We start from the raw sequence: 115,343 nt of genomic DNA, 5'->3' as shown, positions 1-115,343 counted from the left end.
CGTCATCCTCATTCTGACCATTCTGACCTTCGTTTACTCACGCGATTACATGCGCGAGCGTGGGCTTTGGGTGGGCGAATACCATGTGCTCATTCTGTTCGCCACCCTGGGCATGCTGATCATGGTCTCGGCGCATAGCTTCCTGACGCTCTACCTGGGGCTGGAACTGCTGGCGCTCTGCCTCTATCCGCTGGTTGCGCTGGAGCGCGACTCCAAACCCGGGGCAGAGGCGGCGATGAAATACTTTGTGCTCGGCGCTCTGGGTTCGGGCATGCTGCTCTATGGCATTTCCATGCTCTATGGAGCCACCGGCAGTTTCGGCTTTGCCGATGTGGCCGAGGTTGTCACCGCCGAGGGCATAGAGAACAAAATCCTGGTGTTCGGTCTGGTGTTCGTGCTGATTGGCGTGGCCTTTAAGTTCGGCGCCGTGCCCTTTCACATGTGGCTTCCGGATGTCTATCAGGGCGCGCCCATGCCGGTGGTGCTTTTCCTCTCGAGTGCGCCCAAGATCGCGGCCTTTGCCATGGCCAGCCGGATTCTGATCGACAGCCTGGGGGCGCTGCAGCCGGACTGGGGCGAGATTCTGATCATCCTTTCGGTGCTCTCGATGGGCCTTGGCAATCTGGTCGCCATCGCGCAGACCAACATCAAGCGCATGCTGGCCTACTCGACCATCTCCCATGTTGGTTTCATTTTTCTTGGGCTGCTTGCGGGTACGCCGGAGGGCTATGCCGCCGCCATGTTCTACACCCTGGTCTATGCGCTCATGGCGGCCGGCGCTTTTGGTGTGCTGGCGATGATTTCCGTCCAAGGCGTCGAAATTCAGAACCTTGATGATCTCAAAGGACTGAATGACCGGGATGCCTGGCTCGCTGCCATGCTGGCACTGATGATGTTTTCCATGGCTGGGGTGCCGCCGGCGGTGGGCTTCTTCGCCAAGCTGCTGGTGCTCGACGCCGTTGTAAGCATTGGTCTCACCTGGCTTGCCGTGGTCGCCGTGGTCTTCTCCATCGTGGGTGCTTTCTACTACCTGCGGGTGATCAAGTTCATCTACTTCGATAAGCCCGCGCAGGATGCCTTCCCGCTGCAACTGGCCGGGGATGCGCGTATTGCCATCTCTGTGAATGGTCTTGCCGTGCTGTTACTGGGTATTTTCCCCGCCTCCCTGCTTGGAATCTGCAACGCCGCCTTTGTTGGCTAGCGCAGCGCGCGTATGCGCGATTTCATGAGGGATTCCATGAGGGATTCCGTGGGGGGCTCCGTGGGGCGATTGCCATCTGCCCCGCCTTACGCAGGCGGGGCAAAGTGCCAATTGGCTTCAAACCCAGAGTGGCTTCAAACAGCCTGTCAGGCCGCTTCAACCTGTTTGAGAATGGCTTGGGATTCTTCGCGGCTGATGCGAGGCCCCAGACTGGTGACCAGCTTGGCCGAGGCGGCGGAGGCTAGGCGACCAGCGCGGGCGTGACTCCAGCCCTGAGTTAGACCGTAGAGGAAAGCACCGGCAAACATATCGCCTGCTCCCACGGTGTCGACGGCTTTGACCGGCACCGGATCGATGTCGATCAGTTCCTTCCCGTCAAAGATCAGGGCACCTTCAGGGCCACGGGTGATGGCAAACTCCCGCGCAACAGACTTCAGATAATCGACCGCCTGGTTCAAATCATCGGTGTCGGCCATGCCCATGGCCTCGGCCTCGTTGGCGAAGATCAAATCGACCTTCTCGCCAATCATTTCCTTAAGCCCATCCTTGAAGAAGTTGACCATGTTCGGATCGGACAGGGACAGCGCGGTTTTGACGCCGGCCTGCTCAGCAACCTTTCGCGCTTCGATCGCGGCCACCCGTGCCGTATCCGATGTAACCAGATAGCCTTCGGTGTAAAACCATTTGGAGGCGCGCAGGGCGTCTGTGTCGACTTCATGCACCGAGAGGTTGCCGCTGATGCCTAAGTAGGTGCACATGGTGCGGTCGCTATCAGGAGTGACCAGCACTACGCAGCGGCCGGTGTCGCCCTGATCGAGAAAGCTGCTGTCGCGGGTGGCGATGCCCCCGGTGACCAGGTCTTTTAGATAAAAGTGCCCGAGTTCATCATCGGCCACCTTGCAGGAATAGTATCCCTGGCCACCAAATTGGCTCAGCGCGATGATGGAGTTGGCCGCCGAACCGCCGGAACCGCGATGATGATCGTGCTCTCGCAGATGATTCATGATGCGCAGTTGGTGGGCTTCATCAACCAGCGTCATTACCCCTTTGTCGATTTCGAGTCGGTTCAGGTCCTCGGGCGTGACGCTGTATTCCATATCGACGAGGGCGTTTCCGAGGGCGTAAAGGTCATAGGCTGGCATGGAGGAATCCTTTTGGTTGGAGTGAGAAGTTTAGGGTGAATTAAGCTTAGAAGTGAACGAGTTACCGTGAATCTCATGGATTCATTCTCGGGGGTGGCCGGGACCATGAGCCTTAGCAAGCCGGGAAGTTTAGGATGGCCTGGGCGACCGTCTCGGCTTGTTCTTCGTGGGCGAGGTGGCCGAGTCCGTCAAGGCGCTGGATGCGCGCGCCCGGCAGCAGGCGATGCAGGCGTTCGGCCTCAGACGGCGGGATGGTTTGATCCTGGCTACCCACCAGCAGCAGCAAGTTGCATTGCAGTCGCGGCAGGTCGCGGGCGAGCGAGTCGAGGTTCCAGTTGGCCATCATGTTGAGTGCTGCGGCCACATGGCCGGGACTGCTGACGAGCAAGCGGTAAAGCGCCACCCCGCGCGCGTCGAGATGCGAACCTGTGCTGTCCACCAAGCGCTCGACGGCGCCCTGGCGTTTGGCATCATGGCCGACGATGCGTGGTACCAGGGAGGAGCGCGCCAGCAGCTTGGCTACAGGTGAAAACACTTTTCCGGGCAGGCCGCGCAGTGGCAGCAGGGCACCATTCAGGCTGACGAACAGTTGCGGATCGATTTGGCCGTCCAGGCACATGCGCGCGAGAATGGCCGCTCCGGCGGAATGCCCGACAGCTACCTGGGGTGATTGGTCGAGCGCGAGCAGCAGGGCTTTGAGTGCCGCTGCCATCCCGGGCAGTGACAGTCGCGCAGGATCGGGTGCCGAGGTGAAGCCGTGCCCGGGCAGGTCCGGCGCAATCACGCAATACTGCTTGGCGAGCAGAGGCAGCAGCGCCCCCCAGGAGTGATTGGCCGCCGCCGTGCCATGAATCAGCAGCAGGACAGGGCCTTCGCCGGCAATCTGGACATGCCAGCGCAGACCGCCCGCTTCGAGAAAACGGCTGTACTGGCGGTTCGGCCAGGCCTGGGCATCGCGCTCCCAGTCGGGTTTGTCGTTTAGAACGCGGGTGGAGGTCATGGAATCAAGGCTCGCCTGCAAACCGCAGTGCAGCCAGTGTAACGGATCAGACGACGGCCTTGACAGCATTCGACAGGGCGCTGGCGTCGGCGTGGGGCAGGGGCAGGTAAACGGCGGCCATCTCGCGGGCGAGCTGCTCGGCCTCGGTTCTCGGGCGCGGGGAGACGTCGATCACCACGGCGGTTAGCTCAGCGGTGCGGAACAGACGCGCGGCGTTCATGGCATCTTCGCCTGCTTGGGCACGTCCGCCGGTGCCATCGCGCGCGACATTGGCACGGCCGTCGGTCAAAAAGACCACCACCGGAGTACCGCCGCGCCGCTGGATGCTATCGGCCAGATCGACGGCTGTTTCAATCGCCATGGCCAGAGGTGTGCCGCCACCGCCCGGCAGACCGGCCAGGCTGCGCTTGGCGCGCACCAGGGAGCGCGTTGGCGGCAGCAGCAGTTCGGCCATGGCGCCGCGGAAGGCGATCATGGCCACCCGGTCGCGCCGCACATAGCAGTCGGCCAGCAGCAGCTCGATGGCGCCCTTGGCCTCAGCCAGACGGTGCAGGGCGGCGGAGCCGGAGGCGTCGACTACGAAAATAGTGGTGGTTTCGGAGCGGTGTTTGTAGCGGGTGACACGGAAATCATCGAGCCGCACTTCGACGCGCGGTCGTGGTGCCTCGAGCGGCTTGCGGCTGCGGCTCTTGCGCCCTGATTGTTTGGCAACTGACGCGCTCTGTGCGCCCTTTTGTTGCTGGCTTTCCTGTTCGCGCTCGGTGCGCCGGATGCGCTGCCATGGGGCGGCGGCGCGCAGGGTTTCAATCACATTCAGACGGGCTGTGGCGCTGGGTTCGCCGCGACGAGTCCCGGCCGGGCGGCCGCGCAATGAGCCACTTTGCGTCGCGCCGGACTTGCCGCTGGTGCGCGAGCGCGCGCGCAGGGCGCCTAGCTGCAACTGGGCGAGCAGGTCTGCCGGAATGGCCGCTTCGGCGGATTCAAGCACCTGATCTTCTAGCGGTTTATCGATTTCCTGTTCGGGCGATTTGTCTTGCTCGCTGTCGTCCTGGTTCTCTTCTGGTGGAGGCGGTTCCTCCGGCATTTCGTCCTCGGGCTGCTCCGGCATGGGTAGGCGAGTCGCACGCGGGGCCAGCACCAGGCGCGCGGCCAGGCTGATGTCCTCGGGTGCGAGCTGTTCGCGCCCGGCCAGTGCGGCGGCAACCCGGGCGACGCGCACGGCAGCCAGTGTCGGGCGCAGCGAGTCGACGCCCAGCGCCAGTGCGGTGCCGCACAGGGCATCGAGTGCGTCATCATCGACCCTGACCTTGGGCAGGCGCGCGCGCGCGGCCAAAATGTCGGCCAGCTCTACATCCGGGGGCAGGGTCTGCACATCGCGCCAGGACAGCGGATTGAGGTCGATCAGCAGACTGAAACGATCAATCAGCGTATTCGGGAGCCGTTCGTCGTCATCGGCCCCTTCATCGAGTGCCACCACGCCGAAGCGGGTCGGCGTGCGTGCGGTCAGGCCATCGCGTTCAAGCAGAATCTCGCCGGCGTCGAGCACGGCGGACAGGTGAGCGGCAGTGGAGCGCGCGACTCGCTCTGCCATGGCCAGCAGCACAACACCGCCGTCAACTTCGGCGAGCAGGCCGCGTTCGGCAATGGGACGCCCGGCGCGCAGGGTCGCGGATAGATCGAGCCCGCCGAGCAGGCGACCGTCGGCAATGTGCAGGGGGATGCGTCGCAGGGGTGTTTCGGGCGGCAGGAATTCGCGTAGCATTTCCAGCCATAGATCCCGCACGGGACCAGGAAGGGCGCGCACCGAGAGTCCCGCAACGCCCGCCGGATCGACCGCAAACAGGGCCGCAGCCATGCAGGCGTCTTGCCACAGATCGGGGCGCTGCGCGGGGGCTGGCTCGGGCGGGTGCTGCGCGGCAGGCGCGCCGGACTCAGAGCGCGCGGCTGGCATCATGAGCCGAACAGCTCCTGAATTGCCCGTTCAACACGGGTGGTGGAGCCGGCATCGTCGAGAACATTGCGGCGCAGACGATGGCGCAGCGCTGGCGGGGCGACGCGGCGAAGATGGTCATCAGTCACGGCATCATCGCCATCGAGCGCGGCCAGTGCGCGCGCGGCCCGGATCAGCGTCAGCTCGCCACGCAGCCCGTCTGTGCCGAGTTTCATGCACAGCTCGGCGGCGCGTTCAAGCGCGGCATCTGGGACTTCGACCTTGTCCAGTCGTTCTTTGGCCTTGACGATTTGATTGCGCACCTTGCCGTCCTTGCGCTTCCACTTGGCGATGAATGCATCGGGGTCGTGCTCAAACTCATCGCGCAGGCGCACCACCTGGACGCGGGTTTTTAAGTCCTGGGGTGTCTTGACCTCAACCGACAGGCCGAAGCGATCGAGCAATTGCGGGCGCAGCTCGCCTTCTTCCGGGTTGCCGGAGCCAACCAGTACGAATTTGGCCGGGTGGCGCACGCTCAGGCCCTCGCGCTCGACCACATTCTCCCCGGATGCAGCCACATCGAGCAGAGAGTCGACCAGATGGTCCTCGAGCAGGTTGACCTCGTCGATATAGAGAAAACCGCGATGCGCGCGAGCCAGCAGGCCGGGCTCGAAGGCTTTTTCGCCTCGGGTCAGGGCGCTTTCCAGATCGAGCGCACCGATGACGCGGTCTTCGGTGGCTCCGAGCGGCAGATCGACCACTGGCACCGGCGCCTTGCGGACTTTAATGTCGTCCTTGGTGCGGCGGCTGCGGCAGGACTCGCACAGGCCGGCGTCGTTCGCCTCCGGGTCGCAGTTATAGGTGCATTTCTCGATCACTCGCATCGGCGGCAGCAGGGCGGCGAGTGCCCGGATCGCGGTGGACTTGCCGGTGCCGCGATCACCAAACACCAACACACCGCCGATGCTCTGATCGGTGGCCGCGATCAGGATCGCGAGTTTCATTTCTTCCTGGGCAACGATGGCCGAAAACGGAAAAGCAAGAGGCATGGTCAGGCCATCCTTAAAGCAAGCAGGGAGGGAAACCCGGAATCAAAACGGGAATCAACAAAGGAGTCACAGCGGGCGCAAGGCAGTTGCGGGCCCGGGGAGTCGCAGGGGTTGGCAATGGTCAAGCGCGTGATCCTCTCGATAAGCGGGCGGATGAGCCGGCGTGCGCGCCGCAGCAAAATGGCGGTCGGGGCGGTGCTGCCGCCGCGCAGAACAACCTGAAACCCTATCGCTCTTGAGCTGTCGCGGTCAAGTTGCATGCGCGTTCAGGGCCTTGAACGGGGCAAAAAAGACGGCGGAAAACAGGCAAACCTTCAGACTGGTCAGCATTTGCTGGCGCTTGGTACATTGACCGAAAATCAGATTGCAACAGGAACGGGCTTGTCATTGGATGAAATTAATCGCTTGCGTCAAGATGGCGATTGATGCCCGTCGCCCCGTCTTGCACTTTTGCGGATTCATCGACCGGGGTGGCCGCAGAGCGTCTCGAGCCGTTCCTTCAGCATGTCCGGCGCCTCGATCAGGGGATTGTGACCGCAGTCAGGCAGGATGTCATGGGTCGTGGCTGGGCGAATCTGGCACACCTGCTCGCCCAAGGCACAAAATTTTGCATCCTGCGCGCCGCTGATCCAGTGCAGATGACCATTATAGACGGGGATGGCTGGCCAGGTTGGTGGCATTTGACCGAGGCCGAAGCAGGCCAGGGCGCGCGCCAGTCCCTCGGGTCGCTGACTGAGTCTTCGCCGGTGCTGGATTGCGACGGCCATGGGGGCGCGCAGATGCTGCGCGCGAAACAGCGCCTGGCGTTGCCAGGCGGAGGCAAAGCGCTTGATGCCCTGGTCGCGCAGCAGATCGATCCAAATCTGATCCTGCCGGCATCGGGCCGCACGCTCGCTGGCGTCTTCAAGACCGGGATGGGCGGAGAGAATTAGCAGCTCCTGAAAACGCGCAGGCGCTTGGGCCATGAGTGCCAGCGCGATACGCCCGCCGAGCGAATAGCCTGCAATGCGCTCGATGCTGCTTGGCAAAGCGGCCAGCAGACGGGCAATTTCCTGAGCAAAATCACCCTTGGGGTCAGGACTCCGGCCATGGCCTGGCAGATCCATGACCAGCGCGGGAAAGTCTCTTGGCCAGAGATCAATCCAGTCCAGATGACTGCCTGTGAACCCGTGCAGCAGCAACCATCGGGGCTGTTGCGAAATCCCGGCGTCTAGCGCAGGGCCGAGCGCTTTCGTGTGATAGCCGGGCATCATGATATGGGCGCCGGATTGTGCTGATTGAATGGCTGGAAACCACTACCGGGCAAAGTAGACAAACGCAACTGCCCCGCGCATAGCGGCGGTGACCGACCCAGGTCAGCGGCGAGCCACTCAGCCGTGGCAAGGCCGTGGCACAGGCCGGCGCTGGGGATGCCGCCTGGCGTCTGCTGGGCGAGCGCGCTGATGGCGGCCGCCAGTTCAGCGGCGGCCCAGAGACCGGCGGCTGAGTCGATCAGGCTGGTGACCAGAGGCTGGGCGCCGGCTTCGAGCGCGGCCTTGGCCAGCGCGAGACTCGGGCGCAGGCCACCAAGAACCCCGGGCTTGAGGATGACGCGCCGCACCGGAAGCGGAGCGGCTGGTGGCGGCCAGGGGCGCCGGGGTAGCGATTCATCCAACGCCAGCGGGATGGATGTCAGTGCTTGCAGGTGCGCGAGGTCCGCATCCCGCGGCTCACGCAGGGGTTCTTCCAGGGATTCAATGACCGGGAGGTTGCTGTCTGCTTGCTGCGGCAGTTGCTCGAGTGCCGCGAGAAAACGGCGCGCAGTGGCAAGATCCCAGGCCCCATTGGCGTCCAGGCGCAATTGGCCCGGTTGAGGCAGAGCGGCGAGCAGTGAGCGCAGATGCGCAAGTTCTGTCTCGATTGGCGCAGTGCCAACCTTCAGCTTAAACACCCAAAAGTCACGCCTGGCGGCAGCATGCAGCGCGGCTGGCGTGCAGTCGATCAAGGTGCCGAGCGCGGCATTGACTGGAATCTGTTCAAGCTCGGCGGCACCTGGTTGCAACAGCGCTCTAAGGCACTGGCGGGCGGTTCTGGCGTGCCAGTCGAGCAATGCGATTTCCACCGCAGCATCGGCGGCCGGCGTCTGGCTTGGCAGACTATTGCTCAGGGCATCGAGCAATTCCTGGTCGGACTCGCTCTGGGCGCGCATCTGCCAGTACTTAAGCCGGGCTGCGGCGGCGGCCAGCGTCTCGGTTCCAGCTGCCGGGAATGGAGCGCAGTCGCCATAGCCGCGATGCCGGCTCTCATGCTGGCCCCCGTGCGCGATGACCAGCCAACCTTGGCGCTCGCTCAGGCCGCCATGGGCGCTGCGCCAGGGACGGTGCAGCGGCAGGCGGTAGGGATGCAGCAGCAGTCGAGGGGACATCTCCCGCAAGCCGGTCTGGCTGGTTGCCCGTGTTTGGAGTCTGAATGCCGCCTAAAACGGCAAGGCGAGGCCGCCGCTCAGCAATACCACCAGTACTGCCTGATAGAGCGCGGTCTGTCCAAGCAACGCGTTTAGCGCGCGGCCCTGGGTGCCGCGAAACAGACGCTGGATGAGGCTTGCCGCCATCGGCAGAGCCAGCAGCACCGGCCAGGAATGGGCCATGGGCGCGCTGAGCAAAAACAGTGGCAGGCAGCCGAGCAGCAGCGCGGCGTAGAGCACCCGCGCGCGTGCCTTGCCGAGCAGGTGATTCAGAGTGTGTCGCCCGGCGCGTGCGTCGGTGTCAAAGTCGCGATAATTATTGAGCAAGAGCACGGCCGCCGACGGCAGGCCGCAGGCGATGCCAAGCAGCAGCGAGGATGCCGTCAGTTGCAGGCTTTGCAGATAGAAGGTACCGGCCACGGCGGCGATGCCAAAAAATGCCAGCACAAAGACCTCGCCATAGGGACCATAGGCAATGGGGCGCGGCCCGCTAGTGTAGGCATAGCCGGCCAGAATGGCGGCCAGACCCAGCAGCAGGATGGGCCAGCCACCGCGCACCACCAGCACCAGGCCAACCAGAAAAGCCGCCAGAAAGGCCAGATGGGCTGCGCGTTTGACTTGAGCCGGACTAAACCAACCTTGGGCCGAGGCGCGCGGTGGCCCGAGGCGGTCAGGGGTATCGGTGCCGCGCTCGAAGTCGGCCGCGTCATTGTGCAGATTGGTGCCAATCTGGATGGCTGTGGCGCCAAACAGGGTCCCCAGTGCGGTCCACAAGGCCAGCTGACCGGTCTCAAACCATGCCAGGGCGATGCCGGCGACCACCGGCGAGACGGCAAGGAACAGGGTGCGCGGGCGCGCGGCGCTGATCCAGCGCCCACCCTGATGGCGCATGGCCTGCCAGCGGGGCAGGGTGGCGGCAGAGGCTTTTATCTGGGACACAGCTTAGGCTCGACGAGGAAAGCGGGAGAAATCCGGCGGACGTTTTTCCAGGTAGGCATTGCGGCCTTCCTGCGCCTCGGGCGTTTGATAGTAGAGTCCGGTGGCATTGCCGGCCAGTTCCTGAATACCGGCCAGGCCATCGGTGTCGGCGTTGAAAGCGGCCTTGAGCACCCGCAGCGCGGTCGGCGAATGGCGCAGCATCTGCCGGCACCACTCGAGAGTGACGGCTTCAAGCTCGCCTAGCGGCACGACGGCATTCACCAGCCCCATGGCCAGAGCCTCGTGCGCGTCGTACTGGCGACACAGAAACCAGATTTCCTTTGCTTTCTTGATGCCAACATTGCGCGCCATCAGTCCGGCGCCAAAGCCCGCATCGAAGGAGCCGACCTTGGGCCCGGTCTGCCCGAAGCGGGCATTTTCAGCAGCAATGGTTAGATCACAGACCAGGTGCAGGACGTGACCACCGCCGATGGCATAACCGGCCACCATGGCCACCACCGGCTTGGGCAGGGTGCGGATCTGGCGCTGTAGATCAAGCACGTTTAAGTGTTCGGCTCCGCTGTTGTCGCGATAGCCACCCTCGCCGCGAATGCGCTGATCGCCGCCTGAGCAAAATGCCAGTTCCCCCGCGCCAGTCAGGATGATGACGCCAATGGCCGGGTCATGATGGGCGCGGTGAAAGGCATCGATCAACTCGCGGACGGTCTCGGGCCGAAAGGCGTTGCGCACCTCGGGCCGGTTGATGGTCAGCTTGGCGATGCCCTCGGCCTGGTGGTAGAGGATGTCTTGGTAGCCGAGCCCCTCTGGCTGCTGCCAGGCAACAGCGGACGCGGGATTGGCCTCATGGGGGTCGGGATGGCGATGGGTGGTCAAGGCTTGGCTCTTTTGGAGGTTGGGTTTTTGGGCATTGGATGTTGGATCTGAATCTTGGCGGGTTGGCCATGGTCCATTTTGGGCGGTTTCTTTTTTTAACAAATCGCCCAACGGCAGGCTTGTTGTGGCGAACTGACTTCCCCTCTTCGCGAATTATCTTGCGATTCTAGCCCAAAAGAGGGGGTTTGATTGTCAGTCATCCCCGCGTCTCGCCCAAGCTAACTGCTGAGAGCTGTCCGCGCCACCGCTTGCCAGAATGCAAGATGAAACTGGCGGCTTTGCTCCGCGTCGATCAGGACTTCAATCAGACAAGCTTCGGCAGTGGAGTTTAGGGCTGCGGCAAAGCCTTGACTGTCCCGGACTCGCTGGTGGCGCAGGCCGAAGGGGCGGGCCAGCTCGGCCAGGTCTGGTGTCACCGGGGTGCGCCAGTAGCGCTCGAACTCTGGTAAGCCGTGCTGGGGCAAGTAGTCGAAAATACGCCCGCCGCCGTTGTTGATGACAATCACCGGACGTTTCAGCTCGCCGATCAGCAGCAGTCCGCTCAGATCATGGCAGAAGGACAGGTCGCCGAGGAGCCCCCAAGTGGGCGTGCCGGCGGCATTCAACCCAGCCAGGGTCGAGAGCTGGCCGTCGATGCCGCTGACGCCGCGATTGCCGAACACCCAAACCGGCTGCTGGCGTGGGTAGGACCAGGTATCGAGCTGGCGGATTGGCAGGGAATTGGCGCACAGCAGACCCTCGCCGGGCGGAATGGCTTGCAGCAATTGCTGTATCAATTGGGCTTCGCACCAGGGGCCGTCTTGCAAATGCCTATCGGCAAGTGCGCGGGTAGCTTGTTCGGCATTTCGCCAGCGCTCCCACCAGTCGGCAGGGGGGGCGCTGGTGCCAAACAGATTGGCCAGAGTGCTAGCCAGTGTTTTTGGTGTTGCCTGGATCAGTCCGCAGGCGTCATGGCTCGGATCGCACCAGCGCTCGCCATTCGTGACCAGCCAGGTCGGTACATCCGTGAGCCATTGACCGAGGGTTTTGGAGACGCAAGCGAGCCCAAGGCGCAATACCCAATCGGGTTTTAGCAAGGCGGCGGTATCTGTATTGCGCAGCAGGGCGTCGTAATGACGACTGACGAAGAATTGCGTGCCCCCATCCGACGGATGCGCAAAGCGCAGGCCCGAGAGCGGATCGGCCAGCAGGGGCAGACCAAGCCGCACGGCGCCCGACACAATGGCATTGGCCTCCTCGGCACTGGCCGCGCTGGCAGGTCCACAGACGATCAGCCCCTTGCCCGATGGCAGTTTGAGACTTGTCTGATCTCCAGCGCCGGCACTCGGCCAAGAGGATGGCCAGGCGGTATCGGCGGTGACCGTGCGGGCAGGGAATTGCGTGCTTGTTGACAGAGGCTCCCAGGGTGGACAGTCACCCGCCGGCACCAGTGGTTCATCGAACGGCAGATTAATCTGTATTGGGCCTTTTGTCGGCTCCTGGCTGCGCAGAGCAGCGCGCAAACCCAGGTTGCGCAGCGCCTTCAGGCTGCTGGCATCGGCACTTGGCCGGCCGGGATCATGAAACTCGTGCACAAAGGGGCCAAACAGGCGCGTCTGGTCGATGGTCTGGTTGGCGCCCGTGTGGCGCAATAGCGGCGGGCGGTCGGCTGAGAGCAGCAGCAGCGGCAGCCCCCAGTGGGCGGCCTCAATGACCGCCGGATACCAGTGCGCTGGCGCGCTGCCCGAGGTGGCAAGCAAAGCAACAGGTTCGGCGCTGGCACGCGCGAGGCCGAGCGCGAAAAAGGCTGCGCTGCGCTCATCCAGAATGGGTGTTAGAAGTAGTTCAGAGCGTCTCTGTGCGGCCAGCACCACCGGGGTGGAGCGCGAACCGGGCGACAGCACCAGCCGCCGCAGCCCACCCTGAATCAGCCCATCGAGCAACGCCTGCGACCAGCGCAGATTGAGGCAGCCGATGTCTTGGTTCCAAGGCGCCGAATTGGTGCTCACGCGAAGCGTAGGGCCGTCAGCATGGCCGCGAGTTTGGCCTCGGTCTCCTCCCATTCCGCCTGCGGGTCGGAACCGGCGACAATGCCCGCGCCCGCATGAAGCTCGGCCGCTTTGCCACGGATGCGCGCGCAGCGCAGTAGCACCCAGAGTTCGCCGCCGGTGCCGGGCTCAATGAAGCCGGCCGCTCCGGTATACCAGCCGCGAGAGAAAGGCTCGTGCTCGCGTAGCCAGTGGTGCGCTGCAAGCCGGGGCTGACCGTTTGTGGCGGGTGTCGGGTGGAGCCGATCAGCGAGGTCAAAGAAATCCGTGCCGGGGTCGATTTCAGCGGTAATGGGGCTCCACAGATGCTGCGCGTTGCGCAGTCGCATGAGCTCGGGCTGCGTGGGGACATGGATTGATCGGCAGAAGGGGGTCAGCGCCCGGGCGACGGCATCGACGACAAAGCCATGTTCGCGCAGGTTTTTCTCCGAGCGCAGTAATTCTTGGCCCAGCGCCAGGTTGCGGTCCTCGCAATCGCAGTGTTCGGTGGTGCCGGCAATGGCATCGACCGCAAGGCGCCCGTTGCGCAGATGCAGCAGACGTTCTGGCGTGGCGGCAACAAAGCTGCTGCCGTGGTGGCGCAGATTGATGATTTGACAGGAGGGAAACACAGCCGCTAGCACATCGAGCAGCCGTGCGATATCAAAAGACCGGCTGCCGCTTACCTTTAGCCGGCGCGACAGGACCACCTTCTGCAAATCGCCGGCCTGGATGCGCGCTAGCGCAAGCTCGACCAGACGGGTCCATTCGGTCGCTTCTGGTTCGGCGCTATCGCCCAGTACGCGTGTGACCAGCGCCGGGCGGCGCGGCGGGGGGAACAGGCGCGGGATGAGTGCTTCAAGCAATGCATGCCAGCGTGCCTGGACGAACGTGCGCGTTTGCCTCTGCGGTGCCGTGAAAATCAGCGCCGCCTGTTCTGCGGTTTGGCGCAGAGCAATATCTGGCACCCACAGTAGCGCATTGGGCAGGTCATCGTTAGCGTTTTCAGGCGGGACGGGCGGCGTGATGGGGTGCGTGACAGGGTTGGGGGCGGCGGCAAAGCCGAGCATGGCAAAAGCCTTGAGACCTGTCGCGCCAGGGTCGAGTTGCTCCCAGCAATGCGGCCAGTCGTGCGTGATCCGAGCCAGCTCGGACAGGCGTTGTGGTCCCTGTGCCTCCCAGTGCAATGCCTGGCCATAGCCGGCGCGCAGACTCTCACCTTGGGGATGCAGGAACTGAAACTGCGCCCCCGGTAGTTGGGCTATGGCGGTAGGGCGCTGTGGCAGCGGGAGAATGAGCGAGGTCAACGCATTGGCGGTCGCCTCATGCCGCCCGAGCGGCAGGCGGGCCATCTCTGCCGCCAGCCGGTCCCGCAGCGTCTTGATGACGTCTCTGGCCGAGGGTGTCCAGTCAGCGTGAACGCCCTCGGTCGTCGAAGCCAGATGGCTGGGTGCCGGGCGGGCGTTATCGGTGTTGAGCTGAAAGGATTCCACGCAAGAATAACCGTCGGCTGGTAGCAGGGATTGAGTGAATGGCAGGATATCGCCGCCATTATACCCGGCGGACATGGACTTTTCGGCTTGTTTTGGACCGGGCAGCGCTCAGGGGCGGCGAGAACCCTACAGCCGAGACCCCGTAACAGCAACCCGGCCCAAAACAGAAAACGCATTTGCTAAAGCGATACTTCAGGCCTGGTGCTGCCAGAAGGCATCAATGGCGGCGATTGTTTTCTGCGGTTGTTCCCATTGCGGCATCCCCAGGGTGGGCTCGACCCGGGTCAGCTGCCAGTTGCTCTGGCGTTCGAGCAGGGCGGGCAGCAGGTCGAAGCTGACATTGGCATCGCGATCATGAATGACCAGCACTGGCTGCTTGAGCTTGCCATAGAGTTGCTCGACTGGGTTATGGGTGAACAGTTGTCCAGACAAAAAGTAAAAAGGTGCATGGCGCGCGCCTGGCTGATGCGCGGTGGCATAAGCGTAGTCGATCAGTTCCTTGGGCGGTGTAGTGACGAAGCTTAGCTTCATAAAGTAGCGCACGCTCGGGCGGGTGGTCACCAGCGCATAGACTGCCGAACCCAAGCCAGGCAGACTAAACAGCCGGTGTAGAAGCTTGCCAGTCTTGGCACTTGGCAAGCGCCGAGGAGAGAATCCGGTGGGGGAGAGCAGCACCAAGCAGCGGAAGGCCGCAGATGCCTGCAAGGCCGCGCGGGCGGCGAATTCACAACTCAGGGAATAGGCGATGACATCAGCTGGCGCGCGCACCACCTCGGTTAGAAAGGTGCTAATGACATCAGCATAGAGTTCGGGCGAGTAGATTCTGTCGCTGCGATCAGACATGCCGAATCCGGGTAACTCGAGCGCATAAACGCGCCGGTTGGCACGGTAGTGATCGAACAGGGGTTTCATCTCGAAAGCGCTGGGAGCGGCATTGATGCTGTGCAGCAGCAGCACGGGCTCGGCATCGCTCGGGCCGTCGACATAATAATTGAGTTCCGGCAGGCCATGGCTTGTGAAGCGTGCCCGTGGGGCGTCCAGCGCATCGGGCAGGTCTGACGACGCGCGAGCGGGTTTGGTTGGTGCTGCGTTTAAGAGGCCAAAGGGGCGTTGCCCGAGTAACACTTGCATGACAATCTCCATTGAGTGACTGGAGCGAGGAGGTTTTAAGAGAAAATTCGCTCGCACAGACGCGAGTATACCTTGATTGTGCGCTGGTTCGCGTTTTGCAAGCTGTGCGTGTTGGCAGCCTGCAAAGGATGGCCTATGCTGCGACTCAGGTACTCTGGTACAGGGAGTTTGATGACATGACAGCCGTAGCCCTGCAGAACATGCGTGTCTGCGAGTATTGCCAGCTCGACTCGGAAAACATCCGGCTGAAGGCGCGACTTGAGGAATTGCGCGATTGTGCAATGCAAACCGAGGCCCTGTTCCAGCGTTTGCAGGAATGGGAGATGGTACTGCTTGGCATTGCCTCGCTCGAGCAGCTACTCGTGAGCATGACTGGCGACATGCGCGCACGCCTGGATATCGACCAGACGCGCCTGCTACTTCCGGACGCAGACCGGCGCATTCGCAGTCTGCTCGAATCCATCGATGCCCAAGTGCCTCAAGATGTGCTGTTTGAACAGCCGCCAGAAAGTCTCCAGCACTTGGGTGAACCCCGGTTGACAACCCTTGATGCCGCCGGCCTCCCGCCACTGTTCGAGCCTGATGGGCCGATTCGCAGTGTCGCGTTGCTGCCGCTGGTGCGCGATCAACGGTTTTTCGGCCTGCTCGGTCTCGGCAGTTGCGATGCCGAGCGCTATGGACCGGAGCTTCAAACCCATGCGCTGGCTAGGCTTGCGGCCATCTGCTCGGTGTGCCTTGAAAATGCCATCAATGGCGCGCGCCTGGAACTTGGCGGCTTGACCGATCCTTTAACCGGCCTGCACAACCGTCGCTCGCTCGAGCAGCGGCTGCATGCTGAGGTTGATCGCGCGCGGCGCAACCACCAGCCACTGTCGTGCCTGTTCATCGATCTTGACCTGTTCAAACAGATCAACGACCAACACGGCCACAGTGCTGGTGATGCCGTGCTGAGGGAAGTCGCTCGCCGGCTGCTGTCCACGCTCAGGGGGGGAGATATTGCTGCGCGCTTCGGTGGGGACGAACTGGCCTTGGTGCTGCCTGCCACCAGCTATGACGATGCTCGCAGCATGGGCGAGCGCATCAGGGTCATCATCAGCACCGACCCGGTGCAAATTGAAGACGGCATCGGCATCCCGGTTGGACTGTCCATTGGCGCCGGCACACTGGAGCACAACCAACTCACCGAAGATATCGTCCGCTCCGGTCAGGAACTCCTGCAAGCCGCCGATGAGGCGCTTTATCAGGCCAAGCGCGGTGGACGCGGACGGGTGGTATAGTCGCTCGGCACTGACCTCGCACAAGCCTGAGCCAAGTCCGTATTACAAGCACCAATCCGATGAGAACCGACTGTCGCGCGCGTTGTGCAATGCTGCGCGTGGTTGCATTTTTTTGCACCCTGAGCGCATGGCTGACTGCTTTGGCCGGTGCCGTTCTGGTCAATGCACTGCTGGCCAGTTCGGTTTTGGCCGAAAGGGCACCGGTTGTGGCGCCGACCATCCTCGGCGAGCTGCCCCATGATACAGGCGTTTTCACCCAGGGGCTTTTTTTGCACCGGGGACTTTTTTACGAGAGCGCGGGGTTGCGCGGTCAGTCGCGTCTGTTGATCACAGAGCCTGACAGCGGCCAGCAGATTCTGGTCCACCGGCTGCCGCCACATATCTTTGCCGAGGGAGCTGATCTGTGCGGGGACGAGGTGGTACAGCTGACCTGGACCAGTGGCCTGGCTTTGCGCTATGAGCCGGACACTTTGGCCAAGATCGGTGAGTTTCGCTACCAGGGCCAGGGCTGGGGCATCGCCTGCCGTGGCCAGCGCGTGGTCACCAGCGATGGCAGCGCGAACCTGACTTTTCGCGATCCCAAAACATTCAAGTCGCAGCGGACGCTGACGGTGACCGACGCTGGAGTGCCCGTGCGCCAGCTCAACGAGCTTGAATGGGCGGGTGGGCTGCTGCTGGCCAATATCTGGCGCAGCCATCGCATCGCCGCGATCGATCCTGTCACGGGCGCGGTGCGCCTGTGGTTGGACATGAGCGAGGTCGTGCGGCGCAGCGGTCAGAGTGGAACGGAATTTGTGCTCAACGGCATCGCCTGGGATGCCGCGCAGCAGCGGTTGTATGTGACCGGAAAGGGCTGGAATCGCCTGTATCTGATCGACTGCACCGGAGAGAGTCTTCAGCGAGCAAGGCTGCGGCGGTAGCCTGAAACAGTCGATTCATGCGCCGGGCGGATGTGGCGTCATGGGGTCCAACGCCTGTTGCACGGACACCGGGATGGGGTCATTCGCATGCAAATGAATATCCCGCTGCGGGAAAGCGATGCCGATGCCGGCGGCGCGGAATTTGTCATCGATGGCCTGGTGCAACTCGGAGGTGACTGATAGCCGGCAGTCGAGTGCGCCAAGATAATAGCGCAGCGCCAGCGTGAGTGAGTTGTCGCCAAAGTTATCGAAGGTAACCAGAGGCGCCGGGTCTTCGAGTACGCGCGGGTTCTCGGCGGCGGCCTCGGCCATCAGCGCCAGGGCCTTGCGCGTATCGCAGCCGTATTCGGCGCCAACGACCATGGTCATGCGGTTGATTGTGTCGGTCAGGCTCCAGTTGAGCAGACGCCCGGTGATGAACTCTTTGTTGGGTACCAGAAGTTCCTGTTTGTCCCAGTTGCGGATGGTGGTGGCGCGGATCTGAATGCGGGTGACCATGCCGGTGGTGTCGCCAATGCTGACCACGTCACCAACGCGGATGGGGCGCTCGAACAGAATAATCAAGCCGCTGATGAAGTTAGCGACGATCTCCTGCAAGCCAAAGCCGATGCCCACACTGAGCGCGGCCACCAGCCATTGCACTTGCGACCAAGACAGCCCCAGGGTGCCGAAGACCAGCAGGACGCCAGCCGCAGTGATGCTGTATGCCGTCAGGGTGATGATGGTGTAGCGCATACCGGAGCTGATCGCGGTGTGGCGCAGCAGAATGATCTCGAGCAGGGCCGGGAGGTTGCGCCCGGCAATGAACGCGATGCTGACGATCAGCAGCAGCCGTCCAAGATCGGCCAGGGTCACGGGCACCCGTGTCTCCATGCCGTCGACGGTCGCGGTGTAACGCCACAGGGTGATGTTGTCGAGCAGTCCGAAGGCGGGCAGGGCATCGGACCAGATCAGCCAGAACCCAACCGCGCCGGCGATGAGAATCATGCTGTTAATCAGACGCCGCGTCTGTTCATCGAGTGCGGCGAGATCCACGGTTTTGTTTGGCGGTTTGGCAATTTCTGTTGGGGGCTCGGCCGCAGTATCGGTTGGGCTGGTGGCTTGCTGGTCGAGTGCTGCCCGCAGCGCAAGGCTGCGCCGGGTCAAGATCAACCAGCGCACGACCAGTTGATGGACGAGCACCAGGCTCAGGATCAACCAAAGCTCGCTGATCAAATAGTCGAGCAAAATCCCGGCCGTGTAGAGATAGCCGGCCAGCGCCAGAAAAGCGAGCAGAACCGGCACCGCGATCAGTGCTCCGAACCAGAGCAGGCGCAGGCGGCTGAACCAAGATTCAGGGTGGGCCAGCAGGAAGGGGCGAAAGACGCCATTGGCGGGATTGGTGAGGCGCACAGTAAAGACCGCAAGGGTCAGGATTAGCGCCACGAGCGCCAGCCGCCCCAGGGTGCCGCTGAATGCGGCGTCCGGATGCAGGACGGTGGCGCCTGCGATCAGGCCGAGTGGCGGCAGGATCAGAATGGCCCAGCCAAAGTTTACCCGCAGCAGTCTGATGGTATGGGAACTCCAGCGGAAATGCCGGTCTGCGATGCCCCCTCGCATGCAGAGCAGATGGAAGGCACGCAGGTAGTAGAAGCCGATGCCGACCGCCGCCAGAGCGCTGCCGATCGCCATGCTGAAAGGCGTCGCCATGGTTGAGAATTCCAGCCGCATGCCGATCAGGGCTAGCAGCAGGGACCAGGGCAGGGCGAGCAACAATGTGAGCCCAAGCGCTTTCGTTGTGTAAGAAAACTTGTCGCTACTGACGCGGCGCAGGGGCTCGCCGGTGGCGCGCACGCGCCGGCGCAGCGCCGGTCCTTTCCAGAACAAAACCAGAACTGCGGGCAGCCCGAGCCAGAGCCAGGGGGAGACTTTGGCCTCGTGCTGGAGAATGCCAGCAACCGATTGCCAGTGCGCGGGCGCGGTCAGCCAGGCCAGGGCTGCCGGGAAATCGGCAAAGGATTGCTGGCTGATCGGCACCACGCTGCGCACCCAGAGAAGACGCTCGCTGAGGAAATCCCGGTAGTCCCGAACAATGCGCATCAGTGCCCGGGTGTTGTCATCAAGCTCGGTGACGCCGCGCAGATAGCTTTCTTCAATACCGATCAGGCGACGCAGTAGATCGTTGCGGCGCGCAACCTGGTCGCGCAGGCGTTGTTTTAGCGCGCTGCGCTCAGCGGCCGGGAGTTTGGCGATGGCATCATCAGCGCGTTGTTCCCAGGCGTTGTCGCGGCGGAGTTGATCGCGGTAACGCACCAGATTCAGGCTGGCCTCGGCGATACGATCAGCATTCTCAGCGGATGCCTTGCGCAAGGCTGCGAGGTCGGGAAGTTGGCGGTATTGGGTGACCAGGGATTGCCCCAAGGTGCGGCTGAGGCCGACAGCTTCCAGGCGCTGGCGGGCGCTGCGGAAGGCTTCCTCGATCTGGCGGCGGCTGGCATCGCGCTCGCTCTGTCGCTCGTCGAGCTGATCGAGTCGTTCGGTCAGATCGCTGATCGCGGCGCTGAGGTCGGCATTCTCGCGCGCGAGTTCGCGCACCAGCGGATGGGCGTCGGCGAGATTGCGCTGGGCCTCGGCGGTTTCGCTTTCAACCCGTGAGGCTTCGATGTGCCGCAGGCGATCAGCTTCGTTCTCCAGCAGAGCGCGCCTTTGGCGCGACTCGGCAAGCGCCTGCTCTGCGAGATCGCGACGGGCAAGGTTCAGATCGCTGCGCGCGCTGACGCTCAGGAGCTGTTGGTCGAGCATCAGGATCTCAGCGCGGAGGCGGTCGCGGCGCGTCTCCAGTGCCCACCGCCTGGCCTGGGCTTCGATTGGATTGAGCAGGCTGTCGTCGTTGCTCGTGATTTCGGCGTTGACGTTATCAAGCTCGCGATTGGCCTCGCTGATGCGCTTGCGCGCGCGCGCCGGTTCTTTCGTGTTCGCGTCAAGGATTTTGTCAAGCTCGGCGAGGAGGGCCTCGACAGCAGCGATTTCGGCAAGTTGCTGCGCAAGCTGCTGTTCAACCTGAGACAGAGTGGCATTCGGTGCCAGGGGTTTCGCGGGCGACTCTTGGGCGAGCCGCTGCGCAGCCTGTTCGCGCAGCGCTGCGGAATCCAGTGGTGCCTGCGCGATGGCCTTGCGGAAGTTGGTGGCTTGCGACTCGAAGACTTTGATCTCTTCGAGATTGCTTAGCGCTCCACGATATTGCTCAATGATGCGTTTGGCGGCTTCGGGCTCCAGCGTGCTGCTGGACTGAACCTCTTTGATTTTGCTCTCGATCAGGTCAGGTGTCAGCGTGGATTCGATGGTGGGCGTGGTGGGGCCGGTCTGCTCGGTTGCTTCTTGGGCTGCGACGGGAGAAAGTCCAACGAGCATCGCCAGAAGGCTGATCAGAACGGCCAGGGAAAGGATAGGGTGCGACCTGACGAGGGCGGTTTGCCAAGTGGCCGGGGGGATGAGCCTTTGCGTGAATGTCATGGATGTATTGTTCTGGGGGGGCCGGGACCATGAGTGGCAGAAACGCTGTTACTTACAGCCAGTGTCGGTCACGCCATGGTGCTCGATACGCCGCCAGCGCCGGCCGTCGCGGCGCAGCAGTTCGCCGGCTGCACAGGGGCCCCAGGTGCCGGCCTGGTAGTTGGGGAATTCGCGGGGCGGCAATGCGTGCCACACATCCATCACCGACTGCACGATTTCCCAGCCTTTCTCCACCGTGTCGGCGTGCTTGAACAGGGTCGCGTCGCCGTTCATGCAGTCGTAGATCAGTGTCTCGTAACCTGTAGCCGGTTTGTTGCCAAAGTAGTGCTCGTAGCAGAAGTCCATGTTCACCGTGCCGACCTGCATCTTGGGCCCGGGGATCTTGGCCCCGAAGCTCATCTGAATGCCTTCATTCGGCTGGATGCGCAGGACCAGCATGTCGGGTTCGAGCTGCTCGGTATCGGTGTCCTGAAACATCATGGTGGGCGCGCGTTTGAACTGAATCGCCACTTCGGTGTACTGGGTTGTCAGCCGTTTGCCGGTGCGCACGTAAAATGGCACGCCGGCCCAGCGCCAGTTGTCCATCTTGAGTTTCAGCGCGGCAAAGGTCTCGGTGCGCGATTCGGGATCAACCTCGGGCGAGTCGCGATAGGCCCCGACCTGTTCGCCAGTGGGCATGGTGCCGGCGCCATACTGACCGCGCACGGCGTGGGTGAGCACATCCTCCGGCGATAGCGGGGTAATGGCATCGAGTACCTTGTTGATTTCCTCGCGCACCGCCTCGGCCTCGAAGGAATTGGGCGGCTCCATGGCGAGAAAGCCCAGCAGCACCAGCAGATGGTTGGGGATCATGTCGCGCAGGGCCCCGGCTTCTTCGTAGTAGGCGCCGCGGTGCTCGACCCCAACCGACTCAGCCACCGTGATCTGGACGTGGTCGATATGATGACGGTTCCACAGGGGCTCGATAAAGCCGTTGGCAAAACGAAATACCATGATGTTCTGCACCGTCTCCTTGCCCAGGTAATGATCGATGCGGTAAATCTGCTCCTCGTCCATGTTGCGGTGCAGGGCATCGTTCAGGGCTACGGCGGATTCCAGATCGCGGCCGAAGGGCTTTTCGATGATAACCCGGCGCCAGTCGCCGTCGCTCTCGTGCAGCAAACCGACCTCGCCCAAACGGTCGGTAATTTCACCAAAGAGGCTGGGCGGAACGGCCAAGTAGAAGAGATAATTGCCCTCGGTGGTGCGCTCGGCGTCGATCCGCGTGAGGCGCTCGCAAAGATGCTCGTAGTCCTGACCGTCGAGCATGTCGAGGTGCATGTAGTGGATTCGCCCGCGCAGCCGCTCCCAGACATCCTGAGAAAACCCGTCCCCAACGCTCTCGGCCATGTTCTCGGCAAGGCGCTCGCGAAAGCTGTCATCGCCCAGGTCCAGGCGGTCGAGTCCGAGCATGGCGAAGCTCTCCGGCAGTAGCCCGGCGGCGCACAGGTGATAGAGCGCCGGCACCAGCTTGCGCCGGGTGAGATCCCCGCCAGCGCCGAAGATGATCATCACATTGGGCGTGGCGGGCGGTGCCTGCATAAAATCGGTGTGCGTTAGGGACATGGCGGAACTCTCCTGGGCTGAAGGCGGCGGGCAGGGCGGTGGTGACGGTGTCTTCTGGCTCAGGATGTCGGTTTCTCGTGATGGCCGCCGAACTGATAACGCATGGCCGAGAGCAACTGGTTGGCGAAGTCCCCCTCGCCGCGCGAGCTGAAGCGCTCAAACAAGGCAGCGGTCAGCACCGGAGCCGGGGCGCCGGATTCGATGGCGGCGATGCTGGTCCAGCGGCCCTCGCCCGAGTCCGACACCCGGCCCCCGAAGTCGCTTAAGTTTGCGTCGGCGGCCAGCGCATTGGCGCTCAGATCGAGCAGCCAGGATGCGACCACACTGCCACGGCGCCAGACCTCGGCCACCTGCGACAAGTCGAGGTCATACTGGTAGAACTCCGGGTTGGACAGAGGCGCTGTCTCGGCATCGCTCGCATGATCCGCGCGCCCGACACCGGCGTGCTTGAGGATGTTGAAGCCCTCGGCATAGGCGGCCATCAGACCGTATTCGATGCCATTGTGGACCATTTTTACAAAATGCCCAGCACCGCTCGGCCCGCAATGCAAATAACCCTGCTCGGCGCGGCTCGGAGAGCCGGTGCGACCGGTGGTGCGCTCGATCTCGCCAAATCCCGGTGCCAGCGCCGAGAAGATCGGGTCGAGTCGCTCGACCGCGTCGGTATCGCCGCCGATCATCAGGCAATAGCCGCGCTCCAGCCCCCAGACACCGCCGCTGGTGCCGCAGTCGAGAAAATGCACGCCGCGCTCGGCCAGGCGCTTGGCATGGCGGATGTCATCCTGGTAGTAAGAATTGCCGCCGTCAATCAGCACATCATCGGCCTTGAGATGCGGTTCAAGCTGGTCGATGACTGATTCAACCACCGCCGCTGGCACCATGATCCAGATTGCGCGCGGCGTGCTCAGTTTGACGCAAAAATCGGCCATGTCCGTAGTACCCGTGGCGCCCTGATCCACCAGCGCCTGCACCTGCTGCGGGTTGTTGTCAAACACCACGCAATCATGGCCAGCGCGCATCAGTCGCTGCACCATGTTTGCGCCCATGCGGCCGAGGCCGATCATTCCGAGTTGCATTTGATATCTCCGAGCGTTTTCGCTTAAAGGTGTTGGATTGTGTTCTGTGTCAAGGGTGGGGCGGATGGTCAGGCTGTTACAAGAGTATACTGGAGTTGGGTTTCGATTCGATGCAGCTTGGATCAAAAACGCGCGACCAGGAGGAGCTTTATGACTGCATTGCCCAAAATGCCCCCTGCGGATTATCTGGAGTATGAGCGAAAGGCTGAGACCAAAAGCGAATATGTCGCGGGTGAGATCTTTGCCATGGCAGGAGCTAGCCCCGAGCACAACCTGATTGTGGGGAATCTGGTTGCCGAGTTGAATCTGGCCTTGAGAAAACGTCCATGCCGGGTCTACCCCAGCGATTTGCGTGTGCAAGTGGCTGATGCCTATTTCTACCCCGATGTCAGCGTGGTGTGTGGCGATCCGATGTTTACGGATCACGACAACCTAACGAACCCAAGCCTGATCGTCGAGGTACTGTCGCCCAGCACCGAAGATTTCGATATGGGTGGCAAGTTCGCTCGTTATCGCCAGATCGACAGTCTGATGGATTATCTGCTGGTTTTTCAGGATTCCACGCATGTCATCCACTATCAGCGCCAGGACGCGACTCATTGGTTGATGACTGAGGTCACCGACGGATCAGGCCGGGTCGCCTTGCCAAGTCTCGAATGCGCGCTAGACCTGGCTGAACTCTATGCCAAGGTGTTTTCCTGATGCAATATCGGAGCGTCCTGTATCGCGAGATTCTCCACCACGGTTTTGGACGGGACGGGCATGCCGAAATAGAATCCTTGATAGCTGTCGCAGCCGCGCGCGTGCAGAAATTGGAGCTGTTCGAGAGTTTCGACACCTTCGGCAACCACGGTGACATCTAGATGCCGACACACGGCGAGGATGGCTTCGACCAGCGCGGCATCGTTTGAATCAGTGCAGACATCTTGAATGAAGCTGCGATCAATTTTTAGCTCATCGACCGGCAAACGTTTGAGATAAGCCAGCGAGGAATAGCCGGTGCCGAAGTCGTCGAGCGAGAGCTGGACGCCCAGGGATTTGAGCTCCTGCATCCTGGTCACGGTGCCTTGTATGTCGTCAATCACCACACCTTCGGTGATTTCCAGAATCAGTTGCTGCGGTGGGAGGCTAAAATCGGTCAGCGCCTGCTGCACCAGGTCGACGAAATTCGGCTGTTGAAATTGACGCGGACTGACGTTGACCGACATGCGCAGGTCGTGGCCGCAACGCCGAATATGGGCCAGAAAGCGGCAGGCTTCGGTGAGCACCCATTGACCGATTGGCAGGATTAGTCCGGTTTCCTCGGCGATGGGAATGAATACCACCGGTGAGATCATGCCCTTGGTCGGGTGCGGCCAGCGCAGGAGTGCCTCGTAGCCGATGAGATGTTCTTCAGCATCGAATTGGGGCTGATAATAGAGTTGCAGCCCGTTGTCCTTCGTGGCTTGACGCAGTTCTCCTTCCAGGCTGAAGCGCACCTCGGCGGCCTGCTGCATTGACACTTCAAAAAAGCGCACGCAATTACGACCATGCTCCTTGGCACGATAGAGCGCGGTGTCCGCTTCCCTGAGGATGTCGTGAACCGTCACTTCGTTGCCGCGAAAGAGGGTAATCCCAATACTGACACTTGAGCTGATGTCCGTGTCCATCAGTCGGTAGGGTGCGGCCAGCGCTTGGCGAATTTTCTCCGCGACTAGATGCGCAAAGCGGGAGGCTTCCTCTGTTGTTTGGGTGAGCTGAGCGAGCAGAATGACAAATTCGTCGCCACCCAGGCGCGCGATGGTGTCCTCGGCACGGAGTAGCTCATGTAGACGGGAGGTGACATCCAGCAGCAGATGGTCGCCGAATTCATGTCCACGGGCATCGTTGACCTGTTTGAACCGGTCGAGGTCCAGGAAGAGCACCGCGCCGATGTGTCCGCTGCGCTGGGCTGTTGCCTGAGCATTGACCAAGCGATCCAGAAACAGCCTTCGGTTCGGCAGATCGGTCAGGGGATCGTAATAGGCCAGGCGATGAATAGAGGCTTCGCTTCGCTTGCGTTCCGTGATGTCGACACAGGTGCCAGCGGCGCGGCGCGGTTGGCCCGAGGGATCAAAATCGAAGCCCTTACCGCGGTCAAGCAGCCAGATCCATTGGCCGGACTGATGGCGAAATCGGTATTCGAGCTCGACCTTGTCGCGGTTCCCGGCGAGAACCTCGTCAGCAAAGCGCTGCACGGTCGGGATATCCTCGGGGTGAATTCCCTGTCGCCACTCATCGACCGTCTTGGGGATGCGCTGCCGGTCACCGCCCAGGATGCGGACGTAGCGGTCGTCGTAAACGATCTCTCCGGTGGTCAGGTTGACATCGTAGAGGCCGACTTCGGCACCTTCGAGCGCCAGATCCAGTCGTTCCTGGAGTCGTGATAGCTCTTCTTCGGCCTGCCGGCGCGCAGAGATGTCCCGGACCACGACCAGGAGGACCGGTGCGCGGGCATTGATCCGCTTAATATTGATCTCCGTCCAGATGTTGTGTCCTCTGGACGTGCGAATCTGGGTCTCGATACGCTGGGCCTGGCCTTTCAGCGCCTGCTTCCAGACGGGTTTCCAGTGCTGCGGATCGGCCGGAATCAGCCAGGTGAGGGGAGCCTGACGAGGCAGTTGATCGAAGGAGCAGCCGAAGAGATCAATGCCACGATGGTTGGCATCGAGAATCTTCTCTGCCCGCAGATCCATGACCAGGATGGGGTCCTGAGCACCCTCGAACAGGGATCGGTAGTTGGCTTCCGAATCTCGGAGGGCGAGCAGGGCGGCCTGTCGGCCAAGTAGCCCGTCATAGATCTTGATGGCGGCTTCGGCAATCACACCGTCGGCCTGGTCAAGACCTTGACGTCGCGCGGCGGTTTTGCGTCGAGTGCCGAGTAGCAGAATCCAGGGCGACGGGGGGGATTCAGCCCAGAGAGCGGTGTCCAGGCCCGTCTGCTGCAACACCGGGTCGTCGGTTAACAGTCGCGAGCCGGTGGCCCGTGGGACGTCCATGACCGGCAACAAGATACCGGGCCTTATGCCAACGCCGAGCTTGATCTGATAGCGGTGCGTTTCATCTTGAAGACGTAGCAGCGCGGCGACATCAATGCGCAGCCGTTCCACCAAGAGCATCAGCAGTTGTTCGCCAAGCCGGTCGGCGTCGGCGCTTTTATCGCCCAGATGCTGGGCGAATTCATGCATCTGCTGAATCACGAAAGCCAGGGTGCGATTGCGTTGCGCGTCTTGGCGTGCCAGCGTCAGATCGTCTTGCAGACGCATGACGCGCGCACCCAGCTCATCGCATTGGCTGCGGTAGTACTCCAGCGCTTCTAGGTTCGCTGTTGGGTTCGCTTCTGCCTGCATGATCTAAGGCTCAGTCGCGCGAGGTGCAGAGGAGCAAGACACCGGTCCAGTCGAGCGGGCGGGCGCGTCCGTGGAAAGGCGCGATCTCCACCCCGGTGTAGCATCCGAGGAAGGGGCACAGAGGTGCCACTTGCTCGCGGACCGGGGTGGATTCATCCTGATCCAGCCCGATGAAGGCCATTGATCGACCGGCGCAGTCGATGTAGAGACCGAACGCCAGTCGGTTGCGGTTCAGATTGGCAAGGATGGATTGGGTCTGATCCTGGCAGGATTCAATCATTCGATCAGGTTCATAGCCCATGATCTGCACCCGGGAGCCTGCGTTGAAATCGGACTCGAACAGGATCAGGGATTCTTCAACCGGGTCGATGGCGACCACCAGGCGATTCACGTACTGGTTGTCATTGAAGGGCGCGTAAGGATTGCCAAGCTTCTCGCCCAGGGTGAGGAACGGCAGTGGGTGCCGGGCGAGCAGCTCATCTCGTGTTACTCTGAGTCGCTCTTCGACCACTTGCAGTGCCGGGCGGTGGTCAAGCTCTAGAACTCTGGAGCCATCGATGCGTGTGATTTCGAGAAAGTCGCTGGCGGGCAGGCATCCGTGCATGATGGTGGTGTGGCCGATCAGGCTGGCGGGCAAGACCGCGGCGACAGCACCATGCCGGCGAATCCCCTGGCCGTCGAACAGATAACTGTCCGATAGGGACAGGTTGCTGAGGGTTCCAGCGCCGACGATCATCGGGTGGCAATCGCCGAGACCTTGGTGCAGACCGTCGAGCAGGCGGCTGCCGATATGCAGGACTGGCGGTGGCCCGCTTTTGATGGAGTCGTAGAACAAGAGCACGACCCGCTCCGGTGTCAGATCGAGTGCGCGCAGCGTTTCGCCAAGGCGGCGACCGGCTTCGCCCTCGTCAGTTTCCATTGTATCGACTGTGACGATGGACCTTGGCGCAAGCGCCTCTGCGAACAACAGAATGCCGCATTCGTACCCGCTGGTGCTGGCACCCTCGGGTGAGATAATGCCGACCGCAGAGCCACCGATCACGGGAAGCGGACCCAGCTCGGCCTGGAATCCGGCAAGTAGGTCTGAGGGATCCTGGAGCCCGCCCGCGAAGGCCAAAACCCAGGCCGGTTTCTGATCCCATGAAAGCTGTGCGCGGGCTTGCCTGGCGGCGGCGCGGGCGGCGGTGGTCGCATCCGCATGGCGCGACTGACCCACAGCGACCTGATTGGAAAGGGCCATCTCTTGCAATGGGATCTCCCGATTGCTGGCTGTCCGACACCGGATGCGGCGGTGTCGAAATGTTGAATCAATGTACAACTTTCGTCAATCAGGGTGCTCCGCATTCGTCCGGGAATATTTGCAGGCTAGGCTGGTCGCGATTCAAACACCATCACACTGCGCGCGACCACCATCAGGCGTGCAACGCGAATGATCGGCTGCTCCGGCGGCGCTAGCACCGGGCGCTCATCGGCGGTATCGACGGCGCGGAACCATTGGCGGCCGGGGAGCTGCGGCAGTTCGCAGAGTAGGGACTTCTCGCTCATGTTCATGATCACATGTAGGTGTTCTCCGTGGTCCTCGTGTGCGGCCAGGGTGAAGGCGAGCAGCCGGGCATCCGCCGCGCCCCAGGCGGCACGATTCAGGCGCGCACCGTGCCAGCTGATATCAGGCACGCCATCCTTGTGCTCCACGTCGCCGGTCAGGAAATGCCGTCGGCGCAGGTTCCGGTGGCGCCGGCGCAGCGCGATCAGGCCGCGAGTGAACTCCAGCATGTGCCGGTTGGGCTCCACCTGGCCCCAGTTGAACCAGCTTAGCTCATTGTTCTGGCAGTAAGAATTGTTGTTGCCGCGCTGGGTGCGCAGAATTTCATCACCTGCCAGAATCATGGGCACACCCTGGCTGAGCATCAGAATGGCGGTCGCGTTCATCGCCTGGCGGCGGCGCAGCGCGAGAATGGTGGGGTCATCGGTCGGTCCTTCAACACCGCAATTCCAGCTGCGATTGTCATTATGACCGTCGCGATTGTCTTCGCCGTTCGCCTCATTGTGCTTTTCGTTGTAACTGACCAGATCGTACAGCGTAAAGCCGTCGTGGCAGGTGATAAAGTTGATCGAATTACCTGGTCGCCGCCCGCGTGCCTGGTACAGATCGCTCGATCCGGCAATACGGGTGGCGACTTCATCAATGCCCGGGTCGCCGCGCACGAAGGAGCGAATCACATCGCGATAATTGCCATTCCATTCCGCCCAGCGGTAACCAGGAAAGCCACCGACCTGATAAAGCCCGGCCGCATCCCATGCCTCGGCGATGATATGGGCACGCGCTAGCTCGGGTGAAAGTTCAATGGACCAGAGTATCGGCGCGTGATGCTGTGGCTCGCCATCCTCGCCGCGCGCCATGGCGCTGGCAAGGTCGAAGCGAAAACCATCGACGTGCATGTCATGCGCCCAGTAATAGAGGCTGTCGATCAGATAGCGGGTGACCAGCGGGTGATTGCAATTGACGGTATTGCCGCAGCCGGTGTAGTCGCGATACTGGGAGCGGTCGTTGAAGTCCAGATGGTAGAAGACCTCGTTGTCCATCCCTTTGAAATTGATCGTCGGCCCGGTCGCGCCGCCTTCGGCGGTGTGGTTGAACACCACATCCAGGATTACCCCAATACCGGCGCGGTGCAGCGCCTTGACCATGTCGCGGAACTCATCACGCGCCCGGGCCGGCTCCACCGCATAACCGGGATGGGGCGCGAAAAAGCTGTGGGTGCTGTAGCCCCAGTAGTTTTCTAGCCCGAGTTCGAGCGTCTTTTCTGGCGCATCCTGTAGGTCGAAGGCCATCACCGGCAATAGCTCGACATGGGTGATGCCGAGTTCCTGCAAATAGGGGATTTTGTCGATCAGGGCGCGGAAGCTGCCGGGGTGCTGCGCCTGCGCCGAGGGGTGACGGGTAAAGCCGCCGACATGGAGTTCGTAGATGATCGCGTCGACCAATGACGTGTGCGGATGCTCGTCGCCCTCCCAGTCGTAGTGGTCTTGCCAGATCTGCGCGCGCATGGCGCTGGCGACATTGTCGCCTGGCTGACAGGCACGCGCGCGATCCCACAGCCGGTCGCTGACAGTGGCGGCCCAGGGGTCGAGCAGCAGCTTGCCCGCATCATGCCGACAACCGGTGCGCGCTGTGTCGCAGGAACCGTCTATGCGCCAGCCGTAGAAGACGCCCTCGGGCAGATCCTTGACCAGCAGATGCCAGAAGAAGAAAGTGCGGTGCTGCCGCGGATCGAGCGTGATAACTTGAAAAGGCTCACGGCTGTGATCCTGCTCGAACAGTAGCAGCTCCACCCGGGATGCCGTGTGTGAGAAACAGCAAAAATTCACACCGCCGTCGATGAATCGTGCGCCAGCGCGATCCCAGTGACCAGCGGCAACCTCGTATGGACCCATTGCCATGGATGCTCCTAGCGAGAAAGTGAGAATGTATGCGCTGTAGAATAACAGCCCCGACCCTGCGAAGAGGATAAGCCGCGATGAATTTTTGTAATCACTGCGGCGCGCCCGTGACCGTCAAGGTGCCTGACGGTGACCATCTTCCGCGCCATGTCTGCGAGCGCTGCGGCACGATTCATTACCAAAATCCCAAAGTGGTCGTCGGCTGTATCCCGGCCTGGGACGACAAAATTTTGCTCTGCAAGCGCGCCATCGAGCCGCGTCTGGGCTTTTGGACGCTGCCGGCTGGTTTCATGGAAAATGGTGAGTCCGCGCGCGATGGCGCGGCTCGGGAAACCTTGGAAGAAGCCAACGCTCGGGTCGAGATCGGCGCGCTCTACAGCCTGTTCAACCTGCCGCACATCGGGCAGATTTATCTGCTGTTTCGCGCGCGTTTATTGGATTTAGACTACTCCCCCGGCGACGAGAGCACCGAGGTGAGGCTTTTTGCCGAAGAGGACATTCCCTGGTCTGAACTCGCCTTCGCGGCGGTGACAGAAACCCTCAAGCTTTTCTTCGCCGATCACGCCAGCCCTGGAACCATGCCGCGCTGTGGGGACATCTATCGCGAGACCGAGCGCAACTCCGGGGCAGGGCAGCACTACCAGGTGCGGCTTTACTGACATTTTTCGTGCGAGCACTCCAGGACGGGATGATGGATTTTTTCAGCCGGCCTAGCGTCAGGCGCATGACACTCCAGGACCCTGGCCTCAGCATTGGGTTCCGCTGGTAGCGCTATCTACGGATGACGTTATGGACTTTCTTGGGGTGACTCGACAAGTCGGCCGTGCGTTGGACGAGGCAAGGGTGCGCTATGCATTGATCGGTGGGTTTGCGATGGCGCTGCGAGGTGTTCAGCGCGCGACGGTCGACCTTGATTTTATCCTGATGCGTGAGGATCTTGGTCGTGCTGATCAGGTTCTGACCGGTGCAGCTTACCGCCGAGTGTTTTACAGCGAGAACGTGTCGCATTACATTGCCGATGCGTCAGCCTTGGGACGCATTGACCTGCTGCACGCCTTTCGCGGGCCGAGCCTCAGCATGCTAATGCGCGCTGAGCGTATTGAGATCGCCGAGGGATTGACGCTCCCGGTCGTCCAAAGCGAGGATATTATCGGCTTGAAGATTCAGGCAGCCGTCAACGACGAGCAGCGGGCAGCGGCGGATTGGGCGGATATTCGCCTCATGATCGAGGTCTCAGCGCAGACCGGCATGGCGCTCGATTGGGCGCTGATTGCGGATTACCTCGATATTTTCGATCTCACATCAGAGCTGGCACGCATGCGAGGCTGGTATGGCAAGACTCACTGATGATGACCGCGCCGCGTTTCGGCGCCTGACCGAGACCGGCTGGGTGCAATCAGCGGCGGAACGCAGCCCGCTCGTGGTCGAGTCGACCACAGAGGCGCGGTATCGCTATTGTCTCTGGGCGACGGAAGCGGCGAAATTGTTCAGAGGAACCAAACCAGTGCGCTTCGGTGGTACCAACTGGAAGCTGTAAGACTCCCAGGTGCGGCTTTACTGACATTTTTTGCGCGAGCACTCCAAGACGGGATGATGGATTTTTTCAGCCGGCCTGGCGTCTGGCTCCTGGTTCCGGTCGCCCCGCGCATTCAGGCACCTGAGGTGACCTGCGGCGTTTTGCAGTCTTTGTTGCCTGTGCGCGTGCTGCTGATCGCAATCATGGTCGGAACAATGATGACCTTGGTGCTGATCTGGCCTCAACAGGCTGTGGCGAATGCGCTCTTGCTTGAAGATCGCCCCAATGGGCAATATGCCGACGGGTATCTGTCGGTTTTGCGCGATCCGACAGGGCAGCTCAGTTTTGCCGAGGTGCGTGAGCGCGCTTTTAACCCGCTGCCGCAGCAGGCAAGCTTCGGTTTTACCGACGATGCCATCTGGCTGCGGCTGGAGGTGCGGGTCGCGCAGCCACCCTCGGATAGCGCGGTCAGCCACTGGTGGCTGGAAGTGGCCTTGCCATCGCTGGATGATGTCCGTTTCTTCGCGCCCACGGCTGCTGGCGACTACAGTGAAATCCGCACGGGCGAGCATCGCCTATTCGCCGAGCGCCCGCTGGCTCATCGGCTGTTCTTGTTTCCATTCCAGATCGCGGGCCAGATTACCGACTCGCTTACCGATCAGATCCCTGGTCATATCCCTGGTCAGCTTACTGATCAGCTTACTGATCAGCCCATTGGGGCCGAAACCCAGACGCTCTATCTGCGCGTGCAGACCCTCGACAGCCTAGCCGTCCCCATCCGGCTGTGGAGTACCGACGCACTGAAAGTGCGCCTGGCGAATGAACAACTCTGGCTTGGAATCAGCTACGGCCTCATCCTCGGGATGCTGATTTATAACGCCTTTCTGTGGGGCGCACTGCGCGATGCCCTCTATGGGTACTATCTGGCTGCCAGCGTCACCGCGCTTCTGGTGATTTTGGAACTCAACGGCCATGCCTACCAGTATTTGTGGCCGGAGAACCTGTGGCTGGCCAATAATCAGCATGCTTTGGTGCCGGCGGTGCATTTCATCGCCTTGACCCTCTGGACGCGTCGCTTTCTGGACACACCGCGCCACGCCCCCAGGTTCGATCTGGCGCTTCGCGCCATTCTGGTGGGCGCGCTGGTCATGCTCGCCCTGGTGGCCTTGGACGCTTACCAGTTAGCCAATCAGCTAGCCTTTTGGCTCGGCATCAGCATGACCTTGCTCATTTTATTGGTGTCGATACGCATCCTCTGGAGGGGGTATCGTCCCGCACGCCTGTTTCTGCTTGCCCAGTCCATTCCGCTGCTCGGCGCCCTGGTGACGCTGGCGCGTGCGCTCGGGCTGGTGCCGGACTCCCTGTGGGCCGAGCATGCCTTTCAAATGGGTATATCCGCCGAATTCATGCTGTTTTCGCTCGCGCTGGCACAGCGTATCGATCTGCTGCGGCGCGAGAAACAGGAGGCGCAGCAGCGCTCCGAGACCGACCTCCTCACCGGGCTGCTCAACCGCGCGGGCTTGTTTCAGGGCGTCAATCGGCTGCTGGATCGGGGTACCCCCAGCGCGCTATTGCTGGTCGATCTGGATCACTTTAAGCCAGTCAACGACCAACTTGGGCACGAAGCGGGCGATCTGGTGCTGAAAAAGGTCGCCGAGCGCCTGCGCACCCTGGTGCGTGCCGAGGGTGATTTGGTGGCCCGTATCGGCGGCGATGAATTCGTTTTGGTGTTGCGCGGCCTGCACGAATGCCAGGATGCCGGCGTGGTTGCCAGTAAACTGCTGGCCAGTCTGATCGAGCCCATCGCCACTCCCTGGGGAGATGCGCGCATCGGAGCCAGCATCGGCATCACGCTCGCGGCCGAGTCTGACCCGGATCTGACCCTGGATCGACTGCTGCGCCAGGCCGATCACGCCATGTATCAGGCCAAGCGTGCCGGGCGCAACTGCTGGTACTGCGGCCAAGCGTCTGCAACCACCGCTGAGAGCCTTATCACAAATAACGTCACAACGGGCTAATGCCTCACGCCTTTGCGAGTGCATTGATGCGGCGATAGACGGGTCTCTGGCCACTCCATCCTGCTTCGAGGGTGCTCTCTGGCTGGTGATGAAAGACCCCGTCACCGCATCGACCGAGCAGATCGCGCATTTTGGCAAGACCATGGCTTACCCCAACAACCGCCTGATTCAGATCACAGCCTGGCATCCCGAGCCCTCGATGCTGTTGACGCTGTCGATGCCTGGGCCGCCAGTAGCATGTCGAACACCACTCGCTGAAAGCCTGCTTGTAGCTCCTTGCTGTTGAGGTACTGGGTCATCTGGTTCTGGTGCGCTTCGCCGCTGTCAATCACGGCATCATCCAGCGCACCGGGAAAGTCACCGAGCAGCGCCTGTTCTGCGGAGTTGTTGGCGATCTGGTGCATCACCCGCTGATTTTCGCTGAGCTTGTCGCGAATGGTGTAGGCGTAGTTGATCAGGTCCCGGTCTGTCAGGCCATCGGTGACGAACAACTCATTGAGCCGGGTGATGATCTGCGACAACCACTCTTCTTCCTTGCTCCTAGCCTGGCCCGTGCCGAGTGCGGCGGCGGGGTAGAGGCCGGCCTCGTCGCCATCTTTGACCATCAGCAGATCCTGCTGCTTGATCTTCGATAAGCGATAGTGACTCAGCTCGACTGAGCTTAGATCGATGGGGTCATCGGTCGGGGCGTCCTCACGCAGTAGCGGTGCCAGATGGCGGGCGTAGAGGCTCAGCTTTTCCAGATCCTGGCTGTCGTAGTCGACGATCTGCGACATGAACTCGTAGTAGCGCGTGAGCGCCATCAAATCCGCCTTGAAGAGGCCGAGCGCGTCCAGTTCGCGCTTGGCGGCCTTCATGTCCGTTTCGGCATTGGCGATGAAAATCGCGTCGTTGAGCGACTTGGCGTGCTCGAACAGCTTCTTGTGCTTTGCAAAGTCGGCGCGGGCCTCGGTGAAGCGTCCTTGCCAGCGCTCGACGGCCGGTTTGCACAGGCTGCTGATAGCCGCGTTGCTCTTGCTCTTCATGAAGAAGACCTCGCTGAACCGCGTGACCTCCGTCCACAAGAAAATCCCCGCCGCGCGCAGCTTCTCGTACAGATCCCAGATCAGGTTCGGGTCCGACACATCCAGCAGTTGCGCGGTCTGGTAATACTCCTGAAAGGCCGCTAGCACCTCGTCCGGCTCGTTGAAAAAGTCGAGGACATAGGTCTCCTGCTTGCCCGGATAGACGCGATTCAGACGCGACAGGGTTTGCACGCAGTCAACGCCGCCGAGCTTCTTGTCCACGTACATGGCGCAGAGCTTGGGCTGATCGAAGCCGGTCTGAAACTTATTGGCGACGATCAGGACCTGATAGTCGTCGGTGTCGAACGCATCGCGCAGATCCCGCCCCTTGAGGCCAGGGTTCATGCCGCTCTCGGTGAAGGTCTCGCCGAGCAGCCCATCGACGTGCGGATCGGTGGCGCTGAAGCTCAGATCACCGGAAAAGGCCACCATCGCTCGCAATGGGTGATAGCCCTTCTTCTGGATGTACTTGTCGAACTCCAGCTTGTAGCGCACCGCCTCCTTGCGCGAACCGGTCACGACCATGGCCTTGGCCTGACCGTTCAGGAGACCCATCACCCTGTCCCGAAAGTGCTCAACGATAACCAGCACCTTCTGGGCGATGTTGTAATCGTGCAGGCGCACCCACTGATTGAGCTTCACCTTGGCCTGCTTGCTGTCGACCTCGGCATCCGCGCTGGCCAGCTTTTGCGCCAGATTGTAGGCGACCTTGTAGCTGGTGTAGTTCTTCAGCACATCGAGGATATAGCCCTCCTCAATGGCCTGACGCATGCTATAGACGTGGAAGGCTTGTGGCTTGTTGAGTTTCGACGGCGGTTCCTCGGGGTAAGGCCGGCGGCCGAACAGCTCCAGCGTCTTGCTCTTGGGCGTGGCGGTGAAGGCGTAGTAACTGAGATTGGGCGAGGCCCGGCGCGACTCGACACTGGCCGTCAGCAGATCCTCGGCGCTGATCTCGGCCTCCTCGTTCGGTGCCGCGCTGGTCAATACCGCCTTGAGCTCACCCGCCGTTCGGCCCGACTGCGACGAGTGCGCCTCGTCGGCGATGATCGCGTAGCGGCGCGCTTTCAGGCTGACGCTGTCCTCAATGGCCTTGAGCACGAACGGAAAGGTCTGGATGGTCACGATGACAATGGGCTGGCTGTGCTCCAGCGCCTGGGCGAGCTTCTCGGACTTGGTGCCTTGCCCTTCCTCGCGGTTGATGCGCCCCACCACGCCGTCGGCATGCTCGAACTGATAGATGGTGTCCTGAAGCTGGTCATCGAGCACCGTGCGATCAGTCACCACAATGACCGAATGAAACAGCTTCTGGCCAGCATCGTCATAGAGCGACGCGAGCTGGTGCGCGGTCCAGGCGATGGAATTGGACTTGCCGGAGCCCGCGCTGTGCTGGGCCAGATACTTGTGACCGGGGCCTTCCGCGCGGCTGGCCGCGACCAGCCGGGTGACCAGATCCCACTGGTGATAGCGGGGGAAGATAAGGGTTTCCCGTTTGATCTTGCGCCCGTCCCAGCCCTCTTCAGTCGTGATTTCCAGATGGATAAAGCGCCCGATGATCCGCAGGATATTGGCGGGCGCCAGCACATCAGTCCACAGATAGGCGGTGGCGTAGCAGTCAATGTCCTCGGGCGCATCATTGCCCGCGCCGCCGTCTTTGGTGCCCTGATTGAAGGGCAAAAAGCGTGTCGCCGCGCCCGCCAGCCGGGTGGTCATCCAGACCTCGTACTGGCTGACCGCAAAATGCACCAAGGCGCCGCGCTTGAAGCTGAGCAGCGGCTCGGGCTTGTTGGTCTCGGGGTCCTTGGGTAGACGTGTTGTCTTGTACTGCTTGATGGCGCTCTCGACCGCCTGCTTGAAGGCGCTCTTCAGCTCCAGGGTCACAATCGGGATGCCGTTTAAGAAAAGCACCAGATCGATACGCCACCGCTTGGCCTTCTTGCCCGTGGCCTCAAAGTGCTCGCTCGTCGCATTGGGGCTATAGACTAGCTCCGGCACCAGACGCAGGAGATTGCCCTGGTACATGGCCAGGGTGTCGGGGTTCAGGTCATGGTCGGGCTTGAACTGGCAGAGCTTGAAGGAGGCCGACTTATCGCGCAGCTCATGGCGCAACACGCCCAGGGTGCCAAAGCTGCGCAGGTTCTTGTCGGAGGCGGTCGGGTCCGCCTTGCCGAGCTGAGCGGCTAGCGTGTTGACGAACGCCTGTTCGGGGTCGCTCGGGTAGAGCGTCTGGTATTTCGTCCAGGTCTTCGGCTGCGTGGTCTTGACGTAGGCCAGACAGTCCGGGGTATAGAGCGCCAGCGCGCGGTCGTAGTGAGCCGGATCGCCGAGCTGCCAACCGCCGTCGACCATCTGGTCGATGATATCTTGCTGAAAGGCGGATTCCTTGGCGTCGGCGTTCATGGTGTTTCTGTTTCTCACTTTGCCCTTTGACATTTCGGCTCGTTCTGGGCCGGGTGACGGCCACGGGGGACGCCGTGAATACATCCCTGTAGGCTTCCCGGCGGCGTCCTGCCGCCGAGATCCCCGTGGCCGTCACCCGACCCAAAACCGACAACCAGTGTGCGATTAGTTTATTACAAGAACACGGCAGCGCCGGGAATTATCGACATCAAGGTCGCATCCAAGCAAACTATCGTAGATGATACAGGCTGTTGTTATCGAGTAAGTCGTAGACGATGAAATTCGAGTATATCGTGTTCGGCTAATCAGCGCCCGAAAGGCGACTCGAAAGGAGCGCGCATTTTATGAATTCGAAGCCAGATACTGAGCCGGAAGACGACATGGAGGACGAGTACGACTTCGCCGCGATGGAAGGTGGTATCCAAGGCAAGTATGCCGGCGAATTCAACGGCACCACCACGGCAATTGTGCTCGACTCTGATGTGGCGCAGGTGCTCAGTGATCAGGCAGATAGCCTACAACAATAGCGCAACATTCGACTGCGGAATGTGACCAGATCAATTTGGCAGACAGTGTCTGCACTATCTCAGGCGATTGAAAAAATACTTGCCCAATTGCTGATCCCAAACCCGTCGAATTCCGAGGCACTGCCCTTGATGACTTGCGCAATCTTCCCGCTGCAGCGCGGCGCGAAGCGGGTTATCAGCTTGATCGGCTTACAGCATGGGCAGGAAACCCGACGACTGGAAGCCGATCAAGGAGGTAGGTGCGGGGGGCAGGGAAATCCGCATTCGGGACGCGGATGGTGCGTTTCGAGTCATCTATGTGGCCAAGTTATCAGATGCCATCTACGTGTTGCACTGCTTTCAGAAAAAAACGCAGAAAACCGCGAAAGCGGATCTGGATTTGGCCAGGGACCGCTATCTCGATCTGATAAGAGGTTTACAAACGTGAGCAACGAACGATTCGCCAGTGTGTGGGACGCTATTGAGGGCACACACATGGAGGCTGAAAATATGAAGTTGCGCTCAGCACTGATGATGGCGCTCAAGAGCACCATCGAACGATCCGGCATGAGTCTGGCAGAGGCTTCATCGCTCTTTGGTGTTACGCAACCGCAGGTATCCGACCTGATGCGCGGAAAGATCAACCTGTTCAGTTTTGATGTTTTGGTCAACATGGCATCAACGGCTGGGCTGCATGTCGACATATGTGTATCCAACGCTGCCTAGGCGTATGTACCGCCACTTTGAGCGCCTTTGCTCAGTTTTTGGCGTCAGCGGCGAGCTGGTGGCGCTGCGCGGGATTGCTGAGTCCTGGTCTCTCTCTCGTTCCCACGCTCTAGCGTAGGAATGCAGTGCTGCCGCTCCAGCGGCGCGTCTTATACGTACCCATCGCCCACGAGACGCTGGAGCGTCGTGACTTGCTCCCACGCTGGAGCGTGGGAGCCAAAAAGCCAAAAACAGGCGGCTTCTTTGGTATCGGCGCTCATGCGGCCTCTGCTTGGGCTGCGGCATCAGGGGCCTTCCAGCCACGCACGTCGATTTTGCCGGTGACGGCGGCGGAGATGAGGGTGGTGCGTCGTTCGCGAAGGAGTTCGGTGGCTTGACTGGAACTCTCGATTAGTTTGTCGAGCTTTCGACCAGTTCGATCTACTTCGGCGAGTATTTCAGCCTGCTCATTCAGAGGAGGATATGGAACGGGGAGATTACCGAGGATCTGCATATTCAACCCTTCCATTGTCGATCCCTGGGCCGTAAGCTTCATCCTAGCCTGGCTCAGATCGCCCAAAAGCGACTGACAGAGAAAGGCGGGGAGGATTCTTGTCATGTCGGCCTTGTACCTTACCAACCGTGGGTTGATGATGCCCCTCTCGACATTCATGGGGACTACCGCCACTCTCCCAATGGTGCCCATCACGGTTATCAGCACATCATCCGGAAAGACTTCATAACGGGTCATCTCAGCGAACTTTCGCTCGGTAATGTAGTAGTCACCAACAGCAAAGTCACCAGCGATTGCCTGTTGCTGGCCATAGACTCGGATACCGCTCTGCGAGTACATCGCCTTGGTGAGGGACGAACCATAGGGGCCTGATGTGGCGCCGTGCGTTAAGTGTTTGAGCCGCACCACTTTCCAATGTGCCGGAACCTCGCCTAGCCATTCGACGCCGGAATCGCGCATAGGGGCGTCGGGGTTCAAGCCTTTGGTGACTGCATGGCTGATGACGGCCTGACGTTTCTCTTTGAGCAAGGCGATGAGTTGCTGCTGCTTCTCGATCAGCGCATCGATCTTCGCCGTTTCGTAGTCGAGGAACTTGGCGATTTGCAAAGCCTCCTCGAACGGCGGGGCGAGTAGGTCTGCATTCTTGATCAATTCCTGATTTAAAATGCGCGCTCCGTAAATATTGGTAGCAGCATTCTGAATGACAAAAATCGGAAAGGCGTAGTACAGGTAGTCAAGCGGGAGGCCAGTGTCGTCCAGAAACGAAGCTATGGCTTCGTTGGTGTACATGTCTGTGCCAGCAAAAGCGACGGTTCCAACTGAGAGCTTGAAGCTATAGAGTAGCGATCCCTTCGGTGTTATTTCCATAGATGCCGTGGAAGCAGCGGCATCTGAAATTCGTTTCGCCGTGTCGAGAATTACCTTTGATTTGAGGTCGGATATATTCGCCCAAAGGTTATTTCCCTCGAAATTTGCATCATTTTTGGTTGGAGGTGTCCAGCCAACTTGGAAAGGCGCCTCGTGCTTTACTTTGGTTACCTTCCAATGAGTAGGAACTTGGACAAGCCAGCTAATGCCAGAGTCACGATAGCTAGAGTACTGTGAGTTTAGGCTCACAAACGCACCTCGCGCATGATGAGGCGGTGGTGAGTCCAGCTCAAATTGCTACGCAGTGCGTAGCAATTTGAGCCCTCCGGGTAGGTGAGGAAGAATTGACGGAAGTTGCGGAGATTCGGGTAAGAGAACCCCTTCCCCAAGCTGGCGCCAAGTTCCTTGGAGAGTGCCTTCAGAAGACCCTCTCCATAGGTGGCTTTTTCCGATCCACCTTGTTCTTCCTCGACGATCCGTTGCCCGATACGCCAGTATGCTTCGACCATGGCCGAGTTGACCGCTTGGGCGGTCTTGCCTCTGGCCTGGCTCAAGATGGCCTTGATGTCCGCGCAAATATCCGAATCCATCACGAATGCACCTCCCGCAACATCTCCATAATCTCGGCACTCAACACATCCAAATCGGCATCAATCTCGGCCAGATCGCGCGGTGGCTGGTATTGGTAGAAGTGCCGGTTGAAGGGGATCTCATAGCCGACGATGCCGATCTGCCCGTCGCGTTCATCGCATTTGCTGGCGTCGATCCAGGCATCCTTGACGTGCGGGGCGACCTCTTTGTTGAAATAGGCCTCGTTCACGGCGTTCACATTCCCGCCACGGGCGGTCTCAGCGGTGAGCGGCACGTCTTCGGCGTCGCGTAGGTTGCTGTCGGGCTGGAACTGGACGATCTGGCCCTGGTAGGGAAAGGCGCCGTAGATCGGCCCGGCGACTGCGGTGGCCTCCGTTGGCTTGAGCACCTTTTTGATGACAGGCTTGGCGTCGGGGTTGGTCCAGGTGACGGCGTCGAGCAGTTGCTTGCGCTCCTTGGTGTCCAGCTTGATGTCGGTCTGTTTGAGCGCCTGCTTGAGCGTCCGCTCGAAGGCGTTGAAGTCGTGGCAAGGCTCGGTTCCGATCACGGTCTGGATCTGCTTGGCCTTGTTGAGCAGTGCCTGCTGCGTCAGCCAGGTCTTCGGGGCCAGCAGGTCTTTGATCTGGGCTTCTTTGAGATCCTTGAAGTCGGCCTTGATCAGGGCGCGCACCTCGGCTTCGACCTCGGCGAGCTGGCCGTAGCCTTGGCCTGTCGTGCCGCCGCTGGGCGCATCGCTCCAGCCTTGACCGAATTGCGCGTAAACGCTCTGCATTGCGGCATTGAGCGCGCCGCTGGCAAAGCGCAACTCGGCGAGGCGCGTGTCGGTGAACTGCACCGAGAGCCGCAGCGGGCGCTCGACGCTGATGCGCCGGTAGCCGAATGCGTGGCTCTCGAATATCTTGCTGCCAAAGGTCTTCTTCTCGGCTTTTTTGGCTGTTGCCGACGGGCGACCGCGCTTGGCTGTGCTGTCTTGGGGGCCGCCATGCGCTGGCGGCTCAGGGTCCAGGCTGTAAGGTTCAATAGCCTCGAAATTGCCGAAGGTGCGGGTGATCAGGGCGATATCGTCCTCACCGAGCTGTTGCCGTTTGGAGCCAAGGCTTTTGCGCATCTTCTGGTACAGATGCACGCCGTTGATGAGCTGCACCTTGCCACGGCGTGCGGGTGCCTTTTTGTTGGACAGTACCCAGATGTAGGTGGCGATGCCGGTGTTGTAGAACATATCCGTCGGCAGGGCGACGATGGCTTCGAGCAGGTCGTGCTCGAGTATCTGGCGGCGGATTTCGCTCTCGCCGCTGCCGGCGCCGCCGGTGAACAGGGGCGAGCCGTTGAGGATGATGCCGATGCGCCCGCCGCTCTTGCCACCGCCGTCCCCCTTGGCGTCATTGGGATCGTAGTCGCGCATCTTGCTGAGCAGGTGCATCAGAAACAGCAGCGAGCCGTCGCTGACACGCGGCAGGCCGGGGCCGAAGCGCCCGTCGAAACCCTTGAGCTTGTGCTCGTTTTTGATCTCGCCTTCGACCTTTTTCCAGTCCACGCCGAAGGGCGGATTGGACAACATGTAGTCAAACTTATCGGCCTGGAGCTGGTCGTCGCTGAGCGTATTGCCGAGCTTGATACGGCTCACGTCCTGGCCCTTGATGAGCATGTCGCCCTTGCAGATGGCGTAGCTCTCGGGGTTCAGCTCTTGGCCGAAGGCGCGCATCACGGCATTGGGGTTTAGCTCGTGGACGTATTCCATGCCACTGGACAGAAAGCCGCCGGTGCCCGCGGTGGGGTCGTAGATGGTGCGGATGATGCCCGGTTCGGTCAGGGCGTCGTCGTCTTCCATAAACACCAGCGCGGTGGTCAGGCGCACGATGTCGCGCGGGGTGAAGTGCTCGCCAGCGGTCTCATTGGAGCTTTCCGCGAAGCGCCGGATGAGTTCCTCGAATACCAGACCCATATCGTGGTTGCTGATGGTCTTGGGGCTGAGGTCGGTGCTGGCGACCTTCTGCACCACTTTGAACAACAAATTAGCCTCGTCGAGCTGAGCGACGAACTCACCGAACTTGAAGTGCTCGAAGATCTCGCGCGCGTCCTTGGAGAAGCTGTCGACATAGGTCAGCAGGTTGCTCTTGATGTCGGAGCTGCCGAGCTTGGACAGGTCCATCGGCGAGACGTTGTAGAAGGACTCGGCGGCGGCTCGCAGCAGGAACTTCTCGCGCGCCGCCTCTTCGAGCGTCGGCATGGTCTTGAGCTTTTCGATCTGCTCAAGCACGGCATGTTTGCGCGCCTCAAGCACGCATTCGAGACGCCGCAGGATGGTAAAGGGCAGGATGATGCGACCATACTGCGATTGTTTGAAATCGCCCCGCAGCAGGTCGGCGAGGGACCAGATGTAGGCGGCGGTGTGGGAGAAGTTGGTGGTCATACTGCGGCCCGGCAGGCTGGACCCGTCTTGCGGCCCGGTTGATCATCTATTGGTTGATTCCTGAATGGCAATGTACTGGCCCCCCGAATGGGTGACAAGCGATGAAGCGCCCTGACCGGGAACCTTGAGTCAGGCATTGGGCCGAATAATCGGTGCTTGAGGATCGAGCAGCGCTGGTCTTGTGTGCGAGAGCTCGGACAAGAAAGCCGGTTACAATGACTGCGAATACTCGCGTGCCTGCCGGCAACGTCATCATCCCGGTCAGCAGCCCGCTGACCGCGGCTAGCGATTCGCGGGCGCCTGAATCGCGCCCCGTCGTCCTATCGCCAAGACTCCCATTCGACCTTTGTGGACTGCTCATGAATTTCAGAATCCTTTTCGTTGCCTTGTCGCTTCTCCTGCTGCCGCTGTCCGTGCTCGCCGAAAGCACCGAGGCAAACGCCGAGACGAGCGCTGAAACAGCTGGCGAGACCGGCGCAGATACCAGCGCCGAGACGAAGGCCGAGGCCGCGGATAAGGATGCCGAGGACGTGCGCGATAACTCGACCTTGGCTTTCGATCCCGCCGCGATTGGGCTGCCCGGGCTGCCGCAGCCGATGCGCTCGGCAGAAGATTTCCAGGCCGGCATCGATTTGATCAATACCCGACTGTCCAAGCTGGAAAACGCGCTTGAACAGGCGCAGGCCGAAGCGGCTGCGGCGGCTGAGACCGGCGTAGGCGCCGAAGAGGCGGCCGGGGGGCTAGATGCGCAGGAGTCCGGATCTGAATCCGACTCTGACTCCGGCCCGGACTCGGAGGTCCAATCGTCGACGCCAGATGCTGCGGCCGAGGCGATCGCCGGCCAAATCGAGCTTCTGCGCCAGTTGCGCATCGCCGTGCAGCGCCGCGCGACCCTTGCCGAGCGCATGGCGGACATCGGCAACGAGGTCGCGCAGCGGCAGGCGCAGCTTGAAACCATCAAGCAGGAGGGTGTCGCGCTGGAACCGCCGTTCTCCATTTCGCAGCTCGACCAGCAACAGGCCGAACTCGGCCTGAAGCAGGCCATGGAAGACGTTGCCGAGACCCGCCTGGATACGGCATCGCGGCGTCTGGTGACGCTGGAGAAGGCCGTCACCAGCGCAGTGCGCGAGCGACGCACCGCGCGCGATCAAATGGCCGCGGCCGAGGATGACGACATGCCGCAAGCCGAGCGCGCCGCGCTGGCGCGGACGCTGGAGCTGGCGCGACTGCGCGAATTGCTCGCCCGCCAGCAGCTCACGGCGGGCGAAGGCGCGGTGGCGCTGGCGCGCCAAGACAATGATCTGGCCGAAGCCGAGCAGCAAGTGCTGGAGGCGCGCCTGGCGTTTCTCGACGCGCGCGCGGAGCTTTCGCCGGAGATGCTCGAGCAGCGCCTGGCGGAACTGACGGACACCGAAGCCGAGATGCGCAAGCAGATCGAGGCGCTGGAGCGTGACGGGGACCGGGCCGAGTCCGCGCTCTACGAGGCGCGGCGCCGCTTGGCTGATGCCACGGAGGATGCCGACAAGGCCGCACTAGAAGCCTGGGTGACGGCGCGTCAGGCCCAACTCGACGCGGCGCGCAACGGGGTCGACTCCCTGACCGCTGCAATCACCGATCTTGGACAGATGCGCCAGTTATGGCAGGCACGCTTCGAGATGATGCAGTCGCCCGATTCCATCAATGGTGCCGAGCAACTGCGCGATGCCATCAAGGCGCTCAACGAGGCGCGCGCCGAGAAGGACGACATCGAGCGCCGCCTCAATGCCCTGCGTGCGATTCAGCTCACCCAGTCACGCGCTTTGCGCGACCCGACGCTGGATACGCAGGTGCGCGAGGCCATGACAGCGCGTGCCGCCGCGCTGGATGCCGCCGAGCAGCATGGCCGCGAACTGCTCGAGACCAAGGACGAGCTGATCGCGCTGCTGCAGGGTATACGCCACCAACTCGAGGGGTTGGTCGAGAACACGAACGTCAGCCTGCAATGGCTCCAGGCCAAGGAGGCGATGGCGGGCTGGTGGGATGCCGAGCTGATCGTGATCAACGACCAAAGCATCCGGGTGCGGGAACTGGCCCTTGCTCTGGTGATCTTCACCCTCGTACTGCTCGTCCTGCCGACCGTGCGGGTGCTCGCGCGCCGGGCGCTGCGAAAGCTTGATACCACCTTGGCAGAGGCCGAGCAACGGGATCTGCGTTTGGCGCTGACGGCTATTGCCGGCAATACCAGTCAGCTATTCGTGCTGATCGCGGCCTTTTATGTGGCCATGGTCTTTTCCGGGTTGGCCAGCCCAACGGTCAAAGACTGGCTCTGGACCCTGTTGGTCATCGCCTTCTACATGCAACTCGGCGCATGGGCCAACGCGGCCATGTTTGATTACTTCAGCCGCAAGCGCACGCGCCAGGAGATGCGTGATCCATCAACGGTGACCGGCTACGGTCTGCTGATGTTTTTCATTCGGGTCGGTATCTGGATCAGCGTGGTGGTCTCGCTGCTCGTTTACTTCAGGTACCCGGTTGCCGGCCTGGTCGGCGCGCTCGGTGTGGGCAGCTTGGCGGTCGCCTTCGCGGTGCAGAACATTCTGGGCGATGTGTTCAGCTCCATGGCGATTATCCTCGACAAGCCGTTTCGCGTCGGCGATTTCGTCAAGGCTGGCGAGACCGTCGGCACCATTGAGCTAATTGGCATCAAGACCACCCGCATCCGCAGTCTTTCCGGGGAGCAGGTCGTGCTCTCAAACAGCGATCTGCTCAACAGCCGTATCCATAACTTCAAATACTTCAGAGAGCGCCGGATCTCGTTCAACATTGGAGTGGTGTATCAGACCCCAAGGGAGCTGCTCGAGCGCATCCCGGACATGATTCGCCAGTCCATTGAGGAGCAGCCGCAGACGCGCTTTGATCGCGCGCACTTCTTCGCCTTCGGCGATTTCTCCCTCAACTTTGAGATTGTCTACTACGTGCTAACGCCGGATTACGCCATTTACATGGACATCCAGCAGGGCATCAACCTCGGCATCCATCGCCGCTTTGAGGAGGTTGGCATCGAGTTTGCCTATCCGACCCAGGAGCTGATTCTGCGTCGTGCGCCCATGGCAGCTGCGGCTTTTACTGCCGTGCCCGCGAGCCAGCATGCGTCTGGCTGAGGGTGCCTAAGCCTTGGTAGGCCAGTTGCGGGAAATGGAGTGATTTTGGGTGGATGCTGGTCAGCGCCATATTGGGCTCGGGGCCCAGGGTGACTCAGGCGGGACTCTCACCCGCAAGAGTGCGCGGCCTTGATAGGCCGCGCTGGGCAAGGCTGTGCTGGGCTAGGCTGTGCTGGCCCGATAACACTTACTGGGGAACGACTTGGGCTGCGCTTGGACCTTTCGGGCCCTGCTCGACCTCATAGGTGACGGTTTGCCCTTCGGCGAGTGACTTGAAGCCAGAGCCTTGGACGGCGCTATGATGGACGAAAACGTCTTTGCTGCCGTCGGAAGGGGCGATGAAGCCAAAACCCTTTTCGTCACTAAACCACTTAACTGTACCTGTAGCCATTACGATTACCTCTTGGGTGAAATTGAACCTGTGTTGATGCAGACGACTATCGAGATATTTCGGAAGGATCTGCCACAGATGCTGGATAGAGGCACTACCGGAATACTACGAGGAAACACTGCACAGGGCGCAGTATGCTAAAAGCTAGGGCGTACAGCAAGATTTCTTGCAGCAAAATTGATCTCTGCCTGCCGCTGAAGCCCGTTTGAGCGTGATTTTATGATGAGCACCAATCCCGGGAGCCCCGATGCGGAGGCCGAGGTCATACCTTAAAGCGCCCGACCCGTTCGAGTTGGTCGATCGCGAGCTGCGCCAACTCTGCCGCTGCGTTGTTGATCTCGCGTGAACCCGTGGCGATCTGATCCATTGCCTGGGCGCTGTTGACCAGGTTGCGGTCGACTTCCTCGGCGACCGAGCTTTGCTCCTCGGTCGCGCTGGCAATCTGCATATTCATGTCCCGAATCAGCGCGACCGCCTCGGCGATGCTGACCAGACCAGCGCGCGCGCCCTCAGCCATCTCGGCATTCTTGTCGATCTGTCCGCGTGCCTGGTCCATGGCGCTGACTGCCTGATTGCTGCCTTCCTGCAGGCGCTCGATCATGGTCTGAATTTCGGTGGTGGAATCCTGGGTGCGGCTGGCCAGGGTGCGCACTTCCCCGGCCACGACCGCGAAGCCACGGCCTTGGTCACCGGCCCGCGCGGCCTCAATGGCGGCATTGAGCGCAAGCAGGTTGGTCTGATCGGCAATGCCGCGAATGACGTCGAGCACCTGGCCGATGTTGTTGGCATCCTGCGACAGTCGCCCGACTGCTTCCGCCGTCGATTGAATCTGACGCGCCGTGGTCTGGATAAGCGACGCTGCCTCGCTCATGGTGGACTGGCCCTGCTGGGTTTCCTGATCGGCTGCACGTGCCGCCTCGGCCGCCTCGGCCGCATTGCGCGCTACCTCGGCGACGGTGGCGGTCATTTCATTCATCGCCGTCGCCACTTGATCGGATTCCGACTGCTGCCGACCAATTTGATCGCTGGTGGAACTGCTGGTTGCGGTCAGTTCCTCGGCTGCGGTGGCCACGCGCTGGCTGGCGTCAATCACTTGCCCAACGAGATCGCGCACCCGTTTCTGGAATCGGTTAAAGGCGTGTGCAAGTTCGGCCAGCTCATCGTTTCCAGTCTCCGACAGGGTATGCGTCAGATCGCCATCGCCGTCGGCGATCTCGGTCATGGTTCCGCTAGCTGTTTTCACCCGGCGCACAATGGCGTGGGCGAGCCAGGACATGCCAGCGACACCGGCAAGCACGCTGATGATCGAGACGATGATCATGACCGCAGCGGCGTGCTGTGTCTCAGCCGCCGCTTCCTGTCCCATGGCGAGTGCCTTGGCCATTGGCACCTTGATCTGCACCGCCCAGGGTGCAGTGGTATGACCGACTTTGATCGGTTCCAGGGTGAAGATTTCCTCTGCGCCCGAGGGCGAGACGGACTCGATCTGCAGGGACTCACCACGGGCAACAGCCTGAGCGACCTGATCGCCCTGTCGGTGCAGTCCGGAAACATTCTCGCCAATCAGCTGAGGGTTGCGACTGGTCGCCACGACGGTGCCATTGTGGGACAGCACCGCCACGCTGGCCTCGCCATCGAAAAGATCCTGCGCGGCCTGCTCGACCATGCGCTGGAGCTCGCTCAGGCGCACATCGATGCCCACCATGCCGCGAAAACCACCCTCGAGCATCACCGGCGCGACTAGCGAGGTGATCATGCTCTCCTGACCCTGAATCTGCTCCATGCGCGGGTCGATGATCGCCTCTTGGCCAGTCTGCTTGGGAATCTGGTAGAAATCGCCCGCCCCGGATTCAGCGTAATCGGTCACGGCGGCCAAGACGGCGGCGCCATCCCCACCGCGGGTCCAATCGGTCATGAAACGCCCGCTGTCATCAGTGCCCGGGGTATTCACATAGAACTCGTCCTGGGCATCGAAGGCATCTGGCTCCCAGACGGTATAAACGCTGACAAAGTCCGGGTTCTCTTCCAGTACAGACTTCAGCATCTGATTGATGTCGTTGCGCGAGTAAAAGGCAACGCGATGAGACCAGACTCCGGAGCCGAGAACCCAGTTCCACTCGGGGACTAGGCGGCCAAAGGCAAGCTTGGGCTGGGGCTCGGTGCTTCCCGGCATCGGCCAGCTATAATGCATCCAGCCCTTGCCGTCATCGGCGACTTGTTCATCCATGGCGATGAAGAGGTTCTGGTTGCGCCCCATGGCATTGTCCCACTTGGGATCATCCATGACCTGGCCATCAAACTGGGGGGCGTCTGGGTGCATCACCAGGCGCGGCACCGGCTTGTGCCTGTCCTGCACCCAGATATAATTTTCGTCTTCATAGCGCATGGAGCGCAGCACATCGAGCGCTGCGGCTTGCGCTTCATCCCGCGTCATCTCGCCGCGCCGCTCGGCGGCGATATAGCGCGCGACGATAGAATTGGCCAAATCCACCGCCGTTTCCAGGCGTTTGAAGCGATAGCGAAGGCGTCCCCAATCCTCGTTGGTGAGTTTGTCGTCTGGCGGACGGACCGCCGAGACATAGGCCTGTGCCAGCGTTCTGGCTGCATCGAGCGGCACCTCTAGTGCAGCATCAATGCTCGCCGCCCTCCGACTAGCCGCATTGCGCGCTAGTTCGCGCGCCGCCTCCAACCCGGCCAAACGCTGGCTTTCCGCCATGGCCTGCATGCGCGTGACGGCATAGCCGGTGATCACGCACCCAAGGGCGATCATGCCAACGCCGGACCAAAATGCGATCCGAAACCCAATCGAATGGCGATTAAACATGACGACTCCCTTTCCGCTATCGACCCCGTCTGCTCTCATGCGCCCAAAGATCTCGGGGTTGCCGACCGCCAGGCTGGTTCGTACCCGGTTTTCGCAGGATTACAGTCAGGGGCCATTTTAGCAGCCGCAGCCAACCACTTCACTGGCGCGGCGCGGCTTAGGCCGCTTTCCGCATCTCGTGCGGATAGGGCAAGCCAAACCAAACCCTGAGGGTCCAGGATGGCAGCCGTGAGCGGAGATAAGCGTGCGTTGAATGCGATTGGGATACTCAACACATCATCGTTGCTGACCGCGTCGCTGACGCTTCGGAGATACCTTGCGGGGTTCAATCCAAAGAAATTGTCCTTACAGCGCGTCGGGCCACCGCAATGCTGGATAGGCGAAGCTTATCAACCGGCATGCAAGATGGGGCGCTGCGCTGATCCGCCCTGAAGCAGTAGACTGTCGTTCCGCTTAGTCGATTGGTCGACCTGGCTGCTGATATCTTCATGGGGTTCCGATTGCCCCTTTTTCGTTGCCGAGGAGTATTCAATCATGCCAAAGCAAGGCGTTAGCACGCAAAACGACCGGAACCCTATGTACACCCAGACAGAAAACGCCGACGACGAGACTTACGGTTCAAGCGAACTGGCCATGGGCCTGCCGAAGTCGTCCTTCCCTGATGTCGAGCGCGATCCGCGACGCATTTATGCCGCCGTCCGCGACGAACTGATGCTCGATGGGAACTCGCGGCAAAACCTCGCGACCTTCTGCCAGACCTGGGAGGAGCCCGAGATCCATCAGCTGATGGATGCCTGCATCGACAAGAACATGGTCGATAAGGACGAATATCCGCAGACCGCCGAGATCGAGGCGCGCTGCGTGCAGATGCTCGCCGATCTCTGGCATTCGCCTGCCAGCGACCACGCCGTTGGCTGTTCCACCACCGGCTCCAGTGAGGCCGCCATGCTGGGCGGGCTGGCGATGAAGCGCCGTTGGGAGGCGCGTCGCCAGGCCGAGGGCAAACCCACCGACAAGCCCAATCTGATCACCGGGCCAGTCCAGATCTGCTGGCACAAATTCACCCGCTACTGGGATATCGAGCACCGCGAAATCCCGATGGACAAGGGCCGGCTCCTGATGACGCCCGAAGAGGTGCTGAGCCGCTGCGATGAAAACACCATTGGCGTGGTGCCGACGCTGGGCGTGACCTTCACCGGAGAATACGAGCCGGTCAAGCAGATCAACGACGCACTCGACAAGCTCCAGGCCGATACGGGGCTCGATATTCCCATCCACGTCGACGGCGCCAGCGGCGGTTTTCTCGCCCCGTTCTGCGCACCTGAGCTTGAGTGGGACTTCCGTCTGCCGCGGGTGAGCTCCATCAACGCCTCGGGCCACAAGTTCGGCCTTGCACCGCTCGGTGTGGGTTGGGTGCTGTGGCGCGAAGAGAAAGACCTGCCCGAGAGCATGGTGTTCTGGGTGAATTATCTCGGTGGCAACATGCGCGACATCGCACTGAACTTTTCGCGGCCTGGCGGGCAGATTGTTTGCCAGTACTACAACTTCCTCCGCCTCGGGCGCGAGGGCTACAGCAAGGTCCACGGTGCCTGCTATCGCAGTGCCGAGTATCTGGCCGACGAGATATCGAAGATGGGGCCGTTCGAGATCGTCTTCGGTGGTGACATGGCGCGCGGCATCCCAGCGGTTTCATGGAAGCTCAAAGAGGGCACCGATCCGGGCTTTACCCTGTTCGATCTTGCCGACCGGCTGCGCGTGCGCGGCTGGCAGGTGCCGGCTTATACGCTACCGTCAAATTGTCAGGATCAAGCGATCCAAAGAATCCTGGTCCGCAACGGCGTCAGCCAGGACCTCTGTACACTGCTCATCGAGCACATGAAGGCAGCCCTGGATCATATCGAAGCCCATCCGGTTAAGGAGTCGCTCACCAGCGAAGATGCATCAGGTTTCCATCATTAAGGCTATGAGGCCAAGGCCCATCACGCGGAGAAGGTTGACGAGAGTCGAGCGCATTTCCAAGAGGCGCTTGGTGGGGATCTGCCCCATCTGGTTGTTATCGCCAGTTGGCCGAGGTGATTCAGCACCTGCTGCAAGAGACCGAGCGCTGTCCGCCGGTTGAAGTACACACTAAGGGTGAGCAAAAAAGGACCACCAATGACGCTGTTTCGAGAGATCAAAGCCGCCTACCGTGTTGCCTGGAGCTACGCGGCTCCTTTCACGCTGGTTCATCTGGCACTGCGGCTGCTCTCGGCCGCTGTAATCCTGCCCACATCCGGCCTGGTGCTGACGGTCGCGTTGGCGATCAATGGCCAGACGGCGATGACCGACCAGGACATTGCGAGCTTCCTGCTGACCCCGGCCGGATTCGCCGGCGCGCTGGCCATCATCGGCCTATCGATCATTGCCAGCGTGCTCGATCTGACCGTTATGACCAGCACCCTACGGCGCGGCGAGCATCGCGCCACCGCAGCGCTGATCTCCGGCTTGTCGCTGGTGCTGACGCGGTTCACTGCACTGTTCAGCCTGGGCGTCAGGCTGGCGCTGCGGGTGCTGTTGCTCGCCGCGCCCTTCGGTATGGCCGCTGCGGGCATTGCCTGGTTAATGCTCAGCGACTACGACATCAATTACTACCTCACCTACCAGCCGCCGGCCTTTCTGATCGCGGTCGGCCTGATCGGTGTGCTGGCACTGGTGTTCGCGGCCGTGCTGCTCGCGCAATTGGCACGTTGGGCGGTGGCGCTGCATTTTCTGCTCTTCCAGCGGGCCGCCCCCAAACGCGCCTTTGCACTCAGCGCAGCCGGGCTGCGTGGTCAGCAATGGGGCGTCATCAGCCGGGTGTTGGCGTGGGTTCTGGTCAGGATTCTGCTCGCCACCCTGGTCGCCACCCTCGGCGGCCTGCTCATCGCCGGCACGCAAGAGCTGTTTGAGCTGCACCTGCGGCTCATCATCGTCTCCACCCTCGTCATACTGGCGGCCTGGTGGCTCGCCGATGCGGTGGTTTCGGCCCTGGCGAACGGGGCGCTCGCCGTCCTCCTGGACGGGCTCTACCAGCGCGTTGGCGGCGAAGCGGCTGTCGCTGCCGAGCCTGATGCCGCCCAGCTACCACAGGCGCGCATAGTGCCGCTCCTGCTGTTATTCGTCATCGCCACCAGCCTAGTGCTGGGCGGGATCGACTTCACCGGCGATCGGCTCGAGCGCGTCGGCACCGAGCGCAGCGTCGAGATCATCGCTCACCGCGGTGCCGCTGGAGCACGGCCAGAAAATACCCTCGCCGCAGTCGAAACAGCCCTGGAGCATCAGGCCGACTGGGTCGAGATCGACGTCCAGGAAACCGCCGATGGGGAAGTCGTGGTCGCCCACGACAGCGACTTCATGAAACAGGCTGGCGTCAAGCTCAAAGTCTGGAACGCCACCCTGGCTGATCTGGCCAAGATCGACATTGGCAGTTGGTTCGACCCGGCCTATGCCGCAGAGCGCCCGCCGACCCTGCGCCAGGTGCTGCTCGCCGCAAAGGGCCGCGGCCGGGTTCTGATCGAGCTGAAATACTACGGCCATGACGTGCAGCTCGAGCAGCGTGTCGCGCAAATCGTCGACGACACCGGGATGAACGACCAGGTCGCCGCCATGTCGCTCAAGCGCCCAGGCGTCGAGAAAATGCAGGCGCTGCGGCCCGACTGGCCGCATGGCATCCTCGCGGCCACCGCCATCGGTAACCTCCCGGCAGTGCAGTCGGATTTTCTCGCGCTCAACACCGGGCAGATCACATTGGCGCTGATCCGCAAAGCACAGGCGCAGGGTAAGAAAGTCTATGCCTGGACGGTGGATGAACCGGTGACTATGGTGCGCCTGATCTCCATGGGCATCGACGGCCTGATCACCAATGAGCCGGCCCTGGCGCGCGCCGTGATGGAAACGCGCAATGAGCTCTCGACCCTGGAGCGCCTGGTGCTGTGGTTGACCGATCAGTTCGACCTTGATCGGCTCGAGCTCAGTGCCGACGTGCGCGATGCTTAGTACTCTCCGGACTGGGGGGCTCTGGTGTTTTCCGGACGATGTTGACCCTGTTGCCGACTCTGCCTCAGCAAAGGCGGCGTTTTCGGGGTTGCTGGCCGCTGTTGAAGCGGGTGAGACCCTGGCCATCACGCGCCGGGGGCGGGTGATTGCCCGGCTAGTACCCGCTCTCTCCGGTGGTCCTGGGCGAGTTGGAGTTTGGCGTCGAGAAGAGCGCTTATCGCGAGAAGAACGCGACCCGTCTCGCTGAGTTGGTGGAGACGTTAGAGCTGATTCCCATCGATGAAAGGGTCAGCCTGCGCTATGGTGAAATCCGCGCCCATCTCGAGCGCTGCGGAACCCCGATTGGCGCGAATGATCTTTGGATTGCCGCCCGAAACGGTCTATACACGCCCGCGCGGGCACCTCGTTCGCTGCGCGCCATGGAGAGCGAGGCGAAGGCGCCTAGACCCGAAGCGGCTTAGGAGGTAGGCAAAGCGCATTCCCACACGGCGTCAAGCATCTGCTCGTTGAACTCCGCAAGCGCCTGCCCTTGGTCGACTGTTGACTGATCCACTTGTCCCGGCCAGGGTGAATTATTGGCGGAGATGAAACCGCAGCAGCGCTTGGATTTTCTATCCGTTCTGAATTGGCGCTTCCCACCAGTCCGCAATCGCGCCGATATTCATTGTCACAATCTCTTCAGGCAGTCTCAAATGAATCTGATTCGACTATTGTTTGCGGCGCTTTGCATCCTGTCATTTCCTTCCACCCTTTTCGCCTTCGATGCTGGAATGCCCAACCCGCCGGCAGCCCGAGCCCGACTTCGAGTTCGATCAGCGCGTCGCCTGGCAGCCGCCGTCTCTCTCGCAGGCAACGGTGCAGCCCCTCTCGTCTGCCGGTGGCACGCTGCCCCGCAGATGCACGTGCCAGCACCATTGTACACGCGCGCCTGCACCGCCCCGACGTCCGTCAGCCCGCAGTTGGACGTTGACCGCGCACCCCACCCCCGCTAACTTCCTTCCTCGGGCCAACTTGGACGCTCAGGGTGGCTTGGATTTCCTATCCGTGTCAAAACCGGTGTTGGCTATCCCCAGCTCTTGGCCATCATCGAGTGCGCCGACGCGGCCCATGGGCTTGGCGGACACATCATCTCCGATGGCGGCTGCGCGGTGCCCGGCGATATCGCCAAGGCCTTTGGCGGCGGCGCCGACTTAGTCATGCTCGGCGGCATGCTGGCCGGCCATGATGAATCCGGCGGCGAGAGAATCGAGCGCGACGGCAAGAGCTATAAAGTCTTCTACGGCATGAGCTCGGACACCGCCATGCACAAGCACGCCGAGGGCATTGCCGAGTACCGCGCCTCCGAGGGCAAGACGGTCGAGGTGCCCTACCGCGGCCCGGTCATTAACACCGTCAACGATATCCTTGGCGGCCTGCGCTCCGCCTGCACCTATGTCGGCGCCCAAAGCCTGAAAGAACTCAGCAAGCGCACCACCTTTATTCGCGTTCAGGAACCGCACAATCCGGTGTTCGCAAATGACTGACACCCGGAATACAAGACATCACAGTGACAGTGTCGGGCCGGGTAGCGCTTCGTCGACCGAGCCGAGACCGGCGTGCCCGACCAGTGGATCGAGACGCATGTCGGCGCCTCAATGCTCAATGCTCAAGCGCTGCGGAGACTCGCCTTGATGCCGACATAAAAACTGCATGAGGCGTTTGGGGCTCGTTGTTGGCAGATTGAACTAGCTACCAGCCGCATTGGCGCCATAAATTACCCTTTTTCTCAACTTCTCAACCTAGCCCCTCTCCAAAAACGAAAAACGCCGGTCATCCAATTGCAGGATGACCGGCGTTGATTTGCGAACAGTGGCGACACTTCTACCCTTCGATCGCCACTTCCGGAGGAAAGGACTCCGCAGGCATTAAAGCCTTGTTAAATGTGGTCTAGATGAGCTCAACAGCAGGAAGCACACCATAGTCAGGCGAAGCATTGATGAGCTCAACAGCAGGAAGCACGTCTCCATAGTCAGGCGATGCATTGAATTCTTCGACCGATGTGAAGAATCCGGCCACTCCGGTCAATTCGATGTTTAACACACCTTCAGTGCCATTATCGTATTCGAAATACGTGTTTCCCGAAGACACGGACACACTAACAGCTGCCCAGTCCGCTGCCAACCGAAGTGAGTCGTCAGCGCCGAAGTTTGTGATCTCGACAGAAATGGTATCATTCACCTGGTCCAAAAGTCCAGGATCTTCGATGATCACTGCCCCGGCGCCAGCATCTAGCACGTTATTCTCTTTCGTCAGCAATATCAACTTAGGTTCTGGCTCGGTTACGGGCTCCTCTCCCGGCTCGGTTACGGGCTCCTCTCCCGGCTCGATCACGGGCTCCTCTCCCGGCTCGATCACGGGCTCCTCTCCCGGCTCGATCACGGGCTCCTCTCCCGGCTCGATCACGGGCTCCTCTCCCGGCTCGATCACGGGCTCCTCTCCCGGCTCGATCACGGGCTCTGCTGGCTCGGGCGCGACTGCACCACCGCCGTCAGCAATGACATCGCCATACTCGCTCAATCCATTGAAATCGGCGACATCAAAGAAGCTGCCCGTTACCCCTTGCAGAGTAATTACAGAATTGTTAAGACCGTATTCAAATTCCGCGCCAGCCTCGGTGACGTTGACTGAAACTAGGTTCAGGTCAGCTACAGGTAGTTTCAGGGTGTCGTCCGCGCCGAAATTTGTGATTAGGGCGTGGACCGGTCCGCTTCCTTGATCGACGAATGTAACTGCCCCAGCGGCATCCCTTTGGACCGGCGAGACCATGTTACCACCGATGAGATACTCCGTATTTGTGACAACCGCTTCGGCATCGGGAAGTAAAATATTGCCGAAATTTGGGTCTTTGTTGAAACTTTCCACGCTGAAAAAATCTCCGGAGACACCAACGAACTGAATTTCGGAGGCGATCCCCTTTCCGTTATCGAAGCTGAGGATTGTATTCCCGCTAGCAACCCGAACCTCGACGTCACCAGAATAAGTTACCCCGTTGATTTCAAGAGTGTCGTCATCGCCAAAGTTCGCGATATTGGTGAAGGTGGCCCAGTCCACATCAGCCTTGAAGTCAAAGGCGCCCGTACCTGCGTCCACCTGGTCTGCGGCGAATGGAGTACCTCCATTGAGATTGTAACCAAACAAAGGCTCCGAGGTTTCGCTCGGATCGACCGTCAGCTCGTTACCTTGCTTATCCTGGCCCTCGGTGAAAGCGAATCCGCCGAGAACGAGATTTTTATCAACAGCGCCCAAGTCAACCGCGCCGTCAGCAAAGATCAGCCTGCTATCAGTGCCCGTGACCACCTTGATATTCGTGGCGAGATTGCCCTCGGCGTCGCGGATGTTCATGGTGGTGCCAGTGCGCGTGAATCGGAAATCACTGATTTCACCCTCGAATGCCAGCGTGGTGCCTGCCGAGACGTTGTCGATACCCGCGCCATCAGGCACGAAAATCGTCATCCCCTTGGTGCCGCCGAGGACGCTGGTCACTAACCCATCACCCAAAGTGAACTCCCTCGGGCTCGTATCCATCAACACCAGGTAGGCGTTGGCCTCGGGGCTTTCAGGGAGATCGACGTTGTCGGTAAAGGTCAGCACAGAGGTGTCGGCACCGTCCAAGTCGAGGTCCGCGCCCGCAACGGTGTCGCCGTCGTTAACGAGGAATTGTCCGCCGAGAGCAATTTTCCCTGACTCGATCATCAGTGCTGTGGCGCCGTCCTTGAACCGCAGCGTCGATAACACAGTGGGCGAAACATTCAGGGACGCAGCCAAGGCATCGTTGCCATCGCGCACCTCAAGGGTCGTGCCGTTCCGCACCAGGGTGTAATCTTCGCTCGCGCCTTCAAGGTTCACCGTTGAGCCTCGGGCCAAGCCGCCCGCCGCGGCACCGTTGGCTATATTGAGTGTCTTTCCCTCTCTCTCACCCTCCACATTGGCCGCGAGTCCCTCGGCGACATAGAACTCGCTGGGGCTTTCGTCCGTGAGAATGTACATGGCATTGTAATCACGCACCTCAACTTCAGGAGCTTGAACTGTGACTGTCACCGTCGCTGAATCAGTCTCTTTTCCATCCGTAATTGAATAGTTAAACGTGTCCTTGCCCGAAAAACCCTCATTGGGGGTATAAGTCAGCACGCCATCATCATTGCTGACAGTTCCGTTCTGGGGATTAAACACTTGGTCAATCGTGATGACATCGCCATTCGGATCTGAGTCGTTTTGGAGGACAAAAATGGCAACAGACTCTCCAGCGTTGGTTTCAACTGCATCATCCACTGCATCAGGAGCTGTCTCAACGTCCCCCCCCCCATCAGTCACAGTCACAGTCACGGTTGCGGTGTCAATGTCGCCACCAGCTTCGAGCGTGTAAACAAACGAATCCTCACCGATGAAGCCGGAGTCTGGAGTGTAAGTAATTGTATTGTCAGCATTAACGACAACAGCGCCGTTAGATGGATTCCCCGCGCCCAGCACACTCAGAGCATCACCGTTCGGATCAATGTCGTTGTTGAGCACCGGAATGGTAACTACCTGATCCATAGCGGTTTTGACAGAGTCATCGCCAGCAGTTGGAAGCCTAACGACGACAGTGTCCGCAGCGCCGAAGGTGATATCGTCGATCTCAAAACCCGCGGGCTCGTTGCCTGTGATGTAGAACGAGAGGCCCGCGATGAGGTTCTGTCCAGTGTCCGTCGTCAAGCCATAAAACTCAAAACCCTTGATGCTATTCTGAATCTCTCCGATCGAGTTGCCGTTAATATCAAAAACCTCGATTGTCGTTGACTCGAGCGCGTCAAAATACCCACCTTTGAGACCGACGGCGGCAACCGGCTGAGAGAAATGCACCGCGATAGGGCCGTTGAATGTTGGTGATCCGCTCAAAACTGGACTGGTGTGGCCATCCGCGCCGTCATATACCGTCTCAACGACTCCCTGGGTCAGATCCAGACGTAGCGGCCCATCAGGCGTGGTGTCGTCAAGCGTGACGGGCCTCGTGCCGATGACAGTCTGGCCGACGAATTGCTGACCAAAACTGACTGTCACGTCACCGAGCTTGTCGATATTGGTGAACTCGAAGACCGGATTTTCAGTACCCATAGGTACGTCGACTTCGTCGAAGTCAATGACGGTCGCGAGAGGGGTAAAGTCGTTTTGTCCGATTTTGAGTAGGTTTGCCATGGTTAACACCTCTTTTGGTTTGGCGCTTGCTTAGGTTCTGTGCGCAGAGCGACGCTCAGGGGATACTAAGGACTGATACGGCGGGTGGAGGGGGGGAAGCACGTAAGCATAATTCGATGCGCGAGTACTTTTTCTCCGCATGGCACACACGCATTATGTTGCTGTAGAAGTATTATAGCACATCACGCACGGATTGCAATGGATTTGGGGAGCAAATTTTTTAGCATAGATAAAGCTTAATAAACAATTACTTACAGTTTTTTTGTGGTACAGCACCGCCAACTGAGGTCAGTCAGATCGGCACAGGCAGTGTTTCTCGGGTCATGACAGCAAGTGACAACGCACACAAACCAATCATCGGCTGCCGGACATTGAAGTCTAGCGCATCTTATCTCTCCCGAGTTATGGAGTACGGCCATGACTCAAAAATCTTTAAGTCCGCTCGAAAAAAAATTCTGAAACCGACCTTGCATAGATAAGGATTTACAGTAATTTCTCAAAAAGTAATGGCAAAGATAACAGTTTGCTAGCAAGATAAGATAGAATCTCTTACAAGAAAGCTCCACAACAGGCCATCCATTCTGTCTCATGCCTAGCCACGATCCACTGCCGAGTATTGCCGCATCTGAGCGCACGCCGCTGGTGGAGCAACTGCTGGGTCAGATCGAGCAACTGCTTGAGGTGAATCATCGCCAAGCTGAGCACATTCAGCAGTTGCGCGATGAGATCGCGGTCCTGAAAGGACAAAAGGCGAAGCCCACGTTCAAGCCAAGCGGAATGGAGCAGGGCACCGAGCCCAGCGACGAAGCCGATGGCAACGCGGAAAACCAGGACGGTGAAGAGCGCGGGGAGAATGAAGAGGGTCGCAGCAAGCGTCCACCGCGCAAGCGCCCCGGCTTGTCCAAGCGCAACAAAACCGAGCAACTGCCGATTCACGAGATGCTCAAGATCGCGCCATCAGTCCCGGTTCCCGAGGACTCACGGTTCAAGGGATATCGCGACTTCCTCGTCCAGGACCTGCGCATTGCGGCGCACAACACCTGCTATCGCCTGGAGGTGTGGCAGACGCCTGAGGGTGAGTACCTGCTCGGGGAATTACCCGCCAGCCTCAACGGCAAGCACTTTGGACCAGAGCTGCGTCGCTACATGCTCTACCAGCACCACCACTGCCATGTCACTCAGCCCCTGCTGTACGAGCAGTTGCGTGAATGGGACATCGACATCTCCGTGGGGCAGGTCGACGCCCTGCTCAGCGGCGGCAATGAGGCCTTACTTCGCGGAGAAAGACCACCTGTTGACAACAGGTCTGGAGGTCAGCCGCACCATCACGGTGGATGATTCCGGGGCGCGCCATCAAGGCCGCAACGGCTATGTTACGCAGATCGGCAACGACTGGTTCGCGTGGTTTGCCAGCACTGGCAGTAAGAGTCGCATCAACTTCCTGCAACTGCTGCATGCCGGTGACATCACCTATACGCTAAACAGCCATGCCCTGTCCTACCTGCGCGAGGAGCACTTACCCAAAGAGCCTCTGCGCCGCTTGCAGACGCATCCCCAGAGCACAATCCTCGGCATCACGGCCTGGGAGGCGCATCTCCAGGCGCTGGGAATCACCAGCCAGCGCCATCGGCGCATCGCCACCGAGGGGGCGTTGCTCGGTGGGTTGATCGAGAAGGGCTTCTCGTTGGATCTGTTGATCGTCAGCGATGGGGCCGGACAATTCGCCATCCTGCTCCATGCCCTGTGCTGGGTGCATGCCGAGCGGTTGGTGCCCAAGCTCATCGCACTCAATGACGAGCATCGCCAGGATCAAGAGCGGGTGCGCGGGGAGATCTGGGATCTGTATGCCGACCTCAAAGCCTATCAGCGCAATCCCGATCCCGCATTGGCGCCGGCGCTTGAGGCGCGCTTTGAGAGCATCTTCACCCAGCACACCACCTTTGCCACCCTCAATCAGACGCTCAAGCGCCTGCATCGGCACAAGCAGAAGCTGCTGCTGGTGCTCCAGCGCCCGGAGATTGTGCTGCATACCAACGGCTCCGAAGGCGACATCCGCGGCTATGTGAAGTGGCGCAAGATCAGCGGCGGTAAGCGCAGCGACCTGGGTAGACGCTGTCGTGACGGATTTGCCAGCTTGAAAAAGACCTGTCGCAAGCTCGGCATCTCCTTCTGGGATTACCTGGGCGACCGCATCGAAGGGCATCACACCATCCCGCCACTGTCTGACATCATTCGCGAGCGCGCCACTGCAGCGGGTGTGGTGCCATGAGAGATTGAGAAGTTACGATTTACACTCATAAATTATTGATATAATTATAATTCTTAATTAGCCATCAATTATGCATCGCGTCTCGCACGCAATTTCGGCGGAAGAACCTGGACGGGCCCAACATCGGGCGGTATGCTCCTAGAGCATCCTACCAGCAGTCCACAAAGACCAATAAGGGAGACCAACGCGATGCCAGAACAAACCCCGACTGTCACAATTAACGACAAAAGCTATAAGCTGGACGATCTGTCGGAAAAAGCCAAGCAGCAGCTCGTCAGCCTGCGCGTTTGCGACCAGCAAATCACCTACCTCCAACAACAGCTCGCGATCACGCAAACCGCGCGAGCCAGCTACGCCAGGGTACTGCATGATGAGCTGCCGCCGAACGGGCGCTAGCCGCGCGTGTGGGCACACGCACTTCAACCGCGAGACCTCCCTAGATCCCCATCAATAGCCACTGTCGAGGCGCAACCATGGCCAGCCCAAGCGATTTTGAGCAATTAATGCTGGAACTCGTCAATCGCGCCAGAGCCGATCCGAACGCGGAAGCTGCCGGGTACGGGATCGATTTGAACGCCGACCTTGCCCCGGGCAGCATTTCTCCGCAAGCCAAGCAGCCACTTGTGATGAACACATGGCTCATGGACTCCGCGCGCGGACATAGCGCGTGGATGCTCGAAAACAACATCTTCAGCCACACGGGGGAAGGCGGATCATCGGCTGGCGACCGGATCGCCGCCGCGGGCTACGACTTCGTGGCGCCTTCGACTTGGGGCGAGAATATTTCGTGGAGAGGAACAACTTCCCCAATGCCCCTTGACTTGGAGGAATACGTTCACGAACAGCACAAGGGCTTATTTTTGAGCAAAGGGCATCGTCTCAATATCATGGGAGAGTCCTTCCGCGAAATCGGGATCGGTCAGGTATCCGGCGTTTTCACCGAGCAAGGCGCCGACTATAACGCCTCAATGATCACCGAGAACTTCGCTGCGTCGGGAGATTACGCCTTCCTCGGCGGCGTCGTCTACGAAGACCTCGACAACGATGACTTTTACTCGCCCGGTGAGGGTATTGGAGGCGTGAAGGTCTCGGTCGATGGCCTGACCACCACCACGACCTGGGAGAGCGGTGGCTATCAGGTCGCTCTCGCCCCTGGTTCGTATACGGTCACCTTCTCCGGTGGGACGCTTGACAGCCCGGTCACCCGCGCACTCACCATTGGCCAGGAAAACGAAAAAATCGATCTTATCGTCGATGAGTTTCTGCAACCGCCCGAGCCGCCTCCCCCCGACACCGATCCGCTGCCCATCCCGAACCTGGAGGCGTATTACACATTAATCGACGCTACCCCCAACCAGTTCTTCGTCGCCGAAGGGCTTGAAGCTGGAATGCTTGGCAAGACCGCCGGCAAGACCATCAACGTCGCCGAGGGCGCTGCCGCCCTGGGGCTCGCCGCCGGCACTTCTGTAAACATCGAGGGTGATAGTGCCGATTACCGTCTGCAGCGCAATGACACCATGCTGGAGGTGGTCGACTTCGATGGCACGATTATCGCCTCTATTAGCGGCTCGCCCACCCAGACCTCAACCTTGCGGTTTAGCGACGGAGCGGCAACCTTCGCGATCGAGAATAATCACCTTGCCATTGGCGGACAAATCCTCGTCGCGGACGGCGACATCGTGGGCGGCACAACCCTCGAGCTCGACGATACCGACACCGCCGCCACCATCTTCACCGATGCCGGGGGGCTGCCAGGGAACGCCAACGCCAACGCCTTCTTGATACTCACGGACAAGGCGCCAGAGCGCTTCACCCTGGGCGAAGGGCTGGTGGTGGAGTTACTTGGCGGAACCGGCGGGACCACCATCAACATCCCCGACGGCGCCGGCGCGGCCCGGGTCTCTCCCAACACAACGCTCAACTTCGAGGGGCCAAGCAACGACTTCACCTTCACCCGCCATGGCACCACCATGGATATCCGCGACGACGAGGGCAACCTCGCCGCCATGCTCGTGGCGGCCACCGGCGCGACCACAACCCTGATCTTCGCCGATGGCTTCGTCGAGCTTGGCGTTGCCAACCAACAACTTAGCCTCGGCGGCGTCATCTTTACCGAGGGTCAGAACGCATCCGGCGCTGACTTGACCGTCGATCTATTTGCGTGAACGACTCTGGCTCCATGCCTGGCGCCTCAACACCGACCCGACGCGAGCTGATCGCCTTGCCGCGACCCAAGTCTCTGTCAATCCTGAGTTTCGATCCTCCCTCAATGAGGACCGCGCATCCTACCTCCCCCTACACTCCGCCCTATCAGCGTGGGCAATCGCCATGACCCAGCACGTCTTTTTTATCGACTCCCGCGTCGCGGACATCCCCTCTCTGATTGCCCGCCTGCCACCCCGAAGCGAGTGGTTTCTGCTCGACGGCAAACAGGATGGAATCGCTCAACTGCGCGCCATCCTGGCCGATTACAGCGAGCTTGCGTCCATCCACATCCTAAGCCACGGCGAGCCGGGGCGTCTGTCTATTGGGGCGAGCACACTCGATCAAATCAGTCTCGCGCATCATCGTGCCGCCCTTGCCGAGATCGGCGCCAGCCTCGGCGAGACCGGGGATCTGCTGCTCTACGGCTGCAATCTCGCGCAAGGCGATCAGGGGCGAGCCTTTCTTACCCACCTTTCGCTGCTCACCGGCGCCGATGTCGCCGCTTCCGACGACCCCACTGGCGCGGCTGTTCAGGGCGGTGACTGGACGCTGGAACAACAGATCGGCACGATCGAAACCAGGCCCATCGCACCAGCCTACACTGGTCTTTTGGCGAATGAGGGGGCGCCCGGCACCTTATTGTTCCCCCGGCACACCCTTGGCGAATGGAGAAATGAAACGGCCTTTGCCGCCATAAATGCCGATGGGTCGGTCGTGACCTGGGGAAAGGACAGCGCCGGCGGCGACAGCTCCGCGGTCGCTGACGCATTGAATGGCGCCATTGATGTTGTCCAAGTTTTCTCGACCCAGGAAGCCTTCGCCGCCCTGCGCGCCAATGGCTCCGTGGTGACCTGGGGCGAGGCTTCGGCCGGTGGCGACAGCACCTCTGTGGCCAATGCACTGGATGGCTCGGTCGATGTGGTGCACATTTTTTCAACCGCGGGCGCCTTCGCCGCCCTGCGCGCCGATGGCTCCGTGGTCGCATGGGGTAACAGCAATCAGGGTGGTGACAGCGCCGAGGTTGCCACCGCATTGGATGGCTCCAACGACGTCGTGCGGGTGTTCTCTTCTGGCGGCGCCTTCGCCGCGCTGCGCGCCGATGGCTCCGTGGTGACATGGGGAAGCAGTGAGCACGGCGGCGACAGCACCGCGGTGGCCGGCGCCTTGGATGGCTCGATCGAGGTCGAGCAAGTTTTTTCGACTGGCCATGCGTTTGCCGCCCTGCGCGCGGATGGCTCGGTGGTCACCTGGGGCAAGAGTACCGACGGCGGAGACAGCACGGAGGTGGCCGACGCCTTGGATGGCGCTAGCGAGGTCGTGCAGGTGTTCTCCACCTCGAGCGCCTTTGCCGCCTTGCGCTCCGATGGCTCGGTGATCACCTGGGGAAAGCGCAGCGATGGCGGCGACAGCGCGGCGGTAACTGGCGCCCTGGATGGAGCCATTGAGGTTACCCAGGTCTTTTCAACACGCTTTGCCTTTGCCGCGCTCCGTGCCGATGGTTCGGTGGTTACCTGGGGCAGAAGTAACGCTGGCGGCGACAGCGCCGCCGTTGCCGATGATTTGGATGGCTCCACCGACGTGACGCGGATCTTTGCGACTGAAGGCGCCTTCGCCGCCTTGCGCGCCGATGGCTCGGTGGTCACCTGGGGAGACAGTTACAGCGGCGGCGACAGCACGGTCGTGGCCAGCGCCCTGGATGGCGCCATCGACGTCGAGTGTGTGGTTGCGACCTCTAGCGCCTTTGCCGCGCTGCTCGTCGATGGCTCGGTAGTCACCTGGGGAGACCGCTACACTGGTGGCGACAGCACGGCCGAGGCCACTGACTTGGATGGCTCGATCGAGGTCGAACAGGTCTTTTCGACCGGCCATGCCTTTGCCGCCTTGCGCGTCGATGGCTCGGTGGTGACCTGGGGGGATAGTGACAATGGCGGTGACAGCACAGCGGTAATGGACGATCTGGCGAGCGACGTGCTCACCCTCTCGAGTATCCAGGACACGGACAATCTTGCCTTCGACGACGACGCTCCGACACCACCGCAGGACAATGAAAACGAAGCAGAACCGGAAGCAATAACAGAAATCAAGACCCTGTTTCCGGGTCACTCCCTCGGCGAATGGAGCAATGCCGAGGCCTTTGCCGCCATCAAGGCTGGCGGCTCGGTGGTGACTTGGGGAGACAGTGCGCACGGCGGTGACAGCACGGCTGTGGCCGGCGCCTTGAGTGGCGCCATCGACGTTGAACAACTCTTCTCCGCTGAACATGCCTTCGCCGCCCTGCGCGTCGATGGTTCGGTGGTAACCTGGGGCGACAGTTTCAACGGCGGAGACAGCGCGGCCGTTGCCAACGCGTTGGATGGCGCCGTCGACGTCGAGCAAATCTTCTCCACCACCCAGGCATTCGCTGCCCTGCGCGCCGATGGCTCGGTGGTCACCTGGGGGGGGGCCTTTTCTGGCGGTGACAGCGCAGCGGTGGACAACGCCCTGGATGGCGCCATCGACGTCAAGCAAATCTTCTCGACCGAGCACGCCTTTGCCGCGCTCCGCGCCGATGGCTCCGTGGTGACTTGGGGCAATGATGCCAAAGGCGGTAACAGCGCGGCGGTGGCCAATGCCTTGGATGGGACGCTAGACGTTGAACAAGTCTGTTCGACACGCTCAGCCTTTGCCGCCCTCAGCGCTGATGGCGCTGTTGTCGCCTGGGGGGAGAATCATAATGGCGGTGACACCACGCCAGTGGCCGACGCGCTGAATGGGAACATCGCGGTCGAGCACCTCTTCGCCACGATTGGCGCCTTTGCCGCCCTCCGCGCCGATGGCACGGTGGTGACTTGGGGAGATAGGGGGTTCGGCGGTGATACCGCGGCAGTGGCCAACGCCTTGGATGGCGCCGTGGAAGTCGAGCAGATTTTCTCGGCTCGCTATGCCTTCGCCGCCCTGCGCGCCGATGGCTCGGTGGTGACATGGGGACACAGTGGATTCGGCGGCGACAGCTCGGCGGTAGCCGATGCCCTCGATGGTACCATCAAGGTCGAGCAGGTCTTTTCCAATCACTACGCCTTCGCCGCCCTGCGCGCCGATGGCTCGGTGGTCACCTGGGGTTCTGAACGCGCGGGCGGTGACAGCATCGCACTTGCCGATAAACTGGATGGCGCCCCCGCCGTCGAGAATATTTTTTCCACCCAAATGGCCTTTGCGGCCCTGCTCGCCGACGGCTCGGTGGTGACCTGGGGCGACAAAGCCTCAGGCGGAGACAGCACGGCGGTGGCCGGCGCGCTCGATGGCGCCATTGATGTGGTACATATTTTCTCCACCGAGGATGCCTTTGCCGCCCTGCGCGCCGATGGCTCGGTGGTCACCTGGGGAGACAGCTCCAACGGCGGCAACAGCGCCCCGATCGCGGATGAGCTCGCAAGCGGCGTGCTCACCCTCGCAAGCATCGAGCATGCGAACCAGCTAATCCTGGAAGCTGTTGCTCCAGAACCAGAGCCATACACTATTGGTGATTCCTACTATATCCTCACACCTGCTACTCCAGCTCAGTTTTTCGTCGCCGAAGCCCTTGACGCCCAAGTTAATAGCGACACCAGCGGCAAGACGATCAACATCGGCGAGGGCTCTGCCGCCCTTGGGCTCGATCCCAACACCAGCATAAATCTAAAGGGCGCCAGTGACGACCACACATTGTTATGCAAGGGCGACATCCTGGAAATTCTGGGAAGCGATGACAACTTGGTTACATCCATTCGTGCCTCGGACACCCAAACCACAACTTTACGGTTCAGCGACGGCGCCGCGCACGTAACCACAAAAGATAACCTGCTTTCGATTGGCGGAATCACGCTTTCCGACGGAGACCTAATTAGCGCAACCGGCCTCACCTTGGACGGCGATGACACATCCGTCGGCGCCTTTGCCGATGACAACGTACTCCCCGAAAGCGCCAGCGCCAACGCCTTCTTGATACTCACGGACAAGGCGCCAGAGCGCTTCACCCTGGGCGAAGGGCTGGTGGTGGAGTTACTTGGCGGAACCGGCGGGACCACCATCAACATCCCCGACGGCGCCGGCGCGGCCCGGGTCTCCCCCAACACCACCCTCAACCTCGAGGGGCCAAGCAACGACTTCAGCTTCACCCGCCATGGCACCACCATGGATGTCCGCGACGACGAGGGCAACCTCGCCGCCATGCTCATGGCGGCCACCGGCGCGACCACAACCCTGATCTTCGCCGACGGCTTCGTCGAGCTTGGCGTTGCAAACCAACAACTTAGCCTCGGCGGAATTGATTTCACCGAGGGACAGAGCGCATCCGCCGCTGACCTGACCTTAAACCCCGCGCGGACGTCCGAGCCGGTTTTCGGTGTCCATCTTGACGACATCCTGGCCTAACGCTCATGGTCACGGCCACCCCGGAGGATGAAGCCCATTGTTTCACGGTAACCGGGACCAGGACCCGAACCGCTGCGCTGCCGCGACCATCTTGCCGATGGCAACGCCAAGCGCGGCGTGCGCCAACCGCACCGAGGCTGCCTCCAGAACCGCATTACTCCGCGCGCGCGGCTCCCGCGACAAGGCGGCTGAATTCAACCCGCCCCGTGCTTGGCTTCGCCGGCAAGTTATTTCTCTCACGCATTCCGTGCGTTTAACTTCAAAGATCTCATTTTCGCCGATTCCTTGTCAGAGGTAGAAAAAGAGGGAGGAAAGAGAGAGGGGGGGAGGGAAGCACGGAATTGCGGATAAAAAACGCTAAAAAATTGATTTACCGAACCCTTTTTGTGGTTTTCATAAAAAAGTAAGCGCAATTTGTAGGGAGATCCCCTACAAGGCTGGCAATCTTTAACCGCCGCATCGATGATTGACTTCAAGTGTGGGTGTGCATTAAAGTTTCAGTACGTGGCCTCGACAGGCGTTTGACGGATTACTCGTCATGTAGGCATCGCGGCCTCCTCCCCTGTATTCATCCTCTCCTAGCTCAGGTATAGAGCCATGACCAACCACATCGTCTTTATCGACTCCGCCGTCGCCAACCCCCACACCCTCATCGCCAGCCTGCCGGCGCAAAGCCAGTGGTTCCTGCTCAATTCCGAGCAGGATGGGCTCGAGCAAATGCGCGCCATCCTGGCCGATTACTCCAACCTCGCCTCCATCCAAATCCTCAGCCACGGCGCCCCCGGAACTCTCACCCTGGGCGCCAGCACCCTGGATCAAGCCAGCCTTGCCGCGCAAGCCGAGGTCCTGGCCGATATAGGCGCCAGCTTGAGCGATCAGGGCGATCTACTGCTCTACGGCTGCAATGTCGCCCAAGGCGAACCTGGCCAAACCTTCATCACCGAACTAGCGCAGCTCACCGGCGCCGACGTGGCGGCTTCCGACGACCTAACGGGCGCAGCCGCCTTGGGTGGGGACTGGGTGCTGGAGCGGCACACTGGCGCGATCGCGACCAGCCCCCTCAGTCCGGACTATCAGGGCGTGCTGATCAATGACGTCAGCTCAAACAACCTGCTTTTTTTCGGGCATACGATGGGGGAATGGCATAACGCTAGCGCCTTTGCCGCCATCAAGGACGACGGCTCGGTGGTGACCTGGGGAGATTACGATGGGGGCGGTAACAGCCGAGCGGTGGCCGGCGCGCTCGATGGCACCATCGACGTCAAGCAAGTGTTCTCGACGTCGGATGCCTTCGCCGCCCTGCGCGCCGATGGCTCGGTGGTGACCTGGGGACAGGGTCCCGCTGGCGGTGACAGCAGCGCGGTAGCCAGCGAGCTCGATGGCACCATCGACGTCAAGCAAGTGTTCTCGACCGGGGGGGGCCTTTGCCGCCCTGCGCGACGATGGCTCGGTGGTGACTTGGGGCGATAGAATGTATGGCGGCGACAAAACAGTGTTTGGCGGTAACGACCGAGTAGCCCACTTGCTCTATGACGTCGAGCAGGTGTTCTCAAATTGGTGGGCCTTCGCCGCCCTGCGCGCCGATGGCTCGGTGGTGACTTGGGGACTCGATAAGTTTGGCGGTGACAGCACGGCGGTGGCCAGTGAACTGGATGGCACCATCGACGTCGAGCAGGTCTTTTCAAATAATAAGGCCTTCGCCGCCCTGCGCGCCGATGGCTCGGTGGTCACCTGGGGAAACGGCGGGACGGGTGGTGACGACTACCAGGTGGCCAACGCGCTAGACGGCACCATCGACGTCGAGCAGGTGTTTTCGACTGTGGAAGCCTTTGCCGCCCTGCGCGCCGATGGCTCGGTGGTGACCTGGGGAAGCCCTGGCCATGGCGCTCTCAGCTACACGGTGGCCAGCGCGCTCGATGGTACCATCGACGTCGAGCAGGTGTTTTCGAATGATATGGCCTTCGCCGCCCTGCGCACCGATGGCTCGGTGGTAACCTGGGGGAGCAGTTATTACGGCGGTGACAGCACGGCGGTGGCCAGTGCGTTGGATGGCACCATCGCCGTCGAGCAGATATCCGGGACTTCTTGGGGAGGGGGAGGGGCCTTCGCCGCCCTGCGCGCCGATGGCTCGGTGGTGACCTGGGGAGACAGTGCCTCCGGTGGTGACAGCACGGCGGTGGCCAGCGCGCTCGATGGCACCATCGACGTCGAGCAGGTGTTCTCAGCTGATAATGCCTTTGCCGCCCTGCGCGCCGATGGCTCGGTGGTGACCTGGGGAGACAGTGCCTCCGGTGGTGACAGCACGGCGGTGGCCGATGAACTCGCAAGCGGCGTGCTCACCCTAGCGGACATCAAAGATGCCGATAACCTCGACTTTGGCGGTGTCACTCCTGAGCCGGGGCCAGATCCGAAGCCAGAACCCGTGCCAGAGCCAACCACAGATTACGATGCGTTCTATACCCTGATCGACGACACGCCGACTGAATTTTTTGTCTCCGTGGGGCTTGATGCGGGCGTGCTCGGCAAGACCGCCGGCAAAACCATCAACATCACCGACGGCGCCGCCGCCCTTGGGCTTTCCGCCGGCACCAGCGTGAACATCGAGGGCAACAGCGGCGAGTTCCTGCTTGAGCGCAACGGCACCACGCTGGAGGTCGTCGACTCCCAGGGCATGATCGTTACCTCCATTAACGGCTCACCCACCCAGACCGCGACGCTGCGGTTTAGCGACGGGGCGACAACCCTGGTGATCGAGAATGGCAACATGGCCGTTGGCGGACAGGTCATTGTCGCCGACGGCGACCATGTCGGCGGCGATACGCTCGCGCTTGACGCAACCGACAACTCCGTCGGCGCCTTTGCCGATGACAACGTACTCCCCGAAAGCGCCAGCGCTAACGCCTTCTTGATACTCACGGACAAGGCGCCAGAGCGCTTCACCCTGGGCGAGGGGCTGGTGGTGGAGTTACTTGGCGGAACCGGCGGGACCACCATCAACATCCCCGACGGCGCCGGCGCGGCCCGGGTCTCTCCCAACACAACGCTCAACTTCGAGGGGCCAAGCAACGACTTCAGCTTCACCCGCCATGGCACCACCATGGATGTCCGCGACGACGAGGGCAACCTCGCCGCCATGCTCATGGCGGCCACCGGCGCGACCACAACCCTGATCTTCGCCGACGGCTTCGTCGAGCTTGGCGTTGCCAACCAACAACTCAGCCTCGGCGGAATTGATTTCACCGAGGGACAGAGCGCATCCGCCGCTGACCTGACCTTCAACCCCGCGCGGACGTCCGAGCCGGTTTTCGGTGTCCATCTTGACGACATCCTGGCCTAACGCTCATGGTCACGGCCACCCCGGAGGATGAAGCCCATTGTTTCACGGTAACCGGGACCAGGACCCGAACCGCTGCGCGGCCGCGACCATCTTGCCGATGGCAACGCCAAGCGCGGCGTGCGCCAACCGCACCGAGGCTGCCTCCAGAACCGCATTACTCCGCGCGCGCGGCACCCGCGACAAGGCGGCTGAATTCAACCCGCCCCGTGCTTGGCTTCGCCGGCAAGTTATTTCTCTCACGCATTCCGTGCGTTTAACTTCAAAGATCTCATTTTCGCCGCTTCCTTGTCAGAGTTAGAAAAAGAGGGAGGAAAGAGAGAGGGAGGGGAGGGAAGCACGGAATTGCGGATAAAAATCTCGCGCTGGCGGGTGAAGACGACTGGGACGGGAAGCGCGTGCCGGCATATGTGGAGCGCGAGTTCCGCCACTACCTCGAATGCGGCATCCTCGCTTACGGCTTCGCCCGCGCCCGATGTCCGGACTGCGGGCATGACTTCCTGGTCGCCTTCTCGTGCAAGGGGCGCGGGCTGTGCCCGTCGTGCTACGCCCGGCGCATGGCAGAGACCGCGGCGCACCTGGTCGATCACGTCTTCCCGCCGCTGCCGGTGCGCCAGTGGGTCCTCTCGGTGCCCAAACGGCTGCGCTGGCCTAGTTGAGATCAGGTCGAGCGAGAGCCTCAGGCCGTCAGCGCCGTGCTGCACATCCTGCTGCGATTACCGAAGCCCCAGCGCAATGGCATCACGGCGCTGACGCTCACGCCACTGGAGCTGATCGACCATCTCGCGGCACTCATCCCCCTGCCCAGGCGCCACCGCCATCGCTACCATGGCGTGCTCGCGCCAAACGCGCCCCTGCGTGCGGCGGCCGTCGTCTTGGGGCGTGACCTGACCGACGACCCGAGCGCCTCCGCCGAGCTCGCCGCACCCCGTCGCGCACCGGCCCCGAACGCGCGCTCCCCAGCTCGCTACCTCTGGGCCATGCTGCTGGCGCGGCTGTTCGAGTCGATGCCGCTGACCTGCCCCATCTGCGGCGCGGACATGCGCATCATTGCCTTCATCACCGAGGCCGTGCCCGTCGAGCAGATCCTCGCCCACATCGGTGAGCCACCGCGTCCACCCCCGATCTCGCCCGCCCGCGGACCGCCCGCCGAAGCACCCGAGCCGATGCCGGACTGGGACCTCCTCCAGCAGCCCGAGCCCGACTTCGAGTTCGATCAGCGCGTCGCCTGGTAGCCGCCGTCTCTCTCGCAGGCAACGGTGCAGCCCCTCTCGTCTGCGGGTGGCACGCTGCCCCGCAGATGCACGCGCCAGCACCCCGGAACGCGCGCGCCTGCACCACCCCGATGTCCGTCAGCCCCGCAGTTGGACGTTGACCGCGCACCCCACCCCCGACTATTCATTCATTCAGTTGATTCGATTTCTCAAAATTAAATCCATCCTGGAACCTTTTCTTCTAAGCCCCCTGGTTTAAACCTATAGTGGCAGCGGCTCCAAGGCCTACCATTCCGCCATACTGGTGGCGCTGCTGTTCAGGCCATGGTACTCCGCCAATTCCTGCTGCGCGGTCTGCAAGCCGTCTAGGGCGAATGGGCGCTGGTCTGTATTGGTTGCAATCTTAAGCGCCTCTTTGCGGTTAAAGCCTAAAAAAAGCAGCAAGATCGTGCGTTTTCGCGTCAAATACGCGAACAATTTGGTGAAATATATGCGTCGCCTTTTTACCACAAAGGCTTCTCGCGAGGCGCTCCAAGGTTTAAGTCGGACAGGCTCCTAGCACCGATGCCGAAATTGGCGACTGCGAAGCCTGTTACCGTTTGGGTTAGCTCTACCAGCAAAACCAACTCGACTCGCGAGTTCGGCAGTGGCTAAAACGAACCATTGACGCTGGGCATCCGCAGGCAGTGCAGGCATTAACACAACTCACTGCTGTATCATCCGAATCTGAATAAACCGAACCACTTAAGGAGAAAAACATTATGCTAAGCCAGGCTATCATAGACAACGATGACGATCTGTTTTGGGGCGACCTGCTGCTCTACATAGAAGAGCAGCAGGTGGTGCCGGTGATCGGCGAACCGCTACTGAAAGTGGAAGATGAAGATGGCCAGATTGTCGCCCTCAACCAACTACTGGCAGCACGATTAGCCGAGAAACTGCGCCTACGCCCGCAACAACTCCCCAGCGAAACGCCCAGCCTGAATGAAGTGGTCACTACCTTTATGCAAAACCGGGGCCGACGCGAACAGATCTACCCCCGCCTCAAAGCGGTGATGAATGAGCTGGAACTACGACCATGGCTACCGCTACAACAACTGGCTGATATCGAAGCGTTTCAACTCTACATCACCTTAGGCTTCGATACCCTAGTGGAACAGGCGCTACAGCAGGCCCGACACTTGAGCGACGGGCAGTGGCAGAGTTTTGCCTACTCCCCTCACACCCCCAATGACCTGTCCGATGCCCTCAATGAGATGCACCAACCGGTCATCTACCACCTGCTGGGGCGCATCTCGGCCGGCCCCGACTATGTCTTGACCGATGAAGATCGACTCGAATTTCTCTACGCCCTACCTTCCAAAGAGCGCCGCCCGCCCTACCTGTTTGATGCTCTGCGCGACAACCACCTGCTGCTGCTTGGCGGACAACAGAGCAGCTGGATGATGCAATTTCTGCTGCGCACCATCAAAGGGCAACCGCTGTCGCAGCAGCGCTCGGAGACGGAGGTGTTGGTTGATCTGCCTTCGGCCAGCAACGTTCAGCTCATCGGCTTTCTGGAACACTACAGCTACAACACCCGCATCTTAGGCCAGAATTTAGCCGCCTTTATCGACCAACTGCACCAGCAGTGGCGACAGCGTCACCCCAAAACCGATAACAGCACTGCGGCGATTAAACTGGTGCCGCCGGTAGAGAGTCGGCCCGACATGGAACCCGGTGCCCTGTTTATCAGTTATGCCAGCGAAGATCGAGCCGCAGCGCAAACCCTGCGTGATGCCCTCGACAGAGTCGGCATCGATGCCTGGTTTGATCAAAAAGGGCTGGAAGCGGGGGATGACTACGCCCTCAAAATCCGCCGCCACATCCACCGCAGCGCCCTGTTTGTGCCACTGATTTCCGCTAATACCACCCAACGAGTAGAAGGCTTCTTTCGGCGAGAATGGCGCTGGGCCGCAGATCGGGCCGAGGCGATAGCCGACGGGGTGCCGTTTATTCTGCCGGTGGTCATCGATAAAACCGACCCCTACAGCGACCAACTGCCCGAAGCCATCACCAAAGCCCACTGGAGCACGCTGCCGGACGGACAGGCCGATGATGCCTTTTTGCAACGCATAGTCGAACTGGTGCGTAACTATCGTCGCCAACAGCGCTAACCGAAGGAGAAATGAGCTATGGACAACCGCCTGCAACTTACCCCTAACCACCCCTGGCCGGGCCTGCTCGCTTACCGCGAAGCCGAAGCTGGCTATTTTCATGGCCGCGAAGCCGAAAGCCGGCAACTGCTGCAACGGGTCAAACGCCAAAGCGTCACCATCCTGTTTGGTCAGTCGGGGTTAGGCAAAACCTCATTACTACAAGCCGGGCTATTTCCACCACTACGGCAACAGGGCCACCTGCCGATCTACTGTCGCCTCGACCACCACCCACAATCACCGCCGCTGGCGCAACAACTGCTGCAGCAGATCCAGAGCCAGGCACATCAGGCCGGTATTGACGCCCCCAATCTCACCGACAACAACAGCCTCTGGCACGGACTCTACCACCGCGACCACGAATTCTGGGACAACCGCAACCGCTTGCTTACTCCGGTAATCGTGCTTGACCAATTTGAAGAGTGTTTCACTCTCGGTCGTCAAACACCAAGCCAGCAACAGCGCACCGATGAGTTTCTGCAACAACTGGCGAGCCTGATAGAAAAACGCCTGCCAGGTGATATTGAACAACAGCTGGCGGATAACCCCGACCAGGCCGAAACTTACGACTTTCAGCGCGGCGCCATCCCCATCCTCATCAGCCTGCGCGAAGACTTCCTCGCTGACTTTGAAGGGCTGCGCCAAACCATGCCGGCTCTGGCGCACAACCGGATGCGGCTAGAGCGGATGAAAGGTGATGCTGCGCGACAGGTATTACAACAACCGGCGCAACAGCTGCTGGATGCCACCACCGCCGAACAGATTGTCTATTTCGTCGCAGGTGAACGCCAACAGTCGTTAGCACTGGAACAGCTCGAAATCGAACCGGCGCTGCTGTCGGTGATTGCCAGTGAACTGAACCAGCGCCGAATCGAAGCCGGACAGACCCAAATTACCCCGCATCTGCTCAAACAGAACCAGAGCGAAATCCTGAACGACTTTTATCAGCGTTCGCTGGTTGACCTGCCTGAAGCCGTCGCGCCGTTTATCGAAGAGCAACTGCTGACTGAAGGCGGATATCGCAACAGCTTTGCGCTGGAAGATGCAATGCTGTTGCCCGGTATTGAGCGTCAAAGCATCGATACACTGGTGAGTCGCCGATTACTCAGATTAGAAGAGCGCTATGGCAGTTTAAGAGTAGAACTGACCCATGATGTACTCACCGGCATTGTTAAAGGTTATCGGGACCGGCGACGGGCCACAGAAGAGCGAAGTAGACAACGGCGGCGCAATCGCATTTTTGCCGGGGTGACCACGGTACTTCTGTTGGTGGTAGCGACTTTTGGGGGGATTGCCTGGTATGCGTTGCTGCAGCAACAGTTGGCGGAACAACAGAGGCAAATAGCTGACGAGCAGCGTCTGGAAGCTGAAAAACAGAAGATGTATGCAGAAAATAACAAAAACGAGTCAGACAAAAGATACCAATTATTCAAGTCTGGCTTATCTTCATTTTTTAGTTTTTTACTTGAAAAGGATATGACATCAGAATATACAGCATGGATAGCCAGCAAGGACCGTGTAAAGGAGTTGGATTCAATTATTAAGGAATTAATACAAAACACAGAGTCAATGGATAATGATGAGAGGCGATATTGGCTCGACATACTGGATTCGATGACTGATGCGCAACGAGCAAGATTGATGGAAATTTTAGCTAAAGAAGTCGCAAAGCTAGATGATTTAGAGCGACGATATATGCCTAAAATAATTGATTTGCATATTAAGCATATGAATGAAATGCTACAAATAGATCCGAACAATGAAACAGTTTGGTATAAGTTAGGGCAGTTTTGGCTGAGAACAAAAAAACCTGAACGTATTAGCGAAGCGAAAAAAGCATTTTTAACACAGGTTGATGTCAATCCCCAGCATGATGATGCGTGGTATGTTTTATACCAAATTTATATGAGTGACAATGAATTAACAAAGGCAGAAGACGCTCTTAGGAATCAAGTAAAAGTGACACCAAATCACAAACAGGCATGGGGTGCCTTGGGATCACTATTGCAAAATGCAAATAATGGTGGTAATTACGATGAAATTGCTACTTATTATCAGAAACATCTTGATATTAATCCGCTTGATACAACAATTCTTGCTAATGACATGGAGTTAGCATTGATTCAGCGAGATCTCAAGCGGGCCACTCTCCGTTATAACACGGTCTTGTCCTTGCTGAATAGCGCTGATCAAGAAAGTGCAATATTACCATTTTACAAGTGGTTGATGAAGCCAAATGAATCATGGGATTGTGTGGTTAATGCAATCAACAATCTTGATTCAGATATTGAGTTTTCATGGAATTTCGAGACAAGCGAACCAATTCTAGAAGGATTACCTCCACAGCATATGCAAGTCGCGCGATTGTTTATTCGGTTTTTTAGCAATGAAATAACAATCGATGTGTTAAAGGGGAAGCTTAAAAAATTAAAGGGGCCGGTGCGGCCTGGCAAGGCCGCGTGTTCTAGCGGGTGAGAGTCCCGCGCGGGTAATCGTGAGCCGCGAGCCCGCTTTCAAGCCTTGTCTGCAAAAGCCACCCTGATTTTCGCTGAAAACTATCTCTCTCGTTGTTTCAAGTCTTGTATTTTTGCTGACCAATATTCAGCCTTTCTTTCCGCTTTTGAGGATTCACCGAAATCTCCAACACGATGACAACTCTTCGCGTCAAACCAATAATAGTCTGCAATCTCCTGGTATATTTCGATTGCCTCTATGAATCTGCCTTGAGCGATAAGCTTTTCCGCATTCTACTCTTTATCAATCATTTTGCTCTTCCTCTCAGCATGTTACAAAACAAAGCTTCTTGTTCAAGTGCGTCATCAACCGCTAAATGTGTGTGCGGAAGATCATCAAACCATTCTTCAGGCATATGTCTTTTAGCGGAACTGGTATAATCTCGCTTCAACATACTCATTGCGTATTTTCGTATGTCAATTCCCGAATTGGAAAAGGGACTTTCCCCTTGAATTGAATCAAATACCAATAAATCCACATAAAATTAAAGGCTAGTGGATAGACCACAAAAACAGGGCTTCCAGGTAATTTTTTCAACCATTGTAAATATTCCTTTAAAGCAGACTCAGGGTTTTGAAGATTTTTTCTGCTCGAAATTCATGCTTCTTGTTCTTTCTTCCACCAGTCCATCGTTTTAGAATCATCAGAAGCACCAGGTAAAGTCTCTAAATTTGCGGAGAACGTACTTAGCAAGGTTTTATCTGAAGAATAGGCGGCTGATCCAAAACTCACGGGGTCTTCGAGCCGGTCGAGGAGGCCGGAGATATCCCGCAATCCGTGCGCTTTCTCCCCGCAGCTGAGCTGACACCGGAGGCCCTCGCCGCCATCGCCGAGCAAGTGCGCATCCGGGTACTGCGCTGGTTTGCCCGCAGCGGGCTGATCGAGCGTGATGACGTCCGCGAAATGCTCGCTTGGGCAAACAGCGGCTTCTCGCTGGATGCGGCGGTGCGCGTCGGTGCGTATGATCGCTCCGGGCTGGAGCGGCTGCTGCGCTACTGTGCTCGGCCCCCGTTCGCGCTCGAGCGCCTGGAACGGCTCGATGCCGAACGGGTCGTCTACCGATTACCGAAGCCCCAGCGCAATGGCATCACGGCGCTGACGCTCACGCCACTGGAGCTGATCGACCATCTCGCGGCACTCATCCCCCCGCCCAGGCGCCACCGCCATCGCTACCATGGCGTGCTCGCGCCAAAAGCGCCCCTGCGTGCGGCGACCGTCGTCTTGGGGCGTGACCTGACCGACGACCCGAGCGCCTGCGCCGAGCTCGCCGCACCCCGTCGCGCACCGGCCCCGAACGCGCGCTCCCCAGCGCGCTACCTCTGGGCCATGCTGCTGGCGCGGCTGTTCGAGTCGATGCCGCTGACCTGTCCCAACTGCGGCGCGGATATGCGCATCATTGCCTTCATCTCCGAGGCCGTGCCCGTCGAGCAGATCCTCACCCACATCGGTGACCCACCGCGTCCACCCCCGATCTCGCCCGCCTGCGGACCGCCCGCCTGGAACGAGGCACCCGAGCCGATGCCGGACTGGGACCTCCTCCAGCAGCCCGAGCCCGACTTCGAGTTCGATCAGCGCGTCGCCTGGTAGCCGCCGTCTCTCTCGCAGGCAACGGTGCAGCCCCTCTCGTCTGCCGGTGGCACGCTGCCCCGTAGATGCACGCGCAAGCACCCTAGTACACGCATGCCTGCACCGCCCTGACGTCCGTCAGCCCCGCAGTTGGACGTTGACCGCGCACCCCAACCCCGCTAACCTCCTTCATCGGGCCAACCTGGACGCTCAGGGTGGCTTGGATTTCCTATCCGTTCTACACCCTGGCCCTGGCCGCAGCGGACCCCGGCGCCGACGCCCTGGCGTTCTGGGAGATCGACTGGGGAGACGGCTTCGTCCTCACCATCACCGGCGACCAGACCCAGGCGACGCACGTCTACACCACCGCCGGCAACTGGAACATCACCGTCCGTGCCGGCGATGAAGACGGCGAGTATCCGGCCCCCCAGTCCATCCAGGTGGAATCCGTCGCTTCAGCGGCACGCGCCGTCAAGTTCACGGCGGAGCAGGGCGCATCACAAGACTCGGGACTCACCAAGGCGCTGGAGCGGGTCAAGCGCACCGACCCCGCCACCTCGACCCAAGCCCTCGCAAGCTCGAATCGGCTCTCCGGGCTGGCCCTGCCTAGCTGTCCAGAGCGCAACCAGAGAAGAGTGGCGCGCGACCTATGTAAAAGACTTCGCCCGCCTGGAAGGAAGGGGAGGGGAGTGGTGATGAGATCGAGATGTTTCTATAGCAGAAGACGACAGTGAGGCAACACCCGCGCTCGACGGTGGGAGCGGTTTGCAACCGCGACAACGAAGCCCGATCACGGCGGTCATCGCGGATGCCATTCGCTCCCGCATGCCGGTGAATGTTCCCTCTGGTTCCCACGAGCCGCGTGGGAATGGGCAAACCGGATCGGCCTGCGCCCCCATCTGCCCAACCTGAATGCGGGCAAACTGCGCGACGCACAGGAGATCAGCATCATGCTAGCCACCCACACCACCACCGATTGGACCGCCCAGTGGACGCAACTAGGACAAAGCCGCTTGCTGCGCCGACTGCTTCAACGCCGTTTTGGTGCGGATCTACCCAAGTGGGTGGATGAGTGATTGGAGCGTGCCGATACCGATCAGTTAGAGAGGTGGGGAGAGGAGCTATCGGATGCCACCACATTGAAGGCTGTTTTTGATGAAAAGTGACGAGGTTTTTTCCTTGGAAGGCGAAATAATCTGAGCTTGGGCACTTTGATTCCGACTCCGTCTAGCAGTATTTGAGGGACGCTACAATGCGGGACCTGACCTCTGCTGTGACCCCTGCTGTTGGCTGCCCGGCAATCGGGCGGGGCAGGGATGGATGGTGTAACCAAGGAGGGGTACGGACTGGAGTTGGAGGCAAACCTCGCAGACCTGTCGGGTCGGCTGAAACGGATGGGATACCATCCCCAGCCCAAACGGCGCAGCTACATCCCGAAGGCGGGAAGCGAAAAGGGTCGGCCGCTGGGCATCAGCTGTTTTGAAGACAAACTGGTGGAACTGGCGGTAAAGCGAGTACTGGAGCCAATCTACGAAGAGCAGTTCGAAGACAGCAGTTACGGGTATCGACCGCAGCACAGCCAGCACCAATGCCTGGCGAAGCTGGGAGAAGCGATCCAGCAGAAGCGGTTAAACCATGTGGTTGAAGCCGACATCACAAGCTTCTTCAACAAGGTAAATCACGATTGGATGCTGAAGTTTCTTCGCCACCGGATCGGCGCCCCACGGATTCTCAAGCTGATAGCGCGTATGCTCAAAGGCGGAATCCTCGAAGACGGCCTGATACAGGCTGCCCCGAAGAAGGGACACCGCAAGGATCAATCCTTTCACCGCTGCTGTCGAACATCTACCTGCACTGCGTACTGGACCTTTGGTTCAGTCGGTGGGTAGAGCCACGATGTGAAGGTGAGGCGTACTACTTTCGATATGCCGATGACTTCGTAGCTGGATTTCTGTACAAGGGAGAAGCAGAGGCCTTCATGAAAGCCCTATCGGAACGGCTGGAACAGTTCGGGCTGAGTCTCGCTGAAGAGAAGACCCGCTGCATCGAATTCGGGCGTTTTGCCCGAAGCAATGCCCAACGGAAGGGGAAGAAGCCGGACGAGTTCACCTTTCTCGGATTCACCCACTACTGCTGGAAGACCAAGCGGGGATACTTCAAGGTCAAACGCCGTACCGCTCGCAAGAAACTCGGCGCAGGTCTGAAAGCCTTCGACGAATGAGCGGGAAAGGCAAGACACAAACTGACCAAAGGCGAAATGCTACGCAGCGCCAAGGCACGCGTGGCCGGCCACCTGAACTACTACGCCATCACGGATAACGCGACCAGTTGCAACAACTTTGTCTACCGCGCGACGCACATCCTGTACAAAAGGCTCAACCGCAAGAGCCAGCGCAAGGCATGCAACTGGGATCGGTTCAACCAAGCACTGAAAGGCATTGGCTGGCCGTGCGTACTTATCCTCAACGACCTGAATCCTTTTCGAAGCGCGGAGGCTTGCTGAATGACCCGATCGGGGAGCCGGATGGGCAGGAAAGCTGCTTGTCCGGTTCTGAGAGGGGGCAGGTATCAACTTGAGCCATGGGTGAGATATTGTGGCACCGCTGGGAAACCAGGCGGCAAACAGAGAAAACAAACTTCACCCTACCGTTTTTGGCGTGCTTGTCCTACTCGAAACCCCTGCTAACGTTTGGGTTACTGAGCTGACCTGAGCGGGGATCGGGCGGTGCATTCCACGCAGAGGGAGCCCTCTCGGCACAAGCGATAGGAACAATCGAGTCTGACCCCATTGATTTTCTTCGATCCATGGGGTGATGACTGATTTCAGTGCTTGTTTTGATAAATGTTTTGATGGATGTCTGAAAAAATACGCGCGACAGCGTCGGATCTGCTTTATAATCGAAACAGTTTTGTTTTCCGAAATAGGCAGCCATGTCCACCCGCCACGCCTTCACCACAAAAGATGTCTGCGCTGCCCTGAAGGGCGTCAGCCGTTCTCGCGTCCACGCATGGGTGCAGCTGCCACCTTTTTCCGGTATTCCCACCCAGGAGCGGAGCGCACGGCGATTCAATAAGGCGGACCTATTGACCTTCGCTGCCTTGCGCGCCCTCGAAGACTGCTTCGGCGCCCGCAGTGCGCAGCTTGCCCAAGTCTCTGCCGGCATCCACCAATACCTGTCGACTCCACGCCAAACGAGCATTGAGGAATGGATCTTCATTCCCCTGGACGGAGGCACCGCGCGACCGTCCCAACCGGAGCTGGTCTCCGGGGCGGGCTGGGTGATCGACATGGCGCGGGAACGCGAGCGAGTTGACCGCTACCTGGGCTTTGCGCCGCCCCAGCGGGAACTGCCCTTGATGGCTGGCGTCGGCCAATCCGGCCCATGACCCGGTTACGCGATACCCTGCGGGACTATGGCGCGCCGGGCCGCGATTGCGTCGATCTGCTCGACCGCGCCGACCCGCGCCTGTTGCGCTACGCGGACCTGATCCGGGATGTGGACCATCCGTTGGTCGACGGCGTGGTCGAGCAGCAAAACCACGCGCTGCTCTACGTCATCGACCACGCCCGCTTGAGCGGGCGGCACACCGCTTCGGTCGGCGACCTGCGGCGCGCCCTGGCCATGCGTGGCGACCCGGCCTGGCTGGGGGTGCTGCGCGCGGGCCAACTGGACATCTACGCCACAGACCTCCGCCCCGACCCAAACGCCGCGCCTTCGCCCTACCCCGTCTCATCCGGCGAGGCCCAGGCGGTATTGCCCCGGTTGGCGCAAGGCGAAAACCTGTCGCCGCCAAGCAGCCTCCTGCTTCGCGAAGTGCTGCTGGATTTGATGAAACATGCGGGCGAGGAACTCAGGGGCCATGGTCTGTCTACCGATGAAACCATCGCCTTGACCGGCCGAGCGCTGTTCTTTCGCTACTTGATCGGACGGAAGATCGTCACCGAGGGGCACCTGCCCAACATCGCTCCCTCCGCGCCAACTCTCATGGAGTGCCTCAGCACCGCCGCAAGCCTGGCTGAAACCAACCGTTGGCTCGATCTAACTTTCAACGGCGACCTGCTAAGCCTGCCCAACCAGAGCTACCCCACCTATTTCGCCAAGCTGATGCAAACCCATGGCGACAAGCTCACCCGCCCACTTCGGGCCATCATGGGGCTGGACAAGTCGATGGGCCCCGGCATTTCCCAGCAACGACTGGATTGGGGAGACCTGGACTTTAACCACCTACCCATCGGCCTGCTGAGCGAGACCTACGAAGCCCTGATCGAGCACTTCGACAAGAATGCCCGGCGGGACACCAGCGTCTACTACACCCCCTCCCATATTGCCGAATACATGGTGGAAGCGGCGCTGCACGAACATCCCGCCGGCGCGGAAGCGCGGGTGCTGGACCCGGCCTGCGGCGCGGGCGTGTTCCTGGTGGCCTGTTTCCGCAAGCTGGCGGAGCTGCGTTTTAAAGCCACCGGGGAGCGCCCGACACGCGAGGCCCTGCGCGCCATCCTCGACAAACAGTTGACCGGCTTCGACACCAACGCCCACGCCCGCACCCTGGCGGCCCTGGCCCTCTATCTCACCGCCCTGGAGCTGGACCCGGATCCGACGCCGGTAGAGGCGCTGACCTTCCACAAGCTGGAAGGTCGGGTACTGATCGACGTGGCCGATCCGGGCAGCGACCCCGCCGTCATCGTCCCCATGGCAGGCAGCCTTGGCGAACACGTATCCGAGGCGTACCGGGGCGCGTTCGATCTGGTCATCGGCAACCCACCCTGGACCAGCCTCAAATCCAAATACGCCGCCATCGACAAACGCTTCACCGCGCATTGCCGTGCCATCGCCGAGCGGCGCGGCCTTACCGACATCGCGCACGGTTACAAAAACCCGGACAAGGTGCCCGACCTGCCTTTCGTCTGGGGGGCCATGGAGTGGGCCAAGCCGGGCGGACGTATAGCACTCGCCTTGCATGGCCGTTGGCTGTTCAAGATGACTGATGCGGGTTTCGCGGCCCGGCGCGCGATCTTCCAGGCCCTCGCCATCACCGGCATCCTCAACGGCGCATCGCTGCAGGGCTCGAAGGTCTGGCCCAATATGAATCAACCCTTCTGTCTGCTTTTCGCCGACAATCGGGTGCCGGGCGAGGACGACGAATTCGTGTTGGTCAGCCCGGAATGGGAAAGGGAGCTGAATGGCAAGGGGCGCATGCGGATCGATGCATTGGACGCCGTGCCGGTGAATCTTGGTTTTGCCTCCCGACAACCCGCAGCCATTAAGACGCTGTATTGCGGGACGGTTTTGGATAAGGATATCGTTGCGAGGGTAGTAACCAGAGCCAAGCATTCGATTGCTGATTTCTGGTCAGAAAAGCGGGGGTTGTATTTCAACCAGGGTTACCAGATCGCGTCACGCGCCAAGGACGATACTTTTCTGCGTGGGTTGCCGACTCTGGATGCACTCTATTCTCGGCACCCGTTTTTCGTGCTAGACAATGTCCTTGAGTCTTATCGGCCGAAAGGCTTGCACCGGCCTCGTGATCCGAGGATTTATAAAGCCCCCCTCTTGTTGGTCCGGAAAGGCAGTCGCGCCGACAGAGCACGGGGGCGTGCATTGGTCAGCACGGTCGATGTCGCCTATTCGGAGTCCTACTACGGTTATTCCGCCGCCCAACACCCCGATGGCGATTTTCTCGTCCGTTACCTGCTGGTGCTGGTACACAGTCGCTTGTTCGAATACCTCACGTTGATGTCCAGCGGAGAGTTCGGTATTGAACGCAGGGCATTCCAATTGCTGGATATCGGGCAATTCCCCCTCATCCACCCCGAGGAACTCGACGAGGAACAACGTAGTGCCATCAACACCTGCGCCGCCCAACTGCTCGCCAACCGGCCCGACTGGCCGCAACTGGACCGTACCGTCGCCCGGCTCTACGGCCTGTCCGAACTCGATCAGCAAACCATCGCCGACACCCTGGCTACCCGCGCACCCTTCGCCGCGGTGAAAAGTCATGCGGGCCAAGCCGTCACCCAACAGGAAGCGAAAACCTTCCGCGCCCATCTGGAAACCGAACTGGGCAACGTGCTGGCGGCGAGCGGCCATCGGGTGGCGGTCAGCCTGCTGGAATCCACGGATCGAAGCCTCCCCTGGCGTTTCCTCGGCGTTTCCCTGAATGGCCGGCCTATCCAACCCGATCTGCCTGCCCGCTGGATCGATGCCGCCGACGATCTGGCGGCCAGCCGCATCACCCTGATCGATGCCCATGAGCCCTGCTTGGCCGTGGGACTGCTCGACCGCTATCGCTACTGGACCCCGACCCAGGCGCGGCTCCTGGCCTCGGACCTGCTATGGCAACACGGCGCCCTGCTGGAGGAGCGCGCCAACCAATGAGCGGCCTGATGACGGGGTGGCGGCGGCCCGGACCGCCGCAACGGCCCAGCGCCATCGCGCCGTCTTTAGTGAGAGTGGTGGAAAACGCCTTGAGCCGAGCTTGGCGCGCCCTACTGGAAGAGGTGACCGCCGGGCGTTTTTCCCTGTGCGCCGCCAAGGAAGACGAAATCACCGAGCAGCTACAGATCATCCTGGGCGAACTGCACGCCGCCGAGTCCGAGGAGGTGAGGGGGTTTTCGGAATTCAGCCTGGGACGCGACAGCAAGCTGCGCAGCCATGATGGCAAGCATCTGGATCGCCAACCCGATCTGACGTTTTATCCCTTGCGCGGGCGCATCCGGACCACCAATTCGGCCCTCGCCGGGATATTCGTCGAGTGCAAACCCATCGACTCCAAGCACCCGATCCCGAGTACCTATTGCAAGGAGGGTCTTATCCGTTTCATCCGGGGCGACTATGCCTGGGCGGCAGACCGCGCCTTGATGGTGGCCTACGTCAGAAACCATTGCCGATTACCGGAGGGCTTGCTGCCCTGTATCCTGAAGGATCGGTCTTTGGGGAGTTACCAGTTCCGCGGCGTTCCTGTCGCAACAACACCCACCGACCATGGCGACGCGGTGTACCAAACCATCCACGGGCGAACTTTTACCCTCACCGCACACCCCGCCGGTCCGATTACCCTGCATCACCTCTGGCTCTATCCCGCCCATGCCTGCGAAGAGACGAAGTGCCAAAGTATACGTGCTCCAAATGCTTCCTGAGCCGCATACGAAAGCCGTCGTCGCCTGGTAGCCGCCGTCTCTCTCGCAGGCAACGGTGCAGCCCCTCTCGTCTGCCGGTGGCACGCTGCCCCGCAGATGCACGCGCCAGCACCATTGAACACGCGCGCCTGCACCGCCCCGACGTCCTTCAGCCCCGCAGTTGGACGTTGACCGCGCACCCCACCCCCGCTAACCTCCTTCCTCGGGCCAATCTGGACGCTCAGGGTGGCTTGGATTTTCTATCCGTTATCTTGAGGCGACCGAGGAGCAGTTCTACGCGATCGGCGACGGCGGCATCGCCGAGCTGGTCAGCTGCTATCATTTGCTAGAGAAAAAAGTATCTGGCAACGCTCGGCGCGAGTCTATATCCAAATTCTGAGCCAGCCGCAGCTTTACCTCGAAGGCAACCATCGTTCCGGCTCGCTGGTGATGAGCTACCTGCTCGCGCGCGCTGGCAAGCCGCCTTTTTTCTTGTCGGTGAACAACGCCAAGGCCTACTTCGACCCCTCGACCCTGGTCAAGAACTCTCGCAAGCACAGCCTGCGCATGTTGCTCGAGCGGCGCAAGCTGGTGCGACGCTTCGCCGATTTGCTGCGCGAATCGGCCAACCTAAAACACGTGTTGACCTGATGCTTGGCCGATGCGTCTGCGCGGGCAAAGGTGCCGCGCGGAAGCGCCCGCTTTGCTGAGTGCGCCATTGCTTCGCGTGGCGTCACAAAACATCATCGGGCCGTCATCGGGCAACCGGATGTTAACAATTGCCGACTATCCTGCCGTGGTTCCAAAGATCTTCAATTGGTCATTCTCCAGAGGGACCACACCATGGCGAGCAAACAACTTCAGCGCGTCCTTGCGGCAGCGCTTTCTTTCACCGCCGCTCCGCTGGTACTGGCCGGTACCATTGAGTTCAGTCCGGCGCCTTTTCCGCTGACGGACACCGAAAAACGCGGCATCCTGACCTCCGACTCCGCCACGGTCGATGGCGTGCAGGTTCCGGTTGGCTATCACACCATTCTGCGCTCCGGTGACACGGCAGAGGGCACCTTCGGGCTCCTCCACGACATTGACGGTAATCCGCTCGTCGCCGAGGACGGCTCGCCCTATATCTCAAACGATAACGACTTCGCCTCAATCCTTGAGGGCGAAGACGGTAAGCTCTACATGGTCGCGCACTTCGAGGCCCGTCCCGGTGCCATGTACCTGACGGAGCTGAGCCAAGACCCGCGGACTGGCGTGCTCAGTGCTGTTCGCACTCGCCCGCTTGATTTCTCCGCGGTGGATGGCGGCTGGGTCCATTGCGCCGGCAGCGTCACGCCTTGGGGGACCCACCTGGGCTCGGAAGAGTACGAGCCGGACGCCAAGCAGTGGCGCGATGACGACATCAGCGACTACAACGCCGCCATGGCAACCTATTTCGGCGCCACTCCGGCGCAGGCCAGCAGCGTCATGAACCCCTACGACTACGGCTATCCGGTCGAGGTCAAGGTCAAGAATTACAACGATGCCACGGTCGCCAAGCACTATGCCATGGGCCGCATGGCGCTGGAGCTGGCCTATGTGATGCCGGATGACAAGACCGCCTACATGTCCGACGACGGCACCAACGTGGGCTTGTTCCGCTTCGTCGCCGACACCGCGGGTGATCTCAGCTCCGGATCGCTCTGGGTCGCGCGCTGGTCGCAAAAGACAAGTGAGGGTGCGGGCGCCGCCGATCTGCAATGGGTTTATCTCGGGCGGGCGACGAATGACGAGGTTCGCGAGTGGAAGGACCTGTATAAATTTGCCGATGTCTTCGACGAAGCCGATCCAATCATGCAAAACGACGAGGATACCGGAACCTGCCCCGAGGGTTTCACCTCGATCAACGCCGGTCATGGCGACGGCGATCATCAGTGTTTGAAGCTGCGCGATATCGATGGTGACGGGGGTGTCTGGCTGTCCGACTGGAATATCGCTTCGCGTCTGGAGACCCGGCGCTGGGCGGCCATGCAGGGCGGCACCACTGAGTTCCGCAAGATGGAGGGGATTACCTACAACCCCGATGCAAACGTTCTGTATCTCGCGATGTCGGAAACCGACCGGGGCATGCTGGATAACAATCGTGCTGGCAAGACACTACCCTATGTGAAATACGACATTGGCGGCCTGAACCACATGACGATCGCCAAGGGGAATAAGTGTGGCGTCGTCTATGGTCTTGCGCTGGACGGGACCTACACGGCCACCCACATGTGGCCGGTGGTTTCCGGCACCCCGATAACCGAAGACTACGGTGCCGACGCGGATTCGCCGGACTATGACGGCACCAACAAGTGCGACATCAACGGCATCGCCAACCCGGACAACATCACCTATATGCCGGGTTACAACACCCTGATCATTGGCGAGGACACCGGCTCCGGGCACCAGAACGACATGATCTGGGCCTATAACATCCCGTCCGGCAGCCTGACCCGGATCCAGACCACGCCCTATGGCTCCGAGACCACCTCACCTTACTTCTACCCGAACATCAATGGCTTCGCCTATTTGATGTCGGTCATCCAGCATCCCTATGGTGAGTCCGACGAAGACAAGCTCGAGCAGCCTTCCGAGGCGTTCGCCTACACCGGCCACATGGTTTTCCCCGCGATGGATCAATAGCCATGCGGAGGCGGGCGGCGTCGGTCGAGCGGATCGGCGCCGCCACCAGCAAGACATGAAAGAGCGATGACGCCTCAGGACAAGGGAATCCCACTCGTCAAACCTGCCCAAAATGTGCACCAGTATATCCAGAGAGGCACGCTGACTGGCGTGACCGAGCCAGTGCTCGGCTACTGAGCGAAGCGGCCGCCCGGCGAGAAACGTGTCCAGCCAAGTGAAAATTGCAAGCAAGATACCGATGCGAAATCTCACCTCAAGCACCAGTCAGCTCCCCGCGACGGGGATTCCAGCCGAAGCCCTGTCGAACAGCCTTGCCAGGGGCCTTCTCCTCTCATCGGGTGCCGCCTTGGCAAGCCTGCTGATTCCTGGCCTCGTTGCGGCGGCCGATTTGACCACTCGGGTGTTGACTAATGAAACACCGCAGATTCCATCGCAGTGCTACACCAAAACGAAAGATGATCACGGGCGGGTCGTCAACCCTTGCTACACCTGCCACAGGCGCCCGGTGCGGCCAAACTATACCGACGACTCGGATCTGCAGCTTGTTTACGACTTCCCGGCGCCGGCGGAGGAGAATCCCTGGAAGAATCTCTACACCGACCGTCGAGCCGCGATCGAGCGCATCAGCGATGCCGAGATCCTGGCCTACATTCGCGAAAGCAACTATGTCGATTCCTCGGGCGGCATCATTCCGGTCAAATCCCTGGCCGAATTGCCGGAGGGCAGGGACTACAACGGGGACGGGCGCTGGGATGGCTTTGTTCCCGATGCCTGGTTCGATTTCGACGACCAAGGCTTCGACCGCACTCCAGATGGAGGCTACAGTGGCTGGCGGGCCTTTGCCTACACGCCTTTTCCGAGTACCCATTGGCCGACCAATGGGTCCACGGCCGATGCGCTCATTCGCCTGCCGGACATCTTTCAGCGCGACCTCAATGGCGACTTCAATCTCAGCGTCTACAAGACCAACCTCGCCATCGTCGAGGCCATGATTCGTGAAGCCGATGTACCGATCGAGCCGGTCGAAGAGCGCGCGCTAGGCGGCGTTGATCTAAACAAGAATGGCCTGCTTGACACCGCAAGCCTGGTGAAGTACGACTGGTCACCGCGCGACGGGCGTTTGATGTGGTACGTTGGCCAGGCCTTGCAAGCGCAGCGTTCTGGTGAGGTTCATCTCGCGGCGCGCCTGTACCCGGAAGGCACCGAGTTTCTGCAGAGTCTGCGCTACATTGACTTTGACGAACGCGCGGTGAATCACCTCTCTGCGCGCATGAAGGAACTGCGCTACGCACGCAAGGCATATTGGATGACCTATGCCGCGCTCGATCTGCAAGCCGCCGAGGAAACCAAGGAAAAGCACGACTTCCCTGATCGCGTCGAGACGGTTCGCGGCAACATGGAGTCGGGCGTCAGCAATGGCGCGGGTTGGGTTTACGCTGGGATGATCGAGGACGCGGGCGGACAACTGCGGCCCCAGACCTACGAGGAGCTTGCCCACTGCGTTGGTTGTCACGGCGGCATGGGGGCCAATACCGACGCCAGTCTTGCCTTCCCGCGCAAGCTCGATGTCGAGAGCTTCCAGCGTGGCTGGTATCACTGGAGCCAGAAGAGCCTCGCTGGGCTGCCCGAGCCCGTGCTTGACAAGGGTGAGCCTGAATACGCCTTCTACCTCAAGGCCAATCGCGCCGGCGATGAATTCCGCGCTAACCAAGAGATTCTCGCGCTCTTCTTCGACGACCAAGGGGAGCCCATCCCAGAAATGCTCGATGTCCTGAATCGCGACATCGGCTTTCTGCTGTTCGCCTCAAAACCGCGCGCCTTGGCGCTCAACAAAGCCTACAAGCGGATCGTCGAACGCCAGAGCTTTCACCTTGGGCGCGACGCCACAGTGGCGCCGGTGGGTGCCCAGGTTCATCCCTGGGTTGCGGACGGAACGCCAACCGGTGTGGATGAACCCTTGCCTTGAACCGGCGCGGGGTCTTGCTGAACTGCTGTGTCGGGTCAGGTCCCGCAAACGCGGGTAGCTGCCATTAAACCGTCATCAAAACACTGTAGCGTATCGGGGTTTATGGTCGAGGGTGTCGCCCCGGGCGGCTGGTCAAAATGCCATCGAGAACAACCAAAATGCCCACTGTAACGCCCGCCACGATGTCTTAAGGTGCGCCCGCGCCTTGCCGCCAGCATTCGCGAACTCTTTGATGCCCGCACCCTGGAAGAACAGCACCACATCTACGACACCCGGGTCGACCCCTTGATCTGGACCAAAGGCCTGAACTGGACCCTGTCGCGCCAACTCACCATGAGCATGCTCGGGGTGCCGCATCCGCAGCGCAAGGAGGTCCAAGAGCAACACGACAGTGGTGTGGCCGGTTTCGTGCGCGGCGCCATTGGCTATGTCTTTCGCCAATTGCCGGTATGGACCAACTACTTCTGGATGGTCTACATCCGCGGACGCTACACCGAGAACTGCTGCCCGGCATACCTGAAACCTGATAACTTCTCGCGTCTCAAGGCCGGCGCGGCCGATTGCATCGGGCTGCACACCTGCACGGAGGGGGCGGGAAGCTGGTCACCGCTTTCTTTTCTGTCTGAGGCTAAACGGCCGTTCATCGGTTGTCGGCATGAAAGCGCGCACTGGGGATAAATCTGCGCTATCCTGAGTTGGAAGGCAAAGCCTTTGTTTCTAAAGCTATTTGCTTATTTTCGAATAGGCTAATAAAGGCTTTGCGGCATGGTTGTGGGCGCGCTGCCCAGGGCCATGGCGAACTACAAAAAAACCAGCAAAGGAGGAGTGTCCCATGTATGCAGCCCAACAATCAGCGGTTGACGTCAGTTTTAACAAGAAAGGCTTTATGGCCGACTTTGACGCATGGAATCATCAGGTGGCCGCTGCCCTGGCGGCCGAGCAGGGGCTGGAACTGAGCGAGTGCCATTGGGCGGTGATCGACTTTCTGCGCGATTACTATGAGTTCCATGAAATGCCGCCGACGCCAAAGGTGCTCATCCGCGAGCTGGGACAGCGGCTCTCCCCCCATACGCCCTGCACCAAGCGCAAGCTCGAAGGGCTGTTTCCGGACGGCGGCTGCAAGCAGGCCTGCCAGATTGCCGGTTTGCCGGATTACTACTGCCATTCCTGCTAATCGTTCAAGGCGCGCGTGACCGGCGGAGCAAAGGTCGCGGGGAACGCTGTGAACCCATCCCTGGGAGCTTGACGAAAGCTTTCGGGGTGGGGCAGCTCGCGCGCGTTTTTTCTTAAACACGTTAGGTGTTTTTGCCGCTGGTGTTCTTGCCGGTGATTGAGGCGAATAATGATCGCCAAGCGCATGCGCACTTTAGATGCGCCTCGTTGAACGTCTTTACGAAGCGATTTTACACGATATACTGATGGTTGATGCACAATCAGGTTTCGGCATTGGTGCGCATAGCAGAAAACCAGTACCCTGCATGCCATGCTCAAGCAACTTTCCCTGAGCCTGGATGATCTCACTGGTTGAACCTAACTGAATCAGCTTTCAGTGGAGCCTGGGAACAAGCGTTGCTCGCTGTTGGCAGACGCCCGGCGATTGAGATCGAGGAGGCGGCGTGAGAGTTGGAGGGTTGACGGTCCTGCATCGGGAGTTCGTTACATCCTGACTAATGGCTGAATGCGCGATGGGTTCCATTAAGCTTATCAAACCACCCGCACGGTGATCGGATCACCGCTCTCAGGGTCATGCAAATGCACGGCGCAGGCGATGCAGGGGTCAAAGGAGTGAATGGTGCGCAGGATCTCCAGCGGCTGCGTCGGGTCGTACAGCTCGGTGTTGTCCGCGAGTGCCGCCTCGTAGGCGCCGGGGACGCCCTCGACATCGCGCGGGCCGGCGTTCCAGGTGGAAGGGACAACGGCCTGGTCTCGCCCCAGAAAGCCTGGATTGCCGAGCTGCGCTCACGCTAGCCGCTCCCAGTCTGCCGACCATTCAGCCCCACTCAGCCCCAAGACCGGAGGCGAGCGCCAAGCGCGCTCAGTTCCCTTGGATTTGGTCGACAATGGCGCGCATTTGCGGATTCTCGAGTAGTTTGCGGATGGTCGGGTGATTGCGTAGGGTTTCGAAGTCGCGTTCCGAGATGGCGCGCATGAATTCATCGTCGGCCAGCGCTTCTTGGAGGGCTGGATCATTCTCCAGCGCCATAATGCTGCCGAGCAGACCGCTATCGGCCGCAATGCCTTTTTGAATCGACTCGACGCGCTGATTATTGGCAGTCGCGCCCGCCGAGGTCCCGGCGCTGGTGCCCGCTGAACCCGACGGCCTCAGACTGCGAATCTGTTCCGCATCAATCTCGATGGTCCCCAAGGTGCGCGAACGAATGCGATAACTGCGCCCGTCGCTGCTCAGCACCTCACCCGTGATCAGACTGCCATCCTCGAGCTCAATGCGGCTTTCCCCGGCAACCAGCGTGTTGGCGGTTAGTAGCCACACCGAAACGAGCAGGACCCTTCCTATCGTCAACCTGCCTGACGGTCGTAAGTTCATGCTTTTCATCGTCTGATTCTCCTGGCATCTGATTCTGCTAGTATCGCACCTAAATGTTGCCAATGGGCAGCGAGGCAAATGTCAGTCTCAACCGAATTGCCAGCAATCAACTGGCGAAACCATAGCGCAGTCTCAGATGCGCTTCTGCACAGGCGGCAGCGATCGTCTCAATTGCGCTGCGCGAGCACTCTTTGCATGACTTCCCTTAGCGCTTTGGCCTCGACGGGCTTTGGCAGGTAGTCATCCATGCCGGCGGCGAGAAACCGTTCGCGATCACCTTTCATCGCGTGAGCGGTGAGGGCGATGATGGGGGTGGATGGATCGAGGTTGCCGGCGACGTTTGCGCGGATCTGCCGGGTTGCCTCGACTCCATCCATGTCGGGCATGGAGATATCCATGAACACCAGATCGAAGGGCTGCTCTGACAGGGCGTCCAGCGCCTGGCGACCATTGACAGCGGAACTCGCGGTATACCCCATTTTGCCAAGCATCATGGTCACGACTTTTGCATTAATGGGTTCGTCGTCAACCACGAGGATGCGCAAGGCCGTGGTCGGTCCCGGCGCGACCGGCCGCCGTGCCGGCGCCGTATCTGTGGTGATCGAGTCGGCGTCGGCGGCGACTCCCAGCGCGATATCGAATTGCACCGTCGTGCCCTGACCTGGAGCGCTTTCGATCGATATTTGTCCATCCATGAGGTTTACCAGTCGCTTGACGATGGCCAAGCCCAGGCCTGTACCTTTGAAGCGGCGGGTGCTGGAGCTGTCGACCTGGGTGAAGGGCGAGAACAGCTCGCCGATTCGGTCTGCGGGGATGCCAATGCCGGTGTCAGTGATGGCGAATCCCAGGCGCAAGTGCCGAGCATCTATTTGGTCCAGAACACGGACGTCCAGGCGCACGGCGCCTTGTTCGGTGAATTTAATGGCGTTGCCAACCAGGTTGAAGAGCACCTGGCGCAGCCGAATCGCATCACCAATCACGGCGGCAGGGACGCCGGGGGCAATGTCCAAGTCCAGGGTCAGGCCTTTGGATGCCGCTTGCTGGGTAAAGGTGGCCTTGATCGATCTTAGCAGGGCGTCTAGGTCGAAGCCGTCACGATCAATCGTGATCTTGCCCGCCTCGACTTTGGAGAGGTCGAGGATGTCGTTGATCACGGTGAGCAGGTTCTGCGAGGACTCCATGGCGATGTCGACGTACTCCGCCAACTCCGGGCCGAGCTCAGCGGCCTTAATAAGCTGCAGCATTCCCTGAACCCCATTCAGGGGCGTGCGGATTTCATGGCTCATGGTGGCGAGGAACTCCGACTTCGAACGGTTCGCCCGCTCCGCGGCCTCTTTGGCGTGGATGATGTCCTCTTCCGCTTTCTTGCTGCGGCTAATGTCGCGATTTGATCCGCGGCGTCCCGCGAGCCGACCGGCGTCATCGAGAACCGGCCGGCACACATGGCCGATCCAGCGTTCGCCGCCGCCGGGAAGGAGAATCCGGAATTCCAGCTCGCCCTGGCGATTCGCCTCATACAGGGTCTTTTTATGCGCGGCCCAGGCCGGGCGGTCATCCGGGTGGATGATCTCTTCTAAGAGATGCGGTTGCTGGAAGAACTCGTCAGACTCGCGCCCGGTCACATCGGCACAGGAGGGTGAGGAATAAAGGAAGGCGCCGCTGCGGTCCGTCCAGTATTCCCAGTCATGGGTGTTGTCCGCGACGACGCGGTACTTGTAGGCGTTCTCGATCAGCGTTCGTTCGGCTTCGAGATAGGTCTTGATCACCAGCCAGAGGACGATCAGATAGGCGGTGAGCCGCAGGAAATGCCAGTACCACCAGTGGCTGTCCCACAGCATGGATTCGGAAAAGAAGAAGCTCCCGAGGCTGAACAGCAGGGCGGTGGCCAGATAAGCGAGCCTGTCGCGGTCGCCGGTGTGCGCGAAATCGAGCCCGAAACGCCCGGCAGCAACCAGATAAAACAACCCCGCGAGCGCATTCACACCGATCGCCAAGGGCGTGAAGTCGACATTGTCCACCATCAGCGGCAGCTGGCTTGGAAAGGCCAGCGCCCAGGTGCCGAGAGCGGTCATCAGGCAGATCACAGCCAGCGCGGTGCGAACTTTACAACGATCCGACGAACCGCAGAGCGCCACCCAACTCAAGGCGAAACCAACCGCGCCCGCCAGATTCGCGAAGCTCTTAAGAAACACAAACGCCTGCCCAGGCGGGGCCATCGCATGCAAGCCATCGCCAATGGCCAGCGCGGCCAGGCCGAGGGCGACGCCGGTGGTGTTCCATGGGTGAAGGTGGCGGCCTGCTTGGTGATTGGCCGGTTGACTGGATTGTTCGTCGGCTTGGATGGGGTGCAGGAGGAGATAAGCGAGGAGCAGGGCTGCCATCGCGCCTACCGTCTCAACCATCGCGTGGACTTCGAGATTGGCCCAGTACCGATCGTGGCTCAGCAATGCCGAAAGACCAACGGCCAGGATTACGAACATCCCCGACGCCAAGGTGGTGAGCAGGATTGACTTGAGCCTTGGCGCGTTTGGGGTTTCCATCGTTGACGCTAGCTGTTCAAAGCCAACCGGTCGAGAAGCTTGCGCAGGGGCAGGAGATCAGCGACTGCCATTGGACAGTGATCGATTTCCTGCATAGCAGCCATTTCAGCTGATTGAGTGCGCGAGCGGTGTCTGGCCGGTCGCGCGCTCGTGGAGAGCCCTGATGCCCGGATCAGAACCGGGATCAGGGCTGGGATGAGCATCAGGATCTGAGCGGGGATCAGATCCGGAAGAAAGAGAATTCAACCTCAGACCACGCGAACCGTGATCGAATCGCCGCCGTCTGGATCATGCAAATGCACGGCGCAGGCGATGCAGGGGTCGAAGGAGTGAATGGTGCGCAGGATTTCCAGCGGCTGGGCTGGGTCATACAACTCGGTGTTGTCCGCGAGTGCTGCCTCGTAGGCGCCAGGGACGCCTTCGACATCGCGCGGGCCGGCGTTCCAGGTGGAAGGGACTACGGCCTGGTAGTTGCTGATGCGCCCGTTCTTGATCTCGATCCAATGGCCGAGGGCGCCGCGCGGGGCTTCCATAAAGCCGGCACCGCGGGCTTCCGCTGGCCAGCTTGAGGGCTCCCACAGCGCTTCGTTGAAGGTCTTGGTGTCACCGGCGCGAATGTTGGCGACCAGGGCGTCGTACCAGCCTTGCATGGCATCGGCGACGATCTGCGACTCCAGCGTGCGCGCGGCGGTGCGCCCGAGGGTGGAATAGAGTGCGGTGACGGGCAGGTCGAGCTGACTCAGGGTGGAGTCGACCAGTTCCTTGGCCTGGGCGTGGGCCTGGGCGCTGGTGTCGGCATAGAGCAGCAGCATGCGCGCGAGTGGTCCGACCTCGACGGCATGGCCCTTCCAGCGCGGGGACTTGAGCCAGGAGTAGCCTTCCTCGACATTGAGTTGCTTGTAGGGGGGTTCAGGGCCGCCGCGCTTGTCGTATTCAAGGTTGGTCTCGCCCTGGTAGGGATGCAGGCCCTGGTCGTTGCCGGCCTTGTAGTCGTACCAGGAGTGGGCGACGAATTCTTGAATCTCGCCCTCGGCGTCGAGATCGACCGGATGAATGGTGCTGAGATCGCGCCCGAGGATGGCTCCGCGCGGGAACAGAAACCCACTGGGGTCGTTCAGGTCGGTCGTCGGCAGATCGCCATAGCAGAGGAAGTTGCCGAGCCCCTCGCCGCGCTCGCCCCAGTCCTTGTAGAAGCTGGCAATGGCCAGGGTGTCGGGCAGATACACCTGCGAGACGAAGGTGCGCATGTTGCTGATGATCTCGGCGACCTGGGAGAGTTTCTTGGAGTTGATGGCCGAGTCCGAGTTGAGATCAATCGGCGAGGGCAGGCCGCCGACGACGAAGTTGGGATGCGGATTCTTGCCGCCGAAGATGGTATGCAGCTTGGCGACCTCGCGCTGCCAGGCCAGGGCCTCCAGGTAATGCGCCACGGCCATCAGATTAGCCTCGGGCGGCAGCTTGTAGCCCGGATGTCCCCAGTAGCCGTTGGCAAAGATACCAAGTTGGCCGGATTCGACAAAGGTCTTTACCCGCTGCTGCACCTCGGCAAAATAGCCGGGCGAGGACATGGGCCAGGCGCTCAAGCTCTGCGCCAGGTCGGCCGTGGCCTTGGGGTCCGCACTGAGCGCGGAGACCACATCCACCCAGTCGAGCGCGTGCAGGTGATAGAAGTGCATCACATGGTCGTGGATGTACTGGGCGCCGATCATCAGGTTGCGCACCAGTTGCGCATTGGGCGGGATGGGGTAGTTGAGCGCGTCCTCAACGGAGCGCACCGCCGCCAGGCCATGCACCAGGGTGCAGACACCGCAGATGCGCTGCACATAGGCCCAGGCGTCGCGCGGATCGCGCCCGCGCAGAATGTTCTCAATGCCGCGCACCATGGTGCCGGAGGAATAGGCCGAGGCGATGCGCCCGCCGTCCAGTTCGGCCTCAATGCGCAGATGCCCCTCAATGCGGGTGATGGGATCGACAACAATGCGCTCGGTCATGAGGGGGCTCCTTCCTTAACAGGGGCGGCGGCGGTGGGTGGCGCATCTTCAACCAGATGCTCGGCGATCATTTCGGTCAGCCCGACCACCGGGATGTCCATGGTGTATTCCTCCAGGCCCTCTTCGAGCTGAGTGCGGCAGGTGGCGCACATGGTCACCAGCCGGTCGGGGCGGATCTCTTCGATCTGCGCCTTCTTGCGCCGGAAAGCGGCCATTTTCAGCTCCTCGGCCCGCTCGTTGGAGCTGACGCCGCCGCCGGCACCGCAGCACCACTGGTACTTACCGTGCTCCTTCATGTCGACGAAGTCCTCGGCGACCAGCTTCATCAGGTTGCGCTGTTCATCGATCACGCCGCTCTTGCGGGCGAGATTGCAGGGATCGTGCATCGACAGCCGGTCGGTCTCCATGCCCTCGGTGCGCAGCCGGCCGTCGGCGCGGAGCTGATCGAGCACCTCAATGATATGGAACACCTTGAACGGATAACGCTGGCCGATCACATTCGGCCCCTCCCAGCGGATGCCGGTGTAGGCATGGCCGCACTCGGGGCTGATGACGTTTTTCACGCCGAGCTTGACCGCCGCATCCACCACCCGGCGCACCAGCACGGCGGCGATGTCCTTGGAGCCAATCTGCACCCCGGCATTGGTGGCCTCGAAGCAGTCCTTGCTGAGCGTCCAGGACACCCCGGCATGGGCGAAAATCTTGGCGATGGCCTCAAGGTACTCGGGGAAGTTGATGATCTCCATCGATGAGAGCAGCACCAGATAATCGGCGCCGGCCTGGTCGATCGGCACGGTGAGCCCACTGGCGGACTCGACATGCCCGATTTGCACATCGAGCGTTTTCCACTGCAAGCCCATGGGGCTGCCGGTATTAACCGCGCGCACCGAGGCGGCGATCAGCCCCTCGGGCGAATGACCGCTGGCCACCATGCCCTCACGGGTCTTGCGGACCATGGCCTGGATGTCATTGCCGACCGGGCACACCAAAGAGCAGCGCCCGCACATGGAGCAGGAGTCATAGAGTAGCGGCTCCCATTCCTCAAGCAGCGCATCGTCAATCGGCTGGCTGAAGCCCAGGCGCGCCTTGAGCTTGCCCCACAGAGTGAATTCCTGCTCCCACAGCCGGCGCAGCGGCTCAAGCTTATGAATGGGTGTGTATTTCGGATCGCCGGTTTCGACGAAAAACGGGCAGGACTGGGCGCAGAGACCGCAATGCACGCAGCTTGAGAAAAAGGCCGCGGTGGGCGCGTCCATCTCCTCGCGCAACGCCTGCAAGCCGCGCTCGAGCGAGAAAGGCCCGAGAGCAGATCCGCTCTCGGAGGCGGCTGCGGTGTTGGCAGTGACTGTGTTGTCTGTGCTCATGATTGCACCCCCTTGCGCCCGAAGGTCGCGCCGTTGTACCAGCGCGCCACAAAGGCCGTGACCATGTGGGTGAGCTTGGTGAAAGGCGCGACGATCAAAAAGATTTCAACCGACAGGATATGCAGCCCGAGGATCAGCGGATAGGGATTGATCATCCGGTGATAGGCCAGGTAGCCGGTCAGCAGCGGCAGAAAGGTCAGGGTCCAGACCAGATAGTCCTGCGGCGTGGACAGGAAACGCTTCACGGGATCACGCAACCGCTGCACCAGGGCGGCGAACAGCGCCAGCAGGGTGATCACGGCAATGGCGTCAATCATGGGGTTGGGCAGTGCCGGCCAGGCGATGCCGAAGGTTTTGCGGATCAGCTCCACATGCGGGATGAACAAAAACAGCGCAACAATGAAGCCGACATGCCAGAGGATGCCGATAACGACATCGAAGGGCGCGCGCTCGAAGGTGCCGGGGTCGGGGGAGAAGCGACGGTAGACGGTCCTGAAACCGCCCAGCATGGCCGAGCCGCGCGGCTCGGCGAAATTCCGCGCCCGTCCCAGCATCAGGATCTCGACCAGGCGAATGCCAAAGCCGAGCATAAAGATAGCAACCGCGACCACGAACAGCGGGCCGCGCACCAGCAGCAGGAAGTCCATTGGCGTCATCATAGTTTCTGCTCCAGTTCGTCAGCGGTCACCTGGCGATGCGCGGTACGCGCGTCCTTTTTCGCCCGTCCGCTGAGGTAGCCGCCGACGGCACCAGCCGCCACGCCGGCCAGACCAGCCACTGCAGCGGTGCCGCCAATGTTGCCGGTCGGCACCGACAGCGCCTTGTAGAAACCGCCGGCATCCCAGAAGTCCGGCTCCGAGCAGCCCAGGCACGGATGCCCGGACTCGATCGGCCAGCTGGTGCCGCCGTTCCACTTCATGGTGGCGCAGGCGTTGTAGGCCATGGGCCCCTTGCAGCCGAGACGGTACAGGCACCAGCCCTTCTTCGCGCCCTCGTCATCGAAGGTCTCGGCAAAGCGCCCCTTGTCGTAGAAGGGGCGGCGGTAACAGCGGTCGTGAATCGACTGCCCGAAGAAAGCGAGCGGCCGACCGTATTCGTCCAACTCCGGCAGCTTGCCGAAGGTGAGATAGTGCGCCAGCACCCCGGTGATCACCATCGGTAGCGGCGGGCAGCCGGAGACGTTGATGACGGGTTTGTCGCGCACCACGGCGGACACCGGCACCGCGCCGGTCGGATTGGGATCGGCCACCGGCAAGCCGCCAAAAGCCGCGCAGGTACCGACCGCGACCACAGCGGCGGCGCCGGCGACGGTTTCCTCCAGCATCTGAAGATTGCTGATACCGGCGATGGTCGAATAGCCCGGATTGGAGCCGGGCCCAGGCAGGGAGCCATCGACGACCAACAGATACTTACCCTCGTTGGCGTGCATGGCTTGCTCGCGGGCCAATTCGGCGGCCTCGCCAGCGGCAGCCTGCAGGGTGTGGTGATAGTCGAGCGAAATGGTCTCCAGGATCAGATTCTCGAGCGTGGGCGCGAAGCTGCGGGTCAGCGACTCGGTGCAGCCGGTGCACTCCTGAAATGACAGCCAGATGACCGACGGGCGGCGCGCGCTCGCTAAGGCCTCGGCAATCGCTGTCGCGGCGGTCGGCGGCAAGGCCATCAATGAGGCGGTCGTCACGCAGAATTTCAAAAAGCCACGACGGGAGATGCCGTTGCGCTCAAGCGTCTCGCCGAGGGTCATGCTGTGGTGCCCCCCCGGAGAATCAAGCGTTTTTTGCAGGTTAGGGGTCGGGCGGTCAGCCATGATGTTTACTCCCTGCTACGGACGGGTTGGAAAGTGGATTGCCCTCGGGATGGGACACTGCCGGGGATGCCGGATCGGCCGAGGGCATGGTCGCGAGCCTTGCCGCCAGCGCATCAAGGGCAGCCGGCAGTCCCTCGGGCTGGGCTTGCAACAGACGCGGCACCGTCGCGATCTCGATCTGCAGGCCGATGCGCTCGCCCTCGGTGTTGTAGTAATCGACCAGCCAGACGCCGCTGTAGCGGGTCTCCTGAATCCGCGTCTCGCCGAGCGCGTCGATGCTCGCGCGGACCTCGCCGGAACCTAGCGCATCGAGCAGCTGCTCCTGGTCGCTGGGGCCGAAGGGCAGCGCGGCGAGGTCGATGCAGGTCGGCTCGCCGGTCTCGATCAAGCGCGCGAGCGCGTGGCGGATTTCATGCAGTACGGCAGGTGCCGAGCCGAAGCGCGCTGGCACGGGGGTGCATGTCGGGCTGGACGTCTGGCCAGGCAAGCCGTTGGCGGCTGAATTGGAAGAGAGATGCGCTTCATCCATAACCCCTTTATCTTAGTCGCTGTTGAGTTCGGTGCGCCCCTGCCAGGTGGAAAATCGAGCTAATTATTGACGAATGTCAATTCGATGGATGGAAGTTTCGCCTGTCTGTCATTTTGCAAGCCCGGCCGAGGCCGAGCTCGCTCGGGCCATCAGCCGCCAGGTGCGAACTTTGCTGCAATGCGATACTGCCGCTCGGCCTCGCCTTCCGCGCTCGAGTCTTCGGCCTCGACCAGTTCGCAGGTATTCGCCATGCGCGCCTGCATGGCGGCTTTCCATGCGCGGTTGGTCTTATCAGTCAGCAGCGCATCCGGCATCAACGCCGCCGCTGCAGCTGCGGCGACGAAATGATCGGCCTGGGCCAGCCAGTCAGTCTCCTTGCCGCAGTCGGTATAGGTTTTGGTCGCCCAGGCTTTGGCGTCACGATAGGCGTCTTCGAGTTCGTCGGCAGTGGCGTCCGCGCGCTGGCCGGTTGCAATGGCGCGCTTCACGCGCTCATCCTGGCACAGGTGGAGCACGCTCTCGACAAAACCCAGACCAAGGCGGCGTTGATCGGCCGCCGGCAGGGACTGGAGTAGGGCACGGAGTTGTTGATCGTTGGCGATGGCGGTCATCGAAGGGCTCCTGGTCTGGTGATTGCAATCCAGCTCTGTGGGTTTAAGCATAGACCTTTCAGCCGCTGAAGCCTAACGCTGGTGGCGAATCATTCGCTGCTGAGCTCGATATGCTCAGTGCCGAGATACTGGCGCAACGCTTCGATCACTTGCTTGAGCTGGGGAGCGACGGCCTCCTTGCGCAGGGCATCATGGGCTATCCCCTCGCAGCGCCCGAAGATGGAGTGGCGCAGGTGGTCCTCGTCGCTGACGCGCAGTTGCAGGTCGTCGAGAATGCGTCCTAGCTCGCTGCGGGTGGGAGTAGCCCCGAGTGCGCTGAACAGATCGATCAGGGCGCCGAACAGGGGCGCGGCATCGGAGCCGAGATCAAAATCACTCGGATGGAAATCAATCCGCCGTTCTGAGACGCGGCTGATCCAGACGCGAAAGCAATAGCGTTTAAGCGAATGATAAAGTGGTTCGTCGCTGATCAAAAACAGCAGCAGATTGGCCGGTTTGGCGAAAAAGGGCGCATCGCTGATGGTCCAGCGCCGTTCCTTGACCAGGCGGTGAATGCGGATATGCTCGCGGAAATCTGCCGCTTGGAGTTGATCAAGAATCAGCACGGTTTTTTCCGCCTCGCTGAGCGCGCAGGCCTTGCTGGCGATATCATCGAGCGGATCAATCGGTGGTTCCTCGCGGCCAAGCTCATCTTGGCTTGGCGGCAAGATGATCTCAGGCGGCGGTGGGTTCTGCTCGGTAAAGTCGTAATAGAGCAGGTGCGGGAATTCGAGCGCTTGCGCGAGTGCATGGGCAAAGGCAGTCTTGCGTCTGTCGCTGTCGCCCTCAATGCTCAGGGTGCGAATATGACGGGTCGGTTCCTCAAGCAGGCAGCGGACTTGGAATTCGTAGTCGTCATTGGACTCGAAGCCGTTTTCGGTCATCGCCTGGCGCAGTTTGGACATCCAGCGGCCCCCAATCTTTACTTGTGCATAATCCGCGCGCTTCTTGCCGCGTCCGGGCGTGGTGCCTAGACTGCGGGCCGTATTGGGCAGGCGCGGCCTGGTAACGTCTTTTTATGAATGTTCCAGTCTTTGGCGTCAATCCTTTTATTGGACACTATTGGTTTCTAATAGATGTTATTGGCGTGCTCTTTGGTAAATGCTATCTGCCTTGCTGCGAATGACATGAAGCCATTCTCCGGATGGTCGGGACTATGAAGTTTAGGCTGAACGCGCGAGAAATCGATGCCAGGGCAAACACATGCGCATCGGGCTGAAGGTCAAGGTCGAAACCCTGCGCGGCACCCTTGAGGGCGTGCCTAATCTGCTGCGGCTGTTCGAGCGCCATGAAATTCAGGCCACCTTTCTGTTCAGCTTGGGGCCTGACAACACCGGGCGCGCGCTGCGACGCATCTTTCGCCCCGGTTTTTTCGCCAAGGGGCGGCTTGCCTCGGTGGTCAGCTACTATGGGATTCGCACCCTGCTTAATGGCACCCTGCTGCCGTCACCGGATATCGGCCGACGTGGCGCGCGCATCCTACGCGAGGTGCGTGCGGCGGGCCACGAGGTGGGCATTCAATCTTACGACCACGTGCGCTGGCAGGACTTGGTCGCGCGGCGTGATCGCGCCTGGACGCGCGCAGAGCTGACCCTGGCCAGCGAGGCGTTTCAGCGCATTTTCGAAGAACCCGCGCGCGTGCATGGCGCGGCCGGCTGGCAGCTGAATGATTTTGTGCCAGCGTTGGAAGCCGAGCTTGGTATTCAATACGCCAGCGACACTCGCGGGCGCCATCCCTTTGTGCCGGTTGTTGCGGGAGCGACGCGCGCCTGTCCACAGATGCCGACAACGCTGCCCACGCTGGATGAACTCATGAATCAGCCCGAGATACGCGACCACGAGTTGCATCAGGTGCTCTATCAATGTTCGCGCGAGCTGGCGCCCAGCGCTCATGTGTTTGCCCTGCATGCCGAGCTTGAGGGGATGAGGTTACAGCCAGTGCTAGAGCGCCTGCTGATTATGTGGCAGAGCGCTGGCGACGAACTGGTCTCGCTGCGCGATATCGCCGCCGGTCTGGACTTGACCCGGCTGCCGCGCCACCGCATTGCCTGGGGCGAATTACCGGGGCGTGCGGGTCGCCTGGCGTTGCAAGGAGCGGCCACAGGGGAGGAGGGGGCGCGCTGAACCCGACGGATCGCGCCTTACTGTGGCGACGCCAGTTCTTGAACCCCTTTGTCTTCGATGATCTCAACGGTCATGTTGCGTATCTGAAAGCGCGGGCAAACAATGGCTGATTTCATGGCTTCAGCCCCAAACGGAGAAACCCTATGCGTCTGCATGTGCTGCAACACGTCCCTTTTGAAGGCCCGGCGCGAATCGGCGATTGGGCCGGTCGGCGCGGGCACGCGCTCGCCACTTCGCATCTCTATGCCGGCGACCCGCCACCAGCGCTCGAAGACTTCGATGGGCTGGTGATCATGGGCGGGCCCATGAGCGTGCATGACGAGGCCGAGCACTCCTGGCTCGGTGCCGAGAAAGCCTGTATCGAAAACGCCATTGCTGCTGGTCGGCCGCTGATTGGCGTGTGCCTGGGCGCGCAATTGATCGCCCAGGCTTTGGGCGCTGCGGTCACCAAGAATGCCGAACGCGAGATTGGCTGGTTCCCGATCGAACTCACCGCCGAGGCCCAGGCCGAGCCTTGCTGCGCTGGCCTGCCAGCGCGCTTCGACGCCCTTCACTGGCATGGCGAGCGCTTCGACATCCCTGCCGGTGCGCTGCATCTCGCGCGCAGCCAGGCCTGCGACGCCCAAGCTTTTCTCTACCAGGGCCGGGTGCTCGGACTCCAGTGTCATCTGGAGTCGATGCCAGGCAGTGTCGCGGCCTTGTGCGAGCATTGTGCCGATGAACTCAGTCCCGGCCCCTTCGTGCAGACGGCGGGCGAGATGTGCGCAGCGCCACCGGCGGCCTTCGAGCAGGTTCATGCCGTGCTTGAGCAACTGCTTGACGCGGTCATGCCCAGCGGAGGTCCGGCTTGATCAACCCGGAGCCTGTGCGCTGCGGCTGGTGCGGCAGCGACCCGCTCTATGTCGCCTACCATGACCGCGAATGGGGCGTGCCCGAGCATGACGAGCGGCGGCTGTTTGAGTTCTTGCTGCTAGAGGGCGCCCAGGCCGGCCTGAGCTGGATCACCATTCTGCGCAAGCGCGAGGGCTACCGAGAAGCCTTCGCCGGGTTCGACCCCGAGCGCATTGCGGGTTTCGACCATCTGGACATCGAACGCCTGCTGGCTGATCCGGGCATCGTGCGCAACCGTCTGAAAATCGAAGCCGCCATCGGCAATGCGCGCGCCCTGCTGCGGCTTTGGGAGGCCGGCGATACACTGCATAACCGCCTGTGGCAGCAGGTCGATGGCCAGCCGCGACAGAACCGCTGGCAAAGCCTTGAGCAGGTGCCCGCAAGCACGGTGGAGTCAGACGCCATGAGCCGTGATCTGCGCGCGCTCGGATTCAAATTCGTCGGCCCAACCATCTGCTACGCCCTGATGCAGGCAGTGGGTTTGGTGAACGACCACCTGGTCAGTTGCTTCCGCCACGGCGAACTTCACGGGCGTGCCATGCGCTGAGCCGATGCCAGTTACCAATCCGCAGCACCGGATCGTCCCTCATCTCCCTGGCCTATTTCCTGATCTTGAAAAAGCCGGTTGATCGCAACAACTGCGACGATTGCGTGGAGAGATTGGTCGCTGTGGCGGACATTTCCTCGGATGCACTGGCGTTTTGTTGGATGATGCCTTCCAATTCATGGATCGCCTGATTGATCTGATCAATGCCTCGGTGTTGGGTGTGGCTGTTGGATGAAATCTCCTGGATCAATCGGGCGGTTTCCTGAATTCTCGGGACCAACTCCCGCAGCAGCGTGTCCGCTTTGTCTGATATCTGAACGCTGGAGGAGGCGATCTGGGTGATTTCGCTCGCAGCTGTCTGGCTGCGTTCGGCCAGTTTCCGCACCTCGGTCGCCACCACCGCGAAGCCTTTGCCGTGCTGTCCGGCCCGCGCGGCCTCAATGGCGGCATTGAGAGCCAGCAGGTTGGTCTGGTAAGCGATCTCTTCGACGACTGAAATTTTCTCGGCTATTTGTTTCATCGCCGCCACCGATTCCTTCACCGCTTGGCCGCTTTCCTGCGCATCGGCAGCCGCGCGTGAGGAAATCTGCTCCGTCTGCGCCGAATTTTCAGTATTACTTGCAACCTGCTGCGACATTTGGTCCATTGAGGCGCTGGTCTGCTCGATACTGACGGCTTGTCGGGAGGCACCGTCGGCAATCTGTGCGCCGGCGGCGGATAGTTCCTCGCTACAGGCCGAGACGCTTTCCGCTGAGGAAATCACCTCTTGCAGAATCTCCGACAACTTAGCGGCTGCCTGATTGAGCGCCTTGCCGGCCTGACCAACCTCGTCGTTACACTCGGTGGCGACCTTGACTGATAGATTGCCCTGGGCAAGCTGGGTCAGACCACCAGCAATGGCAACCACGGGTTGCTGCACGAAACGGCGGATGACGCTGACAAAAATGCCACCGCCAATCACCAGAATGCCAAGAATCAGCGCGCCGACCTTCAGCAGCGCCTGTCGTTGGGCCGCGTGCAGTTCGGACAGGGGCGCTGTCAGCGTCAGCAGGCCCACCTGTTCGCCAATCTGCCAGTCCTCCAGCTCAAACCCGAAGACGTCTTTGTCATCCCCGAGCGGGTTGGTCTGGGGCGTGCCGTGACAGACCAGGCAACCGGTATCGGCCTTGATTGCTCGGGCGAAGAGAAATTGACCGCTCTCCTCGTCCCTAAGCGAGAGCTCGCTGCGCTGTTCTTGCTGCATGCGCTCGAGCAGACGCAGTTCAGCCGGTGTCGCCTGGGCCTTGGGGTCGCGCGGTCGGGTGCGTTTGGCCGCCCGCAGCTTGAACCCCGCCTCCTCGGCTGCGTGCGCGCCCGTTTCGAGCATCATGATCACCGGAATCACCTTGTGGAGCTTGGTCTCCCGAGCGCAGGCAAGGCGTGCGGCGCGATCGGTTTCCTCGCGGCAGCGCTGCGCGTCTTTCCAGACTTCCTCTTTGAACAGGCTGTCTTGCCAGGTTTCTCCCATCTGGCGGCGGATGGCTTCGCCTTGGGCCAGAATTGACTGGGACACCAGCGTTTTCTCTGCCAGAAAGTCGTCGACGATGGTGTCGATCAGCAGGCTGCCGAACAGGAGCATGGCGGCCAGGAAGATCACGGAAAACAGCCCGATAATTTTCAGGGAGAAATTCAGATCTCGAAACCATTTCATCATGTTGCTCCGAGGCGTGTGCCTGGCGTAAGGGCGGGGGTGGCTGCTTGAAGATGATTGCTCTATGTAAACCGGGCTAAGCGCTGACCTGGAGCTGATGCACACCAACATGCGTTAGCGGAATCCCCCAGCCCTGGGTGTTGCAGGCATCGATCAGAATGCCCTGGATGCTGGCCTGGATGATTGGCGTCATGGGTGCTGCCTCGCCGGCAAGGTCGAGGTGAATTAGATAATCCAGGGACGAGCCGCTGGCCTGGGCGAAAAGCACATTAATCGCTTTGATGGCGTTCGCGGCTGGTTTTTCGACTCCTGCGTTTTCGAGTACCTTGGCGAGTGCTTTGTCCAGGGCGTCGCGCATGCGCTTGGGGACTTCGGTGGTGGCAATGGCCTGATGGCGGTAGTCGATGCCAAAGCGACTGATGATGCGGAATCCTTGCGAGAGTTTGCGTGGATTGAGCGCGATAAAGCCATCGGCGGGGTAGCGCACTTCGGCGCCGCCGGGCTCTTGCAGCATAACGCTGGCGGGGCTTTGGTGGATGACCTGGCCGAGGCGACCGTCGGCCAGCTCGACCCAATCGCCGCTTTCGGTCGGGAACCAGGGCTCTTCTTCGCCGGGCGGACGGGAGATGTGCCCAACCAGGTGCTTGACTGGCATCTGCTGGACGCCGCCATCGAGTAGCGGATTAACCAGCCTGGCGGTGAAGGCCAGGGATTCTACTCGGTAGGGCAAGCCGTTGAAGACCAAACGCTCGCCCTCGCGCACCGGGCCAATGTTCAAAATGAGTTTGACCGTCTCGATCTGGCTCGGCAGGGTGTTGATGCTGGCCCAGCCGATGCCGATCAAAAAGATCAAAATAATGCCGAGCATGAACCAGTCGCCGGCCATATTGAACACGATCAGCATGGCGATCAGACCGCCGAGCACGCTGAAGACGTGCAACAGCAGGGTGGTCAGGCGGGTGCTGAAGCGGTTTTCCGCCGCTGGTGAGATCCGGCGCAGCGCATTGGCCAGCCAGCGCACGCCGATGAAGACCAGCGCGAAGGCGGCGATCGCCAGCACCAGATTCAACCCCCGGGTGCGCACGAAGCGCTTGGCGTAGCCCGTGGTTTCCTCCAGCATCGACTGGCGTTGTTCCAGGCGCTTGTTGAGCTGCAACTCCAGGGCCGCGTAGCTGTTGCTGCTGTCGGTGGCGATGCGTTGCCAATTCGCGAGTCGTTCTTGCAAGCGCTCTTGCAGCGCAGCGTTGGGCTCTTGCGCGAGCAGGGTTTGGAGTCGTTCGGTTGCCTCGGTGGCCAGGGTCTTGCGCTCCTCGACCTCGCTCATCTGTGCGCGTAATTCGCCGATGGCGCGCGATTCCTTGGTCGCGTTTTCCAACTCCGCAATGATGGGTTTGAGCAGTTTGCTCAGCTCATCCTGCCAGTTGAAGGGCTTTTCTTCCTCATCAATGAAAGGACGCAGATCGATATTGACGGCGAATTTCTCGAACTGACGGCGTTGTTCCTCAAGCTCGTCCTTCAGCGCGCGTAGCCGCTCGGTGAGATCCTGCTGGGTGACGCTGTCCTCGGCGGCGATGAGTTGCTGCTGCACCTCGCTGACCTGTTGCTCTTTGCTAGTCAGGGCGCGGTCGAGGGCTTCGAGCGAGCGCAGTTCATCGGCGCTTGGGGCTTCGCTGGTTTTGGGTTGCAGCGGGTTGGTGGCGAGAGCATCGCTTTCCGGTGGGGGTGGTGGTTCCAGTTCCAGCTCCGATGCAGGCTCTGGCGTCAGCACCGGTCCTGGCTGCGCATCTGGACTGGCCGTGGTGTCGGTCAGTGTGTTTGGCCTGTCTGGCGCCAGCGTGCTTTCGCCCTCAGGCTCGGCGGCGAGCTGGCCGGCGATGAAGGTCAGGCTGAGAGCTAGCAGGAGCGGTTGGATGGCTTGAGGGCGGAGCGTCATGTGATGCATTTTCAGATTTCCAATCATGGCGGCTCTTGGCGCGTGATGCTGGATTTTGACATCAGGCCCATTGCAACTGGTGAAGGGCGACGACGCCAAGGCTGAGAGCCCGTTGCTGAAATCCCGACGCTGACATCAATCTTCTGCTCATAGCATATTACAGTTCAAAGCGCATCAAAGCGCGTCCAGAAGGGTCGCGGTGATTTGACGGAGCTGTTTAATCACAGCGGCGCGCCCGGATTGGCCGCAGCGGGGGGCGATCTGTTCGGGCGGATGTTGCTGGAGCGCGGCGGCGATGAAGCACTCGGCTTGGGGTTGGCTCAGGCTTATGGTGTCGGCCACCTCAGAGAATGAAGCCCTGTGATTCACGCCAAGGCGACACTGTGCAAGCGCCCGGGCCAAGGGATGGGGAGCCAGTTGGGCGAGTGCGGGGAGGGCGGCTTCGAGGCTGCGCTGGTGGTGGGCGAAGCTGTGCAGCTCGGCTTTAATTTGAGCCGGCAGCCGCGCTTTTTGCGCGCAATCAGGCTGATCAGCGCTGCCGGCGCGCAGCAGTTCGACCACCAGGGCTGGATCAAGCTCGCGCAGCCGACCGGGTAGCAGACGTGGCAGGCGGTCGGTGAACTGGGCGCGGGCTTGGGCGAGCAGTTCTTGGCCGGGCGGGCTGAGTGCGCGCAGGACCACGGCGGCATGGGCGCCGGTGGCGGCATTGCGGTGACTGCCGAGCTGCACCGGGATGAAGTCGCAGGCGTGCCAGAAGGCGAGTAGCTCCGGGGTGGCGCCGAAGCTGGCGCCGATCAGGTCGCAGCCGTCGGCGCTGGCCTGATCGATCATCTGATGCAGGAGCGCGCGGCCATGGCCCTGACGCTCTGCCGCCGGATGCACGGCGATGCGCACAATGCGGGCGTATTGGAGCCGGGGTGCGCCCATCAGACCGGCGTGCGCGGAGAGGGTCTGGGGCAGTAGATGCCCGCGCGGGCGGCGCTCGCCGGCGAAAATGGCGGCGCTCAAGGCGTCATCGAATGCGCCTTCTTTGGCAACCAGGGCGGTGGCGAGTAGGGTGTCTCCGCGCCTGAGGATGGTCAGACTCAGATTTGGCCCATCGAGCAGATGGCGCAGATCGTTCGGGCGGGTCTGGTAGTGCGCGAGCATCAGCAGGCCGAAGAGCTGGCGCAGGCGCTCTTCCTGTCGGCTCAATTCCGTGCGCTCGATGAGTTCTGCGCGCAGCGGCTGATTGGAGCTGGCTTTGATCTGATCATCTGTGGCTGGCTCGGCGTCGAGCAGCAGCAGGCGGTCGATCAAGGCTTCCAGCGGGTCGCTGGCAGCGAAGCGCACCGGTTGCTTGAGTATGAGATGGCGCCAGCCGGGTCTGCTCTGGTCAAGCAGCGGGAGGAAGCGCAGCGCGAAGCCGCGACCGGTGCCCTCGTAGCCTTGGGTGGTGGTGGCAAAGACGATGCGCGGATAGCGTACGACCAGTTCCCGCAGCAGCGGTGCGGGGATGCCGGCGGCCTCATCGACCAGAAGCAGGTCGGTCGCGGGCTGGTCGCGACAGATTTGGTCGGGCGGCAGGAAGTGCGGGCATGGTGGGTCTTGCTGGTGTTTTTCGCCAGCCCCGGCTTGCTCGAGCAGAGTGCGGGCGGCGCGATAGCGGGGGGCCGTGACCAGCACACGCGTTTGCTCTGTGTCGCACAATGCGGCTGCAGCCAGGCCGAGTGCGGTCGATTTGCCGCGCCCGCGCCCGGCGCTGATAACCAGCGGGCGCGGGTCGGTCGCGGTCATCAGCGCACGGATGGCGGCGATGACCTGCTGCTGTTCGGGGGTGATCGAGCTGATCCCGACTCGGCGAATCCGTTCGTCTGTGCAGGGGGAATGCCCACGGGCTTGTTCGGAGGCATTGTCTGAGCCCGTAGTCGGGAGTTGGGCGATGCGCCGGCTCCCAGGGGCATCTTCCAGCAGAGCGGCCATGCGGGTGAGGAAGCCATGCCCGACATCCTCGGGCCGGTAGGGATGGGTTGCGATGCGCGCAGCGGCGGGATCGGGAAATTTAGACCACTGGTCCAGTGGTGGGCCGAGCAGCAGCAGCAGACCGCCGCCGCGCAGGGCGCCAGCCGCAGCGGCCAGGGCGTCGGCGTCCAGGCCAGCGAAGAGGTCGTAAATGATTAGCTCGGACTCGCTGCCGAGCAGTCTCTGGGCGGCTGTGATCAGTTGGCCTTGGCCCGAGGGATGGCGGCCGAGCCAGTGAACCGGCCATTGCGAGCGCTGATCCGCCGTCAAGGCGGCAACAATGTTCTGCGCGGTTGCCAGCGTCCAGTCAGCCTCGCCCTCAAGTAGCAGCAGCCGGCGCTGGTGGTAGACGCGCGCCTGCTGGCGCAGGGCCAGGGCGGTGTTGATGGTCTTGTCCGGCGTGGGGACCTTCATTGGCGGCGGTTTGGGCTTGATGCCGGCACCGGAGTGGCCGGGACTCTGGGCGTTAGGGTGGCATCGAACATGCTTATTTTTCGGATTAGATTACAGAAATCAGAGGGCTGACAGCGAAGATTGCTCGGCATCATGCCTGTTTGGGGCTTTGGAGAGCGAACCATGGCGCCCGGCATACCAGAACCCGGGTGCCGGGGATGCATGCTGGAAGTGTGTGAGCGCATCAGTTAGAATGGCATGGCAAGGACGGAGAAGTCTACGGATACTTGCGTGGCCTTATAGAATGCGAAATCTTCCCGATATATTATAAAACTTTTCGTGATCCGTTTTTAACTCATGGCGCCCAAAAAGCGCCCGGACCGCTCATTGATCAACATGCTCCGCGATGGTGCGCGCGATAGTGCAAGGGTGCGCGTCAAGGGTGCATTGGCCGGTCGTTTGCGCTCCCTGGTTAATCTAAGGTCAATCAAACAGCAATGCCATCGCGCCAGCGACCATCTTGCGTCCGGACTTTGGTCCTCAGACTCATTCGCCGCCCGACTTGGGCGTGACAGCAAATCTCAACGGCACGCGCGCGACAGCGGCAGGGAGTAACCTCAGATGTGTGGAATTTGCGGAGAAATCCGCTTCGATAACAAACCCATTGATCTCGCCGCCCTGGCTGCAATCAATGACCAGATGGCGCCGCGCGGGCCGGATGGCCGCGGGCTGTTTCAGCAGGGTGCGCTGGCCCTTGGTCACCGGCGTCTGAGCATTATCGATCTCAGCACCCATGCCGCCCAGCCCATGGTCGATAACACCCTGGGGCTGAGCGTGGCCTTCAACGGCTGCATCTACAACTACCAATCTTTGCGCGAAGAGCTCATCGGCAAGGGTTATCAGTTCTTCTCCCATGGCGACACCGAGGTGGTGCTTAAGGCCTTTCACGCCTGGGGCGAGCGCTGTGTGGAGCGCTTTCATGGCATGTTCGCCTTTGCGGTGGCGGAGCGTGACAGCGGCCGGCTGACCCTGGTGCGCGATCGCTTAGGAATCAAGCCGCTGTATTTGGCCGAGGTACCGGGCGGTCTGCGCTTTGCCTCCAGCCTGCCGGCGCTGCTCGCCGGCGGCGGCATCGAGACCGATCTCGACCCGGTTGCGCTGCACTATTACATGCATTTTCATTCCGTGGTGCCGGCGCCTTACACCATTTTGCGCGGGGTGCGTAAGCTGCCGCCAGCGAGCATCCGTGTCATCGAGGCAGATGGCCGCTCGCGCGAGCACTGCTACTGGGAGCCGCAATTTGAAGCTCAGACCGGAGACGCCGAGCGCAGCGAGCAGGACTGGCAGGCGCTGGTGCTAGAGTCTTTGCGCACCGCGGTCGACCGCCGGTTGGTGGCAGATGTGGATGTCGGCGTGCTGCTCTCCGGAGGGCTCGATTCCAGCCTCATCGTTGGCCTGCTGGCCGAGCAGGGGCAGACCGGGCTCAATACCTTCTCGGTCGGCTTCGAGACGGTCGGCAGCGAGGTGGGCGATGAGTTCCAGTACTCGGACATTATCGCCAAGCACTACGGCACCAAGCATCACAAGATTCAGGTCGATTCCAACTCCCGGCTGCTGCCAAATCTGCCTGGCTGCGTGCGCGCCATGGCCGAGCCCATGGTCAGCCATGACGTGATCGGCTTTTATCTGCTCTCACAAGAAGTGGCCAAGCATGTGAAGGTGGTGCAGAGCGGGCAGGGCGCCGATGAAGTCTTCGGTGGCTATCACTGGTATCCGCCCATGGTGGGCAGTGCCGATCCTCTGGGGGATTACGCGCGTGCCTTCTGCGATCGCGATCATGCGGAGTTCTGCCAGGCAGTGCATCCGCGTTTTCATGACGATGATCACAGCCGGGATTTCATCCGCATGAACTTCGCCAAGTCCGGAGCCGAGGCGCCGGTCGATAAGGCACTGCGCATCGATCAGACCATCATGCTGGTCGATGACCCGGTCAAGCGCGTGGATAACATGACCATGGCCTGGGGGCTGGAGGCGCGGGTGCCTTTCCTTGACCACGAACTGGTCGAGCTGGCGGCGCGGGTGCCAGATGGGCTCAAGCTGGCCGATGAGGGCAAGGGCATCCTCAAAGCCATTGGCCGCAAGGTGATCCCGTCCGAGGTAATCGACAGGCCCAAGGGCTATTTTCCGGTGCCGGCGCTGAAATATCTGCGTGGTGAGGTGCTGGAGATGGTGCGCGGCGTGGTGACCTCGCCGCGCGCCCGCGAGCGCGAGCTGTTTCAGCCGGACTATGTCGATCAGCTGCTGGCGGCGCCTGAGGAGCACATCACACCCTTGCGTGGCTCCAAGCTGTGGCAGGTGGCGCTGCTGAATTTGTGGTTGGATGAGCAGGGGCTTTAGCCCATTTCCGAATCACGGCGGACCGCCTGGCCGGTCCTGACGGGGCGAGAATCCATCTGCCCCCTCCCATTACTGCGAATCACACGGATGCATTATCCGGGGTGGTCGGGACCATGAGCGTTAGGAACGCGGGAGTATTTATGGCGATCAGAGACCGCACCCATCATCGGCTCGCGCGCAAGAATGCGCCAACCCTGACCAACTGGCAGCCGAAAGCGCGGGAACGCGAGCAGCATGTGCCAGCTAACGACAAGGTGGTCGATTGTGGCTGGGGCCGGCTGATTTTCGGCCAGACCTTCTCCGATCTGGCGCAACTGGCGCGTTCGCTGCAGGAAGAGCGCCCCGGCAAGCGCGATGTGGCGCTTTATCTGCGCGACCCGCACGTGGTGCTTTCTTTTGCGCCCCAGGATTTGTTTCTTGACCCCTCCCATACCTTTCGGCTGTGGCTGGAGCGTTATCATTATTCTTCGCGCCGGCCCAAGGGCTTTGTGGTGCGCCTGCTCAACAGCCGCAGCGATGCCGAGGCAATCCATCGGCTGTATTGCGCCCGGCGCATGGTGCCGCCGCCGCCGGAGTTTATCTGGGAGAATCATGCCTCCAAGGTGCTGCACTTTTGGGTGGCCGAGGATGAACAGGACGGTTCTATTCTGGGCGCGGTCAATGGCGTCGATCATGTCGAGGCCTTTGGCGATCAGGAAAACGGTGCCAGCCTGTGGGCGCTGGCGGTGGACTCGCAGGCACCCTATCCCGGTATCGGCGAGACTCTGGTGCGACAAGTGGCGGAGTTTTTCCAGGCGCGCGGGCGGTCATTTCTCGATTTGTCGGTGATGCACGACAACAAACAGGCCATCCGTCTGTACGAGAAACTTGGTTTCGAGCGGGTGCCGGTCTTCGCGCTCAAGAACAAAAACGCCTTTAACGAGCCGTTGTTTATTGGCCGTCAGCCGGTGGCCGATCTCAATATTTACGCCGCCATTATCGTCAACGAGGCACGCCGGCGCGGCATTGGCACCGAGGTCATCGATGCCGAGGGTGGCTATTTCGCGCTCAGCCTCGGCGGTCGGCGCATCGTTTGTCGCGAATCCTTAAGCGAACTGACCACGGCCGTGGCCATGAGCCGTTGTGATGACAAGGCCGTTACTCATCGTCTGCTGCATCGGGTTGGCTTGCGGGTGCCAGAGCAGATCAAGGTCGAGGCGCTCGACCAGGCTGAGGCCTTCTTGTCCAAGCAGGGCAGTGTGGTGGTCAAGCCGACCCGGGGCGAGCAGGGGGCCGGGATCAGCGTGGATGTGCGCGATGCCGCCGAGCTGGAACGGGCGATTAAGCGCGCGCGGCGGATTTCCGACACTGTGATTCTGGAAGAATTCGTTAGCGGCGATGATTTGCGTATCATTGTCATCAACTTTGAAGTGGTGGCCGCCGCTATCCGCAAGCCGGCGCAGGTCGTTGGCACCGGGCGGCACAAGGTGGGCGAGTTGATTCATCTGCAAAGCCGCCGCCGGCGCGCCGCGACCGGTGGCGAGAGTGCTATCCCGCTCGATGATGAGACCGAGCGCTGCGTGCAACAGGCCGGGTATCGAATGGACGCCATGCTGCCTTATGGCGAAGTGCTACAGGTGCGCAAAACGGCTAATTTACACACCGGTGGCACCATTCATGATGTGACTGCCAAGCTGCACCCAGAGCTGAAAAAAGCCGCCAAGGCGGCGGCGCGGGCGCTGGATATCCCGGTCACCGGGCTGGATTTCATCGTGCCCTCGGTAGCCGAGCCGGAGTATGTCATCATTGAGGCCAACGAACGGCCGGGGCTGGCCAATCACGAGCCCCAGCCGACAGCGGAGCGTTTTGTCGATCTGCTGTTCCCGCAAACTATTCCGCGTGAGGTACCCGTTTGAAGCAGCTTTCGATTGATCTCGAGTATCTGCAAGATATTCTGTTTAAGCTTCTGTTCACC

The 115,343-nt window shown here is 60.8% G+C and carries 83 protein-coding genes and 6 pseudogenes (2 of these 89 running past the window's edge); 49 read left to right on the top strand and 40 right to left on the bottom strand.

The genetic code is table 11. The features are described 5' to 3' along the window. A protein-coding gene (gene nuoN, locus Thiofri_RS14645) for an NADH-quinone oxidoreductase subunit NuoN (protein ID WP_009147002.1) crosses the window boundary here: on the top strand, nucleotides 1-1,201 show its 3' portion. The gene continues 242 nt to the left of window position 1, outside the view; the window shows 1,201 of its 1,443 coding nt (coding positions 243-1,443); the start codon falls outside the window, past its left edge; it ends in the stop codon at nucleotides 1,199-1,201. Between the two features lie 146 nt (nucleotides 1,202-1,347). On the opposite strand, the gene Thiofri_RS14640 is transcribed toward nuoN, so the two are convergent. From Thiofri_RS14640 to bchI, 4 genes are all read right to left on the bottom strand, one after another. Then, the gene (locus Thiofri_RS14640) at nucleotides 1,348-2,343 is read right to left on the bottom strand and encodes an adenosine kinase (RefSeq protein ID WP_009147003.1); all 996 of its coding nucleotides are present in this window, start codon (nucleotides 2,341-2,343) and stop codon (nucleotides 1,348-1,350) included. 112 nt (nucleotides 2,344-2,455) lie between these two features. Further along, complete coding sequence (bchO, locus tag Thiofri_RS14635; protein ID WP_009147004.1) at nucleotides 2,456-3,343, bottom strand: alpha/beta fold hydrolase BchO; 888 nt, start codon at nucleotides 3,341-3,343, stop codon at nucleotides 2,456-2,458. A 46-nt stretch (nucleotides 3,344-3,389) separates the two neighbouring features. Beyond that, nucleotides 3,390-5,297 carry a magnesium chelatase subunit D gene (locus tag Thiofri_RS14630; RefSeq protein ID WP_009147005.1) on the bottom strand — a complete coding sequence of 636 codons (1,908 nt, stop codon included), beginning with the start codon at nucleotides 5,295-5,297 and terminating at the stop codon, nucleotides 3,390-3,392. Beyond that, nucleotides 5,294-6,322, bottom strand: a complete 1,029-nt coding sequence (gene bchI, locus Thiofri_RS14625) for a magnesium chelatase ATPase subunit I (protein WP_009147006.1) — start codon at nucleotides 6,320-6,322, stop codon at nucleotides 5,294-5,296. Before bchI ends, Thiofri_RS14630 begins: the two co-directional genes overlap by 4 nt. Nucleotides 6,323-6,580: 258 nt before the next feature. Between bchI and Thiofri_RS14620 the strand changes: the two genes are divergently transcribed. After that, nucleotides 6,581-6,748 carry a hypothetical protein gene (locus Thiofri_RS14620; RefSeq protein WP_190275761.1) on the top strand — a complete coding sequence of 56 codons (168 nt, stop codon included), beginning with the start codon at nucleotides 6,581-6,583 and terminating at the stop codon, nucleotides 6,746-6,748. A gap of 32 nt (nucleotides 6,749-6,780) precedes the next feature. On the opposite strand, the gene Thiofri_RS14615 is transcribed toward Thiofri_RS14620, so the two are convergent. The 7 genes from Thiofri_RS14615 to Thiofri_RS14585 form a co-directional block, all read right to left on the bottom strand. After that, nucleotides 6,781-7,575: an alpha/beta fold hydrolase gene (locus tag Thiofri_RS14615; RefSeq protein ID WP_009147008.1), complete on the bottom strand. Its 795-nt coding sequence runs from the start codon at nucleotides 7,573-7,575 to the stop codon at nucleotides 6,781-6,783. Continuing rightward, nucleotides 7,572-8,726, bottom strand: a complete 1,155-nt coding sequence (locus tag Thiofri_RS14610) for an enolase C-terminal domain-like protein (protein ID WP_009147009.1) — start codon at nucleotides 8,724-8,726, stop codon at nucleotides 7,572-7,574. The genes Thiofri_RS14615 and Thiofri_RS14610 overlap by 4 nt, the downstream gene beginning before the upstream one ends. 51 nt (nucleotides 8,727-8,777) lie before the next feature. Beyond that, nucleotides 8,778-9,704, bottom strand: a complete 927-nt coding sequence (locus tag Thiofri_RS14605) for a 1,4-dihydroxy-2-naphthoate polyprenyltransferase (protein WP_009147010.1) — start codon at nucleotides 9,702-9,704, stop codon at nucleotides 8,778-8,780. Nucleotides 9,705-9,707: 3 nt separating this feature from the next. Next, a complete protein-coding gene (gene menB, locus Thiofri_RS14600; RefSeq protein ID WP_407702945.1) occupies nucleotides 9,708-10,487 on the bottom strand; it encodes a 1,4-dihydroxy-2-naphthoyl-CoA synthase in 780 nt (259 codons plus the stop codon). A gap of 308 nt (nucleotides 10,488-10,795) precedes the next feature. Continuing rightward, complete coding sequence (menD, locus tag Thiofri_RS14595) at nucleotides 10,796-12,565, bottom strand: 2-succinyl-5-enolpyruvyl-6-hydroxy-3-cyclohexene-1-carboxylic-acid synthase (protein WP_009147012.1); 1,770 nt, start codon at nucleotides 12,563-12,565, stop codon at nucleotides 10,796-10,798. Then, complete coding sequence (locus Thiofri_RS14590) at nucleotides 12,562-14,151, bottom strand: isochorismate synthase (RefSeq protein ID WP_009147013.1); 1,590 nt, start codon at nucleotides 14,149-14,151, stop codon at nucleotides 12,562-12,564. Before Thiofri_RS14590 ends, menD begins: the two co-directional genes overlap by 4 nt. A gap of 117 nt (nucleotides 14,152-14,268) precedes the next feature. Beyond that, a complete protein-coding gene (locus tag Thiofri_RS14585) occupies nucleotides 14,269-15,207 on the bottom strand; it encodes an alpha/beta fold hydrolase (protein WP_009147014.1) in 939 nt (312 codons plus the stop codon). Between the two features lie 176 nt (nucleotides 15,208-15,383). On the opposite strand from Thiofri_RS14585, the gene Thiofri_RS14580 reads away from it, so the two are divergent. Both Thiofri_RS14580 and Thiofri_RS14575 read left to right on the top strand, forming a co-directional pair. Continuing rightward, nucleotides 15,384-16,484: a GGDEF domain-containing protein gene (locus Thiofri_RS14580; protein ID WP_009147015.1), complete on the top strand. Its 1,101-nt coding sequence runs from the start codon at nucleotides 15,384-15,386 to the stop codon at nucleotides 16,482-16,484. A 59-nt stretch (nucleotides 16,485-16,543) separates the two neighbouring features. Then, entirely contained in the window at nucleotides 16,544-17,404 is an 861-nt protein-coding gene (locus tag Thiofri_RS14575; protein ID WP_083848396.1) for a glutaminyl-peptide cyclotransferase, read from the top strand. A 15-nt stretch (nucleotides 17,405-17,419) separates the two neighbouring features. Here the strand turns inward: Thiofri_RS14575 and Thiofri_RS14570 are convergent, their stop codons facing one another. The 3 genes from Thiofri_RS14570 to gnd form a co-directional block, all read right to left on the bottom strand. Continuing rightward, entirely contained in the window at nucleotides 17,420-20,794 is a 3,375-nt protein-coding gene (locus Thiofri_RS14570; protein ID WP_051023743.1) for a mechanosensitive ion channel domain-containing protein, read from the bottom strand. A 150-nt stretch (nucleotides 20,795-20,944) separates the two neighbouring features. Then, nucleotides 20,945-22,501, bottom strand: a complete 1,557-nt coding sequence (gene zwf, locus Thiofri_RS14565) for a glucose-6-phosphate dehydrogenase (RefSeq protein WP_009147018.1) — start codon at nucleotides 22,499-22,501, stop codon at nucleotides 20,945-20,947. Between the two features lie 59 nt (nucleotides 22,502-22,560). Further along, a complete protein-coding gene (gene gnd, locus Thiofri_RS14560; protein WP_009147019.1) occupies nucleotides 22,561-23,577 on the bottom strand; it encodes a phosphogluconate dehydrogenase (NAD(+)-dependent, decarboxylating) in 1,017 nt (338 codons plus the stop codon). A gap of 150 nt (nucleotides 23,578-23,727) precedes the next feature. Here gnd and Thiofri_RS14555 point away from each other — a divergent pair, with 150 nt between their 5' ends. Further along, a complete protein-coding gene (locus Thiofri_RS14555; RefSeq protein WP_009147020.1) occupies nucleotides 23,728-24,279 on the top strand; it encodes a Uma2 family endonuclease in 552 nt (183 codons plus the stop codon). Here Thiofri_RS14555 and Thiofri_RS14550 read toward each other — a convergent pair. The 3 genes from Thiofri_RS14550 to glgX form a co-directional block, all read right to left on the bottom strand. Then, nucleotides 24,258-26,945 (bottom strand): putative bifunctional diguanylate cyclase/phosphodiesterase, encoded by a 2,688-nt coding sequence (locus tag Thiofri_RS14550; protein ID WP_009147021.1) that lies wholly within the window; start codon nucleotides 26,943-26,945, stop codon nucleotides 24,258-24,260. The two genes, Thiofri_RS14555 and Thiofri_RS14550, sit on opposite strands and share 22 nt — an antisense overlap. Nucleotides 26,946-26,955: 10 nt before the next feature. Then, a complete protein-coding gene (locus Thiofri_RS14545; protein WP_009147022.1) occupies nucleotides 26,956-28,185 on the bottom strand; it encodes an FIST signal transduction protein in 1,230 nt (409 codons plus the stop codon). Between the two features lie 125 nt (nucleotides 28,186-28,310). Beyond that, entirely contained in the window at nucleotides 28,311-30,386 is a 2,076-nt protein-coding gene (gene glgX, locus Thiofri_RS14540) for a glycogen debranching protein GlgX (protein WP_009147023.1), read from the bottom strand. 77 nt (nucleotides 30,387-30,463) lie between these two features. On the opposite strand from glgX, the gene Thiofri_RS14535 reads away from it, so the two are divergent. From Thiofri_RS14535 to Thiofri_RS14520, 4 genes are all read left to right on the top strand, one after another. Further along, the gene (locus Thiofri_RS14535; RefSeq protein WP_009147024.1) at nucleotides 30,464-31,045 is read left to right on the top strand and encodes an NUDIX hydrolase; all 582 of its coding nucleotides are present in this window, start codon (nucleotides 30,464-30,466) and stop codon (nucleotides 31,043-31,045) included. Between the two features lie 145 nt (nucleotides 31,046-31,190). Continuing rightward, entirely contained in the window at nucleotides 31,191-31,733 is a 543-nt protein-coding gene (locus Thiofri_RS14530) for a nucleotidyltransferase (RefSeq protein WP_143741754.1), read from the top strand. Further along, on the top strand, nucleotides 31,717-31,923 hold the full coding sequence (locus Thiofri_RS14525) for a hypothetical protein (protein WP_009147026.1): 207 nt from the start codon (nucleotides 31,717-31,719) through the stop codon (nucleotides 31,921-31,923). Before Thiofri_RS14530 ends, Thiofri_RS14525 begins: the two co-directional genes overlap by 17 nt. Nucleotides 31,924-31,976: 53 nt before the next feature. Next, on the top strand, nucleotides 31,977-33,920 hold the full coding sequence (locus Thiofri_RS14520) for a diguanylate cyclase (protein WP_009147027.1): 1,944 nt from the start codon (nucleotides 31,977-31,979) through the stop codon (nucleotides 33,918-33,920). A gap of 173 nt (nucleotides 33,921-34,093) precedes the next feature. Here the strand turns inward: Thiofri_RS14520 and Thiofri_RS14510 are convergent, their stop codons facing one another. Next, a complete protein-coding gene (locus tag Thiofri_RS14510) occupies nucleotides 34,094-37,381 on the bottom strand; it encodes a type I restriction endonuclease subunit R (protein ID WP_051023744.1) in 3,288 nt (1,095 codons plus the stop codon). Nucleotides 37,382-37,725: 344 nt separating this feature from the next. On the opposite strand from Thiofri_RS14510, the gene Thiofri_RS14505 reads away from it, so the two are divergent. From Thiofri_RS14505 to Thiofri_RS14495, 3 genes and pseudogenes are all read left to right on the top strand, one after another. Continuing rightward, nucleotides 37,726-37,908, top strand: coding sequence for a hypothetical protein (locus tag Thiofri_RS14505; protein WP_040854550.1), 183 nt, complete (start codon nucleotides 37,726-37,728; stop codon nucleotides 37,906-37,908). 86 nt (nucleotides 37,909-37,994) lie between these two features. After that, nucleotides 37,995-38,335 (top strand): annotated as a pseudogene (locus Thiofri_RS14500) (type II toxin-antitoxin system RelE/ParE family toxin). Then, nucleotides 38,332-38,613, top strand: coding sequence for a helix-turn-helix domain-containing protein (locus tag Thiofri_RS14495; RefSeq protein ID WP_009147030.1), 282 nt, complete (start codon nucleotides 38,332-38,334; stop codon nucleotides 38,611-38,613). The pseudogene Thiofri_RS14500 and the gene Thiofri_RS14495 overlap by 4 nt, the downstream one beginning before the upstream one ends. A 256-nt stretch (nucleotides 38,614-38,869) precedes the next feature. Here the strand turns inward: Thiofri_RS14495 and Thiofri_RS14490 are convergent, their stop codons facing one another. From Thiofri_RS14490 to Thiofri_RS14480, 4 genes and pseudogenes are all read right to left on the bottom strand, one after another. Next, nucleotides 38,870-39,895 (bottom strand): restriction endonuclease subunit S, encoded by a 1,026-nt coding sequence (locus Thiofri_RS14490; protein WP_143741756.1) that lies wholly within the window; start codon nucleotides 39,893-39,895, stop codon nucleotides 38,870-38,872. 141 nt (nucleotides 39,896-40,036) lie between these two features. Next, nucleotides 40,037-40,222 (bottom strand): annotated as a pseudogene (locus Thiofri_RS24810) (hypothetical protein); the annotation flags it as partial. Continuing rightward, the gene (locus Thiofri_RS14485) at nucleotides 40,219-40,563 is read right to left on the bottom strand and encodes a DUF1016 N-terminal domain-containing protein (RefSeq protein WP_009147032.1); all 345 of its coding nucleotides are present in this window, start codon (nucleotides 40,561-40,563) and stop codon (nucleotides 40,219-40,221) included. The pseudogene Thiofri_RS24810 and the gene Thiofri_RS14485, both read right to left, overlap by 4 nt. After that, entirely contained in the window at nucleotides 40,563-42,974 is a 2,412-nt protein-coding gene (locus Thiofri_RS14480; RefSeq protein WP_009147033.1) for a type I restriction-modification system subunit M, read from the bottom strand. The genes Thiofri_RS14485 and Thiofri_RS14480 overlap by 1 nt, the downstream gene beginning before the upstream one ends. 359 nt (nucleotides 42,975-43,333) lie before the next feature. Between Thiofri_RS14480 and Thiofri_RS14475 the strand changes: the two genes are divergently transcribed. Next, nucleotides 43,334-46,114 carry a mechanosensitive ion channel domain-containing protein gene (locus Thiofri_RS14475; RefSeq protein ID WP_009147034.1) on the top strand — a complete coding sequence of 927 codons (2,781 nt, stop codon included), beginning with the start codon at nucleotides 43,334-43,336 and terminating at the stop codon, nucleotides 46,112-46,114. 187 nt (nucleotides 46,115-46,301) lie between these two features. Here the strand turns inward: Thiofri_RS14475 and Thiofri_RS14470 are convergent, their stop codons facing one another. After that, a complete protein-coding gene (locus Thiofri_RS14470) occupies nucleotides 46,302-46,505 on the bottom strand; it encodes a cold-shock protein (RefSeq protein ID WP_009147035.1) in 204 nt (67 codons plus the stop codon). Nucleotides 46,506-46,767: 262 nt separating this feature from the next. After that, entirely contained in the window at nucleotides 46,768-49,275 is a 2,508-nt protein-coding gene (locus Thiofri_RS14465) for a methyl-accepting chemotaxis protein (RefSeq protein ID WP_143741757.1), read from the bottom strand. A gap of 588 nt (nucleotides 49,276-49,863) precedes the next feature. On the opposite strand from Thiofri_RS14465, the gene Thiofri_RS14460 reads away from it, so the two are divergent. The 5 genes and pseudogenes from Thiofri_RS14460 to Thiofri_RS14440 all read left to right on the top strand — a co-directional run bounded on the left by Thiofri_RS14460 (nucleotide 49,864) and on the right by Thiofri_RS14440 (nucleotide 54,866). Then, nucleotides 49,864-51,288, top strand: coding sequence for a glutamate decarboxylase (locus Thiofri_RS14460; RefSeq protein WP_009147037.1), 1,425 nt, complete (start codon nucleotides 49,864-49,866; stop codon nucleotides 51,286-51,288). Between the two features lie 195 nt (nucleotides 51,289-51,483). Further along, nucleotides 51,484-53,343 (top strand): glycerophosphodiester phosphodiesterase family protein, encoded by a 1,860-nt coding sequence (locus Thiofri_RS14455; protein WP_009147038.1) that lies wholly within the window; start codon nucleotides 51,484-51,486, stop codon nucleotides 53,341-53,343. Continuing rightward, nucleotides 53,336-53,590 (top strand): type II toxin-antitoxin system Phd/YefM family antitoxin, encoded by a 255-nt coding sequence (locus tag Thiofri_RS14450; RefSeq protein ID WP_223296662.1) that lies wholly within the window; start codon nucleotides 53,336-53,338, stop codon nucleotides 53,588-53,590. The genes Thiofri_RS14455 and Thiofri_RS14450 overlap by 8 nt, the downstream gene beginning before the upstream one ends. Further along, nucleotides 53,508-53,714, top strand: a pseudogene (locus Thiofri_RS14445) (PIN domain-containing protein); the annotation flags it as partial. The gene Thiofri_RS14450 and the pseudogene Thiofri_RS14445, both read left to right, overlap by 83 nt. A gap of 705 nt (nucleotides 53,715-54,419) precedes the next feature. After that, on the top strand, nucleotides 54,420-54,866 hold the full coding sequence (locus Thiofri_RS14440) for an IMP dehydrogenase (RefSeq protein ID WP_407702901.1): 447 nt from the start codon (nucleotides 54,420-54,422) through the stop codon (nucleotides 54,864-54,866). A 403-nt stretch (nucleotides 54,867-55,269) separates the two neighbouring features. On the opposite strand, the gene Thiofri_RS14435 is transcribed toward Thiofri_RS14440, so the two are convergent. Then, nucleotides 55,270-58,554 (bottom strand): Ig-like domain-containing protein, encoded by a 3,285-nt coding sequence (locus tag Thiofri_RS14435; protein WP_009147040.1) that lies wholly within the window; start codon nucleotides 58,552-58,554, stop codon nucleotides 55,270-55,272. Nucleotides 58,555-59,142: 588 nt separating this feature from the next. On the opposite strand from Thiofri_RS14435, the gene Thiofri_RS14430 reads away from it, so the two are divergent. The 11 genes and pseudogenes from Thiofri_RS14430 to Thiofri_RS14385 all read left to right on the top strand — a co-directional run bounded on the left by Thiofri_RS14430 (nucleotide 59,143) and on the right by Thiofri_RS14385 (nucleotide 76,635). Continuing rightward, nucleotides 59,143-59,892, top strand: a complete 750-nt coding sequence (locus Thiofri_RS14430; RefSeq protein WP_223296663.1) for a hypothetical protein — start codon at nucleotides 59,143-59,145, stop codon at nucleotides 59,890-59,892. After that, nucleotides 59,849-60,823 (top strand): IS66 family transposase, encoded by a 975-nt coding sequence (locus Thiofri_RS14425; RefSeq protein ID WP_223296664.1) that lies wholly within the window; start codon nucleotides 59,849-59,851, stop codon nucleotides 60,821-60,823. Before Thiofri_RS14430 ends, Thiofri_RS14425 begins: the two co-directional genes overlap by 44 nt. A 189-nt stretch (nucleotides 60,824-61,012) precedes the next feature. Further along, complete coding sequence (locus Thiofri_RS14420; protein ID WP_009147042.1) at nucleotides 61,013-61,219, top strand: DUF6447 family protein; 207 nt, start codon at nucleotides 61,013-61,015, stop codon at nucleotides 61,217-61,219. Between the two features lie 77 nt (nucleotides 61,220-61,296). Next, nucleotides 61,297-62,988: a CAP domain-containing protein gene (locus Thiofri_RS14415; RefSeq protein ID WP_009147043.1), complete on the top strand. Its 1,692-nt coding sequence runs from the start codon at nucleotides 61,297-61,299 to the stop codon at nucleotides 62,986-62,988. Nucleotides 62,989-63,151: 163 nt separating this feature from the next. Then, complete coding sequence (locus Thiofri_RS14410) at nucleotides 63,152-67,417, top strand: DUF4347 domain-containing protein (protein ID WP_323705298.1); 4,266 nt, start codon at nucleotides 63,152-63,154, stop codon at nucleotides 67,415-67,417. Nucleotides 67,418-68,014: 597 nt separating this feature from the next. Continuing rightward, entirely contained in the window at nucleotides 68,015-68,887 is an 873-nt protein-coding gene (locus Thiofri_RS14405; RefSeq protein ID WP_009147045.1) for a DUF4347 domain-containing protein, read from the top strand. 1 nt (nucleotide 68,888) lies between these two features. Next, nucleotides 68,889-70,754: an RCC1 domain-containing protein gene (locus Thiofri_RS14400; RefSeq protein ID WP_323705296.1), complete on the top strand. Its 1,866-nt coding sequence runs from the start codon at nucleotides 68,889-68,891 to the stop codon at nucleotides 70,752-70,754. A gap of 356 nt (nucleotides 70,755-71,110) precedes the next feature. Further along, nucleotides 71,111-71,401: pseudogene (locus Thiofri_RS24805) on the top strand (transposase zinc-binding domain-containing protein); the annotation flags it as partial. Nucleotides 71,402-71,500: 99 nt separating this feature from the next. Then, nucleotides 71,501-71,633 (top strand): annotated as a pseudogene (locus Thiofri_RS24960) (transposase); the annotation flags it as partial. 1,093 nt (nucleotides 71,634-72,726) lie between these two features. Then, nucleotides 72,727-74,121 (top strand): toll/interleukin-1 receptor domain-containing protein, encoded by a 1,395-nt coding sequence (locus Thiofri_RS14390; protein ID WP_009147049.1) that lies wholly within the window; start codon nucleotides 72,727-72,729, stop codon nucleotides 74,119-74,121. Nucleotides 74,122-74,139: 18 nt separating this feature from the next. Next, nucleotides 74,140-76,635 carry a tetratricopeptide repeat protein gene (locus tag Thiofri_RS14385; protein ID WP_009147050.1) on the top strand — a complete coding sequence of 832 codons (2,496 nt, stop codon included), beginning with the start codon at nucleotides 74,140-74,142 and terminating at the stop codon, nucleotides 76,633-76,635. A gap of 286 nt (nucleotides 76,636-76,921) precedes the next feature. On the opposite strand, the gene Thiofri_RS14380 is transcribed toward Thiofri_RS14385, so the two are convergent. Next, the gene (locus Thiofri_RS14380) at nucleotides 76,922-77,074 is read right to left on the bottom strand and encodes a hypothetical protein (protein ID WP_190275762.1); all 153 of its coding nucleotides are present in this window, start codon (nucleotides 77,072-77,074) and stop codon (nucleotides 76,922-76,924) included. 197 nt (nucleotides 77,075-77,271) lie between these two features. After that, nucleotides 77,272-77,448 carry a hypothetical protein gene (locus Thiofri_RS14375; protein ID WP_190275763.1) on the bottom strand — a complete coding sequence of 59 codons (177 nt, stop codon included), beginning with the start codon at nucleotides 77,446-77,448 and terminating at the stop codon, nucleotides 77,272-77,274. A 3-nt stretch (nucleotides 77,449-77,451) separates the two neighbouring features. Here Thiofri_RS14375 and Thiofri_RS14370 point away from each other — a divergent pair, with 3 nt between their 5' ends. The 14 genes from Thiofri_RS14370 to Thiofri_RS14305 all read left to right on the top strand — a co-directional run bounded on the left by Thiofri_RS14370 (nucleotide 77,452) and on the right by Thiofri_RS14305 (nucleotide 91,164). Next, on the top strand, nucleotides 77,452-78,261 hold the full coding sequence (locus Thiofri_RS14370; protein WP_323705290.1) for a transposase: 810 nt from the start codon (nucleotides 77,452-77,454) through the stop codon (nucleotides 78,259-78,261). Nucleotides 78,262-78,455: 194 nt separating this feature from the next. After that, nucleotides 78,456-78,974 (top strand): PKD domain-containing protein, encoded by a 519-nt coding sequence (locus tag Thiofri_RS14365; protein ID WP_009147051.1) that lies wholly within the window; start codon nucleotides 78,456-78,458, stop codon nucleotides 78,972-78,974. A gap of 216 nt (nucleotides 78,975-79,190) precedes the next feature. Further along, nucleotides 79,191-79,316 (top strand): hypothetical protein, encoded by a 126-nt coding sequence (locus Thiofri_RS14360; RefSeq protein WP_009147052.1) that lies wholly within the window; start codon nucleotides 79,191-79,193, stop codon nucleotides 79,314-79,316. 240 nt (nucleotides 79,317-79,556) lie between these two features. Continuing rightward, nucleotides 79,557-80,129 carry a reverse transcriptase domain-containing protein gene (locus tag Thiofri_RS14355; protein WP_051023748.1) on the top strand — a complete coding sequence of 191 codons (573 nt, stop codon included), beginning with the start codon at nucleotides 79,557-79,559 and terminating at the stop codon, nucleotides 80,127-80,129. Further along, entirely contained in the window at nucleotides 80,060-80,461 is a 402-nt protein-coding gene (locus Thiofri_RS14350) for a reverse transcriptase domain-containing protein (protein ID WP_255324703.1), read from the top strand. The genes Thiofri_RS14355 and Thiofri_RS14350 overlap by 70 nt, the downstream gene beginning before the upstream one ends. Before the next feature lie 36 nt (nucleotides 80,462-80,497). Further along, on the top strand, nucleotides 80,498-80,743 hold the full coding sequence (locus Thiofri_RS14345) for a hypothetical protein (protein WP_051023751.1): 246 nt from the start codon (nucleotides 80,498-80,500) through the stop codon (nucleotides 80,741-80,743). Nucleotides 80,744-81,171: 428 nt separating this feature from the next. Beyond that, nucleotides 81,172-81,627 carry a DNA-binding protein gene (locus Thiofri_RS14340; protein WP_009147053.1) on the top strand — a complete coding sequence of 152 codons (456 nt, stop codon included), beginning with the start codon at nucleotides 81,172-81,174 and terminating at the stop codon, nucleotides 81,625-81,627. An 83-nt stretch (nucleotides 81,628-81,710) separates the two neighbouring features. Continuing rightward, nucleotides 81,711-84,620: an HsdM family class I SAM-dependent methyltransferase gene (locus Thiofri_RS14335; RefSeq protein WP_223296666.1), complete on the top strand. Its 2,910-nt coding sequence runs from the start codon at nucleotides 81,711-81,713 to the stop codon at nucleotides 84,618-84,620. Beyond that, a complete protein-coding gene (locus tag Thiofri_RS14330; RefSeq protein ID WP_009147055.1) occupies nucleotides 84,617-85,381 on the top strand; it encodes a hypothetical protein in 765 nt (254 codons plus the stop codon). The genes Thiofri_RS14335 and Thiofri_RS14330 overlap by 4 nt, the downstream gene beginning before the upstream one ends. Nucleotides 85,382-85,810: 429 nt before the next feature. Continuing rightward, nucleotides 85,811-86,011 carry a hypothetical protein gene (locus Thiofri_RS14325; protein WP_051023755.1) on the top strand — a complete coding sequence of 67 codons (201 nt, stop codon included), beginning with the start codon at nucleotides 85,811-85,813 and terminating at the stop codon, nucleotides 86,009-86,011. A gap of 192 nt (nucleotides 86,012-86,203) precedes the next feature. Then, a complete protein-coding gene (locus tag Thiofri_RS14320; protein WP_009147056.1) occupies nucleotides 86,204-88,024 on the top strand; it encodes a PhoX family protein in 1,821 nt (606 codons plus the stop codon). Between the two features lie 238 nt (nucleotides 88,025-88,262). Further along, on the top strand, nucleotides 88,263-89,990 hold the full coding sequence (locus tag Thiofri_RS14315; RefSeq protein ID WP_009147057.1) for a hypothetical protein: 1,728 nt from the start codon (nucleotides 88,263-88,265) through the stop codon (nucleotides 89,988-89,990). Nucleotides 89,991-90,182: 192 nt separating this feature from the next. Then, a complete protein-coding gene (locus Thiofri_RS14310) occupies nucleotides 90,183-90,668 on the top strand; it encodes a DUF3419 family protein (RefSeq protein WP_040854563.1) in 486 nt (161 codons plus the stop codon). 154 nt (nucleotides 90,669-90,822) lie between these two features. Next, on the top strand, nucleotides 90,823-91,164 hold the full coding sequence (locus Thiofri_RS14305) for a TusE/DsrC/DsvC family sulfur relay protein (protein WP_009147058.1): 342 nt from the start codon (nucleotides 90,823-90,825) through the stop codon (nucleotides 91,162-91,164). A 530-nt stretch (nucleotides 91,165-91,694) separates the two neighbouring features. Here Thiofri_RS14305 and Thiofri_RS14300 read toward each other — a convergent pair. The 10 genes and pseudogenes from Thiofri_RS14300 to Thiofri_RS14255 form a co-directional block, all read right to left on the bottom strand. Next, nucleotides 91,695-91,931, bottom strand: a pseudogene (locus Thiofri_RS14300) (nickel-dependent hydrogenase large subunit); the annotation flags it as partial. Between the two features lie 94 nt (nucleotides 91,932-92,025). After that, nucleotides 92,026-92,544, bottom strand: a complete 519-nt coding sequence (locus tag Thiofri_RS14295) for a hypothetical protein (RefSeq protein WP_009147060.1) — start codon at nucleotides 92,542-92,544, stop codon at nucleotides 92,026-92,028. A gap of 158 nt (nucleotides 92,545-92,702) precedes the next feature. Beyond that, on the bottom strand, nucleotides 92,703-95,075 hold the full coding sequence (locus tag Thiofri_RS14290) for a response regulator (protein ID WP_009147061.1): 2,373 nt from the start codon (nucleotides 95,073-95,075) through the stop codon (nucleotides 92,703-92,705). Nucleotides 95,076-95,323: 248 nt separating this feature from the next. Continuing rightward, nucleotides 95,324-97,066, bottom strand: a complete 1,743-nt coding sequence (locus tag Thiofri_RS14285; RefSeq protein WP_009147062.1) for a nickel-dependent hydrogenase large subunit — start codon at nucleotides 97,064-97,066, stop codon at nucleotides 95,324-95,326. Next, a complete protein-coding gene (locus Thiofri_RS14280; protein WP_009147063.1) occupies nucleotides 97,063-98,430 on the bottom strand; it encodes a (Fe-S)-binding protein in 1,368 nt (455 codons plus the stop codon). Before Thiofri_RS14280 ends, Thiofri_RS14285 begins: the two co-directional genes overlap by 4 nt. Further along, entirely contained in the window at nucleotides 98,427-99,089 is a 663-nt protein-coding gene (locus Thiofri_RS14275; protein ID WP_009147064.1) for a hypothetical protein, read from the bottom strand. The genes Thiofri_RS14280 and Thiofri_RS14275 overlap by 4 nt, the downstream gene beginning before the upstream one ends. Next, nucleotides 99,086-100,171, bottom strand: coding sequence for a hydrogenase small subunit (locus Thiofri_RS14270; protein WP_040854571.1), 1,086 nt, complete (start codon nucleotides 100,169-100,171; stop codon nucleotides 99,086-99,088). The genes Thiofri_RS14275 and Thiofri_RS14270 overlap by 4 nt, the downstream gene beginning before the upstream one ends. Nucleotides 100,172-100,226: 55 nt before the next feature. Continuing rightward, nucleotides 100,227-100,763: a hydrogenase expression/formation C-terminal domain-containing protein gene (locus Thiofri_RS14265; RefSeq protein WP_009147066.1), complete on the bottom strand. Its 537-nt coding sequence runs from the start codon at nucleotides 100,761-100,763 to the stop codon at nucleotides 100,227-100,229. A gap of 149 nt (nucleotides 100,764-100,912) precedes the next feature. After that, the gene (locus Thiofri_RS14260; RefSeq protein ID WP_009147067.1) at nucleotides 100,913-101,374 is read right to left on the bottom strand and encodes a hypothetical protein; all 462 of its coding nucleotides are present in this window, start codon (nucleotides 101,372-101,374) and stop codon (nucleotides 100,913-100,915) included. Between the two features lie 89 nt (nucleotides 101,375-101,463). Then, nucleotides 101,464-102,318, bottom strand: a complete 855-nt coding sequence (locus tag Thiofri_RS14255; protein WP_009147068.1) for a hypothetical protein — start codon at nucleotides 102,316-102,318, stop codon at nucleotides 101,464-101,466. Between the two features lie 298 nt (nucleotides 102,319-102,616). Here Thiofri_RS14255 and Thiofri_RS14250 point away from each other — a divergent pair, with 298 nt between their 5' ends. The 3 genes from Thiofri_RS14250 (at nucleotide 102,617) to Thiofri_RS14240 (ending at nucleotide 104,975) form a co-directional block, all read left to right on the top strand. After that, nucleotides 102,617-103,537 carry a polysaccharide deacetylase family protein gene (locus Thiofri_RS14250; RefSeq protein WP_009147069.1) on the top strand — a complete coding sequence of 307 codons (921 nt, stop codon included), beginning with the start codon at nucleotides 102,617-102,619 and terminating at the stop codon, nucleotides 103,535-103,537. Nucleotides 103,538-103,680: 143 nt separating this feature from the next. After that, nucleotides 103,681-104,388 carry a type 1 glutamine amidotransferase gene (locus tag Thiofri_RS14245; protein WP_009147070.1) on the top strand — a complete coding sequence of 236 codons (708 nt, stop codon included), beginning with the start codon at nucleotides 103,681-103,683 and terminating at the stop codon, nucleotides 104,386-104,388. Next, entirely contained in the window at nucleotides 104,385-104,975 is a 591-nt protein-coding gene (locus Thiofri_RS14240) for a DNA-3-methyladenine glycosylase I (RefSeq protein ID WP_009147071.1), read from the top strand. Before Thiofri_RS14245 ends, Thiofri_RS14240 begins: the two co-directional genes overlap by 4 nt. 52 nt (nucleotides 104,976-105,027) lie before the next feature. Here the strand turns inward: Thiofri_RS14240 and Thiofri_RS14235 are convergent, their stop codons facing one another. From Thiofri_RS14235 to Thiofri_RS14225, 3 genes are all read right to left on the bottom strand, one after another. Further along, nucleotides 105,028-106,665, bottom strand: a complete 1,638-nt coding sequence (locus tag Thiofri_RS14235) for a methyl-accepting chemotaxis protein (protein ID WP_009147072.1) — start codon at nucleotides 106,663-106,665, stop codon at nucleotides 105,028-105,030. A 76-nt stretch (nucleotides 106,666-106,741) separates the two neighbouring features. Then, nucleotides 106,742-108,607 carry an AAA family ATPase gene (locus tag Thiofri_RS14230; protein WP_143741762.1) on the bottom strand — a complete coding sequence of 622 codons (1,866 nt, stop codon included), beginning with the start codon at nucleotides 108,605-108,607 and terminating at the stop codon, nucleotides 106,742-106,744. 165 nt (nucleotides 108,608-108,772) lie between these two features. Then, nucleotides 108,773-111,013, bottom strand: coding sequence for a tRNA(Met) cytidine acetyltransferase TmcA (locus Thiofri_RS14225; RefSeq protein WP_009147074.1), 2,241 nt, complete (start codon nucleotides 111,011-111,013; stop codon nucleotides 108,773-108,775). A 600-nt stretch (nucleotides 111,014-111,613) separates the two neighbouring features. Between Thiofri_RS14225 and Thiofri_RS14220 the strand changes: the two genes are divergently transcribed. From Thiofri_RS14220 to Thiofri_RS14210, 3 genes are all read left to right on the top strand, one after another. Continuing rightward, complete coding sequence (locus Thiofri_RS14220) at nucleotides 111,614-113,389, top strand: N-acetylglutaminylglutamine amidotransferase (protein ID WP_009147075.1); 1,776 nt, start codon at nucleotides 111,614-111,616, stop codon at nucleotides 113,387-113,389. 140 nt (nucleotides 113,390-113,529) lie between these two features. After that, a complete protein-coding gene (ngg, locus tag Thiofri_RS14215) occupies nucleotides 113,530-115,284 on the top strand; it encodes an N-acetylglutaminylglutamine synthetase (protein WP_009147076.1) in 1,755 nt (584 codons plus the stop codon). Beyond that, nucleotides 115,281-115,343, top strand: partial view of an osmoprotectant NAGGN system M42 family peptidase gene (locus tag Thiofri_RS14210; RefSeq protein WP_009147077.1) — the start only. It continues 1,047 nt past the right edge of the window; only the first 63 of its 1,110 coding nucleotides appear in the window; it begins with the start codon at nucleotides 115,281-115,283; the stop codon falls past the right edge of the window. Before ngg ends, Thiofri_RS14210 begins: the two co-directional genes overlap by 4 nt.

It is taken from the genome of Thiorhodovibrio frisius, assembly GCF_033954835.1.
GTDB classification, from domain to species: domain Bacteria; phylum Pseudomonadota; class Gammaproteobacteria; order Chromatiales; family Chromatiaceae; genus Thiorhodovibrio; species Thiorhodovibrio frisius.
The sequence above is the reverse complement of the archived record's forward strand: the minus strand, read 5'-3'. Positions and strand labels throughout refer to the sequence as shown.

Bases quoted from the DNA above. Each gene is read 5' to 3' on its own strand.
- glgX (WP_009147023.1), bottom strand. From the start codon at position 30,386: ATGGCAATGGGTCCATACGAGGTTGCCGCTGGTCACTGGGATCGCGCT.
- Thiofri_RS14305 (WP_009147058.1), top strand. From the start codon at position 90,823: ATGTATGCAGCCCAACAATCAGCGGTTGACGTCAGTTTTAACAAGAAA.
- Thiofri_RS14470 (WP_009147035.1), bottom strand. From the start codon at position 46,505: ATGGCTACAGGTACAGTTAAGTGGTTTAGTGACGAAAAGGGTTTTGGC.
- Thiofri_RS14255 (WP_009147068.1), bottom strand. From the start codon at position 102,318: ATGTCCAAACTGCGCCAGGCGATGACCGAAAACGGCTTCGAGTCCAAT.
- Thiofri_RS14325 (WP_051023755.1), top strand. From the start codon at position 85,811: ATGAGCTACCTGCTCGCGCGCGCTGGCAAGCCGCCTTTTTTCTTGTCG.
- bchO (WP_009147004.1), bottom strand. From the start codon at position 3,343: ATGACCTCCACCCGCGTTCTAAACGACAAACCCGACTGGGAGCGCGAT.
- Thiofri_RS14265 (WP_009147066.1), bottom strand. From the start codon at position 100,763: ATGGATGAAGCGCATCTCTCTTCCAATTCAGCCGCCAACGGCTTGCCT.
- Thiofri_RS14275 (WP_009147064.1), bottom strand. From the start codon at position 99,089: ATGATGACGCCAATGGACTTCCTGCTGCTGGTGCGCGGCCCGCTGTTC.
- Thiofri_RS14330 (WP_009147055.1), top strand. From the start codon at position 84,617: ATGAGCGGCCTGATGACGGGGTGGCGGCGGCCCGGACCGCCGCAACGG.
- Thiofri_RS14285 (WP_009147062.1), bottom strand. From the start codon at position 97,066: ATGACCGAGCGCATTGTTGTCGATCCCATCACCCGCATTGAGGGGCAT.
- Thiofri_RS14380 (WP_190275762.1), bottom strand. From the start codon at position 77,074: ATGAGTATGTTGAAGCGAGATTATACCAGTTCCGCTAAAAGACATATG.
- ngg (WP_009147076.1), top strand. From the start codon at position 113,530: ATGGCGATCAGAGACCGCACCCATCATCGGCTCGCGCGCAAGAATGCG.
- Thiofri_RS14480 (WP_009147033.1), bottom strand. From the start codon at position 42,974: ATGACCACCAACTTCTCCCACACCGCCGCCTACATCTGGTCCCTCGCC.
- Thiofri_RS14280 (WP_009147063.1), bottom strand. From the start codon at position 98,430: ATGAGCACAGACAACACAGTCACTGCCAACACCGCAGCCGCCTCCGAG.
- Thiofri_RS14525 (WP_009147026.1), top strand. From the start codon at position 31,717: ATGGCAAGACTCACTGATGATGACCGCGCCGCGTTTCGGCGCCTGACC.
- Thiofri_RS14620 (WP_190275761.1), top strand. From the start codon at position 6,581: ATGCGCGTTCAGGGCCTTGAACGGGGCAAAAAAGACGGCGGAAAACAG.
- Thiofri_RS14295 (WP_009147060.1), bottom strand. From the start codon at position 92,544: ATGAAAAGCATGAACTTACGACCGTCAGGCAGGTTGACGATAGGAAGG.
- Thiofri_RS14340 (WP_009147053.1), top strand. From the start codon at position 81,172: ATGTCCACCCGCCACGCCTTCACCACAAAAGATGTCTGCGCTGCCCTG.
- Thiofri_RS14270 (WP_040854571.1), bottom strand. From the start codon at position 100,171: ATGACCCTCGGCGAGACGCTTGAGCGCAACGGCATCTCCCGTCGTGGC.
- Thiofri_RS14475 (WP_009147034.1), top strand. From the start codon at position 43,334: ATGAATTTCAGAATCCTTTTCGTTGCCTTGTCGCTTCTCCTGCTGCCG.
- Thiofri_RS14460 (WP_009147037.1), top strand. From the start codon at position 49,864: ATGCCAAAGCAAGGCGTTAGCACGCAAAACGACCGGAACCCTATGTAC.
- Thiofri_RS14590 (WP_009147013.1), bottom strand. From the start codon at position 14,151: ATGTCCGCCGGGTATAATGGCGGCGATATCCTGCCATTCACTCAATCC.
- Thiofri_RS14225 (WP_009147074.1), bottom strand. From the start codon at position 111,013: ATGAAGGTCCCCACGCCGGACAAGACCATCAACACCGCCCTGGCCCTG.
- Thiofri_RS14455 (WP_009147038.1), top strand. From the start codon at position 51,484: ATGACGCTGTTTCGAGAGATCAAAGCCGCCTACCGTGTTGCCTGGAGC.
- Thiofri_RS14490 (WP_143741756.1), bottom strand. From the start codon at position 39,895: ATGTACACCAACGAAGCCATAGCTTCGTTTCTGGACGACACTGGCCTC.
- Thiofri_RS14320 (WP_009147056.1), top strand. From the start codon at position 86,204: ATGGCGAGCAAACAACTTCAGCGCGTCCTTGCGGCAGCGCTTTCTTTC.
- Thiofri_RS14520 (WP_009147027.1), top strand. From the start codon at position 31,977: ATGATGGATTTTTTCAGCCGGCCTGGCGTCTGGCTCCTGGTTCCGGTC.
- Thiofri_RS14430 (WP_223296663.1), top strand. From the start codon at position 59,143: ATGCCTAGCCACGATCCACTGCCGAGTATTGCCGCATCTGAGCGCACG.
- bchI (WP_009147006.1), bottom strand. From the start codon at position 6,322: ATGCCTCTTGCTTTTCCGTTTTCGGCCATCGTTGCCCAGGAAGAAATG.
- Thiofri_RS14615 (WP_009147008.1), bottom strand. From the start codon at position 7,575: ATGATGCCCGGCTATCACACGAAAGCGCTCGGCCCTGCGCTAGACGCC.
- Thiofri_RS14435 (WP_009147040.1), bottom strand. From the start codon at position 58,554: ATGGCAAACCTACTCAAAATCGGACAAAACGACTTTACCCCTCTCGCG.
- Thiofri_RS14555 (WP_009147020.1), top strand. From the start codon at position 23,728: ATGACTGCATTGCCCAAAATGCCCCCTGCGGATTATCTGGAGTATGAG.
- Thiofri_RS14485 (WP_009147032.1), bottom strand. From the start codon at position 40,563: ATGGATTCGGATATTTGCGCGGACATCAAGGCCATCTTGAGCCAGGCC.
- Thiofri_RS14400 (WP_323705296.1), top strand. From the start codon at position 68,889: ATGTATGGCGGCGACAAAACAGTGTTTGGCGGTAACGACCGAGTAGCC.
- Thiofri_RS14250 (WP_009147069.1), top strand. From the start codon at position 102,617: ATGCGCATCGGGCTGAAGGTCAAGGTCGAAACCCTGCGCGGCACCCTT.
- Thiofri_RS14345 (WP_051023751.1), top strand. From the start codon at position 80,498: ATGCTACGCAGCGCCAAGGCACGCGTGGCCGGCCACCTGAACTACTAC.
- Thiofri_RS14420 (WP_009147042.1), top strand. From the start codon at position 61,013: ATGCCAGAACAAACCCCGACTGTCACAATTAACGACAAAAGCTATAAG.
- zwf (WP_009147018.1), bottom strand. From the start codon at position 22,501: ATGTCCCTAACGCACACCGATTTTATGCAGGCACCGCCCGCCACGCCC.
- Thiofri_RS14355 (WP_051023748.1), top strand. From the start codon at position 79,557: ATGGATGGTGTAACCAAGGAGGGGTACGGACTGGAGTTGGAGGCAAAC.
- Thiofri_RS14360 (WP_009147052.1), top strand. From the start codon at position 79,191: ATGCTAGCCACCCACACCACCACCGATTGGACCGCCCAGTGGACGCAA.
- Thiofri_RS14610 (WP_009147009.1), bottom strand. From the start codon at position 8,726: ATGTCCCCTCGACTGCTGCTGCATCCCTACCGCCTGCCGCTGCACCGT.
- Thiofri_RS14550 (WP_009147021.1), bottom strand. From the start codon at position 26,945: ATGCAGGCAGAAGCGAACCCAACAGCGAACCTAGAAGCGCTGGAGTAC.
- Thiofri_RS14410 (WP_323705298.1), top strand. From the start codon at position 63,152: ATGACCCAGCACGTCTTTTTTATCGACTCCCGCGTCGCGGACATCCCC.
- Thiofri_RS14510 (WP_051023744.1), bottom strand. From the start codon at position 37,381: ATGAACGCCGACGCCAAGGAATCCGCCTTTCAGCAAGATATCATCGAC.
- Thiofri_RS14390 (WP_009147049.1), top strand. From the start codon at position 72,727: ATGCTAAGCCAGGCTATCATAGACAACGATGACGATCTGTTTTGGGGC.
- gnd (WP_009147019.1), bottom strand. From the start codon at position 23,577: ATGCAACTCGGAATGATCGGCCTCGGCCGCATGGGCGCAAACATGGTG.
- Thiofri_RS14630 (WP_009147005.1), bottom strand. From the start codon at position 5,297: ATGATGCCAGCCGCGCGCTCTGAGTCCGGCGCGCCTGCCGCGCAGCAC.
- Thiofri_RS14315 (WP_009147057.1), top strand. From the start codon at position 88,263: ATGCGAAATCTCACCTCAAGCACCAGTCAGCTCCCCGCGACGGGGATT.
- Thiofri_RS14290 (WP_009147061.1), bottom strand. From the start codon at position 95,075: ATGGAAACCCCAAACGCGCCAAGGCTCAAGTCAATCCTGCTCACCACC.
- Thiofri_RS14505 (WP_040854550.1), top strand. From the start codon at position 37,726: ATGAATTCGAAGCCAGATACTGAGCCGGAAGACGACATGGAGGACGAG.
- Thiofri_RS14385 (WP_009147050.1), top strand. From the start codon at position 74,140: ATGGACAACCGCCTGCAACTTACCCCTAACCACCCCTGGCCGGGCCTG.
- Thiofri_RS14580 (WP_009147015.1), top strand. From the start codon at position 15,384: ATGACAGCCGTAGCCCTGCAGAACATGCGTGTCTGCGAGTATTGCCAG.
- Thiofri_RS14220 (WP_009147075.1), top strand. From the start codon at position 111,614: ATGTGTGGAATTTGCGGAGAAATCCGCTTCGATAACAAACCCATTGAT.
- Thiofri_RS14415 (WP_009147043.1), top strand. From the start codon at position 61,297: ATGGCCAGCCCAAGCGATTTTGAGCAATTAATGCTGGAACTCGTCAAT.
- Thiofri_RS14260 (WP_009147067.1), bottom strand. From the start codon at position 101,374: ATGACCGCCATCGCCAACGATCAACAACTCCGTGCCCTACTCCAGTCC.
- Thiofri_RS14545 (WP_009147022.1), bottom strand. From the start codon at position 28,185: ATGGCCCTTTCCAATCAGGTCGCTGTGGGTCAGTCGCGCCATGCGGAT.
- Thiofri_RS14405 (WP_009147045.1), top strand. From the start codon at position 68,015: ATGACCAACCACATCGTCTTTATCGACTCCGCCGTCGCCAACCCCCAC.
- Thiofri_RS14640 (WP_009147003.1), bottom strand. From the start codon at position 2,343: ATGCCAGCCTATGACCTTTACGCCCTCGGAAACGCCCTCGTCGATATG.
- Thiofri_RS14450 (WP_223296662.1), top strand. From the start codon at position 53,336: ATGCTTAGTACTCTCCGGACTGGGGGGCTCTGGTGTTTTCCGGACGAT.
- Thiofri_RS14535 (WP_009147024.1), top strand. From the start codon at position 30,464: ATGAATTTTTGTAATCACTGCGGCGCGCCCGTGACCGTCAAGGTGCCT.
- Thiofri_RS14245 (WP_009147070.1), top strand. From the start codon at position 103,681: ATGCGTCTGCATGTGCTGCAACACGTCCCTTTTGAAGGCCCGGCGCGA.
- Thiofri_RS14465 (WP_143741757.1), bottom strand. From the start codon at position 49,275: ATGATCGCCCTTGGGTGCGTGATCACCGGCTATGCCGTCACGCGCATG.
- Thiofri_RS14585 (WP_009147014.1), bottom strand. From the start codon at position 15,207: ATGCAAGTGTTACTCGGGCAACGCCCCTTTGGCCTCTTAAACGCAGCA.
- Thiofri_RS14570 (WP_051023743.1), bottom strand. From the start codon at position 20,794: ATGCTCGTTGGACTTTCTCCCGTCGCAGCCCAAGAAGCAACCGAGCAG.
- Thiofri_RS14575 (WP_083848396.1), top strand. From the start codon at position 16,544: ATGAGAACCGACTGTCGCGCGCGTTGTGCAATGCTGCGCGTGGTTGCA.
- Thiofri_RS14235 (WP_009147072.1), bottom strand. From the start codon at position 106,665: ATGAAATGGTTTCGAGATCTGAATTTCTCCCTGAAAATTATCGGGCTG.
- Thiofri_RS14230 (WP_143741762.1), bottom strand. From the start codon at position 108,607: ATGCATCACATGACGCTCCGCCCTCAAGCCATCCAACCGCTCCTGCTA.